General features: G+C 65.9%; 106 protein-coding genes (1 of these 106 only partly in view). 55 read left to right on the forward strand and 51 right to left on the reverse strand.

The features are described 5' to 3' along the window. The 3 genes from DQG17_RS15760 to DQG17_RS15770 form a co-directional block, all read left to right on the forward strand. Positions 1–309, forward strand: the end of a protein-coding gene (locus tag DQG17_RS15760; RefSeq protein WP_116133813.1) for a DUF6206 family protein. 537 nt of this gene lie to the left of the window's left edge; only the last 309 of its 846 coding nucleotides appear in the window; its start codon lies beyond the left edge, outside the window; its stop codon occupies positions 307–309. A gap of 86 nt (positions 310–395) precedes the next feature. After that, on the forward strand, positions 396–716 hold the full coding sequence (locus DQG17_RS15765; RefSeq protein WP_116133814.1) for an antibiotic biosynthesis monooxygenase: 321 nt from the start codon (positions 396–398) through the stop codon (positions 714–716). Positions 717–802: 86 nt separating this feature from the next. Next, a complete protein-coding gene (locus DQG17_RS15770) occupies positions 803–1,210 on the forward strand; it encodes a universal stress protein (RefSeq protein WP_116133815.1) in 408 nt (135 codons plus the stop codon). A 123-nt stretch (positions 1,211–1,333) separates the two neighbouring features. On the opposite strand, the gene DQG17_RS15775 is transcribed toward DQG17_RS15770, so the two are convergent. The 5 genes from DQG17_RS15775 to DQG17_RS15795 all read right to left on the reverse strand — a co-directional run bounded on the left by DQG17_RS15775 (position 1,334) and on the right by DQG17_RS15795 (position 4,024). Next, positions 1,334–1,591, reverse strand: a complete 258-nt coding sequence (locus tag DQG17_RS15775) for a hypothetical protein (protein ID WP_157973634.1) — start codon at positions 1,589–1,591, stop codon at positions 1,334–1,336. Positions 1,592–1,801: 210 nt separating this feature from the next. Beyond that, the gene (locus DQG17_RS15780; RefSeq protein ID WP_116133817.1) at positions 1,802–2,050 is read right to left on the reverse strand and encodes a hypothetical protein; all 249 of its coding nucleotides are present in this window, start codon (positions 2,048–2,050) and stop codon (positions 1,802–1,804) included. 222 nt (positions 2,051–2,272) lie between these two features. Then, complete coding sequence (locus DQG17_RS15785) at positions 2,273–2,509, reverse strand: hypothetical protein (protein WP_157973635.1); 237 nt, start codon at positions 2,507–2,509, stop codon at positions 2,273–2,275. A 526-nt stretch (positions 2,510–3,035) separates the two neighbouring features. Beyond that, positions 3,036–3,752, reverse strand: a complete 717-nt coding sequence (locus tag DQG17_RS15790; RefSeq protein WP_116133819.1) for a hypothetical protein — start codon at positions 3,750–3,752, stop codon at positions 3,036–3,038. Positions 3,753–3,844: 92 nt separating this feature from the next. Continuing rightward, positions 3,845–4,024, reverse strand: a complete 180-nt coding sequence (locus DQG17_RS15795) for a hypothetical protein (protein ID WP_116133820.1) — start codon at positions 4,022–4,024, stop codon at positions 3,845–3,847. A 253-nt stretch (positions 4,025–4,277) separates the two neighbouring features. Here DQG17_RS15795 and DQG17_RS15800 point away from each other — a divergent pair, with 253 nt between their 5' ends. Further along, positions 4,278–4,526 carry a GlsB/YeaQ/YmgE family stress response membrane protein gene (locus DQG17_RS15800; RefSeq protein ID WP_116133821.1) on the forward strand — a complete coding sequence of 83 codons (249 nt, stop codon included), beginning with the start codon at positions 4,278–4,280 and terminating at the stop codon, positions 4,524–4,526. Between the two features lie 122 nt (positions 4,527–4,648). On the opposite strand, the gene DQG17_RS15805 is transcribed toward DQG17_RS15800, so the two are convergent. The 3 genes from DQG17_RS15805 to DQG17_RS15815 all read right to left on the reverse strand — a co-directional run bounded on the left by DQG17_RS15805 (position 4,649) and on the right by DQG17_RS15815 (position 10,502). After that, positions 4,649–8,092 carry a pyruvate carboxylase gene (locus DQG17_RS15805; RefSeq protein WP_116133822.1) on the reverse strand — a complete coding sequence of 1,148 codons (3,444 nt, stop codon included), beginning with the start codon at positions 8,090–8,092 and terminating at the stop codon, positions 4,649–4,651. 205 nt (positions 8,093–8,297) lie between these two features. Next, positions 8,298–8,882: a DJ-1/PfpI family protein gene (locus tag DQG17_RS15810; RefSeq protein WP_116133823.1), complete on the reverse strand. Its 585-nt coding sequence runs from the start codon at positions 8,880–8,882 to the stop codon at positions 8,298–8,300. A 90-nt stretch (positions 8,883–8,972) separates the two neighbouring features. Further along, positions 8,973–10,502, reverse strand: a complete 1,530-nt coding sequence (locus tag DQG17_RS15815) for an MDR family MFS transporter (protein ID WP_116133824.1) — start codon at positions 10,500–10,502, stop codon at positions 8,973–8,975. A 119-nt stretch (positions 10,503–10,621) separates the two neighbouring features. Between DQG17_RS15815 and DQG17_RS15820 the strand changes: the two genes are divergently transcribed. The 3 genes from DQG17_RS15820 (at position 10,622) to DQG17_RS15830 (ending at position 14,115) form a co-directional block, all read left to right on the forward strand. Further along, positions 10,622–11,203: a MarR family winged helix-turn-helix transcriptional regulator gene (locus DQG17_RS15820; protein WP_116133825.1), complete on the forward strand. Its 582-nt coding sequence runs from the start codon at positions 10,622–10,624 to the stop codon at positions 11,201–11,203. 62 nt (positions 11,204–11,265) lie between these two features. Then, the gene (locus DQG17_RS15825) at positions 11,266–13,629 is read left to right on the forward strand and encodes an ATP-dependent helicase (RefSeq protein ID WP_116133826.1); all 2,364 of its coding nucleotides are present in this window, start codon (positions 11,266–11,268) and stop codon (positions 13,627–13,629) included. 72 nt (positions 13,630–13,701) lie between these two features. Beyond that, positions 13,702–14,115 (forward strand): response regulator, encoded by a 414-nt coding sequence (locus tag DQG17_RS15830; RefSeq protein WP_116133827.1) that lies wholly within the window; start codon positions 13,702–13,704, stop codon positions 14,113–14,115. Positions 14,116–14,300: 185 nt separating this feature from the next. On the opposite strand, the gene DQG17_RS15835 is transcribed toward DQG17_RS15830, so the two are convergent. From DQG17_RS15835 to DQG17_RS15850, 4 genes are all read right to left on the reverse strand, one after another. Further along, the gene (locus DQG17_RS15835) at positions 14,301–14,516 is read right to left on the reverse strand and encodes a DUF1127 domain-containing protein (RefSeq protein WP_116133828.1); all 216 of its coding nucleotides are present in this window, start codon (positions 14,514–14,516) and stop codon (positions 14,301–14,303) included. A gap of 304 nt (positions 14,517–14,820) precedes the next feature. Continuing rightward, positions 14,821–15,036, reverse strand: coding sequence for a DUF1127 domain-containing protein (locus tag DQG17_RS15840; protein ID WP_116133829.1), 216 nt, complete (start codon positions 15,034–15,036; stop codon positions 14,821–14,823). A gap of 265 nt (positions 15,037–15,301) precedes the next feature. Continuing rightward, positions 15,302–15,625 carry a DUF1127 domain-containing protein gene (locus tag DQG17_RS22165; RefSeq protein ID WP_369908053.1) on the reverse strand — a complete coding sequence of 108 codons (324 nt, stop codon included), beginning with the start codon at positions 15,623–15,625 and terminating at the stop codon, positions 15,302–15,304. A gap of 735 nt (positions 15,626–16,360) precedes the next feature. After that, positions 16,361–16,513: a DUF1127 domain-containing protein gene (locus DQG17_RS15850; RefSeq protein ID WP_232829465.1), complete on the reverse strand. Its 153-nt coding sequence runs from the start codon at positions 16,511–16,513 to the stop codon at positions 16,361–16,363. A gap of 1,174 nt (positions 16,514–17,687) precedes the next feature. On the opposite strand from DQG17_RS15850, the gene mraZ reads away from it, so the two are divergent. The 8 genes from mraZ (at position 17,688) to murD (ending at position 26,957) form a co-directional block, all read left to right on the forward strand. Then, on the forward strand, positions 17,688–18,182 hold the full coding sequence (gene mraZ / locus DQG17_RS15855; RefSeq protein WP_116133934.1) for a division/cell wall cluster transcriptional repressor MraZ: 495 nt from the start codon (positions 17,688–17,690) through the stop codon (positions 18,180–18,182). Between the two features lie 2 nt (positions 18,183–18,184). Further along, complete coding sequence (rsmH, locus tag DQG17_RS15860; RefSeq protein ID WP_116133830.1) at positions 18,185–19,186, forward strand: 16S rRNA (cytosine(1402)-N(4))-methyltransferase RsmH; 1,002 nt, start codon at positions 18,185–18,187, stop codon at positions 19,184–19,186. Then, entirely contained in the window at positions 19,183–19,539 is a 357-nt protein-coding gene (locus tag DQG17_RS15865) for a cell division protein FtsL (RefSeq protein ID WP_116133831.1), read from the forward strand. Before rsmH ends, DQG17_RS15865 begins: the two co-directional genes overlap by 4 nt. Then, positions 19,536–21,317, forward strand: a complete 1,782-nt coding sequence (locus tag DQG17_RS15870) for a penicillin-binding protein 2 (protein WP_116133832.1) — start codon at positions 19,536–19,538, stop codon at positions 21,315–21,317. The genes DQG17_RS15865 and DQG17_RS15870 overlap by 4 nt, the downstream gene beginning before the upstream one ends. A gap of 101 nt (positions 21,318–21,418) precedes the next feature. Continuing rightward, entirely contained in the window at positions 21,419–22,906 is a 1,488-nt protein-coding gene (locus tag DQG17_RS15875) for a UDP-N-acetylmuramoyl-L-alanyl-D-glutamate--2,6-diaminopimelate ligase (protein ID WP_116133833.1), read from the forward strand. After that, positions 22,903–24,354, forward strand: a complete 1,452-nt coding sequence (gene murF / locus DQG17_RS15880; RefSeq protein ID WP_116133834.1) for a UDP-N-acetylmuramoyl-tripeptide--D-alanyl-D-alanine ligase — start codon at positions 22,903–22,905, stop codon at positions 24,352–24,354. Before DQG17_RS15875 ends, murF begins: the two co-directional genes overlap by 4 nt. A gap of 12 nt (positions 24,355–24,366) precedes the next feature. After that, the gene (gene mraY / locus DQG17_RS15885) at positions 24,367–25,449 is read left to right on the forward strand and encodes a phospho-N-acetylmuramoyl-pentapeptide-transferase (RefSeq protein WP_116133835.1); all 1,083 of its coding nucleotides are present in this window, start codon (positions 24,367–24,369) and stop codon (positions 25,447–25,449) included. Between the two features lie 101 nt (positions 25,450–25,550). Further along, positions 25,551–26,957, forward strand: a complete 1,407-nt coding sequence (murD, locus tag DQG17_RS15890; protein WP_116133836.1) for a UDP-N-acetylmuramoyl-L-alanine--D-glutamate ligase — start codon at positions 25,551–25,553, stop codon at positions 26,955–26,957. 152 nt (positions 26,958–27,109) lie between these two features. Here the strand turns inward: murD and DQG17_RS15895 are convergent, their stop codons facing one another. Continuing rightward, entirely contained in the window at positions 27,110–28,297 is a 1,188-nt protein-coding gene (locus DQG17_RS15895; protein ID WP_116133837.1) for an NAD(P)/FAD-dependent oxidoreductase, read from the reverse strand. Positions 28,298–28,586: 289 nt separating this feature from the next. Between DQG17_RS15895 and DQG17_RS15900 the strand changes: the two genes are divergently transcribed. The 12 genes from DQG17_RS15900 to recN all read left to right on the forward strand — a co-directional run bounded on the left by DQG17_RS15900 (position 28,587) and on the right by recN (position 42,917). After that, entirely contained in the window at positions 28,587–29,753 is a 1,167-nt protein-coding gene (locus DQG17_RS15900) for a putative peptidoglycan glycosyltransferase FtsW (RefSeq protein ID WP_116133838.1), read from the forward strand. A 106-nt stretch (positions 29,754–29,859) separates the two neighbouring features. Continuing rightward, positions 29,860–31,020 (forward strand): glycosyltransferase, encoded by a 1,161-nt coding sequence (locus tag DQG17_RS15905; RefSeq protein WP_255415664.1) that lies wholly within the window; start codon positions 29,860–29,862, stop codon positions 31,018–31,020. Beyond that, complete coding sequence (gene murC, locus DQG17_RS15910) at positions 30,974–32,389, forward strand: UDP-N-acetylmuramate--L-alanine ligase (protein WP_116133840.1); 1,416 nt, start codon at positions 30,974–30,976, stop codon at positions 32,387–32,389. Before DQG17_RS15905 ends, murC begins: the two co-directional genes overlap by 47 nt. Positions 32,390–32,477: 88 nt before the next feature. After that, a complete protein-coding gene (locus tag DQG17_RS15915) occupies positions 32,478–32,753 on the forward strand; it encodes a DUF2484 family protein (RefSeq protein ID WP_116133841.1) in 276 nt (91 codons plus the stop codon). 3 nt (positions 32,754–32,756) lie between these two features. After that, positions 32,757–33,701, forward strand: a complete 945-nt coding sequence (gene murB, locus DQG17_RS15920; protein WP_116133842.1) for a UDP-N-acetylmuramate dehydrogenase — start codon at positions 32,757–32,759, stop codon at positions 33,699–33,701. Between the two features lie 106 nt (positions 33,702–33,807). Further along, positions 33,808–34,722 carry a D-alanine--D-alanine ligase gene (locus tag DQG17_RS15925; RefSeq protein WP_116133843.1) on the forward strand — a complete coding sequence of 305 codons (915 nt, stop codon included), beginning with the start codon at positions 33,808–33,810 and terminating at the stop codon, positions 34,720–34,722. Continuing rightward, a complete protein-coding gene (locus DQG17_RS15930; RefSeq protein WP_232829466.1) occupies positions 34,710–35,615 on the forward strand; it encodes a cell division protein FtsQ/DivIB in 906 nt (301 codons plus the stop codon). The genes DQG17_RS15925 and DQG17_RS15930 overlap by 13 nt, the downstream gene beginning before the upstream one ends. Positions 35,616–35,621: 6 nt before the next feature. Then, positions 35,622–36,956, forward strand: coding sequence for a cell division protein FtsA (gene ftsA, locus DQG17_RS15935; protein WP_116133844.1), 1,335 nt, complete (start codon positions 35,622–35,624; stop codon positions 36,954–36,956). Positions 36,957–37,395: 439 nt separating this feature from the next. Beyond that, entirely contained in the window at positions 37,396–38,985 is a 1,590-nt protein-coding gene (gene ftsZ / locus DQG17_RS15940; RefSeq protein WP_116133845.1) for a cell division protein FtsZ, read from the forward strand. Between the two features lie 230 nt (positions 38,986–39,215). Further along, positions 39,216–40,136 (forward strand): UDP-3-O-acyl-N-acetylglucosamine deacetylase, encoded by a 921-nt coding sequence (gene lpxC / locus DQG17_RS15945; RefSeq protein ID WP_116133936.1) that lies wholly within the window; start codon positions 39,216–39,218, stop codon positions 40,134–40,136. A 171-nt stretch (positions 40,137–40,307) separates the two neighbouring features. Continuing rightward, a complete protein-coding gene (locus DQG17_RS15950; protein WP_116133846.1) occupies positions 40,308–41,162 on the forward strand; it encodes an outer membrane protein assembly factor BamD in 855 nt (284 codons plus the stop codon). 105 nt (positions 41,163–41,267) lie between these two features. Further along, complete coding sequence (gene recN / locus DQG17_RS15955) at positions 41,268–42,917, forward strand: DNA repair protein RecN (RefSeq protein WP_116133847.1); 1,650 nt, start codon at positions 41,268–41,270, stop codon at positions 42,915–42,917. A gap of 110 nt (positions 42,918–43,027) precedes the next feature. Here the strand turns inward: recN and DQG17_RS15960 are convergent, their stop codons facing one another. Beyond that, positions 43,028–44,428, reverse strand: coding sequence for an FAD-binding oxidoreductase (locus DQG17_RS15960; protein ID WP_116133848.1), 1,401 nt, complete (start codon positions 44,426–44,428; stop codon positions 43,028–43,030). A 97-nt stretch (positions 44,429–44,525) separates the two neighbouring features. Between DQG17_RS15960 and DQG17_RS15965 the strand changes: the two genes are divergently transcribed. Continuing rightward, positions 44,526–46,214: a chloride channel protein gene (locus DQG17_RS15965; RefSeq protein WP_116133849.1), complete on the forward strand. Its 1,689-nt coding sequence runs from the start codon at positions 44,526–44,528 to the stop codon at positions 46,212–46,214. A gap of 51 nt (positions 46,215–46,265) precedes the next feature. Here DQG17_RS15965 and DQG17_RS15970 read toward each other — a convergent pair whose 3' ends face one another. Further along, positions 46,266–46,889: an MliC family protein gene (locus DQG17_RS15970; protein WP_232829467.1), complete on the reverse strand. Its 624-nt coding sequence runs from the start codon at positions 46,887–46,889 to the stop codon at positions 46,266–46,268. Positions 46,890–47,047: 158 nt separating this feature from the next. Between DQG17_RS15970 and DQG17_RS15975 the strand changes: the two genes are divergently transcribed. Next, on the forward strand, positions 47,048–47,812 hold the full coding sequence (locus tag DQG17_RS15975) for a phytochelatin synthase family protein (protein ID WP_116133851.1): 765 nt from the start codon (positions 47,048–47,050) through the stop codon (positions 47,810–47,812). Between the two features lie 50 nt (positions 47,813–47,862). Here DQG17_RS15975 and DQG17_RS15980 read toward each other — a convergent pair whose 3' ends face one another. Both DQG17_RS15980 and DQG17_RS15985 read right to left on the reverse strand, forming a co-directional pair. Continuing rightward, positions 47,863–48,375, reverse strand: coding sequence for a GNAT family N-acetyltransferase (locus tag DQG17_RS15980; RefSeq protein ID WP_116133852.1), 513 nt, complete (start codon positions 48,373–48,375; stop codon positions 47,863–47,865). A gap of 202 nt (positions 48,376–48,577) precedes the next feature. After that, the gene (locus tag DQG17_RS15985; RefSeq protein WP_116133853.1) at positions 48,578–49,564 is read right to left on the reverse strand and encodes a LysR substrate-binding domain-containing protein; all 987 of its coding nucleotides are present in this window, start codon (positions 49,562–49,564) and stop codon (positions 48,578–48,580) included. Positions 49,565–49,805: 241 nt separating this feature from the next. Between DQG17_RS15985 and DQG17_RS15990 the strand changes: the two genes are divergently transcribed. After that, positions 49,806–50,912: a porin gene (locus tag DQG17_RS15990; RefSeq protein WP_157973636.1), complete on the forward strand. Its 1,107-nt coding sequence runs from the start codon at positions 49,806–49,808 to the stop codon at positions 50,910–50,912. A 69-nt stretch (positions 50,913–50,981) separates the two neighbouring features. On the opposite strand, the gene DQG17_RS15995 is transcribed toward DQG17_RS15990, so the two are convergent. From DQG17_RS15995 to pdxY, 6 genes are all read right to left on the reverse strand, one after another. Beyond that, positions 50,982–51,329 carry a DUF427 domain-containing protein gene (locus DQG17_RS15995; protein WP_116133855.1) on the reverse strand — a complete coding sequence of 116 codons (348 nt, stop codon included), beginning with the start codon at positions 51,327–51,329 and terminating at the stop codon, positions 50,982–50,984. Positions 51,330–51,401: 72 nt separating this feature from the next. Beyond that, positions 51,402–53,201 (reverse strand): aminopeptidase P family protein, encoded by a 1,800-nt coding sequence (locus DQG17_RS16000; RefSeq protein WP_116133856.1) that lies wholly within the window; start codon positions 53,199–53,201, stop codon positions 51,402–51,404. A 171-nt stretch (positions 53,202–53,372) separates the two neighbouring features. Further along, positions 53,373–54,590 carry a hypothetical protein gene (locus DQG17_RS16005; protein ID WP_116133857.1) on the reverse strand — a complete coding sequence of 406 codons (1,218 nt, stop codon included), beginning with the start codon at positions 54,588–54,590 and terminating at the stop codon, positions 53,373–53,375. Positions 54,591–54,751: 161 nt separating this feature from the next. Beyond that, positions 54,752–56,620, reverse strand: a complete 1,869-nt coding sequence (cobT, locus tag DQG17_RS16010; RefSeq protein ID WP_116133858.1) for a cobaltochelatase subunit CobT — start codon at positions 56,618–56,620, stop codon at positions 54,752–54,754. Between the two features lie 125 nt (positions 56,621–56,745). Next, positions 56,746–58,296, reverse strand: coding sequence for a CYTH and CHAD domain-containing protein (locus DQG17_RS16015; protein WP_116133859.1), 1,551 nt, complete (start codon positions 58,294–58,296; stop codon positions 56,746–56,748). Positions 58,297–58,422: 126 nt separating this feature from the next. Beyond that, positions 58,423–59,283 (reverse strand): pyridoxal kinase, encoded by an 861-nt coding sequence (gene pdxY, locus DQG17_RS16020; protein ID WP_116133937.1) that lies wholly within the window; start codon positions 59,281–59,283, stop codon positions 58,423–58,425. Between the two features lie 380 nt (positions 59,284–59,663). Between pdxY and DQG17_RS16025 the strand changes: the two genes are divergently transcribed. After that, positions 59,664–61,175, forward strand: coding sequence for an acetyl-CoA hydrolase/transferase family protein (locus tag DQG17_RS16025; RefSeq protein ID WP_116133860.1), 1,512 nt, complete (start codon positions 59,664–59,666; stop codon positions 61,173–61,175). A 139-nt stretch (positions 61,176–61,314) separates the two neighbouring features. On the opposite strand, the gene DQG17_RS16030 is transcribed toward DQG17_RS16025, so the two are convergent. Further along, positions 61,315–61,941 (reverse strand): 50S ribosomal protein L25/general stress protein Ctc, encoded by a 627-nt coding sequence (locus DQG17_RS16030; RefSeq protein ID WP_116133861.1) that lies wholly within the window; start codon positions 61,939–61,941, stop codon positions 61,315–61,317. A 238-nt stretch (positions 61,942–62,179) separates the two neighbouring features. Between DQG17_RS16030 and DQG17_RS16035 the strand changes: the two genes are divergently transcribed. Together DQG17_RS16035 and gap are read left to right on the forward strand one after the other, a co-directional pair. Next, the gene (locus DQG17_RS16035) at positions 62,180–62,542 is read left to right on the forward strand and encodes a phasin family protein (protein ID WP_116133862.1); all 363 of its coding nucleotides are present in this window, start codon (positions 62,180–62,182) and stop codon (positions 62,540–62,542) included. 766 nt (positions 62,543–63,308) lie between these two features. Then, positions 63,309–64,310 (forward strand): type I glyceraldehyde-3-phosphate dehydrogenase, encoded by a 1,002-nt coding sequence (gap, locus tag DQG17_RS16040; protein ID WP_116133863.1) that lies wholly within the window; start codon positions 63,309–63,311, stop codon positions 64,308–64,310. Positions 64,311–64,420: 110 nt separating this feature from the next. Here the strand turns inward: gap and DQG17_RS16045 are convergent, their stop codons facing one another. Next, positions 64,421–65,248: a sulfite exporter TauE/SafE family protein gene (locus tag DQG17_RS16045; protein ID WP_116133864.1), complete on the reverse strand. Its 828-nt coding sequence runs from the start codon at positions 65,246–65,248 to the stop codon at positions 64,421–64,423. Between the two features lie 180 nt (positions 65,249–65,428). Between DQG17_RS16045 and DQG17_RS16050 the strand changes: the two genes are divergently transcribed. The 6 genes from DQG17_RS16050 (at position 65,429) to DQG17_RS16075 (ending at position 69,517) form a co-directional block, all read left to right on the forward strand. Then, entirely contained in the window at positions 65,429–65,764 is a 336-nt protein-coding gene (locus tag DQG17_RS16050) for a hypothetical protein (RefSeq protein WP_116133865.1), read from the forward strand. 84 nt (positions 65,765–65,848) lie between these two features. After that, entirely contained in the window at positions 65,849–66,547 is a 699-nt protein-coding gene (rpe, locus tag DQG17_RS16055) for a ribulose-phosphate 3-epimerase (protein ID WP_116133866.1), read from the forward strand. Positions 66,548–66,624: 77 nt separating this feature from the next. Continuing rightward, positions 66,625–67,542, forward strand: coding sequence for an MBL fold metallo-hydrolase (locus tag DQG17_RS16060; RefSeq protein ID WP_116133867.1), 918 nt, complete (start codon positions 66,625–66,627; stop codon positions 67,540–67,542). A gap of 27 nt (positions 67,543–67,569) precedes the next feature. Continuing rightward, positions 67,570–68,124: a thioredoxin family protein gene (locus DQG17_RS16065; protein ID WP_116133868.1), complete on the forward strand. Its 555-nt coding sequence runs from the start codon at positions 67,570–67,572 to the stop codon at positions 68,122–68,124. After that, a complete protein-coding gene (gene gph / locus DQG17_RS16070; RefSeq protein WP_116133938.1) occupies positions 68,121–68,789 on the forward strand; it encodes a phosphoglycolate phosphatase in 669 nt (222 codons plus the stop codon). Before DQG17_RS16065 ends, gph begins: the two co-directional genes overlap by 4 nt. Beyond that, on the forward strand, positions 68,786–69,517 hold the full coding sequence (locus DQG17_RS16075) for an HAD-IA family hydrolase (protein WP_116133869.1): 732 nt from the start codon (positions 68,786–68,788) through the stop codon (positions 69,515–69,517). Before gph ends, DQG17_RS16075 begins: the two co-directional genes overlap by 4 nt. Here the strand turns inward: DQG17_RS16075 and DQG17_RS16080 are convergent. Together DQG17_RS16080 and DQG17_RS16085 are read right to left on the reverse strand one after the other, a co-directional pair. After that, positions 69,508–70,269 (reverse strand): YbaY family lipoprotein, encoded by a 762-nt coding sequence (locus DQG17_RS16080; protein ID WP_116133870.1) that lies wholly within the window; start codon positions 70,267–70,269, stop codon positions 69,508–69,510. The genes DQG17_RS16075 and DQG17_RS16080 overlap by 10 nt on opposite strands. A 118-nt stretch (positions 70,270–70,387) precedes the next feature. After that, complete coding sequence (locus DQG17_RS16085; protein ID WP_116133871.1) at positions 70,388–70,828, reverse strand: Rrf2 family transcriptional regulator; 441 nt, start codon at positions 70,826–70,828, stop codon at positions 70,388–70,390. A gap of 115 nt (positions 70,829–70,943) precedes the next feature. Between DQG17_RS16085 and cydD the strand changes: the two genes are divergently transcribed. The 5 genes from cydD to cydX all read left to right on the forward strand — a co-directional run bounded on the left by cydD (position 70,944) and on the right by cydX (position 77,363). Beyond that, entirely contained in the window at positions 70,944–72,671 is a 1,728-nt protein-coding gene (gene cydD / locus DQG17_RS16090) for a thiol reductant ABC exporter subunit CydD (protein ID WP_232829468.1), read from the forward strand. Further along, on the forward strand, positions 72,668–74,314 hold the full coding sequence (locus DQG17_RS16095; RefSeq protein WP_116133872.1) for an amino acid ABC transporter ATP-binding/permease protein: 1,647 nt from the start codon (positions 72,668–72,670) through the stop codon (positions 74,312–74,314). The genes cydD and DQG17_RS16095 overlap by 4 nt, the downstream gene beginning before the upstream one ends. A gap of 136 nt (positions 74,315–74,450) precedes the next feature. Beyond that, positions 74,451–76,067, forward strand: a complete 1,617-nt coding sequence (locus DQG17_RS16100; protein WP_116133873.1) for a cytochrome ubiquinol oxidase subunit I — start codon at positions 74,451–74,453, stop codon at positions 76,065–76,067. Positions 76,068–76,072: 5 nt separating this feature from the next. Then, on the forward strand, positions 76,073–77,236 hold the full coding sequence (gene cydB / locus DQG17_RS16105; RefSeq protein WP_116133874.1) for a cytochrome d ubiquinol oxidase subunit II: 1,164 nt from the start codon (positions 76,073–76,075) through the stop codon (positions 77,234–77,236). Positions 77,237–77,249: 13 nt separating this feature from the next. Next, entirely contained in the window at positions 77,250–77,363 is a 114-nt protein-coding gene (gene cydX, locus DQG17_RS16110) for a cytochrome bd-I oxidase subunit CydX (protein ID WP_116133875.1), read from the forward strand. A 363-nt stretch (positions 77,364–77,726) separates the two neighbouring features. On the opposite strand, the gene DQG17_RS16115 is transcribed toward cydX, so the two are convergent. The 11 genes from DQG17_RS16115 to truA form a co-directional block, all read right to left on the reverse strand. Further along, entirely contained in the window at positions 77,727–77,966 is a 240-nt protein-coding gene (locus DQG17_RS16115; RefSeq protein WP_369908055.1) for a DUF1289 domain-containing protein, read from the reverse strand. 59 nt (positions 77,967–78,025) lie between these two features. After that, on the reverse strand, positions 78,026–78,187 hold the full coding sequence (gene hemP, locus DQG17_RS16120) for a hemin uptake protein HemP (RefSeq protein ID WP_232829476.1): 162 nt from the start codon (positions 78,185–78,187) through the stop codon (positions 78,026–78,028). A gap of 116 nt (positions 78,188–78,303) precedes the next feature. Then, the gene (gene dtd, locus DQG17_RS16125) at positions 78,304–78,771 is read right to left on the reverse strand and encodes a D-aminoacyl-tRNA deacylase (RefSeq protein WP_116133877.1); all 468 of its coding nucleotides are present in this window, start codon (positions 78,769–78,771) and stop codon (positions 78,304–78,306) included. Continuing rightward, the gene (locus tag DQG17_RS16130) at positions 78,768–79,700 is read right to left on the reverse strand and encodes a carbohydrate kinase (RefSeq protein WP_116133878.1); all 933 of its coding nucleotides are present in this window, start codon (positions 79,698–79,700) and stop codon (positions 78,768–78,770) included. Before DQG17_RS16130 ends, dtd begins: the two co-directional genes overlap by 4 nt. A 133-nt stretch (positions 79,701–79,833) precedes the next feature. After that, positions 79,834–81,048, reverse strand: coding sequence for a TFIIB-type zinc finger domain-containing protein (locus DQG17_RS16135; protein ID WP_116133879.1), 1,215 nt, complete (start codon positions 81,046–81,048; stop codon positions 79,834–79,836). Between the two features lie 18 nt (positions 81,049–81,066). Then, a complete protein-coding gene (locus DQG17_RS16140; protein ID WP_116133880.1) occupies positions 81,067–82,215 on the reverse strand; it encodes an SPFH domain-containing protein in 1,149 nt (382 codons plus the stop codon). Between the two features lie 101 nt (positions 82,216–82,316). Then, positions 82,317–83,303, reverse strand: a complete 987-nt coding sequence (locus DQG17_RS16145) for a DUF2927 domain-containing protein (RefSeq protein WP_369908056.1) — start codon at positions 83,301–83,303, stop codon at positions 82,317–82,319. After that, on the reverse strand, positions 83,300–84,499 hold the full coding sequence (locus DQG17_RS16150; protein ID WP_116133881.1) for a toxic anion resistance protein: 1,200 nt from the start codon (positions 84,497–84,499) through the stop codon (positions 83,300–83,302). Before DQG17_RS16150 ends, DQG17_RS16145 begins: the two co-directional genes overlap by 4 nt. Positions 84,500–84,524: 25 nt before the next feature. After that, positions 84,525–85,421, reverse strand: a complete 897-nt coding sequence (locus DQG17_RS16155) for a 5-bromo-4-chloroindolyl phosphate hydrolysis family protein (protein WP_116133882.1) — start codon at positions 85,419–85,421, stop codon at positions 84,525–84,527. Then, a complete protein-coding gene (locus DQG17_RS16160; protein WP_116133883.1) occupies positions 85,421–85,630 on the reverse strand; it encodes a hypothetical protein in 210 nt (69 codons plus the stop codon). The genes DQG17_RS16155 and DQG17_RS16160 overlap by 1 nt, the downstream gene beginning before the upstream one ends. Before the next feature lie 254 nt (positions 85,631–85,884). Further along, positions 85,885–86,652: a tRNA pseudouridine(38-40) synthase TruA gene (gene truA / locus DQG17_RS16165; RefSeq protein ID WP_116133884.1), complete on the reverse strand. Its 768-nt coding sequence runs from the start codon at positions 86,650–86,652 to the stop codon at positions 85,885–85,887. A gap of 109 nt (positions 86,653–86,761) precedes the next feature. Between truA and DQG17_RS16170 the strand changes: the two genes are divergently transcribed. The 3 genes from DQG17_RS16170 (at position 86,762) to ileS (ending at position 92,538) form a co-directional block, all read left to right on the forward strand. After that, positions 86,762–88,174, forward strand: a complete 1,413-nt coding sequence (locus tag DQG17_RS16170; protein WP_198666157.1) for a YcjX family protein — start codon at positions 86,762–86,764, stop codon at positions 88,172–88,174. 112 nt (positions 88,175–88,286) lie between these two features. Beyond that, a complete protein-coding gene (locus tag DQG17_RS16175; protein WP_116133943.1) occupies positions 88,287–89,315 on the forward strand; it encodes a TIGR01620 family protein in 1,029 nt (342 codons plus the stop codon). A 286-nt stretch (positions 89,316–89,601) separates the two neighbouring features. Next, complete coding sequence (gene ileS, locus DQG17_RS16180; protein WP_116133885.1) at positions 89,602–92,538, forward strand: isoleucine--tRNA ligase; 2,937 nt, start codon at positions 89,602–89,604, stop codon at positions 92,536–92,538. 127 nt (positions 92,539–92,665) lie between these two features. On the opposite strand, the gene DQG17_RS16185 is transcribed toward ileS, so the two are convergent. Next, a complete protein-coding gene (locus tag DQG17_RS16185; protein ID WP_116133886.1) occupies positions 92,666–92,950 on the reverse strand; it encodes a hypothetical protein in 285 nt (94 codons plus the stop codon). Between the two features lie 89 nt (positions 92,951–93,039). Then, on the reverse strand, positions 93,040–94,251 hold the full coding sequence (locus DQG17_RS16190) for a polyhydroxyalkanoate depolymerase (protein WP_116133887.1): 1,212 nt from the start codon (positions 94,249–94,251) through the stop codon (positions 93,040–93,042). 107 nt (positions 94,252–94,358) lie between these two features. On the opposite strand from DQG17_RS16190, the gene DQG17_RS16195 reads away from it, so the two are divergent. Then, positions 94,359–95,012 carry a glutathione S-transferase family protein gene (locus tag DQG17_RS16195; protein WP_116133888.1) on the forward strand — a complete coding sequence of 218 codons (654 nt, stop codon included), beginning with the start codon at positions 94,359–94,361 and terminating at the stop codon, positions 95,010–95,012. A gap of 17 nt (positions 95,013–95,029) precedes the next feature. On the opposite strand, the gene DQG17_RS16200 is transcribed toward DQG17_RS16195, so the two are convergent. Next, a complete protein-coding gene (locus tag DQG17_RS16200; RefSeq protein WP_116133889.1) occupies positions 95,030–97,468 on the reverse strand; it encodes a glycoside hydrolase family 2 protein in 2,439 nt (812 codons plus the stop codon). A gap of 319 nt (positions 97,469–97,787) precedes the next feature. Between DQG17_RS16200 and DQG17_RS16205 the strand changes: the two genes are divergently transcribed. Then, positions 97,788–98,804, forward strand: a complete 1,017-nt coding sequence (locus tag DQG17_RS16205) for a LacI family transcriptional regulator (RefSeq protein ID WP_116133890.1) — start codon at positions 97,788–97,790, stop codon at positions 98,802–98,804. A gap of 86 nt (positions 98,805–98,890) precedes the next feature. Further along, complete coding sequence (locus tag DQG17_RS22100; protein WP_304466275.1) at positions 98,891–99,775, forward strand: DUF533 domain-containing protein; 885 nt, start codon at positions 98,891–98,893, stop codon at positions 99,773–99,775. Between the two features lie 24 nt (positions 99,776–99,799). Here the strand turns inward: DQG17_RS22100 and DQG17_RS16215 are convergent, their stop codons facing one another. Next, complete coding sequence (locus DQG17_RS16215) at positions 99,800–100,609, reverse strand: division plane positioning ATPase MipZ (protein ID WP_116133891.1); 810 nt, start codon at positions 100,607–100,609, stop codon at positions 99,800–99,802. A 137-nt stretch (positions 100,610–100,746) separates the two neighbouring features. Continuing rightward, entirely contained in the window at positions 100,747–100,896 is a 150-nt protein-coding gene (locus tag DQG17_RS21720) for a hypothetical protein (protein ID WP_157973637.1), read from the reverse strand. Positions 100,897–100,941: 45 nt separating this feature from the next. On the opposite strand from DQG17_RS21720, the gene DQG17_RS16220 reads away from it, so the two are divergent. Both DQG17_RS16220 and DQG17_RS16225 read left to right on the forward strand, forming a co-directional pair. Then, positions 100,942–101,898 carry a GNAT family N-acetyltransferase gene (locus DQG17_RS16220; protein ID WP_116133892.1) on the forward strand — a complete coding sequence of 319 codons (957 nt, stop codon included), beginning with the start codon at positions 100,942–100,944 and terminating at the stop codon, positions 101,896–101,898. Between the two features lie 100 nt (positions 101,899–101,998). After that, positions 101,999–102,358: a hypothetical protein gene (locus DQG17_RS16225; protein ID WP_116133893.1), complete on the forward strand. Its 360-nt coding sequence runs from the start codon at positions 101,999–102,001 to the stop codon at positions 102,356–102,358. Positions 102,359–102,370: 12 nt separating this feature from the next. Here the strand turns inward: DQG17_RS16225 and DQG17_RS16230 are convergent, their stop codons facing one another. Next, a complete protein-coding gene (locus tag DQG17_RS16230; RefSeq protein ID WP_116133894.1) occupies positions 102,371–103,414 on the reverse strand; it encodes a M42 family metallopeptidase in 1,044 nt (347 codons plus the stop codon). A 323-nt stretch (positions 103,415–103,737) separates the two neighbouring features. Here DQG17_RS16230 and DQG17_RS16235 point away from each other — a divergent pair, with 323 nt between their 5' ends. Continuing rightward, positions 103,738–104,355 carry a glutathione S-transferase family protein gene (locus DQG17_RS16235; protein ID WP_116133895.1) on the forward strand — a complete coding sequence of 206 codons (618 nt, stop codon included), beginning with the start codon at positions 103,738–103,740 and terminating at the stop codon, positions 104,353–104,355. Between the two features lie 1,208 nt (positions 104,356–105,563). Here the strand turns inward: DQG17_RS16235 and rpmE are convergent. The 7 genes from rpmE to DQG17_RS16270 all read right to left on the reverse strand — a co-directional run bounded on the left by rpmE (position 105,564) and on the right by DQG17_RS16270 (position 110,680). Next, on the reverse strand, positions 105,564–105,785 hold the full coding sequence (rpmE, locus tag DQG17_RS16240) for a 50S ribosomal protein L31 (protein ID WP_116133896.1): 222 nt from the start codon (positions 105,783–105,785) through the stop codon (positions 105,564–105,566). 11 nt (positions 105,786–105,796) lie between these two features. After that, positions 105,797–106,174 carry a 50S ribosomal protein L19 gene (gene rplS / locus DQG17_RS16245; protein ID WP_116133897.1) on the reverse strand — a complete coding sequence of 126 codons (378 nt, stop codon included), beginning with the start codon at positions 106,172–106,174 and terminating at the stop codon, positions 105,797–105,799. A gap of 361 nt (positions 106,175–106,535) precedes the next feature. Next, positions 106,536–107,387: a ferredoxin--NADP reductase gene (locus DQG17_RS16250; protein WP_116133898.1), complete on the reverse strand. Its 852-nt coding sequence runs from the start codon at positions 107,385–107,387 to the stop codon at positions 106,536–106,538. Positions 107,388–107,456: 69 nt separating this feature from the next. Then, positions 107,457–107,879: a DUF934 domain-containing protein gene (locus DQG17_RS16255; protein WP_116133899.1), complete on the reverse strand. Its 423-nt coding sequence runs from the start codon at positions 107,877–107,879 to the stop codon at positions 107,457–107,459. A gap of 13 nt (positions 107,880–107,892) precedes the next feature. After that, a complete protein-coding gene (locus DQG17_RS16260) occupies positions 107,893–108,636 on the reverse strand; it encodes a phosphoadenylyl-sulfate reductase (protein WP_116133900.1) in 744 nt (247 codons plus the stop codon). Next, positions 108,626–110,290: a nitrite/sulfite reductase gene (locus DQG17_RS16265; RefSeq protein ID WP_116133901.1), complete on the reverse strand. Its 1,665-nt coding sequence runs from the start codon at positions 110,288–110,290 to the stop codon at positions 108,626–108,628. The genes DQG17_RS16260 and DQG17_RS16265 overlap by 11 nt, the downstream gene beginning before the upstream one ends. 81 nt (positions 110,291–110,371) lie before the next feature. Then, complete coding sequence (locus DQG17_RS16270) at positions 110,372–110,680, reverse strand: DUF2849 domain-containing protein (protein ID WP_116133902.1); 309 nt, start codon at positions 110,678–110,680, stop codon at positions 110,372–110,374. Positions 110,681–110,861: 181 nt separating this feature from the next. Between DQG17_RS16270 and DQG17_RS16275 the strand changes: the two genes are divergently transcribed. Together DQG17_RS16275 and DQG17_RS16280 are read left to right on the forward strand one after the other, a co-directional pair. Further along, the gene (locus DQG17_RS16275; RefSeq protein ID WP_116133945.1) at positions 110,862–111,323 is read left to right on the forward strand and encodes an Lrp/AsnC family transcriptional regulator; all 462 of its coding nucleotides are present in this window, start codon (positions 110,862–110,864) and stop codon (positions 111,321–111,323) included. A 106-nt stretch (positions 111,324–111,429) separates the two neighbouring features. Next, positions 111,430–112,458 (forward strand): extracellular solute-binding protein, encoded by a 1,029-nt coding sequence (locus tag DQG17_RS16280; RefSeq protein ID WP_116133903.1) that lies wholly within the window; start codon positions 111,430–111,432, stop codon positions 112,456–112,458. Positions 112,459–112,553 lie beyond the last annotated feature (95 nt).

A 112,553-nucleotide genomic window follows, 5' to 3' on the forward strand; every position in this document is an offset into this window, starting at 1 on the left:
CTGCTGATCACCTATTCGGGCTCGGCACTGATGCGGATGGTGGGTCCGCTGCTGCGCGCGCGGGTGACCGGGATCCAGGACGAATGGTATTCACCGCCCGAGACCCTGATAGGGCTTGTCGGCAGTGCCTGCAGGCTGCGCCCCGAGGATGCCGCGGCCTTCCTTGACTGGGGGCGCGACTTTGCCGGCCGCCGCATGCAAGCCCATGCCGGGGCGATTATCGAGGGGCTCGCGCGTCCGCCGCGCCTGCCAGGGTACTGGACCGCAGCGCGCCGGCTGCTGGGCCTTGAAGGCCAGCCCAATATCTGAGCCCGATATCCGCGGTGGTGCGGATGGTTGATGTTTAGCTCCGGCACTATCTGCTTTAGGCTGGAGGCGGTTGAAGGGAGAGAGCCATGTTACAGATAGCCAGCGCGAATACCTGCCAGACCGTCATAACGACCTTCGAGATGACGCCCGGCACCTGTCAGGACCTTTTGGAGGAACTGACCGATGCCTACGACAACTTCATCTCGAAACAGCCCGGTTTCATCGCCGCCGGTCTGCACGTGAACGACGCCCAGACCCGGATCGCCAATTACTCGCAGTGGGAGCGGCGCGAGGATTTTCAGGCGACGCTGCGCAGCGAGGAAATGCGCCGCCGCAACCGCCGGATCCACGATCTTTGCCGCAGCTTCGAGCCGGTGATGTACGATGTCGTGGCAAGTTTCGGCTGAGCGCCAAGCTGTCTCATGGCGCCCGCGGCTGAGCAATGCCAGCATCGGCCCCCGGCCATCAAGGCTGTCTTCAACGGAGATCGACCATGTTCAAGAGGCTCCTCGTTCCTCTGGCTTTCGAGGAAGGCCACGACCCGACACCAGCGCTTGAGCTTGCGCAACGGCTTGCGGCCGATCAGCCCGAGATCGTCTTGCTGCATGTGGTCGAACCGGTGCCGCCCTATGCCATCCACTACATTCCCGAAGACCTTGTGGCCGCGACGCGCGATGGGGTGCGGGCCGAGCTTGACCGGCTTGCCGCCGGACTGACCGGCGGCCGGGGCGAGCTTGTCGAAGGCCACCCGGGGCGGGCGATCCTTGAGACGGCAGAGGCTTTGGGCACCGATTGCATCGTCATATCGGGCCATCGTCCGGGGGTGCAGGATTTTCTGCTCGGCAGCACCGCGGCCCATGTCGTCCGCCACGCCCCCTGCTCGGTCATGGTCTTGCGCTAGCAGGCCCCACGGCCGGCGTGCGCCACGGGGAATGTCGGCCGTTTCAGCACTTGGCGACTGACGCTGGAGAGAAGGCCGTTCTTTCGCCCTCTGATAGACACATCTGACCGGATTCGAGCCCGCTCAGCCAGACCGGGGTTCGGATCGCGACATATCCTTGGACTTTCCGGTCTGCTGCGCCATTTTCTTGGCCGCAGATGTCTTCTGCTGTGCCTTCGACGCAAGATGGTCACGCAGCAGGACCCAGCCCGTCAGCAAGAACACGGATATCGTCCCAGAGCCGATATAGACCAGAACGGCGTCCAGAATCCCGGCGCCGAGCACAAGCGACGCAATGGTGGTGCAGATCGCAATCAGCGTTGATGCAAGCAAAATTCCCACGGTTCTTCCCAGATGTGGTTAGCGGGAGCAAACTGCTCGAATACCTGAATTGGGCGCCAACAACCTACTCACGCTGCACCGACTACGATGTGGTTCGCGAAGTAGCGAAAACGTTGCTAACACCAAATTCTCAAGTGTCTGCAACCTATAGTTGAATTGCCTATCGCGTTGCTTTGCCGCGTACAACAGCTTTTCGCGGAGCTTTGTCTTCTACAACGTTTTTTTTCCCGAGAGGGGATTTTCGGAACCAAAGAGGAATGGCCGCGACGCGTGATTGGGTGCCAGGCCGGACTTAATCGCCTTGGTATCGGGCTGACCCGCGGCCGCGACGAACCTGTCGACGGCCACCCGGGGCAGAAGATACTTGAGATGGCTATGGTTTTGGGCGCCGATTGCAGCGTCATATCGGGCCACCGTCCAGACGTGCAGGATTTTCTGCCATGCAGCACCGCGTGCCATGTCGTCCGCCGCGCCCCTGTTCGGTCATGGTTCTGCGTTAGCCGGCCTTGCGGCTTATGTGTGTCGCGCACGCTGTCGGACGTTTCAGCATTTGATGCCTGACGCTCTCGCGAAGATTGTTCGCGTGTTCTTCGTCGAACCCCAGCGGACCGGGTATCGGATGGCTTGGACAGACCAGGCCCGGATTACGGCACGGCCTTGGACTTTCCTTACGGGAACAATTCAATCGTGGACGATCGGCAGGAACATGAGCTTTGACGCCAAGTCCCGTTTCTTCGTTTTCGGCTGTGCTGTCGAAGCAATATGGTCGCGCAGCAGCACCCAGCCCAACAGCGCAAAGACAGCAGTTGTCCCGGAGCCAATATAGACGAGGACAGCAATCAGAATTCCGCTGTCCAACAAAACGGCAACAATCGTTGCGCAGATCGCGACAAGCGTCGCGGCAAACAAGATACCCACAGTAGGCTCCACTCCATTTCTTTCCGTCGGAAAGCTGTCTTAAAACATAAACTCATATGACAAAAAGTCGCATGAGACGCTTCCCGTCCTTTTCTCGCCGCTCGATGGTAATCCGTTCGCCATTCAGTTCGGAATATGCGAACATAACAGCCCTGCTTCATTCAACATGAGCAGATTGATCTTAAACCGTGATCGGTCTGTTGCTGTACATTCAACGAATAGCACGGGAATTTGTTCCCCTCAATCGACATTTCAAGCAAGTTCTGTTCACCAGATAAAGGTTGAGCGGGAAATAATATCATACAAACAATGAGATACGGCTACCGTGAAATTACGGTGGATGACGCGGAGACGACCGCCAGAACACTTCCCAAGGCACTCAGGCAGTCATTCGACCGGGGATTCCGCTGTGCGGCCACGCGTGAGTCGCGATGTCGCATCGATCAGCCGTTGCGAGGTGGCGGGATGTGGTCCCATGCCGTCACTGCCGATCCCGAGGTCTGGTGGATGCAATCTCGCCTGCGGGTCAGAACTGAGTCCATACCCCGAACTTCACACCAAGCGAATCGTCATTCTCGATCCCGTAGAGAAACGCGCTTTCGAGGCTCAGATGCGGACCGAAATTTCGGACATAGGTTGGCACGACGCGGGTGAAGCCCGGGTTTTCGCCCAACTTGCCACTTTGCATCTGGATATAGATCAGCCGCTTGTCGTCGGGCTTGACGCCAAAGGTACTGTCGACCTTGTAGAGCACGTCCTCGGTGCCGGCGAGGGATTCGACCCGGGCGTTGACGTCGGCCCAGCCATCAATGCCGAAGGTCGAGAACCCGCGGCCCCACAGGAACGCCGCCCGGGTGACTGTGTCGGTCTCGCCGGTATAGGACCGGCCATTGCCGAGGCCAAGCTCCACCGCATACTGGCTGGACCAGTCGCGGGGGCCGACAGTGGCGCGTACGAACCAGATGTTGGCACCCGACTCCTCCTCGGGACGTCGATGGCTGTCGACCCCGACGGTCACGCGATCGGTCACCCCGTATTCGGCAAAGAACGTCAGCTCCTCGGTGGTCGTCAGCTGCGGCGCCTCGACAAAGGTCTCCTGCAGCGCATCGTAATAGCCCAGAAGATCGCCCCAGCTGGACCACGCGACCGAGGCGAAGAAATGCCCCTTTCCGCGCGGCCATGGACCAGCCGCCGCTTCGGAGGCGGCGGTTGCCAGACCGGCAGAGATAACGATGAGTCCCACCACCCTAATCATGTGATAAGGTTTTGGTCAGCAGGGTTAAAATCTGGTTTACAATGCCGGCTTTCCGGACCGGCTGCGGCGTCGATGCGTGCTCAGGACGGGCGCGCTTCGCAGGGCGTGCCGCGCAGGATGATCCAGCCCGCCAGGGCAAGGCAACAGCAGAACCCCGTGCCGACATAGATCCCGGCCGCCAGCAGCAAGCCAGCGCCCGCCGCAATCGCCAAGGATGCGGCGCAGATCGCGACGCAGGTTGACGCAAGCAATATACCCATGGGGGCCTTCCCTTCCGGCAGAGACGAACGAAACAGGTTGAACACTCGTTTCGGGCTTCACCCGGGCACGTGGTCCCCTTCGGGGCGTGCGGTCAGCGACCTGGGCCGCTGTCGTCACGAGACACGCCTTTATCGTCTTGCGAGTCTTGCCAAGGGGTTAATTTCGGTTAGCAGTCGTTCAGCAAGGTTGGCAATTCGTTACTGCAACTTCATGGTCACCGGGCAATGTGACGCGGCAAATCAGGAGGGACCCATGGCCGTACAGACCCTTCCGGGCTTTCTCGTCATCGGCCTCGTGGCCGGCTGGCTGGCAAGCTTTGTCGTCGGCGGCGGCGGGCTGGTGACTTACCTGCTTTCAGGCGTGATCGGTGCTTTCGTCGGCCCCATGGTCCTCAGGTTCGCCAAGCTCGAATTCCAACTCGGTGGCCCCCTGATCACCCAGATCCTTGTCTCGGCAATCGGCGCGATTATCGTCGTGCTGCTGGCCCGCGTGATCGCGTGACCTGCAGGCCGCGCCGTTGCAAGGCGGCCGCGCAGCGCTGACCGGGCCTCCACGGGTCCGGGACGCTGACCGAACCAGTCCGGTTCGCGACCGGGCGCCGATGACGCCGCCCGGTCGACGGATCACTCCATGACGATCAACAGATCCTTGGCGTCGATCTGGGCGCCGGGCTGGACGTGAACTGCGGCGATGGTGCCGTCGCGCTCGGCCGAGAGGCCGGTTTCCATCTTCATCGCCTCGATTGTCAGAAGCAGATCGCCCGCGGCAACCTTCTGGCCCGCGTGCACCGCGACCGAGGCGACCACGCCCGGCATCGGCGCACCGATCTGTTTCGGGTTGCCGGTATCGACTTTGGGCCGTTCGGCCACACCGTTCTTGGCCTTGCGGTCGCGGATGCGGATCGTGCGCGGTTCGCCGTTGAGTTCGAAGAAGACCTTGACGATACCCTCGTCGTTCAGCTCCGAAACCGCCTGCATCCGGATGTCGAGCGTCTTGCCGGGCTCGATCTTTGGCGTGATCTCCTCGCCGGGTTCCATGCCATAGAAGAACGTGTCGGTGGGCAACAGCCGCACCGGCCCGTATTCCTCGTGCCGGCCCATGTAATCGGTGAAGACCTTGGGATACATGAGATAGCCGTTCAGATCCTCGTCATCTATCGGGATCCCGCCGAGGTCCTGCGACAGCTTGCTGCGTGCGGCCTCCAGATCGACCGCGGGCAGGGCGGCGCCGGGGCGGTCGGTGGAAAAGCTCTCGCCCTTCAGGATCTTGGCCTGCAGCGCCTTGGGCCAGCCGCCCGGCGGCTGGCCAAGGCTGCCGCGCATCATGTCGACAACCGAGTCGGGGAACGAGACCTCGCGCGCCGGGTCCTCGACATCGGCCGGGGTCAGGTTCTGGCTGACCATCATCAGCGCCATGTCCCCCACGACCTTCGACGAGGGCGTCACCTTGACGATGTCGCCGAACATCCGGTTGACCTCGGAATAGGCGCGGGCGACCTCGTGCCAGCGCTCCTCCAGACCCATCGAACGCGCCTGCGCCTTGAGGTTGGTGAACTGGCCCCCCGGCATTTCATGCAGATAGACCTCGGAGGCAGGCGCCTGAAGACCGCTTTCAAAGCCGCGGTAGTGGGTGCGAACCGTCTCGAAATAGTTCGAGATCTGGCGGATCGCGCTGATGTCCAATCCGGTGTCGCGGGGACTGCGCGCCAGGGCCTCGACGATGGTGCCGAGCGTCGCCTGCGAGGTGTTGCCCGACAGGCTGTCCATGGCGCAGTCGGCCGCATCGACCCCGGCATCGGCGGCGGCAAGGATCGTTGCGCAGGCGATGCCCGCGGTGTCGTGGGTGTGAAGGTGAATCGGCAGGCCGACCTCTTCCTTCAGCGCCTTGATCAGCACCGTGGCTGCGGCGGGCTTCAGCAGCCCGGCCATGTCCTTCAGCCCGAGGATATGGGCGCCCGCGGCCTCGAGGTCGCGTGCCATGGCGACATAATACTTGAGGTCGTACTTGGCGCGGTCGGGATTTAGGATGTCGCCGGTATAGCAGACGGTCCCTTCACAGATCTTGCCGCTGTCGACCACCGCGTCCATGGCGACGCGCATGTTCTCGACCCAGTTCAGGCTGTCGAAGACGCGGAAGATGTCGACGCCCGATTTCGCGGCCTGCGCGACAAAGCTCTGCACCACATTGTCGGGATAGTTGGTGTAGCCGACGCCGTTCGAGGCGCGGAGCAGCATCTGGGTCAGCAGGTTCGGCATCGCCTCGCGCAGCTCGCGCAGGCGCTGCCAAGGGCATTCCTGCAAGAAGCGATAGGCAACGTCAAAGGTCGCCCCGCCCCAGCATTCGACCGAAAACAGCTGTGGCAGGTTGGCCGCATAGGCGGGGGCGACATTGATCATGTCGATCGAGCGCATCCGCGTGGCTAGCAGCGACTGATGGCCGTCGCGCATGGCGGTATCGGTGATCAGCAGCCGCTTCTGGTCCAGCATCCAGCGTGCCACGCCTTCGGGGCCCTGGTCCTGAAGGATCTGGCGGGTGCCGGCGGGCGGAACATCAGTGCGCGCCGCGGGCGGCTTCGGATGGCGGATGTCGGCGGGCGGACGCGGCCTGCCGGCGGTCTCGGGGTGGCCGTTCACGGTGATCTCGCCGATATAGCGCAAAAGCTTGGTCGCCCGGTCCTTGCGTGGCGGAAAATGGAACAGCTCCGGCGTCTCGTCGATGAACTTCGTGTGGTATTCGTTCGACAGGAACTTCGGGTGCTTCAGCAGGTTCTCGACGAAGGCAATGTTGGTGGCGACACCGCGGATGCGGAATTCGCGCAGTGCGCGGTCCATGCGGGCAATCGCGGCCTCGGGCGTCGGCGCCCAGGCGGTGACCTTTTCGAGAAGCGAGTCGTAATAGCGGGTGATGACGGCGCCGGAATAGGCGGTGCCGCCGTCAAGCCGGATGCCCATGCCAGTTGCCCCGCGATAGGCGGTCAGCCGGCCATAGTCGGGGATGAAATTGTTGCGCGGATCCTCGGTGGTGATCCGGCATTGCAGGGCGTGACCCGAAAGCTCGACATCGTACTGGCTGGCGATGCCGGTCGCCTCGACCAGACTCTTGCCTTCGGCGATCAGGATCTGGGCGCGGACGATGTCGATGCCCGTAACCTCCTCGGTCACGGTATGTTCGACCTGCACCCGCGGATTGACCTCGATGAAATAGAACTCGCCCGAGTCCATATCCATCAGGAATTCGACGGTACCGGCGCATTCATAGTTCACATGCTCGCAGATCTTCTTGCCGAGATTGCAGATCTGTTCCCGCTGGGCGGCCGACAGATAGGGCGCGGGCGCGCGTTCGACCACCTTCTGGTTGCGGCGCTGGACGGAACAGTCGCGTTCCCAAAGATGATAGATATGGCCCTGCTTGTCGCCGAGGATCTGCACCTCGACGTGACGCGCGCGGGTGATCATCTTTTCCAGATAGCCCTCGCCGTTGCCGAAGGCCGCTTCGGCCTCGCGCCGCCCTTCCAGCACCTTTTCGGGCAGTTCCTTTTCGGACAGGATCGGCCGCATGCCGCGCCCGCCGCCGCCCCAGGAGGCCTTGAGCATCAACGGATAGCCGACCTCGGCGGCCTGGCGCCTGATCAGCTCCATGTCGTCGCCCAGCACGTCCGTCGCGGGGATCACCGGCACGCCGGCCTCGATCGCCACGCGCCGCGCGCTGGCCTTGTCGCCAAGCTCGCGCATGGTCTGGGCGCGGGGGCCGATGAAAGCGATGCCAGCCGCTTCGCAGGCGTCGACAAAGGCGGGGTTCTCGGACAGCAGGCCATAGCCCGGGTGGATCGCATCGGCGCCGCATTCGCGGGCAACGCGGATCATCTCGTCGATGGAAAGATAGGCCGCGACCGGTCCCATCCCCTCGCCGATCCGGTAGGATTCGTCCGCCTTGAACCGGTGGAGCGACAGCTTGTCCTCTTCGGCATAGACCGCGACGGTGCGCTTTTGCAGTTCGGCCGCGGCGCGCATGATGCGGATGGCGATCTCGCCCCGGTTGGCAATGAGGATCTTCTTGAACTCGGCCATTCGGTCCCCTTCTGGCAGGCATGTCTGTCGTTGTGACGAAACAGAACGGTATGCTGCGACGCGGCGCAAGGGGAATTCTGCAAAACAAACAAGCCACGTGACGGCATTTGCAAAATTTGCACCCGGCGATTCTGGGCCGAGCGGTTCCGCAAATCCGGTCGGGTCGGCGCGTGGCGCGGATCGTCGCGCCGCGCGCCTGCAGCGGTCAGGCGGCGCGCTCGGCGGCCGCGCTGTCGAGCAGCGCCATGAACTGCATCATCCAGGCCGGGTGGGCGGGCCAGGCCGGCGCGGTCACAAGGTTGCCGTCGGTCACGGCCGCGGTCACCTCGATATCGGCATAGGTTCCGCCGGCCGCCGCAACCTCGGGCGCGCAGGCCGGATAGGCCGAGCAACGACGGCCCTTCAGCACGCCGGCCGCGGCCAGAAGCTGGGCACCGTGGCAGATTGCGGCCACCGGCTTGTCTGCGTCAAAGAAGTGGCGGACGCGGTTCAGCACCTCGGGGTCGAGCCGCAGGTACTCCGGCGCCCGGCCGCCCGGGATGACCAGCGCGTCGTAATCGGCTGCGGCAATTTCGGCAAAGGTGGCGTTGAGGGCAAAATTGTGCCCGGGCTTTTCGGAATAGGTCTGGTCGCCCTCGAAATCGTGGATCGCTGTCTTCACGGTCTCGCCCGCGGCCTTGCCCGGGCAGACCGCGTGTACCTCGTGGCCGCAGGCCAGCAGGGTCTGGAACGGGACCATGGTCTCGTAGTCTTCGGTGAAATCCCCGGTAATCATAAGAATCTTCGCCATACTGTCCTCCTCTGACTTTGGCGCTGCCAGTATAGCGTGGGCCGCGCGCAGGGCAGGGGAATTCTGCGCCCCTGGCACGGGCGCAGAGATTTATTCGCTCTTGGGGACGAGGCGGCTGGCCAAATCGATCTCCTCCAGCAAGAACGCCAGAACAAGGCCGATGGCACCAAGCGCGGCGACGATCAGGAAGATCGGGTGGATCGCGGTCACCACCGCCTCGGCCACGGCGGTTCGCTGGGCGGGGGCGAGTGCGGCCATCTGATGTGGCCCGATCTCGCCGCCCGCGGGCAGGCTCAACCCCGAATCGGCAAGCGATGTGGCCATGCGGCCTGCAAAGAGTGCGCCGAAAGCCGCGACGGCAAGCGAGCCGCCGATCTGGCGGAACATCACGCCAGAGGCCGTCGCCGTCCCCAGCAGCTTTCGCGGCACCGCGTTCTGCACCGCCGTGGTGACGACGGGAAAGATGCAGCCCATGCCGACGCCGAGGAAGGCGAGCGAGACGCTGAAGACGATCGGACCGGTGGTGGTACTGATACGCGACAGCAGCAGCCCGGCCAGCATGATCACCCCGGTGCCGATGATTGGCAGGATGCGATAGCGGCCGGTCTTGCCCATGTAGCGCCCCGAAAGGTTTGCCGCCCCGACGATACCCAGCGTCATCGGCACCAGTTGCAACCCCGAGACGGTGGGCGACTCGCCCATTGCGAGCTGCAGATAGATCGGCAGGAAGGTCAGCGAGCCGAACATCGCGGCCCCGGCGACAAAGCCGATGGCCGAGGTGTTGCGAAACACATTGGTCGCAAACAGCGAGGGGGGCAGGATCGGCTCGCTGGCGCGGGATTCGATGCGGAAGAACAGCACGCCCGAAGCCAGCGTCAGCGCGATCAGCCCCAGCGCAAACGGCGAATCCCACGGGATGCTCTGGCCACCGAGGCTGGTCACCAGGGTCAGCGCGGCCAGTCCCAGTGACAATGTTGCAGCACCGGCCCAGTCGATCTTGTGCTGTGTGTGCGCGGTGAAATGCGGGAAGCTGAGGGTGAATCCCAGAACGGCGAGGATCCCGAAGGGCAGGTTCACGAAGAAGATCCAGTGCCAGCTTGCGACCTCGACGAACCAGCCGCCGATCAGCGGGCCAAGCATCGAGGACGAGGCAAAGACAATGGCAAAGAGCCCCTGCACCTTGCCGCGTTCGCGCGGCGGGATGACATCGCCGATCACCGCCAGCGCCAGCACGAACAATCCGCCGCCGCCAAGCCCCTGCAGGGCTCGTGCGAGGATCAGAAACAGCATCGAGCCAGACACGCCACACAGTGTCGATCCGACCAGGAACAGCCCGACCGAGACATAGACCATGGAGCGCCGGCCAAAGAGATCGCCGAGCTTGCCATAGAGCGGGGCCGAGACGGTGGAGGCCAGCACATAGGCGGTGACCACCCAGGACAGGTGATCGAGCCCGCCAAGATCGGCGACGATGGTCGGCAGCGCGGTCGCGACGATGGTCTGGTCGAGGGCGGCCAGCAGCAGCAGCACGCCGATCGAGGCAACGACAAGCCGCGTCGAGCCATGCGCCGCCTGGGCGGGTCCGTCTTCTTGCGGGGGCTGGGGGGCGGCTTCGGTCATCGGGAGTCCTCTGTTGCGCGTGATGCCGTCCCTATCGGCGGGGAATATGTGTGTCAACGGCAAGTATGTGTTGTTGGCATGTAATTGACAGATGCATGGATTGCGGCTAAGGCGCGGCTATGAAGAAACATGCTCACGGTCCACTGTCGCCGCGTTATCTGGCGGGTGTGAAGGAAAGGCTCTCGCGCGAGGGCGTAGCACCCGAGGTTGCCGCAGCGCTTCTGACGCTCGATTCGGCGGTGTTCCAGTGGCACCGCATGGCGGTGAAAGGCGATTTGCCGGCGCGTCTGGTGGCCGAAATGGGTGTGGGGCTGGAACCCTCGCAGTTTTTTGCCCTGACCGCGGTGATGCGGATCGAATGCGGCATCGGCAGACCCGCGCCCGAGGCCGCGACCGTGGGTCTTTTGGCCGAGGAACTGGCCATCGACCCGTCGCGGGCCAGCCGGATCGCGTCCGAGTTGATTGCAAGCGGGTTTCTGCGCCGCGAGGCCGATCAGAACGACGGCCGCAAGACGATCCTTCGGATGACCGAACATGCAGGCGAAACCATGGCGAACTATCGCGAGTTGAAGTGGACCAAGATCCTCGACGTGTTCGATGCCTGGGAAGACGACGAGATCACATGCTTTTCGCGGCTGTTTATGCGGTATGTCGAGGGCATTCGCGGGGCCTATGGCATCGGTTGCGCAAGCGACGATTGATGCGGGCGAACATTTGCAGAACAGACCTTTCCAGTGGCAGGGCTTTCGCCTAATCTGCGCACATGCCCGTCTTTGATGACTCAGAGGCCTTTTCGGCCGCCGTGCCGTTGTCGCGCCGTGCCATGGCCGCGCGGCCGGCCTCCTATCTCGACGACCTGAACCCGGCCCAGCGGGAGGCGGTGGAAACGCGCGACGGTCCTGTTCTGATGCTGGCGGGTGCCGGAACCGGCAAGACCAAGGCGCTGACCACCCGCATTGCGCATCTTCTCAACACCGGGGCCGCGCGCCCGAACGAGATCCTTGCCGTCACCTTTACCAACAAGGCGGCGCGCGAGATGAAGGAACGGGTGGCGCGGCTCTTGGGCGAATCTGTCGAAGGCATGCCCTGGCTTGGCACGTTTCACGCGATCTGCGTCAAGCTGTTGCGCCGGCACGCCGAGCTTGTTGAGCTGACCTCGAATTTCACCATCCTCGATACCGACGATCAGGTCCGGCTGATGAAGCAGCTGATCGTGGCCGCCGGTATCGACGAAAAACGCTGGCCCGCCCGCCAGTTGGCCGGCGTGATCGACAACTGGAAGAACCGGGCCTGGACGCCCGATGCCGTGCCCGCGGCCGAGGCGGGGGCCTTTGATCGCCGCGCGGTCGCGCTTTATGCGGCATACCAGCAGCGGCTGCAGACCCTGAACGCGGTCGATTTCGGCGATCTGCTGCTGCATGTGGTGACGATCTTCCAGCGCCACGAGGACGTACTGGCGCAGTATCGGCGCTGGTTCCGCTATATCCTTGTCGACGAATATCAGGACACCAACGTCGCCCAGTACCTGTGGCTGCGGTTGCTGGCGGGCGGGCATCACAACATCTGCTGCGTCGGCGACGACGACCAGTCGATCTATGGCTGGCGCGGCGCCGAGGTCGGCAACATCCTTCGGTTCGAAAAGGACTTCCCGGGCGCCAAGGTAATCCGGCTGGAACAGAACTATCGTTCGACCCCGCATATCCTGGCGGCTGCCTCTGGGGTCATTGCGGCCAACAAGGGGCGGCTGGGAAAGACACTTTGGACCGATCTCGAAGAGGGCGAGAAGGTTCGCCTGATCGGCCACTGGGATGGCGAGGAAGAGGCACGCTGGATCGGCGAGGAGCTTGAGTCACTGGGGCACGGCACGCGCGGGATGCAGGCGATCGGGCTCGACGATTGCGCCATCCTTGTGCGCGCGAGCCACCAGATGCGCGCCTTCGAGGACCGGTTCCTGACCATCGGCCTGCCCTATCGGGTGATCGGTGGGCCGCGTTTTTATGAGCGGATGGAGATCCGCGATGCCATGGCCTATTTCCGCCTCGCCATCGGTCCCGCAGACGATCTGGCCTTCGAGCGGGTCGTGAACACGCCAAAGCGTGGCCTTGGCGACAAGGCGCAACAGAAGATCCAGGTTGCAGCCCGGGCCAACGGCGTCAGCCTGGTCGAGGGCGCGCGGATTCTGCTGCAGGCGGGCGAGGTTGGCGGCAAGGGCGGCAAGGCGCTGGCCGAGTTGATCGCCGGGATCGACCGCTGGGCGCTGATGGTCCGGCGGGTTGACTGCAACCACGTTGAACTGGCCGAGCAGATCCTGGACGAGTCGGGCTATACCGCTATGTGGCAGAACGACAAGACGCCCGAGGCGCCGGGGCGGCTCGAAAACCTCAAGGAACTGATCAAGGCGCTGGAAGGCTTTGACAATCTTCAGGGGTTTCTGGAACACGTCGCGCTGATCATGGACAACGAGACCGAAGGCGACGAGGCCAAGGTCACGCTGATGACCCTGCATGGCGCCAAGGGGCTGGAGTTTCCAGCGGTCTTCCTGCCGGGGTGGGAGGATGGTCTGTTCCCGAACCAGCGCGCGATGGACGAAAGCGGCCTCAAGGGGCTCGAGGAAGAGCGGCGTCTGGCCTATGTCGGCATCACGCGGGCCGAACGGCTGTGCACGATCTCGTTTGCCGCCAACCGCAGGGTCTATGGCCAGTGGCAATCGCAGTTGCCCTCGCGCTTCATCGACGAATTGCCCGAGGAGCATGTCGAGGTTCTGACCCCGCCCGGTCTCTATGGCGGCGGCTTTGGCGCGGCGGCGGCCCCCTTCGGTGGCTCGCACATGGACGACCGCGCCTCGCGGGCCGATGTCTATAATTCCCCGGGCTGGAAGCGGATGCAAAGCCGTGGCGCGGCCCGCGGCATGGCGCAGCCGAAAGAGGCGCGCAACACCGTGATCGACCTTGCCGCGGTCTCGGCCTTTGCCACCGGCGACCGGGTGTTCCACTCCAAGTTCGGCTATGGCACCGTAACGGGCATCGAGGGTGACAAGCTCGAGATCGCGTTCGACAAGGCGGGGCTGAAAAACGTTGTCAGCCGCTTTGTCGTGCCAGCAGCCTCCGCAGATGATGTGCCCTTTTGACCTGCGACACTTTGTGTGCAAATAAGGTCCCCGGGCCGGTCATCCGCGCCCGCTGAGTCGAGGAGGCCCTGTATGAACATACTGGTTGTCGAAGACGATCCGAACCTGCTTGGGCTTTGGGGGCGGACGTTGGGGCGGGAGGGTCATCGCACGGTGCTGGCCGATACCGAAGCGGCCGCGTTGGCGGCGCTGGGGGACCGTCGCTTCGATCTGGTACTTCTCGATCTCTTTTGCCGCAACGGTCTGGCAAGCGGTGTCATCGGCATGGCCGCGACCCGAAGCCCCGATTGCAAGGTGGTCGTCGTCTGCGGCACTGCCGGGACCTGTGGAACAGACCTGTTCGCCCTGTCGCCGAATGTTGCGGCGGTTTTGAGCAAGCCCGTCGATATCGAGGATCTGCTGGCGGTCTGCGAGGCGGTGGGGCGGGGCCAGCGGCCTCTGCGCGTGCCGACGCCCGAGAACTGGGCGATCGAATTCCGCTCCTGAGGGCGGCGTCCGTCGGTGTGTTTCCACAAACCTTCGGACACGGTCGGCGATCCGACCAACGAAATCTTCAATAATCTGGTATCAGCCGCCTGTCGCTTCCGCGGGCCTCCGTAATCGGGGGCCGTGCAGGCGCGAACGGGCGATGTCGTTCCGCGCACCGGGAACCCCGGGGCGCGCAGCGCGGATCAGGCCTCGTAGGCGGCCTGAAGGGCGATGTCGCGGATCATGTTGCGGCTCAGCCCGATGTCGGCCAGTTCGCGGTCACTGAGCGAGGAAAGCTCGTTGTAGATCTGCGTGTAAACCGCACGACCTGCACGCCAGGCCTTGTAGGATGCAGAGATGCGGCTGGTCCAGCCAGAGAGCGGCAGGCCAGAGACGGTGGTTTGGTTGGTATAGGTCATTTTCTTCGGTCCTTTCGTACTCCGCACCGGCCGATGCCGGATCCCGGAGAGTTGTCGTTGCAGCGATAGCGCTAACGAACACTCATAAGATAGCGCCTTCGCGCCGGATTGTAATTGGCCGTTCTTTCAACGCCGCCATGCATTTTCGGACTGGATTGGCGGAATCGCTCGGCTGTCAAATTCGGCAGCCGAAGGCTGCAAATAAAAAGCGGCGGCACCAGGGAGGATTGGTGCCGCCGCAGGATCGGACAACCCAGGGAGGAGGAGGGGTTACCCGAATTCTATTGAATGTCCCGGATGCCGATCAGGCGCGCGCAGAAACCTCGCGCGCAACAGGACGGATCATCGTACGGCTCAGGCCGAGGTCGGCGAGCGAGCGATCGCTCAGCGAGGAAAGCTCTGCCACGGTCTCGCGATAGATGCGGACGCGACGGTAGCGGGCGCGGAGCGTTTCAAGCAGACCCTTGCCCTGGGCGTTTTGCAGTGCAGCGTTGCTGCGCGTGTTCAGTGCGGATTCCATAGCGCGGTTCCTTCGTTTCCTGCCGACGCCTTCGTCGGCGAACGGTCTCGTCTGTTGGATGTTAGCGGTAACTCTTGCCTCAATATAGGCACCCACGCCTCAGGTTCGACACCCAAAATTGGCAATGCTGCTATGCAGCATAAGCAGGGTCGGTGAAACCGGTAGAACGCTCCAGATCAAAAAAAAGCGGCGGCACCAAAGGGTTGGTGCAGCCGCCTGGCGTCCCGGGCTGACCCCGGGCTGGAGATCTGTAAGTGTCAGGCGATCAGCTGCGCGAAACGGACTGGCGCGCAATGTCGTCGATCATCGACCGGCTGAGGCCCATGTCACGAAGATTGCGGTCCGACAGGGCGGACAGTTCGTGACGGGTCATGATATAGCTTTCCTGGCGGCGGAGTCCTTTCAGGACTGCATTCATTGCATCGACAAGCCAATTCGAATTGGCGCGGATGTCCTGACCGTTCGCTGCGCGGGCGCTTTGCATTGTTCTCGTCCTTGGTTCTGTGGCCGGAAATGCACTCCGGAATGGAAGGCGCCCTGCGGATCGAAAAACCGCCGCGCTTTCGTAGGGCCGTATACCGCGCCACATCGCCCGCGAGTATTCAGAATTCGCTCATCCCCGCTATGCGGCTGATGCATTTTGCCATGATGTTAGCGTGACCGCATCGCTGGGCGCGGCTGAAGACGGTGTGGGGAGGGCATAAAAAAGCGGCGACACCAGGGAGGAGGAGGGTGTCGCCGCCGATAGCAGAAAACCCAGGGAGGAGGAGGGGTTCTCTGAACTCGTTCGCACCCCGGTGGGTGCTGCCCGACCCGTTGCGGGTCCGGCGGAAGAAAGGAAGCGGCGACACCAGGGAGGAGGAGGGTGTCGCCGCCAATTGCAGAAAACCCAGGGAGGAGGAGGGGTTCTCTGAACTCGTTCGCACCCCGGTGGGTGCTGCCCGACCCGTTGCGGGTCCGGCGGAAGAAAGAAGGCGGCGACACCAGGGAGGAGGAGAGTGTCGCCGCCAATTGCAGAAAACCCAGGGAGGAGGAGGGGTTCTCTGAACTTTGTTCGCACCCCGGTGGGTGCTGCCCGGCCCCGCGATCGGGGAAAGGCCGAATAGGGCGGCGGCGACACCAGGGAGGAGGAGCGTGTCACCGCCTTTGGAAGACCCAGGGAGGAGGAGGGGCCTTCCGATTTCGTCTGCGTTGCCGTTCCGGCCGCGCTACCCGTCGTGACGGGCGTTTGTCATGTGGCGACGACACCAGGGAGGAGGAGAGGTGCCGCCGCCGTATCAGAAAACCCAGGGAGGAGGACGGGTTTCTGAATTCTCTACTTCGTTCAGGCGACCCGCGCTGCTTCGCGGGCCACGTTTGCGATCATCGCCTTGCTGAGGCCAAGATCGTTGAGTTCCCGGTCCGACAGCGCGGAAAGCTCTGCCGAAACCGACCGATACACGCGGACCCGGCGGACCTGATCGCTGAGCGCGGTCATGAGGGCTGAAATCCTGCCGGCACCAACTTCGCCGCGGTTTCCATTCATGTTTCCGGCCATCGCCATCTTCGTCTTCCTTGTCCGGAGCAAAGGGGCCTTTTAGGCTACCAGGGCTCCAAATTCCCGTTTCGTGGCGCTGTGGGTCAACTGTTAGCGCCCTCGTTGGTCATAAAGATAACCTCAGCGGCTGTTGGCGCAATCGGTCGAAAGCTCAATGCCGCTATGCAGCAAATGCATGTGTAGTGTTGACCTATCGCAGGGGCCCGATGACGGCTTCGCATCCTGACGGCACAGAATTTTCGGGGTCTGCACAATAATCGCGCTGGAGTTGCGCGGATTGTTCCATGTCGCGATGGCCGGCGGTCGTCGTACGGCCGTCTGTCAAGAGGGAAGCCCCGATTTTGTGACATCACTGTTGCTGGTCTGCTCCGCAGTGCCGTGGCGATCCGGAGCGGGCAAAAGGGGGAATCATCGAACGCTTCCCCGGGCCCGAAGTGCGAGGACGCCTCGCCCGCGCCGCCGGGACCCGGGTCTTTTGGACTCGTCCCGGCCCGCGTGCCTCGGGACGGGGTGCCGATGGGATTTCATGGAATCGGCGCCGCGATTCCCCCAAAGCAGGGCGCGCGCCCTGGTGTTTCGGTCGATTCGAGCCGGTGACCGAGGGCTCTGATCCGTCGGATCGACGGTTGCGACCGCCGAGTGGGCCTTCGGGGCAACACTTGCGCGGCTTCGGTCTTTTTCTTGGGCGGCGTTGATATTGTGCGCCCTTCGGAGGCTTCCACCATATCCTGCGCCATCGCGCGCCAAATCCGTCTGACATCCCATCTGATCGAGGATTTCAGAAGTTGAGTGGGGCGCTTTCCCAAAAAGTGGTGTTGATTTCCATGTGATCCCACGGCATAAAGTTATCACGCGATGGTGACGGGCAACAAACGGGGCAACAAGACCCCAGACTTCCCCAAGTCAGGTTTCATACAGGCACCCGAAGTCATCGAAAAAACGATCCGACGTGCAGCGAGCAGAGATCCCCCCAGGTGATGCGCGCGATCGGACATACCCAGTGATGGGACGAGGGCGACGGATCAGACAACGGCAGACGTCTGGTTCGTCGTTTTCGTTCCGACACCCGGAACGAGGGGCATAAGGCAGCGAGGGACGCTCTGTGGCGTCGAACGTGTTCAGAGGTCAGGGGCGTCACAAGATAGACGCGAAGGGCAGGGTCTCGATCCCGGCCACCTTCCGGCGTGTTCTGGAAGCCAACGACCCCGACTGGACCGATGGTCTGGCCCCCAATCTTGTCATTCACTATGGTATCGCAGCCCGGGACGGTTGCCTTGAATGCTATACCATGGCCGCTGCGTCCGAAGTCGACGCCAAGATCGCGGCACTGCAGCGCGGATCCGAGAATCGGCGGGCGCTGGAAGCCTATTTCAATGCCCAGTCGCTGCCCGCAAGTGTCGATGACACCGGCAGGTTGGTGCTGTCGCAGTCCCTGCGCGACATGATCGGGCTGAAGGACGAGGCGCTGTTCGTCGCCGCCAGCGACACCTTCAAGATCTGGAACCCCGAGAGATACGAGCACGAAGTCGCGCCACGGACCGAGGTGACGTTCGCCGGCCTCAAGCCTGGCCAGGACCCGCTGACGCTGCTCGATGGGGGAGGGATCTGACCGTGCCCGCCGCCGACCACACCCCGGACCAGACCCCGCCCCATGTTCCTGTCCTGATCGACCCGCTGATCGAAGCGGTCGAACCGGTCAGCGGCCTCTGGCTTGACGGCACATTCGGCGCCGGCGGATACACGCGCCGCCTGCTCGAGGCCGGGGCCGACAAGGTGATCGGGGTCGACCGCGATCCCTCGGCGCTGGCGCTGGGGGCAGAGCTGAAGGCCGAATACGGCGAGCGGCTGGAACTGGTCGAGGGGCGTTTCTCGCAGCTCGACATATATAGTAGTGTGCCGCTGGACGGCGTGGTGCTGGATCTGGGCGTCTCGTCGATGCAGCTCGATCAGGCCGAGCGGGGATTTTCGTTCTCGCGTCCCGGTCCGCTCGACATGCGGATGGGCTCCGAGGGTCCGAGTGCCGCCGATCTGGTCAACACCGCGTCCGACACCGAACTGGCCGACATCCTGCATTTCTTTGGCGAGGAGCGGGCGGCGCGCCGGATCGCGCGCGCCATCGTGGCGGCGCGCCCCATTTCCGACACGGTAACGCTGTCCCAGGCGATCTCGGCCTGCCTGCCGCATCCGCGGCCGGGCCAGATGCATCCCGCGACCCGCAGCTTTCAGGCAATCCGGATCGCGGTGAACGACGAATTCGGCGAATTGATCGCGGGGCTCGAGGCGGCCGAGCGGGCGCTGCGCCCCGGCGGCCGGCTGGCGGTCGTGACCTTCCATTCGCTCGAGGACCGGATCGTCAAACGGTTCCTGCAGGCGCGCTCCGGCACCGCCGCACGCGCCAACCGCTATGCCCCCGAGGCCGCCGAGACGCGGGCGCAGTTCCGGCTGCTGACCCGGGGCGTGGTCGCGCCCGACGCAGACGAGACTCAACGCAACCCCCGGGCCCGCTCGGCCAAGCTGCGCGTCGCGGAACGCACATCGGCGCCGGTGACACCGATCGATCGTGGCGCCATGGGCCTGCCCGGCCCCAGCGACTGGTGGAAGGAGAAACGATGAAGGGCCTGTTCTATGTGCTTGCCACACTCGCAGTCATGGGCCTCGCCTTTTGGGCCTATCATGGCAACTACCAGACCCAGGCCGCATTGAAGGAATCGCGGCGACTGAAAGGCGAGATCGGGGATCTGCGTCAGGCGCTGGCGACGCTCGAGGCCGAATGGGCCTATCTCAACCGGCCCGAACGTCTGGCGCAGCTGGCCGAGATCAACTTCGACCGGCTGTCGCTGTTGCCGATGACACCCGAGCAGTTCGGTGGCATCGAACAGGTAACGTTCCCGGCCCCGCCGATGTTGCAGGTCAGCCAGCCGATCGAGATCCGCGGCCGCCTGCAGACTGCAGCGGTGAAACCATGATCCGCACCCCGCTGCGCCCGCTTGCCCGTGTGCTTTCGGCTCGTGCGAGGGGGGAAAACCCCGACGACATCGAACGCGAGAACCTGGCGCAACGCCACGAGGCAATGCGCGACCGGATGCGGCACCGCGCCGAAGGGCGGCTGTTCGTTCTGGCGATGTGTTTTCTGTGCGCCTATGTCGTGGTGGGCGTCCGAATGGGTATGCTGGCCGGGTCGGAACCGACCGAGGCCCAGGTTGCCTCCACCGACAGCGAAATCGTGGCCCAGCGGGCCAACATCGTCGACCGCAACGGGCGGATCCTCGCGACCAACCTGTCGACCCATTCGCTCTATGCCCAGATCCGCGACATGGTGGATCCGGTGCGCGCAGCCCAGCAACTGGCGGTGATCTTCCCCGATCTCGACGCGGCAAAGCTGCAGGCGCAGTTCACCGGCAAGGCAAAGTTCATCTGGATCAAGCGCAAGCTCAGCCCCGAGCAGATGCAGGCAGTCCACGACATCGGCGATCCGGGGCTGCTGTTCGGCCCGCGCGAGATGCGGCTTTATCCCAACGGGCGGTTGGCTTCGCACATCCTCGGGGGGGCAAGCTTTGGCCGCGAGGGCGTCGATTCGGCCGAGGTGATCGGGGTTGCCGGGGTCGAGAAGGCCTTTGACGGCTGGCTGCGCGATCCCGCCAACAACGGCGCGCCGCTGCAGTTGTCGATCGACCTGACGGTTCAGGCGGCGGCACGCGAAGTGCTTTATGGCGGCATGCGGCTGATGAATGCCAAGGGCGCAAGCCTCGTGATGATGGATGTGCACACGGGCGAGATCGTCTCGATGGTGTCGCTGCCCGATTTCGATCCGAACGACCGGCCGCGTCCGCTTCTGACCGGCGACGCCTCGGACAGCCCGATCTTCAACCGGGCGGTGCAGGGGGTCTATGAGCTTGGCTCGGTGTTCAAGCCTCTGACCGTCGCCCAGGCGATGGAACTGGGTCTGATGGGGCCCGACACGATGATCGACAGCCGCAGCCCGCTGGTCTGGGGCAAGTTCAGGATCCGCGACTTCCACAACTATGGCGCGCAGCTTTCAGTGACGGACGTGATCGTCAAGTCGTCGAACGTGGGCGCCGCTCACATCGCGATGCAGATCGGCGGCAAGCGGCAGCGCGAGTTTCTGGGGGCTCTGGGCCTGCTGGAGCCGACCCCGATCGAGATGGTCGAGGCGCCGACTGGCCGGCCGTTGCTGCCGCCGAAATGGTCCGAACTGTCGACCATGACGATTTCCTACGGTCACGGGCTATCTGTCAGCCCGGTGCATCTAGCCGCGGCCTACGCCTCGGTCCTGAACGGCGGCACACGGGTGCGCCCGACACTGCTGAAACAGACCGGGCCGCAGTATGGCGAACGGGTGGTCAGCGAGCGCAACAGCGCGGAGGTGCGCAAGATGATGCGCGCGGTTGTCACCCGCGGCACCGCAAGCTTTGGCGAGGTCAAAGGCTATTCGGTGGCCGGCAAGACCGGCTCCGCCGACAAACCCAAACCCCGCGGCGGGTATTACAAGGACAAGGTCATCGCGACCTTCGCCAGCGTCTTCCCCTCGGAGGACCCGCGCTATGTGATGATCCTGACCCTCGACGAGCCGACCGAAACCTCGGGATCGATCCCGCGCCGCACCGCGGGCTGGACGGCGGTGCCTGTTGCGGCTGAAATGATCCGGCGCACGGCGCCGCTGCTGGGGCTGCGACCACAGGTTGAAACCGGGCCGATCGTTGCGTCCTTCCGGACGTCGAATTGACTTGCGGAGCCGGTTGCGAACTGGCTTCAAAGGGGTGTGATGGCGTCGCCGCGGCAATGCGCGACGCTCGCGAGAGAGACCCGAAAAGGGGGTATTGAGCCATGAGCACCGGAGCTTGCAGATATTTGGCCGACCTCGGCCTGACCGCCAAGGGGGGGGACAGCGCCCGCATCCTCGGGCTTGCCGTCGACAGCCGCGAGGTCGGGCCCGGCTACCTGTTCGCCGCCTTGCCGGGCACCCGCGTGCATGGCGCCGAATTCATCAAATACGCCCTTCGCATGGGGGCCTCGGCGATCCTGACGGACGCAGAGGGTGCCCGCATCGCGTCGCGGGACCTGGCCGCGGGCGATGCGGCGCTGGTCGTGGTCGAGGATCCGCGCTCGGCGCTGGCCGGCGCGGCGGCGCTGTGGTTCGCCGCCCAGCCCGACGTCATGGTCGCTGTCACCGGCACCAACGGCAAAACCTCGGTTGCGAGCTTCACCCGCCAGATCTGGGGGGCCATGGGCCTGTCGGCGATCAATCTCGGCACCACAGGGATCGAAGGCGCGTGGGAGGCACCGCTTGCCCACACCACGCCCGAACCGATCACGCTGCACCGGGCGCTGGCCGAGGCGGTGGCCAATGGCGTGACCCACGCCGCGATGGAGGCCTCGTCCCACGGGCTGTCCCAGCGACGGCTCGACGGGATCCGGCTGGCGGCTGCGGGGTTCACCAACCTCACGCAGGACCACCTCGACTATCACCATGATCTGGCAGAGTATTTCAATGCCAAGGCAGAGTTGTTCCGCAGCGTTCTGGGCGAGGATGGCGTGGCTGTCGTGCAGGTCGATACCGGCCCCGGCAAGCGGATGGCAGAGCTTGTCGATGACCTTGGGCAGGAACTGATCCGGGTCGGCCGATCCGAGACCTGCCATCTGAGGATCCTTGGTCTGCGGTTCGACAGTACCGGTCAGGACCTGCGGTTCTCGTGGAACGGCGCGGTCCGGCAGGTCCGGCTCGAATTGATCGGCGGCTTCCAGTCCGAGAACGTCATGCTCGCGGCGGGGCTTGTCATCGGGTCGGGCAGCGACCCGGTCGAGGTGTTCAATGCCCTGCCACAGATCCGCGGCGTGCGCGGCCGCATGCAGCTTGCCGCGCGGCGCGACAACAGTGCCTCGGTCTTTGTCGATTACGCCCACACCCCCGATGCGCTGGCGACCGCGCTGCAGGCGCTGCGCCCGCATGTCATGGGCCGGCTGATCTGTGTCTTCGGCGCGGGCGGCGACCGGGATCGCGGCAAGCGGCCTTTGATGGGGCAGGCCGTCGCCGCACACGCCGATGTCGCCTTCGTCACCGACGACAATCCGCGCAGCGAGGATCCGGCCGAGATCCGCCGCGCGGTGCTTGAAGGCTGCCCCGATGCGACCGAGATCGCCGACCGGGCCGAGGCGATTCTGCGCGGCGTCGATGCGCTGGAGCCCGGCGACGCACTGCTGATCGCCGGCAAGGGCCACGAAACCGGGCAGACCGTTGGCGACACCGTCTATCCCTTCGATGATGTGGAACAGGCCAGCGTCGCAGTGGCAGCGCTTGACGGGCATCTGACATGAGCGTGCTCTGGACGGCCGGGGATGCGGCCGCAGCGACGGCCGGCCGGGCCACGGCGCCCTGGCAGGCGACCGCCGTGTCGATCGACAGCCGGTCCATCGAGCGCGGTGCGCTGTTCGTCGCCCTGAGGGATGTCCGCGACGGTCACGATTTCGTCGCCGATGCTCTGGCAAAGGGCGCCTCTGCTGCCCTGGTCGACCATGTGCCCGAGGGCGTGGCCCCGGATGCGCCGCTGCTGATCGTGCCGGACGTTCTGAAGGGACTGGAGGATCTGGGACGCGCCGCCCGGGCGCGGACGCGGGCCAAGGTCATCGGCATCACCGGTTCGGTCGGCAAGACCTCGACCAAGGAGATGCTGCGCGCGATCCTTGGCGGCCAGGGTAGGGTTCATGCCGCCGAGAAAAGCTATAACAACCACTGGGGCGTGCCGCTGACGCTGGCGCGGATGCCGCAGGACACCGATTTCGCGGTGATCGAGATCGGCATGAACCACCCGGGCGAAATCGCCCCGCTGGCGCGGCTTGCCGATCTCGATGCCGCGGTGGTGACCATCGTGGCCGCCGCGCACCTTGCCGCCTTCGAGGGGATCGAGGGCATCGCGCGAGAGAAGGCGGCGATCTTCGAGGGGCTGCGCCCCGGCGGGATTGCGGTGCTGAATGCCGATATTCCGACCGCAGGGATCCTGTTCGACACCGCCCGCGCACACGGCGCCCGCGTCTTCGGCTTCGGCGCGGCGGGCGAGCAGGCGATTCTGGTCAGTGCCTCGGTTGTCGGCTGTCAGACCGTGGTGGAGGCAGAGTTCCGGTTCGACCCGGACGGCCCCGCTCAGCGCGCGCTGTTCAAGCTTGCCTCGCCGGGGCGGCATTTTGCCATGAACGGGCTGGCCGCGCTGACCGTGGCACTGGCCTGTGGCGCCGACCTTGCGCTGGCGACGGGCGATCTGGGCCGGTGGAAGCCGGTCGATGGGCGCGGCCTGCGCCAGCAGGTCCGGCTTGACGTGGTCGACGACCGGCAGACCATCGACCTGCTCGACGACAGCTATAACGCCAACCCGGCCTCGGTCGGTGCGGCGCTTGACATGCTGGCGGCGACCGAGCCGCACGACGGTGTCGGGCGCGTCGCCAAGGGCCGGCGCATCGCCATTCTTGGCGACATGCTGGAACTTGGCCCGCAGGAGCAGGCGTTGCACGAGGCGCTGGTCGACCACCCGGCGCTGGCATCCATCGATGTGATCCATTGCGTCGGCGATCGCGCCCGCTGGCTTTGGGACGTGCTGCCACGCGAGCGTCGCGGGCTCTGGACCGAGGACAGCGCCGGGATGGCGCGCCATGTTCACGGCATCCTCGACGCCGGCGACATCGTGCTGGTCAAGGGGTCTCTCGGCATCCGTCTTGCGCGGGTCGTTGACGCCATCCGCAAACTCGGCCAATCGGTGCCGGATGATATCTGAGGGACGGGCAGGATGCTCTATTGGCTCACGAACTTCACGGACGGCGGAGGTTTTTTCAACCTTTTCCGATACATAACATTTCGTAGCGGTGGCGCGTTCTTCACTGCCCTGATCTTCGGATTCCTGTTCGGCCGGCCGCTGATCGACCTTTTGCGGCGCAAGCAGGGCAAGGGCCAGCCGATCCGCACCGATGGGCCCGAGGGGCATTTCGCCAAGGTCGGCACCCCGACCATGGGCGGGGTTCTGATCCTTGGTGCGCTCGTGGTCTCGACGCTTCTGTGGGCGCGGCTCGATACGCCCTTCGTCTGGATCGTGCTGTTCGTCACCATGGGCTTTGGCGCGATCGGCTTTGCCGACGACTATGCCAAGGTGTCAAAACACACCACGGCCGGCGTTTCGGGGAAGGTCCGGATGCTGGTCGGCGTCCTGATTGCCGCGGCCGCGAGTGCGGCGGCCGCCTATTTTCATCCGCCCGAGCTGACCGGTCAGCTGACGCTGCCGGTCTTCAAGGCCGCCTTCATCAACCTCGGCCTGTTCTATGTGCCGTTCTCGGTGGTGGTGATCGTCGGCGCGGCGAATGCCGTCAACCTGACCGACGGGCTTGACGGGCTGGCCATCATGCCGGTGATGATCGCCGCCGCGACGCTGGGGGTGATCGCCTATGCCGTGGGCCGGGTCGATTTCGCGACCTACCTCGAGGTGCCCTATGTGCCCGGCACCGGCGAGTTGCTGGTGTTCGTCGCAGGGCTGATCGGCGGCGGGCTGGGGTTCTTGTGGTACAACGCGCCGCCCGCGGCGGTGTTCATGGGCGACACCGGCTCGCTGGCACTCGGCGGTGCGCTTGGCGCCATTGCCGTGGTGACAAAGCACGAGATCGTTCTGGCCATCGTTGGCGGGCTGTTCGTGGTCGAGGCGCTGTCGGTCATCATCCAGGTCGCCTATTTCAAGAGCACCGGCAAGCGCGTGTTCCTGATGGCGCCGATCCATCACCATTTCGAAAAGCGCGGCTGGGCCGAGCCACAGATCGTGATCCGGTTCTGGATCATATCGCTGATCCTGGGGCTTGTCGGCCTGGCCACGCTGAAGGTGCGCTGAGGCACGACAGCGACCGGGGACAAGGACTGTCTGTGGCCACGGCTGTACCCGGCTTGGCGGCGTGATAGGACGCGGCAAGGTGTGATCGAAAAGGAGCAGCGATGATCCCGGTGAGAGGACTTGACGGCGAGAAGGTCGTTATTCTGGGTCTGGGCCGCTCTGGCCTGACCGCGGCGCGGGCGATCCTGGCAGGCGGTGGCGAGCCGCTGTGCTGGGATGACGGTGCGGCCGGGCGCGAGCGGGCCGAGGCCGAGGGCTTCGCGCTGGTCGATCCGACCCGTGCCGGCGCGCTCGCGGGCGTGTCGCTTCTGGTGACATCGCCCGGCATCCCGCATCTCTATCCCGCGCCGCATCCTGCGATCGCGGCCGCCCTCAAGGCGGGCGTGCCGGTCGACAACGACATCGGCCTGTTCTTCCGCTCGGTCGCGGCCGATGACTGGGACACGATGGACAAGATCCCGCGCGTCGTCGCGGTCACCGGATCGAACGGCAAATCGACCACCTCGGCGCTGATTGCCCACCTGCTGGCCGAAGCCGGCCGTCCGGTGCAGCTTGCCGGCAATATCGGTCGTGGCGTGCTCGATATCGATCCGCCCGAAGAGGGCGGGGTCGTGGTGCTGGAGCTCAGCTCCTACCAGACCGAGCTGGCGCGCGCGCTGACCCCCGATATCGCCGTCTTCACCAATCTCTCGCCCGACCACCTCGACCGGCACGGCGGTTATGGCGGCTATTTCGCGGCCAAGCGGCGGCTGTTTGCCGAAGGCGGCCCGGACCGCGCCGTCATCGGTGTCGACGAGGCCGAGGGGCAGTTCCTGGCCGACCAGATGGGCGAGGGGCTGGCCGACGACCGGGTGATCCGGGTGTCGGCGGGGCAGAAACTCGACGGGCCCGGCTGGTCGGTGTTCGCCCGCAAGGGGTTTCTGGCCGAATACCGCAAGGGCCGGCAGGTCGCCTCGATCGACCTGCGCGGGATCAAGGGTCTGCCGGGCGCCCACAACCATCAGAACGCCTGCGCGGCCTATGCGGTCGCGCGCACGCTTGGCGCGGCGCCGCGGCTGGTCGAGGCCGGGCTGCACAGCTTTGCCGGGCTGCCGCACCGGTCGCAACTGGTGGCCGAGGCGGCCGGCGTGCGCTTTGTCAACGACAGCAAGGCGACCAATGTCGACAGCGCGGCAAAGGCCCTGCAGGCCTTCGATCGCATTCGCTGGATCTGTGGCGGGCTTGAGAAGGAGGGCGGGCTTGCAGGTCTGCACCCCTATCTGGGGCAGGTCGCGCGCGCCTATGTGATCGGGCGGGAGGCCGAGCATTTCGCGCTGGGACTGGGCGCGGGAGTTGCAACCGAGATCTGCGGGACGATGGAGCGGGCGGTGGCGCGCGCGGTCGAGGATGCAGCGCCGGGCGAGACGGTGTTGCTGGCCCCGGCGGCGGCAAGTTTCGATCAATACGACAGCTTCGAGCGGCGGGGCGAAGATTTCGTCGCCCGGGTCAGGGCGCTGATCGGGGCGTGAGGCGTCCGACGGCGGTTTTGCCGGCGCTGTGGTCGGGGGCGCTGCCCCCGTCGCGGCGGGCCGCGACTCCCCCGAGGTATTTTCGCCAAGAAGAAGAGCTTGGCGGGCGCGAGGGTTTGCGGGCCGGTGCCGGAGCTTGAATGGTGCGGGGGTCAGGCGCTGGCGATTGCCGTGCCGGCGGCCCAGCCCGAGGACCAGGCCCACTGGAAGTTGTAGCCGCCGAGCCATCCCGTGACATCGACGCATTCGCCGATGAAATAGAGCCCCGGCACTGCGCGGCATTCCATGGTGCGGGCGGAAAGGGCGCCGGTATCGATGCCGCCCAGCGTCACTTCGGCGGTGCGATAGCCTTCGCTGCCGGTGGGGGTGAGGCGCCAGGCCGATATCCGTTGGTTCAGGGCGGCGAGGGCTGTATCGGACTGGTCCGCGAGGTTGCCCGAAAGCCCGCTGTCCGCGACGATCTGCGTGGCAAGGCGGACGGGCAGGTGGGCGCCAAGCGCGCGGGCCAGCGACTGCCGGCCGTGCCGGGACCGTTCGGCGGCCAGAGCGGCTGCAACGTCGGTTCCGGGCGCGAGGTCGATCTCGATCGCATCGCCCTCGCGCCAGCAGGTCGAGATCTGCAGGATCGCCGGCCCCGACAGGCCGCGGTGGGTGAAGAGCAGCGCCTCGCGGAAGCTTTCGCCATTGCAGGTGACCCGGGCCTCGGTCGCGATGCCGGCAAGCGCGCGCAACTGGTCCAGCACGGGTCCGCCGAAGGTCAACGGCACCAGCGCGGGCCGCGTTTCGGTCACCGGAATGTCGAACTGCGCGGCGATGCGATAGCCGAACCCGCTGGCCCCCATCTTCGGGATCGACTTGCCGCCCGTCGCGACCACCAGCCGCCGCGCCGCGACCCCGATGTCCCGACCGTTTCGCCGCAGGGTGACGGCAAAGCCCCCGTCCGCGCGCGCGATCTCGACCACCTCGGTCTGCAGCCACAGGTCGGCGCCGGCCGCGGCCATTTCATCGAGCAGCATCTGCACGATCTGCCGGGCCGAGCCGTCGCAGAACAACTGTCCGAGGGTCTTTTCATGCCAGGCGATGCCATGGCGGGCGACGAGGTCGAGGAAATCCCACTGGGTATAGCGGCTGAGGGCGGATTTGCAGAAATGCGGGTTCTGGCCGAAGAAATTCTCCGCAGACGTGCCGATATTGGTGAAGTTGCACCGCCCGCCGCCGGATATGCGGATCTTTTCCCCGGCGGCCTCGGCATGGTCGATCACGAGGCAGCGCCCGCCGGCGTGGGCTGCGCACATCAGGCCCGCGGCCCCGGCACCAAGGATCAGCGTGTCGATCTGCATGAGGACCCATGACCATGGGCGGCGGCCGGGCGCAAGGGTAACCGGATTCGGGATCTGCCGGGGCGCTGAGGATCGGGCAATCGGTCCCGGAACGGGTGCCGGCCTGCGGTGCCATTGCGACATCGACCGCCTGCGGGTTTGCCGCCGGCCCGTGCCCGCAGCGTCACCTTGCCGGGACCTCGCAGGCGCGACGCGTGTCATTATTTCTGGCCAGATCCCGCCGATGCGTCTACACTTTGCCACAGATCCGGACAAACCGGACTTCGACAGGCAGAGTAGCGGTATCCCCATGACAGAAATGGTCTATGGAATCGCGCCCGCACGTTCGGGCGATCCGGTTCTTCCTCGCTGGTGGCGTACGGTCGACAAGTGGACCATGTCGGCGATCCTTCTCCTTTTCGGCATCGGGCTGTTGCTGGGGCTGGCGGCCTCGCCGCCGCTTGCTGCCCGCAACGGGTTGCAATCCTTCCACTATGTCGAGCGGCAGCTGTTCTTTGGCGGGCTTGCCATGGTGACCATGATGCTGGTGTCGATGATGTCGCCGGTGATGGTGCGCCGGCTTGCGGTCCTGGGGTTCGCCGTTTCCTTCGTCGCGCTGGCCTTGCTGCCGATGTTCGGCACGGATTTCGGCAAGGGTGCGGTGCGGTGGTATTCCTTCGGGTTCGCCTCGGTCCAGCCGTCCGAGTTTCTCAAGCCCGCCTTCGTGGTGCTGAGCGCCTGGCTGATGGCGGCGAGCCAGGAGGTCGGCGGACCTCCGGGCAAGGCGCTGTCCTTTGTCATGGCAATCACCATCGTGGGGCTGCTTGCGATGCAGCCGGACTTTGGCCAGGCGGCGCTGATGCTGTTTGCCTGGGGGGTGATGTATTTCGTCGCCGGGGCGCCGGTGATGATTCTGACCACGATTGCGGGCGGTGTCGTCGGCTTCGGCGTTCTCGCCTACAACTCCTCCGAGCACTTTGCCCGCCGCATCGACGGCTTCCTGTCGGCCGAAATCGACCCGAGGACCCAGATCGGATATGCGACGAACGCGATCCAGGAGGGCGGCTATTTCGGCGTTGGCGTCGGCGAGGGCCAGGTGAAATGGTCGCTGCCCGATGCCCATACCGATTTCATCATTGCGGTCGCGGCCGAGGAATATGGCCTGATCCTGGTGATGCTGATCATCCTTCTGTTCACCGTCATCGTCATGCGCTCGCTGTTTCGGCTGATGAAGGAACGCGACCCGTTCATCCGGCTTGCCGGCACCGGGCTTGCCTGCATGTTCGGCGTGCAGGCGATGATCAACATGGGCGTTGCGGTGCGGCTGCTGCCGGCCAAGGGCATGACGCTGCCCTTCGTCAGCTATGGCGGCTCGTCGCTGATCGCGGGCGGCATTGCCGTCGGCATGTTGCTGGCCTTTACCCGCACCCGCCCGCAGGGCGAGATCGCCGATATCTTCCGGCGGCGGGGACATTGATGCAGGACCGGGGGGATGTGGCAGATCTGTCGCCGCCCCGGTTGAGACTGGACGAGGTGAGCCGGGGCGCCCGGGGTGGCGTTGGTTTCGGGATTGGAGGCAGTTCGTGGGTGACCAGCCCCTGTTGTTGATTGCGGCCGGCGGGACCGGCGGGCACATGTTTCCGGCCCAGGCGCTGGCCGAGGCGATGCTCGCCCGCGGCTGGCGGGTCAGGCTTTCGACCGATGCCCGCGGCGCGCGCTATGCCGGCGGCTTTCCCGAGGGGGTCGAGATACAGCGCATTGCCTCGGCCACCTTCGCCCGCGGCGGCGTGCTGGCCAAGGCGCTGGTGCCATTCCGGCTGCTCGCTGGCGTGGCGGCGGCCAAGCTGCGGATGCTGTTCGACCGGCCGGCGATCATGGTAGGCTTCGGCGGTTATCCGACGATCCCTGCGATGACCGCGGCGTGGATCCTGCGGGTTCCGCGGATGATACATGAACAGAACGGCGTGCTGGGCCGGGTCAACCGGATCTTTGCGCCCCGCGTCGATGCCGTCGCCTGCGGCACTTGGCCGACCGACCTGCCCGAGGGGGTGCGCGGCGCCCACACCGGCAATCCGGTGCGCGCAAGCGTCATGGCGCGGGCCGGCGCGCCCTATATTCCGCCCGGCGACTATCCGATGCAGATCCTGGTGATCGGTGGCAGTCAGGGCGCGCGGATCCTTTCGGATGTCGTCCCCCCCGCCATTGCGGCTTTGCCGCTCGACATGCTGGCGCGCCTGCGCGTCGCCCATCAGGCCCGCGGCGAGGACGAGGAACGGGTGACCCGATTCTATGCAGACCATGGCGTCAATGCCGAGGTGCAGCCGTTCTTCGACGATGTTCCGCGGCGGATGACCGAGGCGCAACTCGTGATATCGCGCTCGGGGGCGTCTTCGGTTGCGGACATCAGCGCCATTGGTCGGCCTGCGATTCTGGTGCCTTACGCCGCCGCCGCGGGCGATCACCAGACCGCCAATGCCCGCGGTCTGGACGAGGCAGGGGCCGCGCTGGTGGTGCCTGAATCCGCCCTTGAAGTAGAGGCGCTCTCCGGGCAGATAGCCACGATCCTGACAGAGCCCGACTGTGCCGCCGCCATGGCGCGTGCGGCGCTGTCTCAGGGGCGCCCCGATGCTACCGAAAGACTGGTCGAGATGGTCGAAGAACTGTCCGGCATTACCCCGAAGAGGCAGAGCAGAGATGATGGACGGAAGCACGCTGATGAACGCGGTCACGAAACTTCCCACTGATGTGGGCCCCATCCACTTCGTCGGCATCGGCGGGATCGGGATGTCGGGCATAGCAGAGGTGCTTCTGACCCACGGCTATACGGTGCAGGGATCGGATCTGAAGGCCAGCAAGATCACCGAGCGGCTCGAATCGCTTGGCGCGCGGATCTTCGAGGGCCAGCGGGCCGAGAACCTCGAGGGCGCCGAGGTCGTCGTCATCTCGTCGGCAATCAAGTCCGGGAACCCCGAACTCGACGAGGCGCGCCGCCGCGGCATGCCCGTGGTGCGCCGTGCCGAGATGCTGGCCGAGTTGATGCGGCTGAAATCGAACGTCGCGATCGCGGGCACCCATGGCAAGACCACGACGACGACGCTGGTCGCGACGCTGCTCGACGCGGGCGGGATCGACCCCACGGTGATCAATGGCGGCGTCATCCACGCCTATGGCTCGAACGCGCGAGCCGGCACAGGCGAATGGATGGTGGTCGAGGCGGACGAGAGCGACGGCACCTTCAACCGTCTGCCAGCGACCATCGCCATCGTTACCAACATCGACCCCGAACACATGGAACACTGGGGCACGATCGAGAACCTGCGCCAGGGCTTCTATGATTTCGTGTCCAACATCCCGTTCTATGGTCTGGCGGTCTGCTGCACCGACCACCCCGAAGTGCAGGCGCTGGTCGGTCGTATCACCGACCGCCGGGTCGTCACCTTCGGCTTCAACGCCCAGGCCGACGTGCGGGCGGTCAACCTGAGCTACAAGGCGGGGGTTGCGCATTTCGACATCGTGCTGCGGGCCGAGGACCGGGTGATCGAGGGCTGCACCCTGCCGATGCCGGGCGATCACAACGTCTCGAACGCGCTCGCCGCGGTTGCGGTTGCCCGCCACCTCGGCATGAAGCGCGACGAGATCCGCGATGCCCTGGCGCATTTCAAGGGCGTCAACCGCCGCTTCACCAAGGTTGGCGAGGCCAACGGCGTCACGATCATCGACGATTACGGCCACCACCCGGTCGAGATCGCCGCGGTGCTGAAGGCCGCGCGGCAATCGACCGAGGGGCGGGTGATCGCCGTGCACCAGCCGCACCGCTATTCGCGTCTGCATAACCTGTTCGACGACTTCTGCACCTGCTTCAACGAGGCCGATGTGGTCGGCATAGCCGAGGTCTATGCCGCGGGTGAGGAGCCGATCCCCGGCGCCTCGCGCGACGATCTGGTGGCCGGGCTGATCCGCCACGGCCACCGCCATGCGCGCGCGATCCGCGACGAGGCCGATCTGGAGCGGCTGGTCCGCGAACAGACCCAGCCCGGGGACATGGTGGTCTGTCTGGGCGCGGGAACGATTTCGGCCTGGGCGAACGCCCTGCCCGAAAGGTTGACGAAGTGAATCCTCTGGCGGGTGTCCCTCCGGCCGACCGGGCTGGGGCAGGGCGCGTCCCCGGCATAAGCCGGGCGCAAGCGAGGAAAGGCACAGCATGAGCCTGTCATTGGTACTTGCCGCCGCCTGGACCGTGGCCGTGGTCGCCAGCGCGCCCTGTGCGGTCGAACATTCCGGGCGGATGATCCTGTTGGCCTATGTGGCCGCGGGGATCCCGTTGCTGGGGTACATGACCTATCAGAACGGCCCCGTTGCCGGGCTGCTGGGGTTTGCCGTCGGTGCGGTCATCCTTGGCCACCCGCTGCTGCGCCTGCGCGGCCCGTTGCAATGGCTGCGCCGGCGCCTTCGGCACCGGGAAGAACCGGAGCACTGACGCATGGCGCAACCGGGGGATATTCAGGTCCGCGGCACGCTGGTCGAGGATCGCCGCCTCGACGGCCTGACCTGGCTCCGGGTTGGCGGCCCTGCGGACTGGTTGTTCCAGCCCGCCGACCGCGACGATCTTTGCGGCTTTCTGGCGGCGCTTGACTCTCAGGTGCCGGTGTTCCCGATCGGGGTCGGGTCCAACCTGATTGTCCGCGACGGCGGGATCCGCGGTGTGGTGATCCGGCTGGGGCGCGGCTTCAACGCCATCGACTGCAGCGCGGGCGAGGTGACGGCAGGCGCGGCAGCCCTTGACGCGCATGTGGCGCGCAAGGCGGCCGAGGCCGGGCTTGACCTGACGTTCCTGCGCACCATTCCGGGGGCCGTCGGCGGGGCGGTGCGGATGAATGCGGGGTGTTATGGCAGCTATGTTGCCGACCACCTGATCAGGATCGAGGCGGTCAGCCGGGCGGGGCAGGTGGTGGCGCTGTCGGCGGCCGAGCTGAAGCTTGGCTATCGCCATTCCGACCTGCCGGCCGACTGGATCGTGACCCGCGCGACGTTCCGGGCGAACCCTGGCGATCCGGCGGACCTGGCGGCGCGGATGCAGGACCAGATCGCGCGGCGCGATGCCAGCCAGCCGGTCAAGGACCGCTCGGCCGGGTCGACCTTTCGCAATCCGGCGGGCTTCAGCTCGACCGGGCGCGCCGACGACGTCCACGATCTGAAGGCCTGGAAGCTGATCGACGAGGCGGGGCTGCGCGGCGCCTGGCTGGGCGGGGCGCAGATGTCGCAGAAGCATCCGAATTTCCTGCTGAACGCCAACAACGCCACGGCCGCCGAGCTGGAGGCGCTGGGGGAGCGGGTCAGGAAAGAGGTTTACCGGACCAGCGGAATACAGCTAGAGTGGGAAATCATGAGGGTCGGTGAACCGGCCCCTGAAGTCGACCGGACCTGATCGTCCGGGAACGTAGTTGGCGACATCCCGGTCGATACCGGGTCGCACAACGCAACACGGGCCAAGTCCTTGAAAAAAGGCGGAAAGCCCGGAAATCGAGGCGGGCATGTCGAGCAGGACAGCCCCAAAGGTCGCGGTCCTTCTTGGAGGACCATCGACGGAGCGAGAAGTCTCGCTGTCGTCGGGGCGCGAATGCGCCGTCGCCTTGAGGGGTGAAGGATTTCAGGTCGTGGAAATCGACGCCGGGCCGGACCTGGCGGCGCGATTGGCCGAGCTCGCCCCCGACGTCGTCTTCAATGCCTTGCATGGCCGCTGGGGCGAGGACGGTTGCGTTCAGGGTCTGCTCGAATGGCTGCGGATCCCCTATACCCATTCGGGCGTGCTGGCCTCGGCGCTCGCCATGGACAAGGAACGCACGAAGCTTGCCTATCGGATGGCGGGCCTTCCGGTCGTCGAAAGCCGTCTTGCCTGCGCCGCCGAGGTGCGCGCGCGCCATGTGATGGCGCCGCCCTATGTGGTCAAGCCGAACAACGAGGGTTCGTCGGTCGGGGTCTATCTGGTCCAAGACCATGCCAACAGCCCGCCGCAGCTTTCGCCCGACATGCCCGAGGTGGTGATGGTCGAGAAATTCGCGCCGGGCCGCGAGATGACCTGCACGGTGATGGGCGACCGCGCCCTGACCCTGACCGATATCCTGACCGACGGCTGGTACGATTATGACGCCAAGTACAAACCCGGCGGCTCGCGCCACGTGCTGCCAGCCGACGTGCCTGCCGAGATATTCGATGCCTGCCTCGACTATTCGCTGAGGGCGCATCGGGCGCTGGGGTGCCGCGGCATCAGCCGTACCGATTTCCGCTGGGACGAGGCGCGCGGGCTTGCGGGCCTCGTGCTGCTGGAAACCAACACCCAGCCCGGCATGACCCCGACCTCGCTCGCACCGGAACAGGCGGCCCATTGCGGCATCCCGTTCGGCGCCTTCTGCCGCTGGATCGTGGAGGATGCGTCGTGCAACCGGTAAAGCCCGAGCCGCGCGTCTATTCCCGCAAGGGCGCCCGGCCGTCGGGACGCGACCCTGCCCCCTCGCGCTGGTCCTACCGGATGCACCGGATGTGGCTGACCCCGGCCTATCGGCGGATGCTGCGGGTCGGGCTGCCGGGGCTGCTGGTCGCGGGGCTGGCACTCTGGTTCCTGTCCGACAAGGCTCGGGTCGAGGACATCACGACCTGGGTCGACGAGACAAAGCGCGCGGTCGAGGAACGGCCCGAGTTCATGATCAAGGTTCTGTCGATCGAGGGCGCCTCGCCCGAGCTTGCCGATGCGGTCCGCGAACAGCTGGCGCTGCGGCTGCCGCTGTCGTCCTTCGATATCGAACTGGAGCCGATGCGCCAGAACGTCGAATCCTTCAATGCCGTCGCCTCGGCGCGGATGCGGATCAAGCCCGGTGGCGTGCTGGTGGTCGAGATCGTCGAGCGGCAGCCCGCGGTGCTGTGGCGCCATGTCGGCGGGCTGAGCCTGCTGGATGCCGAGGGCAATCTGGTTGCCGGGGCCGCGGCGCGCACCGACTGGCCCGACCTTCCGCTGGTGGCGGGGCAGGGCGTTGAACAGGCCGTGCCCGAAGCGCTGGCGCTGATCGCGGCGGCGGCGCCGCTGGCTGGACGGCTGCGCGGGCTGATGCGCGTGGGCGAGCGGCGTTGGGACGTGATACTGGACCGCGGACAGCGGATCCAGTTGCCCGAGAAGAACGCGGTTGCAGCGCTCGAACGGCTGATCGCCCTCGATCAGGCGCGCGACATGCTGGACCGCGAGATTACCGTGGTGGATTTCCGAAATCCGCTGCGCCCGACCGTGCGCCTGACCAGCTACGGCGTCGAGGAAATTCAGAAAATCCGAGATTTCGAGTTCGGGAGATAACAGGCGATGACCGACCTCTATCAGACACAGCGCAGCATGCGACGCATGCGCAATCAGGCAATGGACCGCGGCGTGATCGCGATCCTCGATGTCGGCACCAGCAAGATCGCCTGCCTTGTGCTGCGCTTTGACGGGCCGGAAAAGTTCCGCGGCGGCGAGGGCGTGGGATCGCTGGCGGGCCAGTCGAGCTTTCGGGTGATCGGTGCCGCCACCACCCGGTCGCGCGGCGTGGCCTTTGGCGAGATTGCCGCGATGCGCGAGACCGAGCGCGCGATCCGCACCGCGGTGCAGGCGGCGCAGAAGATGGCCAACGTCCGGGTCGATCATGTGATCGTCAGCTTTTCGGGCGCACGGCCGCGCAGCTATGGCCTCGACGGCCGGATCGACCTCGCTGACAGCACGGTGCGCGACGACGATGTGGCGCGGGTGCTGTCGAGCTGCCTGGTGCCGGATTTCGGCTCGGACCGCGAGGTCCTGCACGCGCATCCGGTGAACTTTGCAATCGATCATCGCTCGGGGCTGAACGACCCGCGCGGCCAGATGGGCAACAGCCTGTCCGTTGACATGCATCTGCTGACCGTCGACATGCAGGCTATCCAGAACCTGCTTTACTGCATCAAGCGTTGCGACCTGGAACTCGCCGGGCTCGCAAGCTCGGCCTATGTCTCGGGGATCTCGGCGCTGGTCGAGGACGAGCAGGAGCTGGGGGCTGCCTGCGTCGATCTGGGCGGCGGATCGGCCGGCATTTCGGTCTTCATCAAGAAACACATGATCTATGCCGATTCGGTGCGGATCGGCGGCGAGCACATCACCCAGGATATTTCCAAGGGGCTGCAGGTGCCGCTGAACGTGGCCGAACGCATCAAGACCTTTTATGGCGGGGTCACCGCCACGGGCATCGACGACCGCGAGATGATCGAGATCGGTGGCGATACCGGCGACTGGGAACATGACCGGCGCAAGGTCAGCCGCGCCGAACTGATCGGGATCATGCGGCCGCGGGTCGAGGAAATACTGGAAGACGTGCGGGCAAGGCTCGATGCGGCCGGCTTTGATCATCTTCCGGCGCAGCAGATCGTGCTGACCGGCGGTTGCAGCCAGACGCCGGGTCTCGATGGTCTGGCGTCGCGAATCCTTGGCCAGCAGGTGCGGCTTGGACGGCCGCTTCGGGTGCAGGGGCTTCCGCAGGCGGCCACCGGCCCGGCGTTTTCGGGCTCGGTCGGGCTCTGCCTGTTCGCGGCGAATCCTCAGGACGAGTGGTGGGACTTCGACATTCCCGCAGATCGCTATCCGGCGCGATCGCTGAAGCGCGCGGTGAAGTGGTTCCGCGACAACTGGTAGGGCTCCGCCCCGGCGCCGAACACGGAGTTTTGCGCCGGGACGGTTGAAATCGCTGGTGTTTCGGCGGCCTGGAATGTAAGCTGCATTGCAGAAGATGACGCTGGATAAATCCCGCGCAGGCAGGCCGAGCAGCCGCCCAGACATGACACGACGCACACCCCGGAATGGGTGTGTCCATCCCGCCGCGGGCGCCTGGCGCTCGCGCTGCTTGTGTGCCGTTTTGTCAGTTTAACCAGATGCAGCGGTTGCCCCAAAGATACAGGGAATACCTCGGCGGAATTCCACCATATTTTGTGGCATTTTTGCACTTTTTTCGTGACGCCGGGGGATGTGCCGCGTATGCTGTGGCAAAACAGACGGGAAGTCGGGGCTCAGGCGCCCCATCGCGACAGGCAGATTGCCGCCATTCGACAAGGCGGCCAGGACAGGCGGAGAAAAAATGGCATTGAACCTCAGCATGCCGATCGAGCAGGACGAACTGAAGCCGCGGATCACAGTGTTCGGCGTCGGCGGCGCTGGCGGTAATGCCGTCAACAACATGATCGAGAAGAACCTCGAAGGTGTCGAGTTCGTCACGGCCAATACCGATGCCCAGGCGCTGCAACAAAGCAATGCGCCGAACCGGATCCAGATGGGGGTGAAGGTGACCGAGGGGCTGGGCGCAGGTGCGCGGCCCGAGGTCGGTGCAGCGGCGGCCGAGGAAACGATCGAAGAGATCGTCGACCACCTCGCGGGCGCTCACATGTGCTTCATCACCGCCGGCATGGGCGGCGGCACCGGCACCGGGGCGGCCCCGATCATCGCCCAGGCGGCGCGCGAGCTTGGCGTTCTGACCGTTGGCGTGGTGACCAAGCCCTTCCAGTTCGAAGGCGCCAAGCGGATGCGCCAGGCCGAAGAAGGCGTGGAGAAGCTTCAGAAGGTGGTCGACACGCTGATCATCATTCCGAACCAGAACCTGTTCCGGCTGGCGAACGAGAAGACAACCTTTACCGAAGCCTTCAGCCTGGCCGATGACGTCCTTTATCAGGGCGTCAAGGGCGTGACCGACCTGATGGTGCGTCCGGGCCTGATCAACCTCGATTTTGCCGACGTACGCTCGGTCATGGACGAGATGGGCAAGGCGATGATGGGCACCGGCGAGGCCGAGGGCGACGAACGCGCCATCCAGGCCGCCGAGAAGGCAATCGCCAACCCGCTGCTGGACGAGATCAGCCTGAGAGGCGCCAAGGGCGTTCTGATCAACATTACCGGCGGCTACGACCTGACATTGTTCGAACTGGACGAAGCGGCGAACCGGATCCGCGAAGAAGTCGACCCCGAGGCCAACATCATTGTCGGCTCGACGCTCGACATGGAGATGGAAGGCAAGATGCGGGTGTCCGTCGTGGCAACCGGCATCGACGCCGGGCAGGTGGTGCACGACATTCCGCGTCCGAACCGGTCGCTGCGTGAGCCGATGCGGTCTATTGCCCCGCAGGCCGTCGAACCCGAAGAACCCGCCGTGGCGGTCGCGCGCGAGCAGGAACCGAGCCTGTTCGGCGGCTTCGCCCCGATCCGCGAGGAAGCGGTCGTCGTGGACGAGGGCGATGACGTGCCGCCCCCCGCCTATCAGCCGCAGGCCAGCGATCCCGTTGTTCTGATGACCGACGAGGAGATTGCGGCCGAGGCAGCCCAGGCGGCGCAAACCGAACAGCGCCGCGTCGCAGCCCCCGGCACGCCGACCCCCGAGGCCCTGCAGCGGCTGCGCGCCGCGGTCAACAAGGCGGCGCCGAACGATCCCCGCCTCGCCGCCCGGACCGCAGAGGATGCAGCGGGCGAAAAGCGTGGCTTCGGCATCGGCTCGCTGATCCACCGGATGTCGGGCCAGCACGAGATGCCCGAGCGTCCTGTCGCGGCGCCGCGACAGCAGCCGCCGCATCTGCGCCCGGCCCAGGGCCGTGCCCAGACCGCCTTCGAGGACGATCCCGAGACGGATCCCGATAACGACCGGATCGAAATTCCGGCGTTTCTGCGCCGTCAGGCGAACTGAGCCGATCACGTAATCGACTTTCGGAAAGGGCCGTTTCTGCGGCCCTTTTTCTTTTTTATCAGCGATTTATGGGGCGATGCTGGGGGCTCGGCGGGGAACTGCCCAGTTCCGCGAACCCATGTTACAAGCAGTCACAATCTTTGAATTGAGCTGCAGTGCGGCCGCACGTATCTCACAATTGCCGGAGCGTGATCTCCGGCCAAGAGATACAGTAACGCCGAGTGACCGCCTTGCAAACGACCCTGAAATCCCCTGCACGCCTGCTTGGCGCCGGACTCCACTCCGGGCGCCCGGCCCGGATCGTGATCCTGCCGGCCCCGGCCGACACCGGTATCCGTTTCCGGCGCAGCGACGTGACGGATCGGGACGCCTGGGTGGATGCGCGTTGGGACATGACCAAGCATGTGCCGCTGTGTACCCGGCTGGTCAATGCCGACGGGGTCAGCGTTTCGACCGTCGAGCATGTGATGGCCGCCCTTGCCGGGCTTGGCGTTCACAATGCCGTGGTCGAGGTCTCGGGTCCCGAGGTTCCGATCCTCGACGGTTCGGCCGCGCCCTTCGTCCGGGCAATCCTGAAAGCCGGCCTTCGGCCGCTCGACGCCCCGGTGCGGGCGCTGCGGATCCTCAAGGCGGTGGAAGTGTCGGACGGTCCGGCGCGCGCGCGGCTTTCCCCGTCTGACGGGCTGCAGATTGACTTCGAGATCGACTTTGACGTGGCAGCGATCGGCCGGCAGGTCCGTGGGCTCGACATGGCGAACGGCGCCTTCGTGCGCGAGCTGTGCGACAGCCGCACGTTCTGCCGTCTGTCGGATGTCGAATACATGCAGGCAAACGGCCTCGCCCTTGGCGGTTCGGCGGAAAACGCGGTTGTGTTCGATGGCGACCAGGTCGTGACCCCGGGCGGACTGCGCCACGGCGACGAGCCGGTGCGGCACAAGATGCTCGATGCGCTTGGCGATCTGGCTTTGGCTGGTGCGCCGATTCTCGGGCGCTACACCGGCGTCCGTGCCGGTCACACCCTGACGAACCGCCTGCTGCGCAAGCTCTTTGCGACCCCGGGTGCGGTCGAGTGGACCGTCTGCGACGCCGCGCTTCAGCGCCGGTTGCCGGGGGTCGGGGTCAGCCTCGCGGACCTCGCCGCGGTCGCCTGACCGCCGGGGCACCGCTCCGAGCCCGTCAACCGCCGGGCGGGCCCCTGCGACATCACCTTAAGGAAATCCGGTGCAGACCCGTTTTGCCCCGGATTTTTCTATGCTAGACGATTTGGCATCCTGGTAGTGCGCCCGGATCCGAAGGCAGCAAGTAGGCAAGGGTTTGACGGCATGGCAGTGCGCAGCGTGACACTCCGGCTGGTCGGGGTATTGATGATCGCCCTGCTGGCAGCGGGCTGCGATGCCAATTCCCGTGGCATCAAGGCCAGCCGCGGCGCGCCGCTCGAGAGCTTTACCGCCGAACAGATCTACAAGCGTGCCGAATACGACCTGAACGGCGGCAACCCTGACGACGCGGCCGAATTGTTCGGCGAAATCGAGCGTCTCTATCCCTATTCGGAATGGGCCAAGCGGGCGCTGATCATGCAGGCGTTCTCGTACCACACCGCGCATGATTACGAGAACAGCCGTGCGGCGGCGCAACGCTATATCGACTTCTATCCGGCCGACGAGGACGCGGCCTATGCCCAGTACCTGCTGGCGCTCAGCTATTATGACCAGATCGACGAGGTCGGCCGCGACCAGGGCCTGACATATCAGGCGCTGCAGGCGCTGCGCACGGTGATCGAGGTCTATCCCAACAGCGAATACGCCAAGTCGGCGATGATGAAATTCGATCTGGCCTTCGACCACCTTGCGGCGAAGGAAATGGAGATCGGGCGCTATTACCTGCGCCATCAGCATTATACCGCGGCGATCAACCGGTTCCGGGTGGTGGTGGAAGATTTCCAGACTACCTCGCACACGCCCGAAGCGCTGCTGAGGCTGGTCGAGGCCTATCTGGCGCTCGGGCTCGACGACGAGGCCGAGACCGCGGGCGCGATCCTGGCCTACAACTTCCAGGCGACAGTCTGGTATCGCGATGCCTACTCGCTGCTGGTCAAGAACGGTCTGACCGCGCAGGCCAAGGGCGACAGCTGGCTGCGGCAGGTCTATCGCCAGATGGTCAAGGGGCAGTGGCTCTGACCGGAACGCGCCCTTTCGGATGCGTGCCGCCGGCAGGCGCAACTTGCCCGGGGAACGGCGGCACGTTGCGGGTCGCCCCGGCGGGGATGCCAGTGGGGTGACGGCATGCTGCGCGGACTGGAAATTCGGGACATCCTGATCATCGATCGGCTGGAGCTGGAGTTCCGGCCCGGCTTGAACGTGCTGACCGGCGAGACCGGGGCAGGCAAATCGATCCTGCTCGATGCGCTCGGGTTCGTCCTGGGCTGGCGCGGCCGGGCCGAACTGGTCCGCGAGGGCGCGGCGCAGGGCGAGGTCACGGCCTGGTTCGAGCTGGACGAGGGCCATCCGGCGCGCGCGGTGCTGCGCGAGGCCGGGTTGCCCGAGGACGAGGAACTGATCCTGCGCCGGGTGAATTCGGCCGACGGGCGCAAGACCGCCTGGATCAATGACCGGCGCAGCTCGGGCGAGGTCCTCAGGCGGCTGTCGGACGCGCTCGTCGAACTGCATGGCCAACAGGACGACCGCGGGTTGCTGAACCCGCGCGGGCACCGCGGGCTGCTCGACGCCTTTGGCGGCCATGACGACCTGCTGGCGCAGGTGCGAACCGCCTGGGGCGCACGGCGCCGCGCCGCGGCGGCAGTGTCCGAGGCCGAGGCGCGGCTCTCGGCCCTGCGCGGCGAGGAGGAATTCCTGCGCCACGCGGTCTCCGAGCTTGACGCGCTGGCGGCCGAACCCGGCGAGGAGGAAGCGCTCGACACAAGGCGGCGGCTGATACAGGCGGGGCTGCGGCTTGGCGAGGATATCGCGCGGGCGCATGCAGCGATCTCCTCCGAGGGCGCCGAGGGGCAGATTTCGAATGCGTTGCGCTGGCTCGACGGAGCTGCCGAAGGCGCCGAAGGGCGGCTCGATGCGCCCATCGAGGCATTGGGCCGGGCGCTCGATGCGCTTGGCGAGGCCGAGCAGGGGGTGGCCGAGTGCCTCGAGGCGTTGAGCGTCGACCCGCACCAGGCCGAGCGGATCACCGAAAGGCTGTTCGCGATCCGGGATCTGGCGCGCAAGCACAAGGTCGCGGCCGACGCGCTGCCGGAACTGGCCGAGGGCTTGCGCGCGCGGCTTGAGGCGCTCGACGCCGGGGCCGGGGATCTGGCCGGGCTGAAGGCAGAGGCCGCCGCCGCGGCAGAGGCCTATGCCACCGCGGCCGGGGCGCTCGGCACGGCGCGGCGCGCGGCCGCCCTGCGGCTCGATGCAGCCATGGCGGGCGAGCTTGCGCCGCTGAAGATGGAGCGCGCGGTCTTCACCACCGGCATCGCTGCGGGCGCAGCGGGCCCCGAAGGGCAGGACGAGGTGGGATTCACCGTCGCAACCAACCCCGGCGCGCCGGCGGGGCCGCTCAACCGCATCGCCTCGGGCGGAGAGCTGTCGCGCTTCCTGCTGGCGCTGAAGGTCTGCCTGCGCGGCGAGGACAGCGGCGTGACCATGATCTTCGACGAGATCGACCGCGGCGTCGGGGGCGCTACCGCCGATGCCGTGGGTCGGCGGCTGCAGGCGCTGGCCGATCGCGGGCAGGTGCTGGTCGTTACCCATTCGCCGCAGGTCGCGGCACGCGGCGGTCACCACTGGCGGGTCGAAAAGCGGGTCGAGGGTGGCACGACTCTCTCGACCGTGACGCCGCTCGATCCGCCCGCGCGGGTCGACGAATTGGCGCGGATGCTCTCGGGCGATACGGTGACGGACGAGGCACGGGCCGCGGCGCGGGCGTTGCTGGAGGGCTGACGCGCGCCCCCACTCCCCCCGCCCGTTGCACCGAAAAGAAACCCGCCCCCGTCTTCTTCTTGGAAAAATACCTCGGGGTGCGGGGCAGCGCCCCGCTTCCTGAAATGAGCTCAGCCGACCGCCGCCTGAGCGTGCGGCGCCAGATCGGGGACCAGCTTTCCCGGGTTCAGGATCCCCGCCGGATCGAAGGCCTGCTTGATCGCCCCCATCACCTGCCAGCCTTCGCCATGTTCGGCCTTCATATAGGTGCGCTTGCCGATGCCGACGCCGTGTTCGCCGGTGACCGTGCCGCCAAGCGCCAGGGCGCGTTCGGCCATTCGGTGGGCCAACGCCTTGGCGGTCGCCATTTCGGCGGGCGACTCGTCCTTGACCAGCAGGCAGGCATGGAAATTGCCGTCGCCGACATGGCCGACGATGGGCCCGGGAATGCCGCTCGCGGCGATGTCGGCGGCGGTCTGTTCGACCGCTTCGGCCAGCCGCGAGATCGGCACGCACATGTCGGTCACGATGCTGCGGGCGCCGGGGCGGCTCGCCAGGATCGCGTGATAGGCACTGTGGCGCATCTTCCACAGCGCGTTGCGGTCCTCGGTCTTCGTGGCCTGCCGGATGCCGGTGCCGCCGGTTTCGCCGGCAAGCTCCGCAAAGCGGCGGGCATCCTCGGCGGCGGCTTGCTCCGAGCCATGGAACTCGACCAGCAGATGCGGGGTCAGAGGGAAATCGGCGCCGGAATAGGCGTTGATCGCGGCAATCGCGGCGGCATCGACGAATTCGATCCGCGCGACCGGAATCCCCATCTGGATCGTGGCGATCACGGTCGCGACCGCGTCGTGGATCCGCTCGAATGCGCAGACGGCGGTCGATATCGCCTCGGGCACGCCATGCAGCCGCAAGGTCAGTTCGGTGATCAGCCCCAATGTGCCCTCCGAGCCGACGAAGAGGCGCGTCAGGTCATAGCCCGAGGCCGATTTGCGCGCCCGGCTGCCGGTATGGATCACCCGCCCGTCGGCCAGCACCACCTGCAGCCCCAGCACGTTCTCGCGCATCGAGCCATAGCGCACGGTCGTGGTGCCGCTGGCCCGCGTCGCAGCCATGCCGCCCAGCGAGGCATTGGCACCGGGATCGACCGGAAAGAACAGGCCGGTGGCGCGCAGGTCGGTATTCAGCTCCTCGCGGGTGATGCCGGGCTGAACCCGGCAGTCCATATCCTCGCCATTGATCTCGATCAGCCGGTTCATGCGCGCGAAATCGACCGAGACCCCGCCCGCAACCGCCAGCGACTGACCTTCAAGCGACGTGCCCGTCCCCCAGCCCACCACCGGACAGCGCTGGCGCAGACAAATCCGCATCAGCGCGGCCACTTCCCCGGTCGTCTCGGGCCAGGCGACGGCATCGGGCAGGGCCGGGGCATAGTAGCTTTCGGACTGCCCATGGTGGTCGCGCTCGGCCGTGGCGCGGGAAATTCGATCACCCAGAAGGTTCGACAGCTCTGCAAGGGCCTCGTTCACGCTCATCTCGTGCCTCCTCTCTGGCGGGATCAGGGTTTCAGTCTAGAATACACCGCGCCGGGGCAAAAGACGGGGCGCCAATCCCGCACGCAGGAGGACATCCTTGGGGCAGAGCACGCAGGCGCTGATCCGCCGCCAGATCGACGAGGCCCGCGCCAGCCTGCGGCGTGGCCGCGAGACGCTGCACCGCAAGGGGCCGGGCAAGGTGCTGTTCTGGGCCGTCGCGCTGGCGCTCGGGCTCGTTTCGGGCGCCGCCGCAGTCGGGTTTCGGAACGGCATTCTCTGGCTGCAGGGCCTGCTCTATCGCACGCCCGACGTGAACCACATCCACAGCCATGCCGGCACGCTGCCCTGGTGGATGCTGCTTGGCATTCCGATCTGCGGCGGGCTGGCCGTCGGGTTGATCCTGGACCGTTTCACCCCCGACGGGCGGGTGCGGCTGGTCGCCGACGTGATCGAGGGCGCGGCGTTGCACAATGGCCGGGTCGAAAAACGCGCCGGCATCGCCTCGGCGCTCGCCTCGCTGATCACGCTGTCCTCGGGCGGTTCGTCGGGGCGCGAGGGGCCGGTCGTGCATCTGGCGGCGGTGCTGGCAAGCTGGGTGTCCGACCGGATGCAGGCCGACCCGATTGCCGGGCGCACACTTCTGGGCTGCGCGGTCGCGGCGGCCGTTTCGGCCAGCTTCAACGCGCCGATTGCCGGCACCTTGTTCGCGCTCGAGGTGGTGTTGCGCCATTATGCGGTCAGTGCCTTCGCGCCCATCGCCATCGCCTCGGTTGCCGGAACGGTGGTCAGCCGGCTCGCCTTTGGCGACGTGCAGGAATTCGCGCTCGCCCCGCAGACCATGCTAAGTTTCTATGTCGAACTGCCGGCCTTCGTGCTGCTCGGGCTGCTCTGCGGGCTGGTCGCGGTGGCGTTGATGCGGGCGCTGTTTCTGGGCGACGACTGGGCGAGCCACATGCAGGAGCGGCTTCAAATGCGACGCTGGCAGCGGCCCGTGGTGGCGGGTGCGCTGCTCGGGCTGCTCGCTCTGGTATTCCCCCATGTGATCGGCGTGGGCGTCGAGACGACGGCGGCAGCGCTCAGGGCTGAACTGGGGCTGCGGCAGGCGGTGCTGCTGGCCGTCGTCAAGGTGATCGCGGTCGTCATCACCATGGCGGGCCGCATGGGGGGCGGGGTGTTTTCGCCCGCGCTGATGGTCGGCGCGCTGACCGGGCTGGCCTTTGGCCATGTCGCGACCGATCTGGTGCCAAGCTATTCCGGCACTGGCGAGCTTTATGCCCTGGCGGGGTTCGGGGCGGTGGCGGCGGCGGTGCTGGGCGCGCCGATCTCGACCACGCTGATCGTGTTCGAACTGACCGGCGACTGGAAGACCGGCCTTGCGGTGCTGGTTGCGGTGGCGCTGTCGACGGCACTGGCCAGCCGGCTGGTGCACCGGTCCTATTTTCTGACCCAGCTGGAAAACCGTGGCGTGCGGCTGGCGGCCGGACCGCAGGCCTATCTGCTGACGAAATACTCGGCCGCGATCATCATGCGGGCCAAGGATGGCCCGCGCGCGGCCCCCGAGGACCGCTGTCTCGAGATGATGGCAGAGGGCGTGATGCTGGCGCCCGAGGCGACGCTCGAGGTGGCGCTGCCGCTGTTCGAACGGGACGGGCACGGGTTCATCCCCGTGGTCGGGCGCGACGAGACCGGGCAGCAGACCGATCTGCTGGGGGCTCTGTTCTATGTCGATGCGCTGCGCGCCTATTCCCGCGCGCTTGCCGAGACGGCGGCCGAGGAACATGGCTGATCGCAGAGCGCGCCGGGCGGCGTGGCGATGCCCGGGCGCGCGCCTCTGACCTCAGCCGATCTCTTCCTCGTGGCAAGACAGTTGCGCCCCGCCCGGCGGCGTGAACATCGCATCGCGACCCTTGATCCAGAACTCGGTCGGCCCGCCTTCCCAGATGTCGCTGGCATAGCGCGACCCCGAGGCCGAGATCGCGATCGGCAGAACGAGCGCGTTGTCGCGCCAGCGCAGCACGACCATCGGGTCGGCGGTGTTGACGAAAGTGGCGCTCAGCCCGGCATCGAGCCCGCTGCATTCGTAGGCAAAGGGGCCGAGCGAGGCGCCGTCGCCTTCCCTTGCATCGGCGTTTCCGGCGCGGATCTCGTCGATGCGAAAGGCGTATTCGTTGGCGACGCAGGTCTCGAGCCCGAGCGAGGACTTCCAGCACGCGTCGCGGCCCTTGATCCAGCCGCGCTGGGTTTCCTTCAGCGACTGGCTGCGGTCGGGCGTCGCATGGGGTCCGTTGACGGCAAGATTATAGACCCGCGCCAGTTCGACATCGAGTTCGGCAAGCGAAGGCGTGGCGCAGACCGCCTTTTCGGCGTCGCTTTCCGCGGCAGAGCAATCGAAGGACGGTTGAGCGCCGACCACGGCTGCAACGCAGGCGAACGGCAGGGCAAGAAGGCAGGCGTGTTTCAAGGCGGGTCCTCCCAACGGATCCTGAAGTGACGACCACTATGGCGCCTCGCCACTGGCGGGCAAGGCGAAAGCTGACGAAGCGGCAGCGCATGGTTCCGGCGTTGACAGTTTCAGGCGCTTTGCTAGCGTGCCGGGATATCACTTATGTGGATCATCCCATGACACTACTCCGCTCTGTCGCCGTGGCGCTTATCGCCTCTGGTGCAGCCATGGCCCTTGCCCTGCCGCTTGCCGCACAGGACGAGACGCCTGCGCCCAAACTTGGCCCCAACGCGGTGCCGATGACCGCCGAAACGACGTTCCTGCGCGAACAGCCGGCGCCGGACTATTGGGCCTTTGCGCCCTTCGTGAAGCCGCAGTTCACGACCTCGGCCTGCTCCATCGCTTCGGTCACCGCGGCAGTGAACGGTCTGCGCGGCCTGCCGGCGCTGGCCGAGGACACCGTGACGACCCAGTCCGACCTGCTGGAGGTGGTGGGCGATGCCGACTGGGCGTCGCTTTCGGCCGAGGGCGGCGATGGCGTGACCTTCGACCAGCTTGTCCAGTTCACCGGCGAGGCGCTGGCCGCGACCGGGCTCGATGGTGCAACGGTCGAAACCTTCCACCCGACCTCGAACGATGCCGAGACGCTGGCGGCGATGAAGGCGATGCTGGCCGCGAACGAGGCCTCGGCCGACGACGTGATGTTGCTCTATTTCAACCAGGGCGTGGTGACCGGCGACTGGGACGGGCCGCATGTGTCGCTGATCGGCGCCTATGATGCGCCGAACGACAAGGTGCTGATCCTCGAGGTCGATCAGGAATGGTACATTCCCTACTGGACCCCGACCGAGGTTCTGCTGGACGCCATGCTGAAGCCGACCTCGGCCGAGCACGGGGTTCTGGAGGGCCAGACCGGCGGGTTCGTTCACATCGCGAAATGACCCGGTGAGGGCCGGCGCAAGCGCACCGGTCCCGCCGCCCCGGCGCTGGATCAGGCGACCGCGGTCTCAGGCTTGAGGCTCATGCGGAACCGCGGGCCGGGGCTTGCCTGAACCTCGAAGCCGCAGCAGGGATAGACCGCCTGCGCCGCGTGGTTCGCGGGATCGGTGCCAACGGTGAGATAGCCGCAGCCGCGCCCGGCCGCCTGCGCCTTGGCGGCCTCGATCAGACGCCGGCCAAGCCCGCGCCCGCGCCATCCCGACTCGACGTAAAGGTGGTGCAGATCCATGCCGCGGGCACCGGCCTGAAGCTGGGCCAGCGGCAGCAGCGCGGCATATCCCACAAGCGCACCGTCGCTTTCGGCCACTAGAACCGTGATCCAGGGGGCGTCGCCAAGGACGTCGCGGCGCAGTGTGGCGCGGTCAAGCGCCGGCGTGTCGCCGTGATGCGCGGCCAATGCCGCGATCATCTCGGCAAGGCGCGGTATGTCGGCCCATTGCACCGGGCGGATTGACGGCTCGGGGGGGCGGAGGTCGGTCAGGGTCAGGTCGGATCGGCAGTCCATCTTAGGCTCCTCTGGTGCCACAGAGGACCGCACACGAAAAAAGCCGCTCTGTGGCGGCTTTTGTTCGAGTGATCTCTCCCAGGCACCGCTGCTATGAATAGCGGCGGTAAAACCAGCGGTTGGACAGGGGTCGGATCATGCTCATGGCCGGAACCCTAGCGCAAACCGGCGCGGGGTCAAGAGGCGGTATCGCCCTGTCGGCCTAACCTGTGGTCGTCGGTGTGCCGCGGGCTGGCGTTTCAGGGGCCAGTGCCAGTGCGGCAATCGCCCCCGGGGCTGCAGCGATCACCTCGTCGCCGGCCCGGGCAAGGATCGCCGCCAGCGTGCCGAACCAGCCCTGGCCGCGCGAACTGGCCCGGCGCACCAGCCCGATCACGCGCTGCGGCTGGGGTTCGGGAAACCGGGTCAGCGCCATCTCGGGGGCGGCGGCAGATTCGCGCGCGGCGGCAAGCTCGGGCAGGAACGTCAGGCCAAAGCCGCCGCCCACCAGCCCCGCAAGGGTCGAAAGCGAGGAGGCGCCAAGATCGACCCGCGTGTCGCGCCGGTCAAGCGCGCAGACCGCCAGCGCCTGATCGGCCAGGCAATGTCCCTCGTCCAGCAGCAAAAGCTGGCGCGGCAGCAGCGAGGTCGGGTCGGGCACATGGCCTTCGGCGCGCATCCGGCCGATCTGGTCGCAGGACCCGGCAAGCAGGAAGCGGTCGGTGAACAGCGGCGTTTCCTCAAGCCCCTGTTCCCCCGAGGGGAGCGCGATCACGGCGGCATCGAGCCGGCCCTCGGCCAGATCCTCGATCAGGGTTCCGGTGCGAGCCTCGCGCACCCGCAGGTCGAGCCGAAGGTTTTCGGCCCGCAGCAGCGGCAGCGCGGCCGGGATCAGATAGGGCGCCACCGTCGGGATCACCCCGATGGACAGCCGCCCGCCAAGCCCGCGGGTCAGCCGCGCCGTCCGTTCCAGCGCACCAATTTCGGCCAATACACGCCGGGCATGACCCAGCACCTCGTGGCCCGCAGGGGTCAGCGTGACCTTGCGCGGCTGACGTTCCAGCAGCATTACGCCGAGACCCTGCTCCAGATCCTTGATCTGCACCGACAGTGCTGGTTGGCTGACATGGCAGACCTCGGCGGCGCGACCAATCTGTCCCTGTTCTGCCACGGCGACGAAATAGCGGAGTTGGCGGAGTGTTACATTCATAATGGAAGCATATGAAAAGTCACCGGATGCGCAAGGTCGTCTTATGGATTGAAAGAGTGGACTGCGCATCGGCGCCCGGATATGGGAAAATCCGGCAGTGGCGCGCGCGTGGACCAAGTCCGAAATATGCACGTCATGTGCTATGGCTAAGGCCTCGTTTATGATCGTTGTGCGCGTGCCTCGCCCCGTCCGCCCGCCGGGGGATCGGCGGCTTTGGTGGAGAAACCGAGTGAGAATTGCCGTGAGACCAGTCGTTTCGCTCGGGGTCGGACCAGCCGCCGTCTTGCTGGCGACTGCCGCGCTTGCCGACCCGCTCAGCTATTCCGATGCCAGTGGTGACGTTATCTTCTATGGCCAGCTCAGCCCGACCTATCTGGGGTTCGACGATGGCGAGGAAAGCTTTGGGAACCTCGCGGACAATGATATTTCGAATTCGCTGGTCGGGTTCATCCTCGATTGGCGCATTGGTGCCGGTGTCGGCCTTCGGTTCAATCTTGAGGCCTCGATTGGGGCGCCGCAATCCTCGGCGTTCAGCCAGGGTTTCGAGCCGATCTGGGAGTGGGACAAGACCGACCTGAGGCACTTCGAACTGATCCTCGACACTGCTTTCGGCAAGCTGTCGGCCGGGCAGGGCTCGATGGCGACCGATGGAACGCCGGAGCAGGACCTGTCTGGGACATCGCTTGCGGGCTATGTGAGCCGTTCGGATACGGCGGGGGGCTATTTCCTGCGCCAAAGCTCGGGAGATCTGTCGGACATCAATATTGGCAGTGCCTTCATGGATTATAACGGCGGCAGGCAATTCCGCGTGCGCTATGACACGCCCGAATATTCCGGGTTCAGCGCCGCCGCAGCCTATGGCGTCGACATTCTGACCGAGGGCGACGACAACGATTATTACGACATCGCGGTCAATTATGGCGGCGAACTTGGCGCGACGACGGTTGCCGCCTCCCTCGGTTGGTCCTGGGTACATGATCCCGATACCGGGGATACCACGAACCGTCGCCTCGGCTCGATTTCGGTCCTGCACAAGCCCTCCGGGCTGAACGCGACCGTCGCCGCGGGGGCCGAGCCCGATGCCGGCAGCTATGTCTATGGCAAGCTGGGGTGGATCGGCGATGTCCTGGCCGTGGGCAGCACTGCGGTCGCGGTCGACTATTACAACGGCGAGGATTTGGGAATGGACGGTTCGTCCTCGAGGTCCTGGGGCGTCGAGGCGGTACAGAGCTTCGACAAGGCGAAGATCGATGCCTATGTCGGCTGGATAAGCTATGCCTACGATGACGATGCGGCATCCTACCGGGATGCCAGTTCGACCATGGTCGGGATGCGCTGGACGTTCTGATCCCTGTGCCGCCGCCGCCAAAGGCGCGCGGCCCGGCCGAAGCCGCGCCGCCCGGTAGGAACCGTCAGATCAGAGCTGTTCCAGCGTGATCTGGCCGTTGTTGGTGTAGAAGGCGATGTGATCCTTGATCCGCTCGATCCCTTCGGCGGGGTTTTCATACGACCAGGCAGCGTTGGACAGCATGTCGCTTTTCGTCGAGATCGCATAATAGTTGGCGTCGCCCATGTGCCGGCTGTGGGTGGTCTGTTCCGAGCGTTCGAGGAACGCCATGGCGATGTCTTCGCGCGGGAAATAGATCACCGGTTTCATTTCGCCTTCGATCAGTTCAAGGGCATCGTGACTTTCAGCCAGTACGGCGCCGCCTGCGCGAACAACCCAGGTGCCGCCAGCTCTTCGAATTTTGATATGGTAAACCATGGAGGTCTCCTTGCTATGAGTCCCACGAGAATAGCGCGGGTCGTATCAAATAATTTGGATGTTAGCCCTAACCTACAGGGGCGCTGTCGCGGCGTCCAGCCATAGGCCTGCCGCGCCCTCGACACGCTCGGACAGGCGGTCGCGAACGGCCGCGTGATAGATGTCGAGCCAGGTGCGTTCGTCCGCGGACAGCAACGATGGCTCGATCAGCCGGCGGTCGATCGGCACCCAGGTCAGGGTCCGGAACGCCAGCATCGGGCGGTCGTCGGCGCCGGGCAGGGCCGGGGCCGGGACCACGTGGATCAGGTTTTCGATCCTGATCCCGAATTCGCCCTCGCGATAATATCCAGGCTCGTTCGACAGCACCATGCCGGGGTCCAGCGCCACCTCGCCAAGCCGCGATATCCGCTGCGGCCCCTCGTGCACCGAAAGATAGGCACCGACCCCGTGACCGGTGCCGTGGTCGTAATCCTGCCCGGCCCGCCACAGCGCGATCCGCGCCAGCGGGTCGAGGTCGCGACCGGCAAGCCCCTTGGGCCAGCGCGCTTGCGACAGCGCGATCATGCCCTTCAGAACCCGGGTGAAGCAGGCCCGTTGCTCGTCCGTCACCGGGCCGGTGGCGACGGTGCGAGTGATGTCGGTGGTCCCGTCCAGGTACTGCGCACCGCTGTCGATCAGCAGCAACTCGCCCGGGGTGACGGCGCGGTCGGTCGCCTCGGTCACCCGGTAATGCACGATGGCGCCATGCGGGCCGGTGCCCGCGATGGTATCGAAGCTGATGTCGCGCAGCATCGGGTCCTGCCGGCGTTCCTGCTCCAGCCGGCGCACCACGGCGATCTCGGTCAGGCCGCCCTTCGGCGCCTCGGCGTCGAGCCAGGCGAGAAAGCGGCACATGGCGGCGCCGTCGCGCAGATGCGCGGCCTCCATCCCGGCGATCTCGGCCGCGGTCTTGCGTGCCTTGGGCAGCAGGCAGGGGTCGCGGCCTTCGACGATTTCGGCCAGTTTAAGCTGCTCGGCCACCCAGACCGGCGCGCTGGACGGGTCGATCCGCACGCGGCCGGTCAGCGCCTGCAGCGCCGGGCCAAAGGCCTCGGGCTCGGCCAGCCGCACCGATGTGCCGAGATGCCTGTGCAATTCAGTTGAGACCTTGGCGGCCGCACAGAACAGATCGACGCTGCCATCGCCGTGCAGCATTGCAAAGGCATGAGGAACCGGATTGCGGGGTATGTCGCTGCCGCGGATGTTCAGAAGCCAGGCGATGGAATCGGGCAGTGTCAGCACATTGGCGGCGATGTCGTCGTCCCGCAGCGCCTCGGCCAGGGTTGCGCGCTTGGCCTCGTGGCTCTGTCCGGCAAGTTCCAGCGGATGGGCTGCAATCTGTCCCAGGGGCGGGGCCGGCTGGTCGGCCCAGATCCGGTCGATCAGGTTCGCGGTCGGGACAAGACCGATCCCGGCGGGGCCGCAGCGCGCCGAAAGCTTGCGCAGTTCTTCGACCGTGTGCAGCCGCGGGTCGAACCCGATCTGCCCGCCCTCGGGCAGTTGCGCCACCAGCCAGTCGCCAAGCTTGGTTCCGGGCCAGGCAACGGGCGTGAAATGGTCGAGATCGACCTGGGTGCGGACCTGCAGGCGATAGCGGCCATCGACGAAGACCCCGGCAATGCCGTCCAGCACCGCGCAGAACCCCGCCGAGCCGGTGAAACCGGTCAGCCAGGCCAGCCGATCGTCATGCGCCGCCACATATTCGCCCTGGTGCACATCCGCCCGCGGCACCAGAAAACCGTCGAGCCCTGCTGCCGCGATCTCGGTGCGCAGCAGCGCCAGACGAGGCGGCCCGTCCTCGGGGCGTGTCGGAGCGTCGAAGGACTGGAACATGGCAGGGATCCCGTTGCTGCCGGCAAAGCGCTCCGGCGCGAACACCTAGCCGTGACGGGCGGCGGGACACAAGGCCCGCGGCGACCGGCCGCGAGCCCCGCGGGCAGGTGGGTCGGGCGCGCTGGCATCAGATTGGCCAGCGCGCCCCGAGGATCCGATGTCGGTCCCGGATCAGGCGGCGCGGTTCCGGCGCGCGCGCAGGATCCCGAGCCCGCCAAGTGCTGCGGCAAGTGCGGGCAGCGAGGCCGGCAGCGGCACAGGGGCGGGCTGGTCAAAGAAAGCGACGTCGCGCGCGCGTTGCGGATAGGTCCCGCTGTCCGCGAGCAAGAGCACCGCGCTCCATTCGTCATCACCCCAGAAGGCGCCATCGCCGTCGAGATCGAGCAGCCGGATCACCCAGTCGCCGATCGAGTCGGAATCGTTCGAGGTAATCAGGAACTCGCCAGTCTGCTCGTTGAGCGCCATGGAAAAGCCCGCGAGGAAATCGTAGGTGTCGCCGAGCACGCTCGTGTTCCACACCTCCTCTGTCTCGCCATCTCCGTCGATCATCCCCGAGCCGTCGAGGTCGGTCAGCCGGAACACCGAGGCGATGTCATCTTCGCCCGCCTGCCATTGCCAGGTCCAGACCGAGCCCAGGCCCGCCGCGATGGCAAGGTCGAACTCGGCTGTCGTGCCTTGGCCTTCGGTTGCAAAAGCCGTGACCTCGGACGCGCCGATCACGCCGTCGCCATCGGCATCGCGGGCGGCATAGATCGTGTCGGGCGTGGCGCCGGAGGTGTCGGCGATATAGGCCGTGTCGCCGTCGAAGGCGATCTCGAACGGCGAGGAGGAGGGATTGATCGCGGTCAGATCGAGCCAGCGGGTCGCCTCGCCCGCGTCGTTGGCGTCGCCGTCGCCGTTCAGATCGATGGTGCGATAGACATAGTCGCCGGTTGGATTGCCTTTGGTGTCAGCCTCGACCACATAGATCGCACCATCCGGCCCTTCGGCGATGCCGTTCGGCGTGTTCAGCGCGTAACCCGATGCGTTGTCCGACCCCGAGAACCAGACCGTCGCTTCGCCCGCCCCGTTCGCAGTGCCATCGCCATTCTTGTCGAGCGTCCGGTAGATCGTGTCGGTGCTTCCATCGCCCAGATAGACGGCGCCGCCTGCGGCCTGTGTGACGCTAAAGACGTTGCCGGTCGGCGAGGACAGGCCGGAATTGTTGGTCGCGTCGAAATAGGTCGTGGCCTCGCCCGGGTCGTTGGTGTCGCCGTCACCATTGAGGTCGCGCAGCAGCACGACGCTGTCGGTGGTCTGGTCGGCAAGCAGAAAGGGCGAAACCGTTGTCGCCGAGACGACAGAGCCGCACAGGGGCAGAATTGCCCCCGCGAGAAGAAGAGAACGCATGGAAAAGTCTCCCGTTTCCGGGCGGCGGTGGCCGCTGGCCAATCCCGCCCCCGTCTGGTTTGGAATTAACTCGGCCTGGCCTGAGGCTGGGAGAGTGTCGCCTCGATAAAGATTCCGAGAGAAACTGTCAATTAATGCTGAGCAGCGTTTCGGGCAGGCCGCTAGCCCGCCCGCTTAATCCCCGCAAACCGCGCCCGCGCCCGCGGGTCGGTGTCGAACAGCGAGGCAAGCTGCTCGGTCATCGCGCCGGCAAGCTGTTCGACGTCGGTGATTGTCACCGCCTTCTGGTAGTAGCGCGTCACGTCATGGCCGATGCCGATGGCGATCAGTTCCACCTGCTTGCGCCGCTCGATCATGGCGATCACGTCGCGCAGGTGCTTTTCAAGGAAATTCGCCGGGTTGACCGAAAGCGTTGAATCGTCGACCGGCGCGCCGTCCGAGATCACCATCAGGATCTTGCGCGCCTCGAGCCGTCCGGTGACGCGGCGGTGCGCCCATTCCAGCGCCTCGCCGTCGATGTTTTCCTTCAGCAGGCCTTCCTTCATCATCAGCCCGAGGTTGTCGCGCGACCGCCGCCAGGGCGCGTCCGCGGACTTGTAGATGATGTGGCGCAGGTCGTTCAGCCGACCGGGCCGCTGGGCGCGCCCTTCCTTCAGCCACAACTCGCGGGCCTGCCCGCCCTTCCAGGCGCGCGTGGTGAAGCCGAGGATCTCGACCTTGACCGAACAGCGTTCGAGCGTGCGCGCCAGAACATCGGCGCAAATCGCTGCAATCGAGATCGGCCGGCCGCGCATGGAGCCCGAGTTGTCCAAGAGCAGCGTCACCACGGTGTCGCGGAATTCGGTGTCCTTTTCGATCTTGAAGCTGAGCGGCGTCGTCGGGTTTGCCACCACCCGCGCCAGCCGGCCGGCGTCGAGAATGCCTTCCTCCAGATCGAACTCCCAACTGCGGTTCTGCTGGGCCTGCAACCGGCGCTGCAGCTTGTTGGCCAGCCGCGAAACGGCGCCCTTCAGCGGTTCGAGCTGCTTGTCGAGATAGGCGCGCAGCCGCTCCAGCTCCTCGGGCTCGGCCAGATCGGAGGCGCTGATCGTCTCGTCGAAAGCGTTGGTGAAGACCTGATAAGCGGGGTCGGCGTCGGAGACAGGCGCGGGCGGCGGCGGTTCGAGCGGCGCCTCGCCATCGGGCATCTCGGTCTCGTCGCTCATCTCCTGATCGGCGGCATCGTCCATCGACACCTGCGCCTCGGAGGAATCGTCGGTCGATTCCTGCTCCCGGTCGGCCTCGGCCTCATCCTCCTGCTGGCTGTCGTCCTGGTCGGACTGCTCGCTTTCGGTGTCTTCCTGCTGGTCCTCGGCGTCCTCGGGGTCGTTGTCGTCCTCGGTGTCGGGATCCTCGCCGAGCTGGTCGCCATAGCCCAGATCCTCGATCACCTTGCGGGCAAAGCGGGCGAAGGCAGCCTGATCGTCGAGGCATCCCTCCAGTCCGGTCAGGGTGTCTGCAGCCGAGCCTTCGAGATAGTCGCGCCAGAGGTCGAGCACATGCTGGGCGCCCTCGGGCAGATCGCGGCCGGTGGCAAGCTGGCGGATCAGATATCCCGCGGCGACCGACAGCGGCGCATCGCTCGACTTGGTGATCTGGGCATAGCCCTTGCGGCTGGCCTCGTTCGCGATCTTTGCGTCGATATTGACCGCGGTGCCGGGCATGACGCGGGCACCCACCGCCTCGCAGCGCGCCGTCTCCATTGCCTCATAAAGGTCAAGCGCCATCTGGCCCGCGGGCAAATAGCGGCGGTGCACGGCCGCGTCGTGATAGCGGTGGCGCAGCGCAAAGGCATCGGCGGTCCCGCGCGCCAGCATCACCTCGTCGCGGGTCATGCGGCGGCTGACCTGCGGCAGGCGCATCTGATCGCCAGACATCCCCGGCGGGTCGACCGTGAACTGGATCTTGATCTCGGGGTCGTCGGCCATGACCCGCGTCGCCTCTATCAAGGCTTTCTTGAACGGATCGGCGGGATTGTCGGATTGGGACATGGTCGTCTCGGGCGCTGTGGGCGTTATTCAGGGGCATCCTAGGCGTATTCGGCAGGGGATGCCATGCAGGTTCCGACCGGCCCGAGGCCACGCACCTGTGTATCCGTTCGGTCGCGCCTTTGGGGTCAGTTCCAGAACGGCTTGCGGGTCGCCAGGCCGTTCCAAAGCTCCCTCGCGTGACACCAGGCGGTTTCGGCATGGGCGGAACGGGTGCCGAGAAGCCAGCCGACCGCGCGCTGAGCCGCGGCATTGCGCGCACCGGGGCTGTCGGCCTTGCAGAGCATCGCCTCGGCCATCGCCAGATCGTTCAGATCGCCAAAGACGGTCTGAAGCTTTTTCAGCCGCCGGACGAATTCGTCGACCGCCTTCGGCGCATAAAGCGGGCCGAGGAACTCGATGGTATAGCGCAGCTTCTTCAGTTCCTTGCGCAGTTCATGGCGTTGTTCGATCGACAGATGGTCGATGCCTGCCGCGCGCTTTCGGACCGACTTCCAGCATTTCGCCAGCGCCGCGTCGGCGTGTGCGCGGATCGGCAGCGCCAGCCGCGCGGTCTGGTTGAAATCCTCGGGCGCAAGCCAGCGCCGGGTCTCGATGAAGCAGGCGAGGTCGATCTGGAACGCCTGGGTGCGCGGCGCGACAAGCGCGCGGCGCAGTTCGTCGCGCACCGCCTCGCGCCGGGTCTCAACTGCGCTGCGCAGGGCGGCAAAACCGGGCTCGGCCGGATGCTCGAGTGCTGCCGGGTCCACCAGATCGGTGATCACCACATCGAGATCGCGCAACGCGCCGACCTCGGCGCCAAGGTGGCGCGCTTCGTCGTTCAGGCGGGTGAGTTCGGGATGGCCGATGATGGGTCGGAAGATCCAGAAGGCCGAACGCAACCGGCGCAGCCCGATCCGCAGCTGATGCGGGCCTTCGGGCGCGTCGGTGGCGCAGACAAGATCGACGTTCGTCGCGATCTGATCGAAGCATTCGCGCAGCACGTCGCGCGCCGCGATCTCGGATGTCATCGCGGGCGACAGCGGCACATCGCGCGCGTTGCGGGGCAGGGGGTCGGCTTCGACCTGACCAGTTTCGGCCAGCATGAAGCCGCGGGCGGATTTCGACAGGGTCGACAGGTGCAGCCCGCCATCGGGGAAAAGCTGTCCGGTCAGGTTATAGAGCGCATCGACCTCGCCCTCGATCAGCTCCAGTTCGGCCTCGCGGAACGGACGTTTCTGGTCGCCGGCAATGATCTCGCCGATGTCGATCGACAGCTCGACCCGCGCACCGCCGGGCAGCGTCAGCATCGAGGCGGCGCGCTTCATCACCGTTTCGCAGACCGGCAGCAACTCGCAACCGTTGACCGCAGCCTCGATTTCAGCGCGCAGGGCCGGCTCGGGGATCCGGGTCAGATCGATCCGGCCGCCGGGGGCCGGGGTCTCGACCTCGTCGCTGCGCTGAAGGCCACCGCTCAGAGTCGCGTTCGACTTGATGGTCTGGAGCCAGCGCCGCCCGTCGCGGCGCAGGCGCAGCGCGGTTCCGGCCTGCCGCAAGCGGTAGTCCGGGGTGTCGAAATAGACACTGCGCAGGGTCCGGGTCTGTGTCGTGCCCGCGGCCAGCCCCAGCGACTTCAGCCTGGTTTTCAGGCGGCGGGCGGAGTCCTCGTCGAGGACGAATTTCAACTCGATCTCGGTCATATCCGGGATATATAAAAAGCATACTTCAGGTACAAGCCATAACAGGTACGAGCGGCGCAGGCCGGCGCGACTGTCGGCGCCCGACCATGCGGCCGTCCGCCGATGCGCAAGCTTGGGGCCGGCCGGTCAGCCCGGCGTGTTCTCAACGCTGCCCATGGTCAGCAAGGCGTTGCGGAATTCCGGATCGCTCAGCACCACCTCGGCGGCGCCAAGCCGCTGTGCCTGCAGCAGGGCACGGGTGGTCTGTGTCTGCGCCAGATCCACCGCACGGGGCAGCGGCAGGCCGCGCCCCAGACCCGCCATGATCAGCCCGGCATAAAGATCGCCGGTGCCGGCGAGTGCGACGGGAACATGTGCGGTCGGATGCCGGCCGATCCCGTCGGGGCCGAACAGGATGCTTTCGATCATCCCCGGCGGCGTCTCGGCCAGCGCACAGCCGGTGACGATCAGCTGCGCCTCTGGCGACAGCGAAAGCCGCCCCGCCGCGCGTTGCAGATCGGAAAGCGTCGCAATCGCCATCCCGGTCAGATGCGACAGCTCGAAAGGGTTCGGCGTTGCGATGTCGGCCAGCGGAAGCAGCCGGTCGCGCATCACCTCGGCAATCGCCTCGGGGACATAAAGCCCCGGACCCGCATCGCCCATCACCGGATCGCACAGATATCGCAGCCCCGGGTTCGCGGCCTTGGCCCGGGCGATGAACCCGGCCGCGAGCAGCGCCACCTCGACCGATCCGAAATAGCCCGTGACGATGAAGGCCGCGCGTCCGGGCAGGCCCCGTTCCTCGGCCCCGAGCAGCAGATCGGCAAAGAAATCGCCGGGCAGCGCGCGACCGCGCAGGGTCGGATAGTCGGGCGTGTTCGAGAATACCACGGTCGGGATCGCTGCCACCTCGAGCCCTGCGGCCAGCATCGGAAAGACCGCAGCCGAATTGCCGACATGGCCGAAGACGACCTGGCTCTGAATCGAGATCACGAGGGGCGGACGCATCGGCAAGGGCTCTCCGGCCTGTTGGGCGATCCGGGGCTGTTTGGCGGGCGGATCGGCGGGGTTGACCGGTTTCCCATAGAGCAGATGGCCAAGCGGGTGCAATCGCTCGACCGGACGGCGGGACGGCCGCGTGCCCCCTTTGGCGGTGGATTTCGACGGCAAGCCCGCGAATGGCGACAGCAGGTCGCCCGGACCCTGCAATGCGCGCAGGTGCTAGGCGAAATGCGAAAACTGATATGCTAGTAATACCTGTGGGCATTCACTCCGCCCGACATTTCGTTTAAGAGCGCAATCGACCTCAGCGATTTCACGTTCTTGCCCGATGGGACCAGGAACTGGCTGAAGCCTGATGCACCACTGCCGAAGCGAGGATACCGTCCATGTCGAGCCGAATTGCACACGCCGGGCTGCGCGCCAAGATAACGAGCGCGGAAGAGGCCGCCACGTTCATCAAGAACGGAATGAACGTGGGGATGAGCGGCTTCACCGGCTCCGGCTATCCCAAGGTGGTGTCGCAGGCGCTGGCCGACCAGATCGAAGCCACCCACGCCGCGGGCGATCCGTTCAAGATCGGCGTCTGGACCGGTGCCTCGACCGGCCCCGAACTTGATGGCGCGCTGGCCAAGGCGGACGGGATCGGGTTCAGGTTGCCCTACAGTTCCGATCCGATCGCCCGCGACAAGATCAACCGCGGCGAGATCAACTATTTCGACATGCACCTCAGCCACGTGGCGCAGATCGCCTGGGAGGGCTTTCTCGGCCCGCTCGATACCGCGGTGATCGAGGTTGCGGGGATCACGCCCGAGGGCGACCTGATCCCGTCGACCTCGGTCGGCAACAACAAGACCTGGCTCGACCAGGCCAAGCAGATCATCCTCGAGGTGAACTCCTGGCAGAACCTGCAGCTCGACGGGATGCACGACATCTATTACGGCACGGCGCTGCCGCCGAACCGGGTGCCGATTCCGCTGATCCGGCCCGACGACCGCATCGGCCAGCCGCATTTCCGCTGCGATCCTGCCAAGGTCGTCGCCGTGGTCGAAACCGACTCGCCCGACCGCAACCTGCCCTTTGCCGCGCCCGACGCCAACGCCAAGGCAATTGCCGGGCACCTGCTGGAGTTCCTCAAGAACGAGGTCAAGCAGGGCCGGCTGCCGCCGTCGCTGTTGCCGCTGCAGTCGGGTGTCGGCAACGTCACCAATGCGGTGCTGGCCGGTCTGATGGATGCGCCGTTCGAGAACATGACCTCGTTCACCGAGGTGATCCAGGACGGCATGATCGACCTGCTTGAATCGGGCAAGCTGCTGATGGCCTCGGCCACCGCGTTCTCGCTGAGCCCGGCGATGGCGGAACGGCTGAACCGCGATGCCTCGTGGTTCCGCGACAAGCTGATCCTGCGCCCGCAAGAGATCTCGAACCATCCCGAACTGGTGCGGCGGCTGGGCTGCATTGCCATGAACGGGCTGATCGAGGCCGACATCTACGGCGCTGTCAACTCGACCCATGTCATGGGATCGAAAATCCAGAACGGCATCGGCGGGTCGGGCGATTTCGCGCGCAACGCCTTCGTCTCGATCTTCATGACCCCGTCGACGGCCAAGGGCGGCGCGATCTCGGCGATCGTGCCACAGGTCAGCCATGTCGATCACATCGCGCAGGACGTGCAGGTCATCGTCACCGAACAGGGTCTGGCCGACCTGCGCGGGCTGGTACCGCGCCAGCGTGCCATGCTGATCATCGAAAACTGCGCCCATCCCGATTTCCGCGACGCGCTGAAGGACTACTATGAACGCGCGCTGCGCGGCTCGTTCGGCCAGCAATCGCCGTCGCTGCTGACCGAGGCGTTGTCCTGGCATCAGCGTTTCGTCGAAACCGGCTCGATGCGGCCCTAGGTCCCCCAACCTGCAGGGCCGGCCACCGCGGCTGGCCCTGCAGGCTGAAATCCTGCCAGACTCGATCCCGAAAACGAAACAAGGCGCGCCTTTCGGCGCGCCTTTTCGTCTGGGACCAACGTCCGGGATCGGCCGGGGATTACTCCTCGCCGGCCTCCTCGGCATCGTCTTCCGCGTCATCGCTGCTGGCGGCAAGGCCGGACGGGGCCGAGATCGAGGCGATGGTGAAATCGCGGTCGATGGTCGGCTTGGCGCCCTCGGGCAGCTTGATCATCGAGATCGACACGTGGTCGTGCAGATCGAGCCCGGCAAGCGAAGCCTCGATCTTCTCGGGGATGTCGCCCGCGGTGACCACAAGTTCAACCTCGGGGCGCACAACGGTCAGAACGCCGCCTTTTTTCAGGCCGGGGCAGTCCTTTTCATCCGTGAACTCGACGGGGATGAACAGGTTGACCTTCGAGGTCCGGCGCAGGCGCATGAAGTCGACATGCGTCGGCAGGTCCTTGACCACGTCGCGCTGAACGCCACGGCAGATCACGCGCACGTCTTCCTGTCCCTCGACCTTCATGTTGAAGAGCGTCGAGAGGAAGCGGCCCGCCCGGAGCCGCTTGAGCAGCACGTTGAACGGCAGGTTGATGGCAACCGGGTCGCTGCCGCCGCCATATATGATGCCTGGTACGAGCCCGTCCCTGCGAGCTTGACGAGCGGCCCCCTTGCCTGTCCCCGTGCGTACCGTGGCGCTAAGATCTGGAATCTCGCCAGCCATTGGTATCTCCTGAATTGCGGGCATCCTCCAAGGGTGTATGCCCAGGTTTGTAGAAGCGTGCCCTATAAGGTGAAACCGCCTTAAGGGAAAGGGCTAATCCTGGCGCGCGGAGGGACAGCGGCCACCCGGAAATCCCCGCCTGACTTGATTGAGGTCATGGACGAAACGTTAACGATACGTAAACCTGATACCGGCAACCCGCGACGGGGGAGTCGCGTCAGCTGAGGGGGTGGGTCGCATGAACGCCATGAAGGAGATGTCGACAGAGATGCCGAAGGCGGCAGCGGTCGAACGGATGATGGATCTTGCCAGTCGATGGCAGAAGCTCGGGCTTACGGCCGCGGTCTGGTCGAATCCAGCGATGCTGGAGCGGATGGCCGCCATGCATGCCGAGTGGACAGGGTTCCTGTCACGGCGGATGCAGGAAAACCTGAAAGTTCAGGGCGAATGTCTGGGCTGCACCGATCCGGTGGAGTTCCAGGAGATACAGGGGCGTTTCTTCAAGACGGCCTTTGACCAATATTGCGCCGAGATCGGAAAACTGGTGCGAATGCAACAGTCTGCCTTCGAAGAGCTTGAGGTCAAGGGGTCCGGCGACTGACACGCCGGGAAGCGCAATGTACCGGGAGGACCCCGAGGGGGGGCTGGAGTTGCGTGGTTCGAAAATGAGAACGGCCCTGGCCGCCGCCGTACCCAAGGGGTGCTGGCGGCGGTTTCTGTTTCAGCGGGTGCAGGGTGTGACGACTCAAGCCGCGCGCCGCGCGGTGCCTCGCGGTCAGTCTCGGCCCGTTTCGGGCGCCGAAACCGGACGCGGGGCGGACTTCCGGCCAGCCAAAGCGGTTCGGAAGGCTTCCCGCGGCTGCAGCAGGGCGTGGCAGATTGACGCCAAGACGGTCGCCCTTCCAGCGTCGAGGTCTCGCCGGAACCCGGGGGGCGAGTGTTGCCGCCAGCGCAAAGCCGGGTTTCCGTCTCATGCTGCAGCGCCGAATCGGGGTGGCGCGTTGCCGGGTACCAGAGTGGCCAGGCGCTTTGGGAAACCAGCAGGACTTGGGATCGGAGCGGATGCTGCACCTGCACAATCGGGCAATGGCCCGGGGCGGCCACGGGCATTGCAAGAGGGCGGCATGTGGTGCGGCGATCCGCCACGCCGGTCGGGGCACCGGCGAACCGGCCTGCGGACGCGCGCCCCGCGGCACTTGCCCGGATGATTGCGTCAACATTTGCAGGGTGACATCGTCGCGCCAGCGAGTAAGACACGTGCCGAGGGCCTGAGCCCCATGCACAAGGACCTTTGTTCTGCATTTCGGCGCCACGGCCCGATTCGTGGCAAGGCCGCTATGTTCCCGCTCTGAAATGAGGAAAAGACCATGACTGTGAAAGTTGCCATCAACGGTTTCGGCCGCATCGGACGCAACGTGCTCCGCGCCATCGTTGAGAGCGGCCGTGATGACATCGAAGTCGTCGCGATCAACGATCTGGGCCCGGTCGAGACCAACGCGCACCTCATCCGCTTCGATTCCGTGCACGGCCGCTTCCCCGGCACCGTCACCACCACCGAAGACACGATCGACGTTGGCCGCGGTCCGATCAAGGTGACCGCGATCCGCGATCCCAAGGAACTGCCCTGGGGCGACGTCGACATCGCGATGGAATGCACCGGTATCTTTACCGCGCGCGACAAGGCGGCCTTCCACCTGGCGAACGGCTCCAAGCGGGTGCTGATCTCGGCTCCGGGCGAGGGTGCCGACAAGACCATCGTCTTCGGCGTCAACGACGACGTGCTGACCAAGGACGACCTCGTGGTATCGAACGCGTCCTGCACCACCAATTGCCTGTCGCCGGTCGCCAAGGTGCTGAACGACCTGATCGGGATCGAGAAGGGGATGATGACCACCATCCACTCCTACACCGGTGACCAGCCGACCCTCGATACCCTGCACAAGGATCTCTATCGTGGCCGTGCCGCGGCACTGTCGATGATCCCGACCTCGACCGGTGCTGCCAAGGCCGTGGGTCTGGTGCTGCCCGACCTGAAGGGCAAGATGGACGGCTTCGCGATCCGCGTGCCGACCCCGAACGTCTCGGTCGTCGACCTGAAGTTCATCGCCAAGCGTGCGACCACCGTCGAAGAGATCAACGAGGCGATCAAGGCCGCGGCCGATGGCCCGATGAAGGGCGTTCTGGGCTATACCGTCTACAAGAACGTGTCGTCCGACTTCAACCACGACCCGCATTCGTCGATCTTCCACCTCGACCAGACCAAGGTCATGGACGGCACCTTCTGCTCGATCCTGACCTGGTACGACAACGAATGGGGCTTCTCGAACCGTATGGCCGATACCGCGGTCAAGATGGGCTCGCTGATCTGATCGCGATCTGATCCCGGGGGCTTCCCCCGAAAACGCCGGCCGGGCCCTGTGCCCGGCCGGTTTGCGTTTGGGCGGTGCTTTGGGGCAAGGTGCGCGGTCGCGCGGCGCGCTCAGCCAAGTGCCGAGCGCAGCATGCGGATCGCGGTGATGGCAAGAAACAGCGCGAAGGCGCGCTTGATCCAGACCGTGTCGAGCCTGTGCGCGAGATGGGCGCCGAAGGGCGCGAAGCCAACCGAGAACGGCAGGATCACCGCAGCGCCGAGCAGGCTGACATAACCCACCGAGACCGGCGGCCGGCCGGGCAGGCCCCAGCCAGAGGCGACAAATCCGATTGTGGCGGGCAGCGCGATCAGGAAGCCGAAGGCCGCCGCCGTGCCGACGGCGCGGCGGATCTCGACCGAAAAGGCGGTCAGGATCGGAACCGACAGCGTGCCGCCACCGATCCCCATCAGGGCCGACAGCAGGCCGACGATGCTGGCAATTGCCCAGTTTGCGGCGCGGTGCACCGGCAGATGCGCCGCCAGCACCAGATTGCGCGGCGCGGCCATGTTGACCGCGACCAACAGCGCGATGCCGCCGAAGATCGCCTTGAGGCCGTCGGCATTGATGTAGCGCGCCACCAGCCCGCCGGTCAGCGCCCCGATCACGATGCCGGGCCCCCAAAGCCACAGCAGCCCGGTATCGACGGCGCCACGCTTCTGATGCGCCCGGGCCGAGCTGAGCGAGGTGAAGATGATGGTGGCAAGCGAGGTCGCGACCGACATGTGCATCGAGATCTCGGGCGGGAAATGCGTGGCCGACAGCAGCCAGAACAAGGCAGGCACCAGAACGATGCCGCCCCCCACGCCGAGAAGCCCGGCAAGCAGTCCGGCCAGCACCGCGGTGGCGCAAAGCCCGGCCAGCAGGATGGCCGCCTGCATCAGGCTGATGTCTGTCATGGCGATCCTGCCTTTCGCTGTCGGCGCCGGTTGCTACCGCTGCACCCGCAGCATCGGTTGTAGCGTGCTGCCCGGCGCTGGCAAGCCGTCAGGCAGAGGCGGAACTTGCGTCCGTTTTGTGATAGAATGAGACGTCCGGCACCGCCCGGCGCCGGTGAAACGCTCGTTGAGGAGAACGTCATGAAACCCGTCGTACTTCTGGTCGGTCGTCTGCCCGATGTGGTCCGGCAGGCTGCCCGAGAACTCGAGGATCTGCCCATCCAATGGCTGGGCGCTCACAACCGCGAGGAGGTCGTGGCCCAGCTCGATGCCGAGCCGAACATTCGCTCGGTCGTGGTGGGAGCAGGGCTCGACGATATGTTGCGGGGCGAACTGGTAGGGCTGATCGCGGCGCGGCGCCCGGATCTGTGCATCCATTTCAAGGATCGCGCCTCCGGCCCGGCCGGGCTCGCGCCCTTCGCGCGCCGGATCGCCGAATCCGAGATGCTGCACTGGACCCGGCTCGACACGGTCTGAGCCGGCGGACGATCTGCGCTCGACTTCGGCGGATATTCCGGGCTATCCCGCCTCTGTCGCACCGGTGACTGCGAGGGAGAGAGGATGACCTTCGACCGTTCCATCAAGATCGCGCCGTCGATCCTTTCCGCCGATTTCGCCAACTTCGGCGCAGAGATCCGTGCCATCGAATCCGAGGGCGCCGACTGGGTGCATGTCGACGTGATGGACGGTCATTTCGTGCCGAACCTCACCTTCGGTCCGCCGGCGGTCAAGGCGTTCCGCCCGCATGTGACAACCGTCATGGACGTGCACCTGATGATCGCGCCGGTCGATCCCTTTATCGAGGCCTATGCCGAGGCGGGCGCCGACTTCCTGACCGCGCATATCGAGGCGGGCCCGCACATCCACCGCACCTTGCAGGCGATCCGCGGCGCCGGGATGAAGGCGGGCGTGGCGCTCAACCCCGGAACCGGAATCGCGGACGTGGCCTATCTGCTCGACATGGTCGACCTGATCCTGGTGATGACGGTGAACCCAGGCTTCGGCGGGCAGAAGTTCATCCATTCCCAGATCGAGAAGGTGCGCGCACTGCGCGCCATGATCGGCGACCGCCCCGTCCATATCGAGATCGACGGCGGCATCACCCCGGAAACCGCCCCGCTGATGGCGGCCGCTGGTGCCGACGTGCTGGTGGCGGGCTCGGCGGTGTTCAAGGGCGGATCGGTCGACAATCCCGCGCCCTATGGCCAGAATATCCGGGCGATCCGGGCCGCGGCCGAGGGCGCGCGCGAAACCGCCTGAACCGGGCGGACCCGCCTGTTGCTATTCGTCTATCTGAATGTGAAACTGCCGCCGAAACGGGGCGGGAGGAACCTCAGATGACACTGACACGACGCCGGATGCTGCAGGCGAGCTTGGCCGGGGCGTTCCTGCCCCTGGTTCCGCGGTGGGCGCGGGCCGAGATCGCGCTTGGCGACATGCGCATCGACACCCTCAGCGACGGGCACCTCGTGCTGCCGCCTGACTTCATCTTTGGCCCGATGCCGCAACAGGCGCTGCCCGCGGTGCTGGCCCCATTCCACATCTCGCTCGACACGCCGCTTCTGCCGGACTGCAACCTCACGCTCCTGCGCCGGGGCGAGGACGTCGTGCTGTTCGACGCCGGGGCCGGGCTGACTTTTCAGGATACGGCCGGAAAACTGCCCGCGGCGCTCGACGCGATCGGGCTTGCCCCCGAAGAGGTCACCCACGTGATCTTCACCCATGGTCATCCCGATCACCTCTGGGGCGTGCTCGACGATTTCGACGAGCCGTTCTTTGCCAATGCCCAGCACATGATGGGCAAGACCGAATGGGATTTCTGGATCGACCCGCAGACGGCGGACCGGATCGACGCGGCGCGGACGACATTCGCCATCGGCGCGCGACGACGGCTTGAGGCGATGGAAGACGCGATGCTGTTTTTCGCCGACGGGGAGGAGATCCTGCCCGGCGTCGCCGCCCGCATGACCCCGGGTCACACCCCCGGTCACATGTCGTTCGAACTGCGTTCGGGCAGCGAAAGCCTGATGGTGCTGGGCGACGCGATCAGCAATCACCACGTGGCCTTTGCCCGGCCAGACTGGCCTTCGGGCTCGGATCAGGATACGGCACTGGCGGCCGCGACGCGCGTGGCGTTGTTGGACCAGATTGCAGCCATGCAGATGCCGGTCATCGGCTTTCACCTGCCGGGCGGCGGTTTGGGCCGTGCGGAGCGGGACGGATCGTCTTATCGTTTTGTCGCGGAAGGGGAGTGAGTCCCCGACTAGAAGAGGAGACGCGCCATGGCCGCCATCCCCCCGGTCTGCGACTTTGGCTGGAAGGCCCCGGATTTCACCCTGCCCGGAACCGACGGGCAGGACCATTCGCTGAGCGGCATTGCCGGTCCCCGCGGCACGCTTGTCATGTTCATCTGCAACCACTGCCCCTATGTGCTGGCGGTGATCGACCGCATCCTGCGCGATGCGCGCGATCTCGAAGCGCTGGGGATCGGGGTTGCCGCGATCTGTTCGAACGACGCGACGACCCATCCCGACGACAGTTTCGAGAACATGAAGCTTCGGGCCGCCGACTGGGGCATGACCTTCCCCTATCTGCGCGACGAGGATCAGTCGGTCGCCCGTGCCTATGACGCCGTCTGCACACCGGATTTCTTCGGCTTCAATGCCGATCTCGCCCTGCAATACCGCGGACGGCTCGATGCCTCGCGCAAGCAGACCGGCCCCGAGGACCTTCGCCGCGACCTTTTCGAGGCGATGAAACTCGTCGCCGAAACCGGCCGCGGCCCGGAGGAGCAAATCCCCTCCATGGGCTGTTCGATCAAATGGAAAGCGGCATGAACATAATCTTCGACCTCGACGGAACGCTGATCGACAGCGCCCCCGATATCCAGGCTGTGGCGGGCGCGATCCTGACCGGGCTCGGCAAGCCGCCGCTGACGCTTGCCGAAACCCGCGACTTCATCGGCGAGGGCGCCAAGGTGCTGGTCAGCCGCATGATGGCGGCCCGCGGCATTGTCGAGACGCCCGAAATGCACGCCGAGATCTATGGCAATTTCGTCGCCGAATACGAAAATGCTGTCGATCTGGCGGTGTTCTATCCCGGCGTGCTCGACTCGCTGGCGCTGCTGAAGGATCAGGGCCACCAGCTTGGCCTTTGCACCAACAAGCCCGAAAAGCCGGCGCGCGCCGTGCTGCGCCACATGGGGCTCGATACCACGTTCGACGCCTTCATCGCCGGCGGCATGGTCCCGGCGGTCAAACCCGACCCGGCGCCGCTGCACGCGGTGATCCGCGAACTCGGCGGCGGCCCGACGCTTTATGTCGGCGACAGCGGCACCGATGCCCGCACCGCCCGCAACGCCGGCATCCCGTTTGCGCTTTATACCGAAGGCTATCGCAAGACCCCGGTCGACCAGATCCCGCACGACTGGGCCTTTGACGACTTCGCCAGCCTTCCCGGCATCGTTTTGGCGGCGGGTGCCGGCCGCGCGGCCGCTCAATGAGGGCTTTCGTCTTCGACGTGGACGGAACGCTGGCCGAGACCGAGGATGCCCATCGGCGCGCCTTCAACGCCGTATTCCGCGACTTCGGGCTCGACTGGCACTGGGACCTGGAACTGAACCGCGAGTTGCTGGCCGTTTCGGGCGCGATCGAGCGCATGTCGGCCTTCCAGCAGCGCCTGCCCGATGCGGCCCGGGTCGATCAATCGACGCTCGAGGCGATGCAGCGCGCAAAGCGCGATGTCTATCGGGAGATGATCGCCGACGGCTCTCTGGCCCCGCGGCCCGGCGTGCTGCAGCTTTTGGGCGAAGCGCGGGCCGAAGGTATCGCGCTTGCCATAGCAACCGCGTCCGGTCGCGAAAGCCTTGCGGCGCTGTTTGCCGGCACGTTCCGGCAGCCGGTCGAGACATTGTTCGACGTCGTGGTCACGGCCGAGGACGTGCGCACCAAGAAGCCCGACCCCGAGGTCTATCTTGTCGCGCTCGACCGCCTCGGTCTGTCCGCACCCGAGGCGCTGGTTTTCGAGGATTCGCCCGTGGGCTATCGCGCGGCGCGGGCAGCAGGCCTTTCGGTGGTGGTCACTCCCTCGGAATTCGGCCCCCATGACGCGGATTTCAGCGAGGCGACGGTCGTCCCCTCGCTTGCGCCCGAAAACTGGCCGCGCTTCGGCTTTCACCCCCGGACCGCTGCGCCAGAGGCACTGCGGTCCGAATCTCTCGATCAGAAATAGATCGCCTGGAACTCGGCCAGTTCGGTGCCGGCATCGTCGAGCAACCACATCGACTCGCCCGCGATCTTCCAGCCGGTTGCCTGGCCCAGCACCTGCTGTAGCGCCTGTTCCATCTCGTCGAGCGGCGGCTGGCAGGCCATCAGCGTCGTCGGGCCGGGCAGGAAGGCGATCGAGTCGTCCTCCAGCGTCACTGCGCCGCTCATCATGTTGCAGCCGACTGTCGCGCTATATCTGGGGCCGTCCTCGCTCAGCGTGACGTGGGGCTCGCGCATGTCGTCGATCACCGGCACAGGCTCGCCCATCATGGTGACCATCTTCCAGTAGGTTTCCAGCAATGCGGCATCTGGCACCGCCGGCTGCGGCTCGTCCTGATCGACCATCTTCAACACCATGTCTGCGGTCTCGCCTGCGCCACGGGTCAGCACCGGATAGTTGGTGTCCGTCGTCATCAACAGCCGGTCGCCCTGACGGATCGTGGCGCGCAGCGAAAAGCTGTGCGTCGGGTCGATCGTTGCCGGGTCATAGTCGAACTTGAAGTCATAGGGCGGGGCGCCGGGGTCTTCCATGGTCAGCGTGGCGATTCGTTCCGCGGGCGCATCGGCAAGCGAGGTATCTTCCAGCACGACCTCGAGCGTGCTGTCCGGCGGCAACAGCATCCGCTGCAGATAGGTGACCGTTCCGGTCAGCGTATCGGCGGCGGCCAGGGTTGGCATCAGGCAAAGCGCCAGGGCGGAAAGCAGGAAACGGTGCATGAATGTCCTCCGGTCGGTCCCGCCGCCCGTTCGCGGGACGGCATCGTCGCCGACAGAGTAGCGGCCCGTCCGCGAGGGTGCGATGGGAAAAGCGCGGCCCTTGCCCGTCTGGGGCGGCTCAGACCGGCTCGATCTGCAACAATTGCGTGAGCCCGGAATTGTCCTTGACCAGATCCGCCAGGGTGACCTTGTCAAGCGCCTGATAGAAGGCCTCGAGCGCGACCGAAAGCTGGCCGCGCAACCGGCAGCTCGAGGTCAGGGGGCAGTGGTTGTCGGTTCCGGCAAAACACTCGGCAAAGGGCACGCCGCCTTCGAACACCCGAAAAACCTGACCCACGTTCAGCGATTCGGGTGCCATCTTCAGCCGGATGCCGCCATTTCGGCCGCGCGCGGTTTCGATGAACCCGGTCTGGCCGAGCATGTTGATGACCACGCCCAGATGATTTTCCGAAGAGTTGCAAGCCTCGGCGATCTCGGCCTTGCGTACTGTACGGTCGGCATTGACTGCACAGAACATCAATGCCCGCATCGCCAGGTTGGTGCGTACCGTCAAACGCATATCGGCCACATCCTTTTTCAGTACCAGATTTTCTATGCAGAATTTACCCGCGGCACTTTGATTCAGATCACAATAGACGAATCGCGCCTAGATTAAACGTATCGTGAACATATCAATGGATGAACAGGTGACCGACAAGCACCCCGACGCGGTGATGCTCCGGCTTGCGCAGGCGATTGCCCCGGTCGCGGCCGAGTTGCGCCGCGCCGCTGCCGTGTCGGCGGTTGCGGCGCTGCTGTGGCTGCCGCAGGCGGGATGTGTCGCCTGGCTGCTTGGGGCGCTGCTGGCAGGGACCGCCGGGCCATGGGACGGCGCCGTTGCCGCCGCGGGTTTTGCCGGGGTCGGGCTTGCCCGGATCCTGTTGCAATTCGACGTCGACCGCAGGCTTGCGCAGGCGGCCGACCTTGTGCTGGCGCGCGAACGCGCGGCGCTGGTCGCCCGCGCCGGCCGGCAGGCGCCGATGGCGGCAGGCCCCGGCTCGGCCGATCTGGCGGCGCTCGCGGTCGAGAAAACCGAACTGCTGCGCCCCTATATCACCCGCTATCAGCCTGCCTTCCTGCGCACCGCGGTGGTGCCGCTGGTCATTCTGGCGGTCGCTGCCTGGAAATCCTGGGTTGTGGCGGCGATCCTGCTGGTCTCGGGCCCGCTGATCCCGGTGTTCATGGCGCTTGTGGGCATGGCCGCGCAGCAGGCCAGCGAACGGCAGATGGACGAGATCGGCAGCCTGAACGACCTGCTGCTGGAGCGGCTGCAGGCGCTGGTCGACATCCGTCTGCTTGATGCATCGAGCCGTGTCGCGGCGCAGTTCAGTGACCGGGCCGAGGCGCTGCGGACCCGCACCATGGCAGTGTTGCGGGTCGCCTTCCTGTCTTCGGCGGTGCTGGAGCTGTTTGCCGCGATCGGGGTTGCCATGGTCGCGGTCTATGTCGGTTTTGCGTTGCTCGGCATTTTGCGCTTTGGCGCCTGGGGCACGCCGCTGACCCCGGCCGAGGGGGTGTTTCTGCTGCTGCTGGCGCCCGAGTTCTTTCAGCCGCTGCGCGATCTGGCCGCCGCCTGGCACGACAAGGCCGCGGCGACCGCGGTGGCCCGCGATCTAGCCCGTGCCGAGGCCGCAGACCAGATCCCGCTGGTCGGCACCGGCGGCGGCGCGGTCGCACTGGCGGGGCCAGCCTCGATCCGCCTCAGCGGGGTCGCGGCCGAGCTTGCCGCCGGCCGCAGCGTCGGGTTTCCCGATTTTGCCATCTACGCCGGTGAGTGCGTCGCCATCACAGGGCCCAGCGGGCGCGGCAAGTCCGTCTTGCTGGCGCTGATCGCCGGGCTCTGGCCGGCGGCAAGGGGGCAGATTGTCGTGGCCGGGCAGGGGCTGTCGCCCGACACGGCCGATGCCTGGCGCCACCGTATCGGCTGGATCCCGCAGGCGCCGCATTTCGCGGCGACGTCGCTGCGAGCCAACCTGCGGCAGGCCGCCCCCGGCGCCAGCGAGGCCGAGATCGTCGCGGCCCTGCGTCTGGCGCGGGCCGACGAGGTCGTGGCGCGGCTGCCGCGTGGCCTGCTGACCCGGCTTGGCGATACCGGCGCGGGGGTTTCGGGCGGCGAGGCGCGACGGTTGATGATTGCCCGCGCAGCCCTTGCCCGCGTGGACGTGATCCTTGCCGATGAACCCACCGCCAACCTTGATGCGACGACCGCGGGCGCGGTGACGGCAGGGCTGCTGCAGCTTGCCCGGGGCGGGGCGACGCTGATCGTTGCCACCCATGACGACATCCTCGCGGCCCGGATGGACCGCCGGATCGACCTTGGCCCCGCGTTGGACACTGGCCCTGTGCCGGGAGGGGCCGCATGAGACCGCTTGCCGTCATCGCAGGACTTGTTGTGCGCGGGGAACGCTGGGCGCTCGCGCGCGGCATCGCCCTTTCGGTCGCGGTTCTGGTTGCGGGCGTGGCCCTGCTGGGGCTGTCGGGCTGGTTCATCGTCGCGGCGGGGGCGGCGGGGCTGGCGGGGGCGGGCGTCGCCTTCGACGTGTTCCGGCCGAGTGCCGCGGTTCGCTTCCTGGCGCTCGGCCGCACCGCTGCGCGGTATGGCGAACGTCTGCTGACCCACGATGCCACGCTGAAGGCGCTGGCGCTGCTGCGGGTGCGGCTGTTGCAGGGCATGGCCGCCGCGCCCTTTGCGACGATGAGCCGGTTTCGCGCCGGACAGATGCTGAACCGGATCACTGCCGATGTGGACGGGCTCGACGGTATTGTACTGCGGCTGCTGATCCCCGGGCTTGCCGGTGTCGCGGTGTTCGCCGGGGCGCTCTGGCTGCTCTCGGTGCTGGTGGCGCCCTGGCTTGCTGTCTGGTCGGTGCTGTCGCTGGCGCTCGGGTCGGGCGCGGCCCTGATCTGGTCGTCGCGGCGGTCGCATCGCCCCTCGCGGATGGCCAGCGCCGCAGCGCAGGCATTTCGCACCCGGTTGATCGACCATCTGCGCGGCCGCGCGATCCTCGCCATGGACGGGGCGCTCATTCGCTCGCAAGCGGCGGTTCTTGACGCCGACGCCCGCGGCAGGGCCGAGGCGCTGGAACTTGCCCGGATCGACCGCGCTTCGGGCGCGATGCTGACCGCCGCGGCAACCGTTGCCGCCGCCGGGGCGCTGGTGATCGGGGCCGAACTGGTGCGGCGCGGCGCGATTGTGCCGGCGCTGGCAGGGCTTGGCTTTTTTGCCACGCTGGCGCTGGCCGAGACCCTCGCGCCGCTGCGCCGGGGCATGGCCGAACTCGGCGCCATGCGCGACTCGGCACGCCGGGTGATCCGCTGGCTGGCGCCGGCCGCTGCAACATCGCCGGGCGACATGGTCGTTCCGCCGGGCGAGGGGATCACATTTCAGGCGGTCGCAGCCTGCTTTCCCGGGGCGCCGGAACCGTTCTTGCGTGACGTCAGCTTTTCCGTGGCTCCGGGCGAGATTCTGGCGCTGGAGGGTCGTAGCGGGGCGGGGAAAAGCACGCTTCTGAACATCGCGGCGGGCCTGATCCCGGCCGCTGGCGGGCGGGTCCTGATCGCCGGCCTGCCGATTGACGACTGGGCGGAGGCCGCGCTGAGGTCGCATCTGGGGTATTTGCCGCAGCGCAGCGCGCTGATCGGTGGTAGCATTGCCGAGAACCTGCGCCTTGCTGTGCCGGAAGCCGATGATGCCGCGCTGTCGCAGGTGCTCGACCGGGTCGCGCTTGGCGGGGTCGTGGAAGCGATGGGTGGGCTTGGCGCAAGACTCGGCGAGGGCGGCAGGGGCCTGTCGGGTGGCGAGGCGCGGCGTCTTGCGCTGGCACGTGTCCTGCTGCGTGCGCCCGCGGTTCTGCTGCTCGATGAGCCGACAGAGGGGCTCGACCGGGACACGGCGCTGCGGGTGCTATCGGGGATCCGCGCCGCCTGCCCACGGGCTGCGATCCTGCTGGCCGCGCATCGTGGCGTCGAACGGGACTGGGTGGAGCGCAGGCTCACGGTGACGTGAAGAATAAAATGTGTATCTGCCGTACTCCTTTATTGATCTGTGTCAATGCAGGGCTATGCCGACGAATGTCAAAGCCCGAACAGCGTGGATTTTGGAACGATTCTCAAAACCGCTGATAACCTAACGGAGGCAAACCATGGAAATCGGTCTGGTGGAGTTGTCGCGCCTGCAGTTCGCGATGACGGCCATGTATCATTTCCTCTTCGTGCCGCTCACGCTCGGTCTGTCGATCATCGTGGCGATCATGGAGACGGTCTATGTGATGACCAATCGCCCGATCTGGCGGCAGATGACGAAATTCTGGGGAACGCTCTTCGGGATCAACTTCGTCCTCGGCGTCGCGACGGGCATCACCATGGAATTCCAGTTCGGCATGAACTGGTCCTATTACAGCCATTATGTCGGCGACATCTTCGGTGCGCCGCTGGCGATCGAGGGGATGATGGCCTTCTTCCTTGAGGCCACATTCGTCGGGCTGTTCTTCTTCGGCTGGGACAAGCTGTCGAAACGCGGGCACCTGACGGTCACCTGGCTGGTGGCCATCGGCTCGAACTTTTCCGCGCTGTGGATCCTGATCGCCAATGGCTGGATGCAGCATCCGGTGGGGGCGGTGTTCAACCCCGTGACCATGCGGATGGAAATGACGAGCTTCTATGAGGTCGTCTTCAACGGTGTGGCGCAGGCCAAGTTCGTCCACACCGTTTCGGCGGGCTATGTCACGGCCTCGGTCTTCGTGCTCGGCGTCTCGTCGTGGTACCTGTTGAAGGGACGGCACATCGACCTGGCCAAACGGTCGATCGCCATCGCCTGTTCCTTCGGTCTTGCCTCGGCGCTGTCGGTGATCGTGCTGGGCGACGAGTCGGGCTATGACGCGACGCTGAACCAGAAGATGAAGCTCGCCGCCATCGAGGGGATGTGGAACACCGAGCCAGCGCCGGCCTCGTTCACGCTGATCGGGTTCCCGGATAACGAGGCACGCGAGACCCACTATGCGGTCCATATCCCGGCCATGATGGGGCTGATCGGAACCCGGTCGCTGAACACGGTCATTCCGGGGGTCAACGAACTTGTCGCCAAGGCCGAGGACAGCATCCGCAGGGGCATCGTGGCCTATGACGGGCTGATGCAGATCCGCGCCGCCAAGGGCGAAGTCTCGCCAGAGGTGAAGGCGAAGTTCGAGGAAAATTCGGACGACCTCGGGTATGCGTTCCTGCTCAAGCGCTATGTCGACGATCCGCGGCAGGCGACCGAGGCGCAGATTGTCAAGGCGGCCAACGACACGGTGCCACTGGTCTGGCCGATCTTCTGGGCGTTCCGCTTCATGGTCGGGCTCGGGTTCGCCTTCCTCGCCGTGATGCTCTATTTCTTCTATCGCGCCAACTGGCGGAACATGACCTTCCCGCGGCCGGCGCTGTGGATGGCGGTACTCATCATTCCGACGCCCTGGATCGCCGCCGAACTTGGCTGGTTCGTGTCGGAATTCGGCCGCCAGCCCTGGACCGTTGACGGCGTGCTGCCGACCGCGCTGTCGGTCAGCAACCTCACCATCGCGGATCTGCTGATCACGCTGGCGGGTTTCGTCACCTTCTACTCGGTCCTTTTCGTGGTCGAGATGGCGCTGATGCTGAAGTTCATCCGCAAGGGCCCCTACATGGATGTGGCCGAGACCGCGACCTGGAAACTGAAGCATGAGCACCGCCTGAGCACCCACGACGGCAACGTCCCCGGTGCCAATGCAACGCCAGCGGAGTAAGACACATGATCTTGCATGAATTGATCGCCTTCGACGTGCTTCGCGTGATTTGGTGGCTGCTTCTGGGCGTGCTTCTGATCGGATTCGCGCTGACCGATGGCTTCGACATGGGGGTGGGGGCACTGTTGCCCTTCGTCGCCAGGACCGACCTTGAACGCCGGCAGGCGATCAACACGGTCGGTCCGGTGTGGGAGGGCAATCAGGTCTGGTTCATCCTTGGGGGCGGTGCAATCTTTGCCGCCTGGCCGCCGCTCTATGCGGTCAGTTTCTCGGGCTTCTATCTGGCAATGTTCACCATACTTGCGGCGCTGATCCTGCGGCCCGTGGGCTTCAAGTACCGGTCCAAGCGCGAAAGCCCGACCTGGCGCAGCACCTGGGACTGGGCGCTGTTCGTGGGTGGCGCGGTGCCGGCGTTGCTGTTCGGGGTGGCCGTGGGCAATGTGCTGGTCGGCGTGCCGTTCCACCTGACCCCCGACATGATGCCGATGTACGACGGCCCGTTCTATGCCAAGTTCCTGGGTTTGCTGAACCCGTTCTCGCTGCTCGCGGGCGTGGTCTCGCTCGCCATGCTGCTCCAGCACGGTGCGGCCTGGCTCGCGCTCAAGGCCGATGGCATGGTGGCGACACGGGCCCGCCGCTATGGCCCGGTCTTCGGCTATGTCGCGGCGGCGGGCTTTGCGCTTGCCGGGCTGTGGCTGGCGGTTGGCATCGACGGCTTCCGGATCGTGGGCGATGTGGTCCGGGACGGGCCATCGAACCCGCTGCTGTCCGAGGTCGCCCGCGACCAAAGCTGGCTTGTGGCCTATTCGACCCGGCCCTGGATCGCCATTGCCCCGATCCTGGGCTTTATCGGCATCCTGATGGCCGCGCGCAGCCTCGACCGTGCCAGTGACCTTGCGCCACTTCTTTGGTCCAAGCTCGGTATCTTCGGGGTGATCTCGACCGTCGGGCTGACGATGTTCCCCTTCATCCTGCCCTCGACGGTCGATCCGAACTCGTCCCTGACCGTCTGGGATGCTTCGTCTTCGCACCTGACACTCTTTGTCATGCTGGTCTGTGCGGTGATCTTCATGCCGCTGATTCTTGCCTACACGGCCTGGGTCTATCGCGTGCTCTGGGGCAAGGTCACCGAGGACGACGTCGCCGACAATTCCGAATCCGTCTACTGAGGAGACTGAAACGATGTGGTATTTTGCCTGGATGCTCGGTCTTCCGCTGGCAGCGATGCTGGCCGTTCTAAACGCCATGTGGCTCGAGATGCAACAAGACCGCCGCCTGACCGAAGACGAGGACTGACGGCGCTCGCCCCTGCCAGAGGTGGCAGGGGCCAAGAAAGGCATCGATTTTGTCCGATTGGACGATGGGCCGGGGCGGCAACACCCCGGCCTGATTTTTGCCGGGGTACGTAAAGGGCGGATCGAGGTTTGTGCTGGATCAAAGGCGCGGCGGCGCAAGGTCCCTATAACTGGCCATGGATCGGGTCGCCGCGGCAGAGGCGTTATCGAGTGTCGCATCGTATCGGTCGGCTGCCGGGCGTCCCGATCCGTTCGATCCGTCAGGTTTGACTGGCGTTCGGCATGCTTGAGCCAGGACAATGGTGGCAATTGCATCTGGCGTCCTGGCACGACGTGGCAGGCACGGGCCGTGTTCTGTCGCCAGTCACTCGGGGTTGCTGCGCTTTTCCTTGTAGGCCCCGGGCCAATGGTCATAGCGCCCAAGGCGCAGTTGCTGCTCGATGATCATATCGATGAAAGCAGCCCGCTGATCGCGCTTCTTGAGGCCCTGAAACAGACGCTTCTGCGCCTGCGTCATGGAACACCCGACGCAATGTCCGCGACGGCGAAAACTGCATTGATCAATGCACGGTGACGGGAAGACGGGAATCGGCAAACAGGTCAAGCAATCATTCCATTTTGAATGACGCCATTCTTGCCGATCCCCGGGCTTCTGTCACGCGGCTATTTCGTCAGGATCAGCTTGCCGGCCTTGGTGATCCGAAGAGTATAGATCTTGTCGTCCAGCAGGATCTGGGCAAGCCCCGAGGTGCTGGTCATTGCCCTTGCGTCGAAGGTCGGCAAGCCGGCAAGGGCAGAGTGGGTCAGGTCGATATTGTTGATCATCATGGTCATGAGCGTTTCCTGTGTCCAAGGCATGAAGTCGTCGGTGCGGTGTCTCGCGCGCCCTCATACCTTATAAAAACACTATGACTTGTCAATCCTGAATAAAACAGTCGGCTTTATGACGTGCGCAGGTCAGGATCCTTGGGGGCCACCTCCATCCACATTGTCACCGGCCCGTCGTTGACCAGCTCGACCGCCATGTCGGCGCCAAACTGGCCGTTGGCGACATGGGGGCCAAGCCCGGCCAGCGTGCGGGAAAAGTGCTGATACAGTCGCTCACCCGGCTCCGGCGCAGCGGCATCCGAAAATCCGGGGCGATTTCCGCGGCTTGTATCGCCCGCCAGGGTGAACTGGCTGACCACCAGCGCCGCGCCGCCGGTGTCGAGCAGGGAAAGGTTCATCTTGTCCGATCCGTCGCGGAAGATCCGCAGCCGGGCGATCTTTGCCGCCAGTCTGTCGGCTTCGGCCTCGGTGTCGCCCCGCATCGCGCAGACAAGAATCAGCAGGCCCGGGCCGATCGCGCCGAGGGTCTCGCCCGCGACCGTGACCGATGCCCGGCTGACCCGCTGGACCAGCGCCCTCACAACCCCAGCTCGGCCGCCGTCGGAGGATTGGCCCCGGCGCGCGCGACCGTCACTGCCGCTGCGCGGTTGCCAAGCCGCAGCGCGTCTTCGAGCGCACTCGCGTCGATCTCGGCAAGCCCCGCCTTGTCGAGGAACCCGGCCCGATGCAGCCCCGCCAGCAGCCCGGCGTTGAAGGTGTCGCCCGCGCCGACAGTATCGACGACCACGGCCGGTTCGCCCGCAACGCTGATCCGCCGGCCCGGCATGTAACCTGTGACCCCTTTCGGCCCTTCGGTGATGCAGACGAGCTTTGGCCCCTGATCGAGCAGCCCTTCGGCCAGTGTCGCCGTGTCGCCCGGGCCCGCGATCCAGTGCAGGTCCTCGTCCGAAACCTTGACGATGTCGGCCATGGCGATCATCCGCCCGACCCGGGCACGATAGGCGGCCTCGTCGCGGATGAATCCGGGGCGGATGTTGGGGTCGACCATCACCAGCCGCCTTGCCTGTTCGCGGGCCGCCAGCGCCTCATAGGCGCTGCCACAGGGTTCGACCACAAGGGAAATGCCGCCAAAGAACAGCGCGGCGACCCCGTCGAGCGCCGTCTCGTCCGGCAGGTCGGCCGCGTCAAGCATCCGTCCCGCCGTGCCCTCGTCATAGAAGGCGTACCGCGCCTGCCCGCCGACAAGCTCGACAAAGGCCAGCGTGCAGGGCCGGTCGGCGCGGGCGCAAAGCCCGGCATCGACCCCGCTTGCCGTCAGCGCCTGGCTGAGTTTCTGTCCGAAAAGGTCGGTCGAAAGCCCGGTGAAGAATTTCACCGGCGTCTCAAGCCGCCCCAGCGCAATCGCGGTATTGAAGACGGCCCCACCCGCAACGGGGGCAAAGCAGGGTTCTTCCGCGGTGGTGACGCGCGGCAGCATGTCGATCAGGGCTTCGCCTGCGCACAGGATCATCGTGGCCTCCCTCAGGTCTGTGTGTCCCATTGCTAGCCCCGGTCGCGCGCAAGGTCTACAGAGCCGGCGATCTCGTCCCCCGATCGATCCGCCCAAAGATCGAGGGCGCGGCGGCAGGACCCGCGGGTTCGGCTCAGTAGGTGCCGGGATAGGGCGTGAAGCCGCCCCCGTTCTGGGCCTGATACAGGTAGAACGCGATCCCGGCGACGATCAGCGCGGCAAGGATCGCAAGCGTGATCTTGACCGCCGAATAGGGCCGTTCGCCCTTGATCCGGCCCGTACGGGCATTGACGACGAAACGATAGCTTCGGCCGCGGTACTTGTAGGCCGCAAGCCATATCGGCAGCAGGATGTGCTTGAACGTGACATCCGACAGATCGGTCCGGGCGTTGGTGATCTGTTGCAGGTCGCCGCCGATGTCGCGCCGGATGTCGCCCGCGATCACCGCGTCCATCTTGGCCCGCGCAATCGAGAAGCCCGATTCTAGCGGCACCGAATAGCCCTCGGAGACGAAGCCCGCCAGGTATTCCGGCCGATAGGGGATCAACTCCCGCAGATCCCAGGGCGCAAGGTCGTCGGTATATTCGCGCGGCAAGGTGTCGGAGGCCAGCACCAGCACATCGTCGAAGTTGCGCGCGACCTTGCCGCGCACCGACCGCCAGCGGGTGCGGACAACCTGCACCGGCTGCGGCCGGCCGTTCATAACGCGCATGTGGGTTTCGACATAATTGTCGCCACGCCGGCCGGCATAGGCGGTGCGGGTGCGGGCGTCATAGGTCCAATAGGGAACATAGATCCCCTTCATCCGCCGCCCCTTGCGCGCGTATTGCCTCAACCCGTTCGGCGCGAACCAGAGCCGGCCCAGCCAGTCGGTCATCGCCTTGTGGGCGGTGGCCTCGTCGATGGCGAAGGGCAGCAGCGCCGAGGGCTTGAACTGTCGGCTGGCGCCGGTGTCGGTGACGACGGGCGAGGCGCAGAACGGGCATTCGGTGGCATGTTCGCCGTCGTTCAGCTCGATCTGGGCGCCGCAGCTTTCGCAATGCAGCGTGCGGACCGTGACCATGTCGCCCGCGGGCAGGTCGTTCTTGATCGCGCGGTCATAGTCGAGCTCCCGCAGGGCCTCGACCCATTCCTGCCGGCCGATGGCCGAGACCCGTTCGACACGGCCGCAGTGGTCGCAGACCAGCGTACCTTCGGCGGCTGAAAACCGCAGGTCCGAACCGCAGGTCGGGCAGGGGAACCGGTGCGCCTCGTCTCCGGCAGGTGCGGCGGTGGCTTTCGGCGGCGGGGGCGGACCGGCGTCTGCCCGTCGCCCCCGGCTGCGGGGAACGGAAGGAATGTCGCTCATGGCTGGTGGCTTCCCGGATCAGGCGCCCGGCGGCGGGGGCGGCGGCAGGATGGTGAACAACTGGGCGAGTTCCTGAACCTCGTCGGCGGTCTTCCAGCCGTCCTGGCCGGGGGTCCAGACATGGGTTTCACGGCCGAGGCTGCCATCGGCTGCCATTCGCCCCATGTCGGCCTTCGAGAACGGCCCCGAGGTTTTCCCGTCCTTGGCAATGTGCCAGACGTGTTCGACCGGCGGCGGCGGTGGCGGCGCGGGTTGCGCCGCGGCAGGGCTGGCAGCCTGCGGCTGTGGACTGGCGCCCCAAGGTCCCTGCACGTAACCGGGGTTCGCCATCTGGCTGCCCATCGCCATGCCCATGCCGGCGCCGAGGCCCGCGGCCATGCCGCCGCCCGCCGGGTTCCGCGCCGCCGAGGTCATCGCCTCGGCCGCCGAATACTGCGTGAACCGGCCCAGATCGCCTGCAAGCCCCATCGAGGTCCGCTTGTCGAGCGCCTGTTCCACCGCCGGCGGCAACGAGATGTTCTCGATGTAGAATTCCGGCATCTGCATGCCGTAATCGGCCAGCACCTCGGACACCTTGGCGGCGATCAGCTTGCCCATGTCGGCGGTGTTGGCGGCCATGTCGAGCACCGGGATGCCCGAGGCCGCCATGACGCGCGAGCTTTCCTGCACGATGACGTTGCGGATCTGGAACGAGATCTCGTCGGTGGTGAACTCGCCGTCGGTGCCGACGATCTCGGTCATGAACCGGGCGGGGTCGGTCACGCGGACCGAATAGGTGCCGAAGGCGCGGATCCGGGTCGGCCCGAATTCGGGATCGCGCAGCATCACCGGGTTCTTGGTGCCCCACTTGAGGTCGGTAAACCGGGTGGTGTTGACGAAATAGATCTCGGCCTTGAAGGGCGAGCGGAAGCCGTGATCCCAGTGCTGCAGCGTCGTCATGATCGGCATGTTGTTCGTCTCGAGCATGTAGAGCCCGGGGGTGAACACGTCCGCAAGCTGGCCTTCGTGAATGAAGACGGCCGCCTGACCCTCGCGCACGGTCAGCTTGGCGCCGTACTTGATCTCGTGGCCTTCGCGTTCAAAGCGCCAGACCAGAGTGTCCCGCGTGTCGTCGGTCCAATGGATGACATCGATGAACTGGCCGGAAAGGAAGTCGAAAATGCCCATGCCGGGACCTCGCGTGACTGTCTTTGCCGAAACTATACGCCGTGCCCTGCGGCCTTCCAACCGCCGATGCCGCCAATTCCCGGACCGCGGCGCACCGGGGTTCAGCCATCCCCGCCCATCAGCTCCGTGGCGATCTGGGTGACGACGGGGCGGGCCTCGTCTGGGGTCATGCCGGGGGTCAGCCGCGGATCATAGAGGATCTTCAGCATCAGCTCGTCCTGACGTGTCAGCAAAGCGAATTCCTCGTCGTCGTTGAAGATCGACGGCCGCGCCATCGGGCTGTCGTTGGCAAGCCCCAGCCCCTGGGCGATCTCTTCGTGCACGCAGGACAGCCGCAGCAGGTCGGGGTGTTCGCCGCGGATCACCGCGACCGCGCGGGAATAGGTCGGCTCGTGGCCGTTCGAGAAGGCGATGGCGAGGCAGAAGGTCTCGCGCGGCATGGTCTCGATCGCACGCAAGGCAACGTCGTCGATGCCGGGCACCAGCCTGCGCAGCTCGGGGCCATAGCCGCGGCGTTCGTCTTCGTTCAGCACCAGCACGTTGAAATTCGCGTTCTGCGGGCTGGTGACGCTGATCGGGTGGCCGCTGACCTTGGCCAGCCGCGCGGCATAGGCGGTGATGGTCTGGGTGTCGCGGGCGCGCTGGTCGGGCGGGACCGTGTCGCCGAAGGTCAGCCCGAGGCGCACCGGCATCTGCCAGCGCCGCAGCTGGCTTTCTGTCGCCTGCGCGACCAGCTTGCCGCCAATGGGCCGGTATTCGTCGTAAAGCGCGACCTTTATGAAGTTCTCGACCAGATTATGGGTGGCGAAGGGCGTGTCGCTGCCGCCGCCATCGGTGCGCAAAAGCCCCTGCGCCTCCAGATCCGTCTGAACCCTCGCATAGTGGCGCGCAAGCTGGTCGCTGTCGGCTGATTGCACGGTGGGGCCAGCCGGCGCCTTGGGCGCCGGACCGGCATCTGTGGGGGGCGTGGCCACGGTCTCGGGGGGGACGGGCGCCGTGGGACGCGGTGCGCCGCAGCCGCCAAGGACCGCGAGCAGCGCCGCAACCTGCCAGACCCGACTTTGCGTCCCTCGAACCCGCAATTTCAGTTGGCCGGCACCGAGCCAGAGCCGGTATTGCCACGCCCGGTCTGGCTCGACCGTGCCGCGGACAGCGTGTCGCGCAACTCGTGCTCCATCTTCACCAGTTCCTGTTCGGCGACCGCGCGCCGCGCCTTGCCCTCGTCGGCGATGGCGAGGCTTTCGTTGATCGTGGCGATCAGGTCAGCATTGGCAGCCTTCACCGCCTCGATGTCGAAGACGCCGCGCTCCATCTGCTGGCGAACCGTCTGGTTGGCCTGGCGCAGGTTCTTCGCGTTCGCCGTCAGCAACTCGTTGGTCAGGTCGTTGGCGGCCTTCACCGCGCCTGCGGCTTCGGCCGAGCGCTGGATCGTCACCGCCTGCGCCAGCTGGGTTTCCCACAGCGGCACGGTGTTGACGAGGGTCGAGTTGATCTTGGTGACCAGCGACTTGTCGTTCTCCTGCACCAGCCGGATCGAGGGCAGCGACTGCATCGTCACCTGACGGGTCAGCTTCAGGTCGTGGACCCGGCGTTCCAGATCGTCGCGGGCGGCGCGCAGATCGCGCAGCTCCTGGGCCTTCATCACCTGGTTCTGTTCCGCGGCGGCCTGAACCTCGGCCTCCTTGGCGGGGATCGCAGTCGTGTCGATCTCGCCCAGCTTTGCCTCGCCCGCGGCGATATAGAGCGCCAGTTCGTTGTAGAACTTCAAGGTCTTGTCATAGAGCAGGTCGAGCGACTTGATGTCCTTCAGAAGCTTGTGCTCGTGGCCGAGCAGGTCATCGGTGATCCGGTCGATCTGTCCCTGAACATCCTCGTATTTCGAGACAAAATTCGAGAAAGGCGCCGCCTTGCCGGTCAGCTTTTCCCACCAGCTGCGTTCGCGGCGCACGTCGAGTTCGTTGACCGAAAAGCCGCGGATCGTCGAGACGATGTTGCGCAGGCTGTCGCCGGCCGGTCCGACATCCTTGTTCTTCACATCGGCCAGCATGGCCTGGCTGATTTCCTGCAACTCGCCCTGCGCCCGCGCGCCGAAGGAGACGATGGAATTCGAATCGGCCAGGTCGACCTCGTCCATCCGGCGGCGGATCTCGATGCCAAGTTCGGGATCTGCCTGTTCGAGCGGCACGACATCGCTTGCCGGTGCCGGCTCGGGCAGGATTGCGGTGGTCACGTCCTCGACTGCCGTCAATGCCTCGGCCGCCCTTTGCTGAATTTCTTGTGACATTCCATGTACTCCCGAAAAATCCGTTTCATTCCATGCGCACGCCTTCGCGCCGCAGGCGGTCGCGCAGCACGTCGATCTCGATGTCGAGGGCGGTGCGGCCGCCGTCCATCAGCGTCTTCGTCTTGGCCGCGAAATTGGCCTCGAGATCGTCAAGCAGCGCGGTATAGCTGGCGCGCGCCACCGGGTCGCGCTGACGGCTGAAGAGATCGGCAAACTTGACCGTCGCCTCGGCCGCGCCCTGCAGATAGACGACCAGATACTTGCGCGCGGCGGCCAGATCGCGGGGATCCTCCTCGACCGTGCGGCACATCTGGCGGGCCGTGGTCTGGAAGGCTTCGACCCGGCGTTCCAGCGTGCGGTCGCCGGATCGGTGGATGGCGGCGTCCATGCGGGCCAGCTGTTCTTCGGCCTCGTCGACGACACGGGCGACGCGGTCCTGCTGGAAGCTGTCGACGCCCTCGACGTTCTTGTCGGCAAGCGGGTCGATGCCGAAGGCCCCCAGAAAGAGCGCCGAGGCGATGGCGCCATAGACCAGCGGCTGCACAAGTCCGGATTCGGCCGGGTGATAGGTCGCAAGCACAACGCCGAAGCCAGAGAGCACCGCGGCGATGATCTTGCGCGGCAGCGCCGGACGGCGGGCGACCTTGCGGGCGCGATAGGCAGCCTCGGCCTTCAACCCTTCCGAGAGGGTGAAGGTCGCAAAGACCAGCACCGCCGCCGCAACAAGGTCAAGCGCCATGCCGACCGCATCCTGCCGAAACGCGGTGAACAGCAGCGGCAGCGGCGCGAGGTAGAGCAGGTTGACCCGTGCGGCCCCGCTGGCACGGGGCGCGACCGGCGGCGCGGCGCGGTCATTGGGCCCCTTGGTCGTGTCGGTGGCCGAGGGATCGGGCGAATACTTGCCGCCAAAACGCTGTGCCATCAGTTCGCTCCGATCAAGCCGGCAGAGGTGCCAAAGACCAGAAGCCAGAGCAGGATGAAGGCGATACGCGGCACCAGCCCGCTTTGCACCGGGCCCTGTTCGAATGCCTTGCCGGCCGAGCCCGCGAGTGCTGCGCCAGCCATGGCAATGGCCATCACAAGCCCGACCAGTACGATCACCGAAAGCGCGAGAGAGAGGAGGATTCGCATGCAATAGTCCCTTTCGCACCATACCGGCGCGTTTATACGACATGCGAATGAAGCCGGCCAGCGTCAAGGCGGCACGCACAGGAAGCGGCGTTCCGGCGGTGTCTGGCCGGTCAATGGGACGGTGCCTGCCGGTCGGGCCATTGCGGGGAGGGAAGGCTCCCGCCCGTCGCCCGCGCATCGAAGATGCGCGCCTGCCGTTGGGCGGGGCGCGCTGCGCGCGCGGTTTCGCCCCGGCCCGGCCGAAAGGTGTCGGCTCAGGCGAAGGGATCCTCGGGATAGCAGACATGGGCGAGGTAGAGCCCATGGGGCGGGCAGACCGGGCCACAGGCGGCGCGGTCGCGCGCGGCGAGCGCCGCGCCCACATCGTCGGGCGTCCAGGCGCCGGCACCGACCCGTTCGAGGGTGCCGACGAAGCTGCGGACCTGATTGTGCAGGAACGAGCGGGCGCGGACATCGAAATGGAACTCGGGCCCCATCGTGGTGTCGACCCGCGTGATGTCGAGCCGGTCGAGCGTTCGCACCGGGCTGTCGGCCTGGCATTCGCTGGCGCGGAAGGTGGTGAAATCGTGGCGGCCGAGCAACTGGCGGGCGGCCATCTGCATCGGGGCGAGCGCCAGCGGAAACGACACCTGCCAGACCTTGCCGCGCAGCAGGACCGCCGGTGCACGGCGGTTGAGCAGCCGGAACAGATAGCGCCGTTCGATGGCCGAAAACCGGGCGTGCCAGTCGTCTGCGACCGGGGCCACGGCGACCACGGAGACGGGATCGGGCCTGAGGTGAAAGTTCAGCGCCTCGGACAGGCGGAACGGGTCCCAGTCGCGCACCATGTCGGCATGGGCCACCTGTCCGAACGCATGCACGCCGGCATCGGTGCGGCCCGCGGCAGCAGTCGGCGGGCAGGCAGGATCGAGCCTTCGCAGCGCCGCCTCCAGCACCTGCTGGACGCTCGGGTGCGCCTTCTGGCGCTGCCAGCCGGCAAAGGGGGCGCCGTCATATTCGATTTTCAGGGCATAGCGCGGCATGTCGGCCGCTTAGCCCTTGGCGCCGGCCCTGTCCAGCGGCCCGCGCCTGCGGCCCTAGGCATCGGCGCGGCAGGGCCATATGTAGGGCGGGCAACGGAGGGTTTGGACAGTGGTGATCGGTCGGATCGCGGATGGTCTGGCGCGCGGCGTCGATGCAGCGGGCGCGCTTGTTTCGGGTGCCTTCATGGAGCCGACGCTGCGTCTGGGCGTCACGGGGCTCGCGCGCGCCGGCAAGACGGTGTTCATCACCTCGCTGGTGGCGAACATGATGGACCGCGGCCGGATGCCGGGGCTGCGGGCCGCGGCGGACGGGCGGATCCTGGCCGCCTGGCTGCAGCCCCAGCCCGACGACACGGTGCCGCGCTTTGCCTTCGAGGATCACCTTGCCGCCCTCACCGGGCCCGATCCGCACTGGCCCGAGCCAACGAGCGCGATCTCGGAGTTGCGGCTGTCGCTCAAGATCGCGCCGCAGGGGATGCTGGGGGCGATCTCGGGGCCGCGGGTGCTGCACCTCGACATCATCGACTATCCGGGCGAATGGCTTCTGGACCTCGGTCTGATGGAGCAGGATTTCGCCGCCTGGTCGGCCGAAGTGCTGGGCCGCGCCGGGACCCGGGTCGAGGCCGAGCCATTTCTGGCGCATCTGCGCGGCATTCCAGTCGACGCGAAGTTCAGCGAGGATCTGGCACGGGCAATGGCCGAGAGCTATACCGGCTATCTGCAGGCAGCCAGGCAGGCAGGCTATTCCGACTGCACGCCGGGGCGGTTTCTGATGCCGGGGGATCTCAAGGGCTCGCCTGCGCTGACATTCGCGCCGATGCCCGCGGGGGCGGGGCAACGCGGGTCGCTGTCGCGCGAGATGCAGCGGCGGTTCGAGGCCTACAAGTCCCGGGTGATCAAGCCGTTCTTCCGCGAACATTTCGCCCGGATCGACCGGCAGGTCGTGCTGGTCGATCTGCTCGGGGCGATCCATTCCGGCCCGCGCGCGATGGAGGATCTGGGGCAGGCGATGAACGGTATCCTTGGCGCCTTCCGCCCCGGCGGCAATGCCTGGCTGTCGCGGCTGGTGGGCATCCAGAAGGTCGAGAAGATCCTGTTTGCCGCCACCAAGGCCGACCATATCCATCACAGCCAGCACGCGCGGATGACCGCGATCATGGAGGCGATGCTGCGCGCCGCCCGCGACCGCGCCGATTTTGCCGGCGCAAAGACCCGTGCCATGGCCATCGCCGCGCTGCGGGCAACGGTCGAGGAGACCCGCGAGCACGGTGGCGAGACGCTCGAGATGGTGCGCGGGCGGCTTCTGAACACCGGGAAGGACGCGGCGCTGTTTCCCGGCACACTGCCCGAGGACCCCTCGCACCTGCTGGTGCCGGCGCGCAATGGCGCCGAACGCTGGCTCGACGGCGATTATTCGGTGATGAACTTCGCGCCCTCGGCCGGCAGCCTGCGGCCGGGGATGGGCCCGCCGCATATCAGGCTCGACCAGGCGGCCGAGTTCCTGATCGGGGACAGGCTGTGATGCGCCGCCGGGGCGCCGGGCGGATGGAGGGGCTGTCGTGAGCGACGAAGGCGTGGACCGCGACGGCGGGGCCGGTGGAATCCGGAACAGCGAAGACAAGGACAGCGATGCCATGGGCAGTGACGGTGGACGCAAGCGGCCGGTGATCATCGAATTCGACGCGGACCCTGAGGACGCGGCGGCACCCCGGGTTGCGCCGGCCGAGGCGCCGCCGGTGCCGGACCCCGTGGTCGATCTGCCGCAAGGCCAGGCGATGCAGACTCTGGCCGCACTTGCGGCGCGGCGGAGCTCGCCGCTGGTGCGGTTCTTCTGGGGCTCGGCGCTGTCGCTTGTCACCTTCGTGGCCGGGATCGCGGCGTGGAACTTTGTGACCGGGCTGTTCACGCGCACGCCGCTGCTGGGCTACATCGCGCTGACGCTGATCTCGGCGGTGGTGCTGGCGCTGCTCGGGCTGGCGCTGCGCGAAGCGGCGGGCTTTTTCCGGCTGTCGCGGCTCGACGGGATCCACCGAGGCGCACAGGCCGCACTGGCGGCGCAGGACCCGAAGGCCGCGCGCGAGGTGCTGGGCAAGCTCGAGGCGCTCTATTCGGGCCGCAAGGAGCTGGAATGGGGCCGGGCAAGGGTCAGGGAGCAGGAGGCCGAGCAGTTCGACGCCGAGGCGATCCTGGGGATCGCCGAAGTCGAGCTGATGGGGCCGCTCGATGCCGCTGCCCGGCGCGAGGTCGAGGCGGCGGCGCGCCAGGTTGCCACGGTGACCGCGATGGTGCCGCTGGCGCTCGCCGACCTGATCACGGCGCTGGTGTCGAACCTGCGGATGATCCGGCGGATCGGCGAGATCTATGGCGGGCGCTCGGGCACGCTGGGCAGCCTGCGGCTGACCCGGTCGGTGCTGACCCATCTGGTCGCGACGGGGGCGGTCGCCGTCGGCGACGATCTTGTCCATTCGGTGGCCGGGGGGGGCGTCATGAGCTTTGTCTCGCGCCGCTTCGGCGAGGGGGTGGTGAACGGGTCGTTGACCGCGCGGGTCGGGATTGCGGCCATCGACGTCTGCCGGCCGCTGCCGTTCCGGCGGCTGAGAAGGCCGAAGGTGACATCGCTGGTCAAGCGGGCGCTGGCGGGGCTGTTCGGGTCCGAGAAGTGACCGGAGCGCCTGTGGCCGGGACGGGACGGGGGGCTGTCTGCCCCCCGAAGCGGGAGCGGGGCTCCCGCACCCCCCGAGGATATTTCGGAACAGAAGAAGAGCCGGGCGATGCTCTGGACCCCGGAGGGGCGTGGGGATATAGGCGTCTGCAAGATGCTGATATGGTCGATCATCATTCGAATTAGCTGCCCGGCGCTCTGACAGGACGAGCCGCCGGGACAAGGCGCATGGGACACCCGCGCCGAACCTCTCAAGCCAGATGGACATTTGCGAAGGACGCCGCGACATGTGCGCCGACACCACCGATCAGACCACAGACACCGACTACAAGGACACCCTGAACCTGCCGCGCACCGAGTTTCCGATGCGCGCCGGCCTGCCCAAGCGCGAGCCTGGCTGGCTGGAACGCTGGGCGAAGATCGGGATCTACGACCGGCTGCGCGAGAAGGCCGAGGCCTCGGCCCGGGTGCCCTTCACGCTGCATGATGGCCCGCCCTATGCCAACGGGCATCTGCATATCGGTCACGCGCTGAACAAGGTCCTGAAGGACATGGTGGTGCGTTCCGAGCAGATGATGGGGCGGGATGCGCGCTATGTCCCGGGCTGGGATTGCCACGGTCTGCCGATCGAGTGGAAGATCGAGGAGCAATACCGCCAGAAGGGCAAGAACAAGGATGAGGTGCCGGTGCTGGAGCTGCGCCGGGAATGCCGCGCCTTTGCCGAGGGCTGGGTCGACATCCAGCGCGAGGAATTCAAGCGGCTCGGTGTGACCGGCAACTGGGACAACCCCTATCTGACCATGGATTTCCATGCCGAGGCAGTGATCGCCGAGGAATTCATGAAGTTCCTGATGAACGGCACGCTGTATCAGGGCTCGAAGCCGGTGATGTGGTCGGTGGTCGAGAAGACCGCGCTGGCCGAGGCGGAGGTCGAGTACCACGACCACCAGAGTCACACGATCTGGGTGAAGTTCCCGGTGATCCGCGCCCTCGACAAGAGCGGTGCGCGCTCGCAGTTGCGCGGTGTCAACGTGGTGATCTGGACCACCACGCCCTGGACCATCCCGTCGAACCGGGCCGTCGCGTTCAATCCCGATCTGGCCTATGGCCTATACCGCGTGACCGCGGCGCCAGAGGGCAACTGGGCGAAGGTCGGCGACGAATACCTTCTGGCCGACAATCTGGCCGAGGCGGTGATGACGGCGGCCAAGGTCGAGGCCTGGGAGCGGGTGCAGGATGTCACGTCCGAACAGCTTGACCTGATGGTCTGTGCCCATCCGTTCCGCGGCATCGAGGGCGGCAGTGGCGAATGGGACTATGAGGTTCCGATGCTGCCCGGCACCCATGTGACCGACGAGGCCGGGACCGGATTTGTCCATACCGCGCCGAGCCATGGCGCCGACGACTTTATCCTGGGCGTTCGTCACGGGCTGAAGATGACCCACAACGTGTTGCCCGACGGGTCGTTCCGCGAGGACTTGCCGCTGTTCGGCGGGGCGGTGATCTTTGACGAGAAGGGCAAGGAAAAGGACGCCAACAGCCGTGTGATCGACGCGCTTGCGGGTATCGGCGCGCTGATCGCGCGGGGCCGCGTCAAGCATTCCTATCCGCATTCCTGGCGGTCGAAGGCGCCGTTGATCTTTCGCAACACGCCGCAGTGGTTTGCGGCGATCGACCGGGCGGTGGGCGACGGGCAGGACACCTATGGCAAGACGATCCGCGCCCGTGCGCTGCGCTCGATCGACGAGCTCGTGGCCTTCACCCCCGAGACCGGGCGCAACCGGATCCGGTCGATGATCGAGGCGCGGCCCGACTGGGTGCTGTCGCGCCAGCGCGCCTGGGGCGTGCCGCTTACCTGTTTCGTCAGGAAGGGCGCGAAGCCCGACGATGCCGACTTCCTGCTGCGCGACGCGGCGGTGAATGCGCGTATCGTGGCGGCCTTCGAGACGGAAGGCGCGGATGCCTGGTACAAGGACGGCGCCAAGGCGCGGTTCCTTGGCGCCGATCACGACCCGGAACAGTACGAGCAGGTCTTTGACGTGCTCGATGTCTGGTTCGATTCGGGCTCGACCCACGCCTTCGTGCTGCGCGACCGCGCCGATGGTTCGACCGACGGCATTGCCGATCTCTATCTGGAAGGTACCGACCAGCACCGCGGCTGGTTCCATTCCTCGATGCTGCAGGCCTGCGGCACGATCGGGCGGGCGCCCTATCGGGGCGTGCTGACCCATGGCTTCACGCTGGACGAGAAGGGCAACAAGATGTCCAAGTCGCTCGGCAACACCATCCTGCCCGAGCAGGTGGTCAAGCAATACGGCGCCGACATCCTGCGGCTTTGGGTGGCGCAGACGGATTTTACCGTCGACCAGCGGATCGGCCCCGAGATCCTGAAGGGCACCGCCGACAGTTATCGGCGGCTGAGGAATACCCTGCGCTTCATCCTCGGGTCGCTGCCCGATTTCGACGAGACGAAGCGGGTGGCCTATGCCGACATGCCGCAGCTGGAACGTATCGTGCTGCACGGGCTGACCGAGCTCGACACGATGGTGCGCGAGGGCTACGCGCGCTATGATTTTCAGGGCGTGTTCCAGACCGTGTTCAACTTTGCCACGCTGACGCTGTCGTCCTATTATCTCGACGTGCGCAAGGATGCGCTTTACTGCGACGCGGCCGACAGCCCGCGCCGGCTGGCCGCCTTGACGGTGCTCGATGCGCTGTTCCACCGGCTGACCACCTGGCTTGCGCCGGTCCTGGTCTTTACCATGGAGGAGGTCTGGCTGGAGCGGTATCCGGGCGAGGACAGTTCGGTGCACCTGCAGGACTTTCCCGAGACGCCGGCCGAGTGGTGCGACCCGGAGCTTTGGGCAAGGGGGCTTCGCGTGCGCGAGGTGCGGCGCGTGGTGACCGGCGCGCTGGAACTGGCGCGGCGCGACAAGGTGATCGGGTCCTCGCTGGAAGCGGCGCCCGTGGTGCATGTGACCGAGGACGTGGCGGCGCTGATGAATGCCGAGGCTTTCGCCGATCTTTGCATCACCTCGGCGATCACGATCTCGACCGACGCGATCCCCGAGGGGGCGTTCACCCTGCCCGATGTGCCGGGCGTCGGCGTGGTCTTTGACCTTGCCGAGGGAGAGAAGTGCCAGCGCTGCTGGAAGATCCTGCCCGATGTCGGCACGCACAGCCATGCCGGGGTCTGCGCGCGCTGCGACGAGGCGCTTGGCTGAAGCCATCGGCCGCGATGACCATGCCTGACAGCGGGGGAGGTGCCGGAAACGGTGCCTTCCCCGTTTGCCATTTGGCCGTTTTAAGCCATCGGGTCGTCGCGAGACCATGCCGGTCCCGGCCGTACCGTCACGGATCGGGCGGAAAGTGCTCGGCCAGATAGGCGACGATCTTGTTGCGATGCTCCGGCCGGGTCTCGATATCGGTCATCTGTTCGATGAACGCCTGCCAGCCTTCGGCGGTGAAGCCGTCGCTCTGCTGGATGTTGTGCAGGGTATGGCAGCGGGTGCATTCGGTGCGCAGTTCGGCATAGCCGTCGCCCTTGGGCAGGGGCGCTGCAACGGCGGTGGCCTGTAGGGCAAGGCAGGCCGTCAGGCCGAACCCGGCCCTGAGAACGCCTGAAACAAGGGTCATGATCGTATGTCCTCGACTCGATGGGCAATCTGCCACCGGGACGTGACGCTTGGGTGACGGCGACAGCGCGGCGTGGTGCCGCGCCGCGGTCACTCCATGGCGAGGATCATGTTGCGCACGACCGGATAGATCTCGCGCTCCCACTTGCGGCCGGAAAAGACGCCATAATGACCGACATTGGCCTGCAGATGGTGACGTTTCAGGTGCGGCCGCAAGGACCGGCAGAGATCGTGGGCAGAGGTCGTCTGACCGAGCCCGCAGATGTCGTCGCGCCCGCCCTCGACGGTCAGCAGCGCGGTGTTGCGAATGGCGCCGGGATCGACCAGCTTGCCGCGATAGGTGAATTCGCCCTTCGCGAGGTCGGCCTTCTGGAACACCCGGTCGATGGTTTCGAGGTAGAACTCGGCGCTCAGGTCCAGAACGGCGAAGTATTCGTCATAGAAATCCTTGATCCGCTGCGCCTCTACCTCCTCGCCGCGGGCGAGGTGCTTGTAGAGCTTGCGGTGCTGGGCCTGGTGACGCTCCATGTTCATCGCCATGAAGGCGCTGAGCTGGACAAAGCCCGGATAGACCCGGCGCCCGGCACCGGTATAGCGCGCCGGGACCTTCGCGATCACGTTGTTCTCGAACCAGCTCATCGGCTTTTCCTGCGCGAGGTGGTTGACCTCGGTCGGGCTTTCGCGGACGTCGATGGGCCCGGCCATCAGCGTCATGGTGCGGGGCGTGGCGGGATTGCTTTCGGCCGACATCACGGCGACGGCGGCGAGGGTCTGCACGCAGGGTTGGCAGACCGCCAGCACGTTGCCGCCCGGCCCGATCGCCTCGAGAAAGCGGATGATGTATTCGACATAATCCTCGACCCCGAAAACACCCGCCGACAGCGGCACGTCGCGGGTATTGATCCAGTCGGTGATATAGACATCGTGGTCGCGCAGCAGCACCTCGACGGTGCCGCGCAGCAGTGTGGCGAAATGTCCCGACAGCGGTGCCACGACCAGAACGGCGGGCTGCGGCGTGTCGATGTCCTTGGCAAAACGGATCAGCCGACCATAGGGAAGTTCCAGCGTGACCTCTTCGGTCACCGCCACCTCGCGGTTGGCAACCGGCACCGTTTTGATGTTGAAAGGCGGTCTCACATGAGAGATTCGCAGCCGTGAGAGCATTTCGAAGCTGGCGTCGACGTAGGGCAGGGCGCCATTCATTGCACTTGTGCCCGGAAAATCCTTCAACCGGGTCATTCCTGCAAATGTCCTGATCGGTGCAATCAGGTCGTCCTGCGCCTGGTAGAGTTGGTACAACATCGCCGCTTCCCTCAGCCAATCCTGGCCGTATAGTATTTAAAGCACTTCATGCTGCAGTGCGACATGTATTATGCGCAACGCGGCGATGTTGTCCCATGGAGGTGATAATGGCCAAGGCGACTCTCACGATTTCCTCCAAGAACTATTCCTCATGGTCGCTGCGAGGATGGCTCCTTTGCAAGATGGCAGGTATCGATTTCATCGAAAAACCTGTGAATATCGACGATCCCGAGACGCGCCAGGAACTTTTGCTGCTATCGCCATCCGTGCGCGTGCCGCGGCTGAACCACAACGGGGTCGATGTCTGGGACACCCTCGCCATTGCAGAATACCTGAACGAGGTGGCGCCGGAGGCCGGTCTCCTGCCTGATGACATCAAGACCCGGGCCCACTGCCGGGCGATCTCGGGCGAGATCCACTCGGGCTTCTACAATCTGCGCTCGGCGCTGCCGATGAACATCAAGGCCCGGCACAAGACCTTCAAGTTCTTCTCGGGCGCCCGCCCCGACGTGCTGCGGATCAAGGAAATCTGGTCCGAATGCCTCGAGACCTATGGCGGACCGTTCCTGTTCGGCGAGCCGACCGTCGCCGACGCCATGTATGCGCCGGTCTGCACCCGGTTCCGCACCTATGCGGTCGAGCTTGACCCCGAGATCGACGCCTATTGCACCCGGATCTATGACTGGGCGCCGATGGCCGAATGGATCGCGGCGGCGAACGAGGAACCCGACGAGATGGTCGAGCTCGAAGTCGAGTTCTGAGCCGCCGCGGCGCGCGATCACCTGGCCGGGGCGATGCAGGTCGCCCCGTAGAGATGGCGCAGGGTCAGGTTCGGCCGGGCGCCGGGTTCGGCCGGGGTGAAGGTGATGTCGACCGGGTCGCCCGGCAGCAGCAGGAAGCCCGCGTCCGAAAACCTTCCCGGGATGTCCGCCTCGAGCGCGACGAAGAAGGCGGGCGCGCTGCAGCCGAGGCTGATCTTCCAGCCATCGCCGATGTCGCGGACCTGCATCGCGATCTGCGGGTCGCGCAGATCATAGGATTTGTAAGGTCCGGGCGCGAAATGATCGGTTCCGGCGACGCCTGCCGGGCCGGTCCAGCGATAGACCAGCATCTCCCCTGGCGCGAGTACGCAGGTGCGCAGCGCCTCGATCGCCGCATCGGTCGGGACCGTAACCTCGACCTCGTCCAGCGCCCTTTTGCTGCCGTCCATCGACAGCGCCGAAGCCGAGATGCGCAGGGTCACCGGAAGAGCCGTGTCGTTCACCGCCCGCAGCGCGATACCACCCTCGACCGGCACGGCGTTTACCGTGACCGGGGCATAGAAATGCCGCGCCATGTGATGCAGGATCTTCCAGCCGCCGCCATGGTCGAGCGAGGACCACGAACAGACTGGCCAGGTATCGTTGAGCTGCCAGTAAAGCGTGCCCATGCAGCGCGGTTTCAACCCGCGCCAGTGGCCGACCGCGGTGCGAATGGCCAACCCCTGCTGGACCTGACTGAGATAGACGAAATCTTCGAACCCGGTCGGAAAGCGGAAATAGCGGAACATGGTCTCGGCGATCCGCGCGTTGCCGCCCCGGTTCTTCTGGTGGCTTTCGAATACCGGGGCCGAGATGTTGAAATCCTCGGGCGCGGCGAAGCGCCGGATCGCCGCCATCGAAGGGTAGGACTGAAAGCCGAATTCGGAGCAGAAGCGCGGGGCCACGTCGCGATAATGGTCGAAATCCTGCCCCTCGTGCCAGACCGACCAGAAATGCATGTCGCCGGCGCTGTCGTCGTGCCAGGCGTCGCCAAAGCTCAGCGGCCCCGGGCTGGGGGAAGACGGCCACCAGTTCGCACCGGGATCGGTGGCCATGAGCGCCGCTTCGATCCCGCGGTTCAGCCGGTCGTAGCTGACCAGATATCGGTCGCGATCCCGCCGGCTTTCGGGAAACCAGGACAGCATCCCGATCAGTTCGTTGTCGCCGCACCAGAGGGCTGTCGAGGCATGGTGATGCAGCCGTGCGACGACGTCCTGCACCTCGGCCGCAACCTCGGCCAGAAACTCGGGCGTCGAGGGGTAGAGGTTGCAGGCGAACATGAAATCCTGCCAGACCAGCAGCCCCAGTTCGTCGCAGATGTCGTGCAGCCAGTCCGGTTCATAGCGCCCGCCGCCCCAGATCCGGATCATGTTCATGTTGGCATCCGCCGCCGATTGCAGAAGCTCGCGCACGCCCTCACGGGTAATTCGCCCGGCCAGCGCATCGGCGGGGATCCAGTTCGCACCGCGGCAGAACACCGGCCGGCCGTTGACCCGGACAAGAAAGCTTCGGCCGATCTCGTCGGGTTCTGACACCAGTTCGATCTGCCGCAGCCCGATCCGGCGGCGTTCGACCTGCTGGCCCGTCGCGACGCTCAGATCGCACAGCGGCTGCTCGCCCAAACCCGCGGGCCACCAGAGCGCCGGCTCCGCGATGCGGAAAACAGCCGTGACAACGGGGTCGGTGACACCGTCGGGAACGATCACCGTCTGATGTTCGTCGCAGAATTCGAATCGGACAAACGCCCGCGGCGTGCGCGCCAGTCCCTCCAGATGGGCCGCGACGGTCACGGTCACGCCCTCGGCCCCGTGGTCCTGCGTTATCGCCAGCCGGCCGATGCGCTGCGCCATCACCGGTTCCAGCCGCATTGCGCCATAGATCCCCATTGGCGCCAGCGCGATGTTCCAGTCCCAGCCAAAGTCGCATTGCGGCTTTCGCAGCATGTTGCCGTTCGGGATCGGCGAATTGTCCCTGTGCCAGGGCACGAAGAAGGGCTGCGCCTGTTGCGCTGCCGCGGCCGCGGCAATGGCGGATTTCAGCGTGATCTCGATCAGGTTCGTCCCGACCCGGGCCGCGCCAGATATGTCGACGCGCCAGCGCCGGTGCGCATTGGCGCAATCGAGCACGGCAATCCCGTTCACCCGTATCGTCGCGACCGTGTCGATTTCATCGAGCACAAGCACCAGATCGGTGCGATCGAGCGCCACTTCGCGCGTCAGCGTCCAGTCCCGTTCGGCGATCCAGCGCAGATCGAATTCGTTGCGGCCCCAATAGGGGTCCGGAATGCGCCCGGCTGCCTGCAACGCGGTGATCACGTCGCCCGGCAGGGCGATTTCGAGCCCCAGGGCGCCGTCGCCGTCGGTCAGTCGCCACACCCCTGAAAGATCCAGCGCCCCGCTGTGGTGCGATGTCTGCATGTCGCTCTCCGTTCTCCCCAGGGCTGGCGGCCCATCGGGTGCCTTGCCGTGGCGGCGTGCGCGACGCCTCTTGAACCCTCCGGGCCGTCGACCAGGGCGGCCGTGCCTTGCCGGCGTCGCGATGTAAAACCTGCGTCCCCGTCGCTGAAAACGTTGTAAGTTAACGCTGGGTAACTTACATTCATCTAACGCGGCGGATGGCTGGACGGTCTCGAAGTCTAGTCCAGCAAGGACAGATCGTCCATGTCGCGTGCTGCCCTGACGTGCCCGATCAGGAGAAAGCAGGGACTGATTCAGCCAGGATTCGGATGGATACGCTATGAAAACCAAACGCCCGACCCTGAAAACGATTTCGGAACTCACCGGCTATGCCGTGCCCACAGTGTCGCGGGCGCTGCAGGATGCGCCCGATATCGCCAAACGGACCCGACAACGGATTCAGGAGACCGCCCGCGAAATCGGCTATGTTCCGAACCGCGAGGGCGTGCGGCTCCGCACCGGCATGACGAAGACCATCGCGATGGTTCTGGGGACAGACCAGAACATCAACGAGCATACCGGCCAGCTTGTGACCGCACTTGCCGAGAACATAGAGGGCACCGGCTATCACCTGCTCGTCAAACCCTATGCCGTTGGTGCGGATCCGCTCGAGAAGGTGCGTTACGTGGTCGAAACGCGACTGGCCGATGCCATTGTCATCCAGCATATCGAGGACAAGGATCCCCGGGTCCACTACATGCAGGAGATGAATTTTCCCTTCGTCACCTACGGGCGGACCCTCGCAAGCGACAGCCACGCTTATTTCGACTTCGACAACATTTCGTTCGGCGAGATTGCGGGGAATGCCTTGCTGGACCGCGGACGGCGGCACATTCTGGCCATCGCACCGCCGCCCGGGCAGGCGTATTCGCGGCACATGGTCGAAGGGCTGCGCCGGGCCATTGCGGGCACCGACGCCGAAATCGACGTCCTTGAGGGAGCTTCGAGCGGTTCGCCCCAGTCCCAGATCCGTGCCTCGCTGCGCCTGCGGCTAGAGATGGGGTCGCCGGTCGATGCAATCGTCACCCCATCCTCGGGCGCCGCAATCGCCGCGGTCGCCGTCGTCGAACTGATGGGGCGCAAGGTTGGTGACGACTTCGACCTGTTTGGGCGGGAATCCTTGCCGTTTCTCAGCATCTTTCGACCAGCCATCCTGACGGTCGTGGAAAACGTGGGCTTGGCAGGCGAATTTCTGGCCAAAGCGGTCATCCGCGCGATCGAAACCCCCGACGCGCCGCCGCTGCAACGGCTGGAACGCTATCACTTGCGCCACGTGGATAGCCGCGACCGACACTGATCCGACGCCGTTCAACATCCTTGCCCGATCAAAACCGGCCCCCTAACCTTGGCGGCAGGACAGGATATTTGGGGGGGGGACCCAAGATGAGCCTCGTGAAGACCTTGGCGAAGGTCGCCGTCGGTGTGGTTGTTGCCAACAGTGTCAAGGGTATGGTCAGCGGCGGCAGCCGCAGCGGATCTGCCCGGGCAGGCCAGGCCTCGGCCGGCGGCGGTTTGCAGGACATGCTGGGCCAGATGATGGGCGGTGGCGGTGGCACGCAGGGCGGCAGTCTGCAGGACATGCTTGGGCAGATGATGGGCGGTGGTGCCGGCGCCAGGGGTGGCGGCGGTCTGCAGGACATGCTGGGCCAGATGATGGGCGGCGGCGCTGGCGGCCCGCAGGGCGGCGGGTTGCAGGACATGCTGGGCCAGATCCTTGGCGGTGGCGCCGCTGCGGGCGGTGCGCGCGGCGGCGGCATGGGCGGCATGCTCGACGAACTCAGCCGCATGTCACGTCCGGTCGGGGCAGGCACGGGGGCTGTTGCCGGGGCTGCGGCGGGCGCCGGGGGCCTTGGCGAGCTGCTCAACCAGTCATTGCAGCGCTATGGCGAGCCCGACCGCACCCCGACGCGTGCCGAGGAGGAACAGGCCGGTCTGCTGTTGCGCGCCATGATCCAGGCGGCCAAGGCCGACGGGCGGATCGACGAGGGTGAAAAACGCTATCTGCTCGACCAGCTGGGCGATGCCAGCCCCGAGGAGATGGCCTTTGTCGAGGCCGAGATGAAGCGCCCGATCGATGCCGCGGCCCTGGCCCGCGACGTGCCCCGCGGCGCCGAACAGCAGGTCTATATGGTCTCGGCCATGGCGATCGTGCTCGATGACCAGAGCGAGGCGCGCTATCTGAACGATCTGGCCAAGGCGCTGCGGCTCGACCCGCCCGCGGTCAATGCGATCCACGACCGTCTCGGGATCGCGCATATCTATCGCTGAACCGGGGCTAGGCGGGCGGGGCGCTCAGAACCGTGCCGCCACCCCGGGCAGGGCAAGCGATGTGATAAGATCGCGCAGCTCCTGCCTTGCGGCGACATTGGACAGGCTCAGCTTTTCGATACCGGCGTCGCGCAGGTCGAGCAACGTCAGCCCCTGCGGGAACAATTCGCGAAAGATCACGCGTTCGCTGAATCCCGGCGCAACGCGAAACCCGATCCGCTTGCTCAGCCGCACCAGCGCGTCCCCGACCTTCTTCTTGTTGCGCATCTGCTGGGATCCGACCCGATTGCGGGTCACGATCCAGTCAATCGGCGGCAACCCGGCGTGCGCCCGCGCCTGGCGCGCAGCCCAGACCATCTCGGAATAAACCGACGGTCCCAGGATCTTCCCGGTCTCGGGGTCGAGCCGTGCGAGCAGATCGAAGTCGACGAAACTGTCGTTCAGCGGCGTGATCAGCGTATCGGCCAGCGAATGAGCCATCTGGCTCAGCCTTGTGTGCGAGCCCGGGCAATCGATCAGGACGAAATCCGAGTCTGCCTGGGCGGCCTGCACGGCCAGCGACAGGCGATATTCCTGCGGGTTCTGGCCTTCGGGGATGTCCTCGGGCGCAAGCTCGGGCAATTCGCCGTGCGCCGGCATCGCAAGCTCAAGCCCGGCGCGCCGGCGGAAGGCGGCGCGGTTCTCGATATAGCGGCCGAGACTGCGCTGGCGCAGGTCGAGGTCGAGCGTGCTGACGCGAAACCCCATACGCACCAGCGCCGTGGCCACATGCATCGAGGTGGTCGATTTTCCCGAGCCGCCCTTCTCGTTTCCGACGATGATTATATGCGCCATCGCCACTCCTGGGTGCTTGGCGCCGGGCCTCCCCGGGGCGCGTGGGGTGGGACGCCGGCGGGCGGTTTGCACCTGCGGTGGTAGTTCGCGTTGGGCGCGAGGGAAAGGGCGGAAATGCCGCGTCTGTGATCGAGCGGTCAGAACAGGGCGCGCCAGACCAGTTCGCCTAGGCCGAGCGCGACGAAAACCGGCGCCGCCAGAAGGCTGGCCAGCCACAGCGCCCCGCGAAACGTCGGGCGGACGGGCGGGGCGGTGACACCGTGGACGGGGCGATCCTGCTTGGGCATGGCGTCATTAACGCCGCCTTAGATTTCAGGCCGGTTAATGCGGCCATGGAAGATCTCTGGACCGAAACCGCGACCCTGATGGCGCCCGAGGCGGCCGTGGCCCCCATGCAACAGCACGCGTCCTATGGTGCGGCCTGCGCCGCCCTCGGGACCGGCGTCCTTTGGTACCGCCTGGATGGCGCCGGCGGGCAGGGGGCGGCGCAGGTCCTGATCCGTCGCTGGCCGCTGCTCGGGGCGACGGCGCTGCTGTCGCGCGGGCCGCTCTGGGCACCCGACACCCCGGCGGAACTGCGGCGCGCGGGGCTTTTGCGGTTGCTGGTCCAGCTGCGCCGGCAGTTCCGATGCGTTCTGGTCACGCCCGATCCCATCGAGGCGGCCGATCCGCTGGCGGACAGCGGCTGGCTTGCCACAATGACGCCCTGCTCGCTGGCACGGCTCGATCTAACGCCCGATCCTCTGGCACTGCGGGCGGGCCTGCGGGGCAAGTGGCGCAACCGTCTGGTGCGGGCCGAGGCGGCGGGCCTCTCTGTCCGGGACCGGCCATTCTCGCCCGCGCGCGACGACTGGCTGCTTGCCGCCGAGGCCGCGCAGGCCAAAGCGCGCGGATACCGCCGGCTGCCCGCGGACTTCACCCTGGCCTGGAGCCGCGCCGATGGCCAGCATGGCACCCGGATCTTCACCGCCGAACGGGCAGGGCGGATCGTGGCAGCGATGCTGTTCCTGCTGCATGGCGCCGGGGCGAGTTATCACATCGGCTGGTCGGGTCCCGCGGGGCGCGCGCTTGGCGCCCACGCCCTGCTGATGTGGCAGGCCATGCTGCGCCTGCGCGAAGGCGGCGTGCAGATGCTGGACCTCGACCTGATCGATACCGAAGCCGCGCCGGGACTTGCCCGGTTCAAGCTCGGCACCGGCGCACAGCCGCTGGTCCTCGGCGCCACACGCCTGTCCGCCCCGGGCAGCAGGATCTTTGCCGCAAGGCCCATGCGCCCGAAGGCGGCGTGACAACAGCCCGGGAGGCCAGTCGCTTCGATCCCCGGCGCGCTTGCAAGCGGCGCCCTGTCGCGCAATCCTCGAGCGACGCCTCCCGCCGTCGGATCCCGCCATGTCTCCGCTGCTCGTTGCTTCCACGCTGTCGATGTTCGCGACCTGCTATGCCATCGTGCTGGCCGTGATCTGGATCCGTGCGGTCGGCCGGCGTGACCGGCACGAGCACGTCGGCCTTTTCATCGCGCTGATGGGAGTTCTGGTGCCGGGCGTGGTGCTGAGCATTGCCACCCTGCTCGCCGGCGCGGTTTTCGGCCTGCCCTACATCGGGCTGGCGCTGCCGGTCCTGTTTCCGGCCGCCATCGCCACCGGCCTGCATCTCGAGGTCGACGCCCTGACCTCGCCTACCCCCTCGACCGAGGGCTTCCGCATCGCGCAGGGCGTGGTGCTGACGATCATCCTCGTCGCGCTGACCTGAACCGGGCCGCCCTCAGGCGAGCCCGCCCGACAGATAGGCGATCAGGATGTCCCGCGCAGCGGCCAGATCCCGGCGGTCGACCATCTCGGTCACCGTGTGGATATAGCGCGTGCCGACCACGATCCCCACGGCGCGGGCACCGGCCGCGGCCTGCTGCGCGGCCGCCCCGTCCTGGCCACCGGCGCGCAGCATGGTGCGCTGGAACGGGATCCCCCGCGCCGTCGCCAGCGCGTCGATCTCGGCCACCAGCCCGGTGTCGGCAATGAACGAGCTGTCACGCACATGCAGGCCGAACCCCTTGCCCTGTTCGGTCGTGCGATCCTGGTCGGGTACGCCCGGCGTGTCGCAGGCAAGCGTCGTGTCGATGCCAAGCCCGATGTCGGGCTGGACCCGGAACGCCGCAGTCCGCGCCCCGCGCAGGCCGACCTCCTCCTGGGTGGTGAAGGCGACGTGGATCTCGGCCGGATGGTCGGCCTCGCCAAGGCCCCGGATCGCCTCGATCCCGAGCCAGCACGCCACCCGGTTGTCGAGCGCCTTCGAGACCAGCTTCTCGCCCATCTCGAGGAACGGCTCGTCGAGCACCACCATGTCGCCGACCTTGACCCGCTCGGCCGCCGCCTCGCCCAGCCCGGTGTCGACGAAGAACTCGTGCACCTCGGGGATCTTCTTGCGATCCTCGGCCGACGCGATGTGCACCGGCCGCCCGCCCGGGTTCATCACCCCCTTGATGTCGCCACCCTCGGTACAGACCAGCACCCGGCGTGCAAAGAGGTTGCGCGGATCGAAGCCACCGACGGGCAGCAGATAGAGAAACCCTTCCTTCGAGATGTGGCTGACCAGAAAGCCGATCTCGTCCATATGGCACAGCAGCATGACCTTCACCGGCGCCTCGAGTCCGCCGCGGGCATCGCGGCGACAGATCAGCGAACCCATCGGATCGACTTCGACATGATCGAACAGCCCGGTGGTCTCGGACAGGATCAGGTCGCGCACCCGCGTCTCGTGACCGGGCACGCCCGGGGTTTCGCAAAGCCGCTTCAGAAGCTCGATGTTCATTGGTGTTACCGCCTCGGTCGATCCATTCCGGTGCGACCCTAGTGCGCCGCGCGCATCTTCCGCAACCGCCAACCGTCGCCGTCTCCTACACGCGAAACCGACTTCTTCCGTTCGAAAAAATCTACCGTGTGGCGTCGGCCAACGTCCCAGCCGGAGGTTAGCAAGGGCTTCGAGCGTGGAGACACCAAATATCGGAAGGCTCGATGCCCTTGCGGATTTCACGGAACTGCCGTTCATGCCAGGCGCGGCGAACGGCGGGTCCGAGCCCTTTTCTCCTGATTTGACAGTCGGTATTCTAGGCGTGATCTGACAGGAGACGAAGTGTGAAAATCTGGGGCCGCAACAATTCCACCAATGTCCGCAAGGTACTGTGGTGTGCCGAAGAACTTGGACTGAAGTACGAACATATCCCTGCTGGAGGTGCGTTCGGTGTCGTAAATTCTCAGGAGTTTCGCGCGCTCAACCCAAACGGCTTGGTGCCGTCTCTCAAGGACGGGGATCTGGTGCTTTGGGAATCGAACGCCATCGTCAGATATCTTGCAAGACAATATGGGACGACCCCGTTTGCACCTTCGGACCCGCGCATCTGGGCGGTGGCCGACAAATGGATGGACTGGGCATCGCTTTCTTTCGCAGTGCCTTTCCGCGATCTGTTCTGGAATCTGGTGCGCTCTACGCCGGAACAGCGTGATGATGTGGCCGTAGAACGGGGTCTTGCGCAGTGCGCCACTCTCATGAGCATTGCTGATGATACCCTTTCAGAAAGCGAATGGCTTTCAGGCGCTGAGTTCGGGTTCGGCGACATTCCCTTGGGCTGCATCGCCTATGCCTGGTTCAGCATGTCAATCGAACGGCCAGAGCATCCTGCGCTTGAGGCATGGTATGGTCGCCTCTCTGAACGCCCGGCCTATCGCAAGGCTGTCATGACGGGGCTAACCTGAAAAAAGGCCGAACGGCAGAAAAGTCCTGCACAGCTGACAGTGACCGCCTCGTCGGTGAAGGTCCGCTGGGGCGCGCTCAGCGGCCAGAGCTCAAGCGTCTCTGTGACCGGCTATTTCGACCGTTTTTGACGCATAGGTTCTGGCAAGGGGGGGTGCCCGACAGCGGCCATTCGTGACCCGCGCGGCGAATGCCGCGGCCGAGCCCATTGCGACAGATGCTGTGTGGCATTCGAAAGTCAGCTCTGGAGCACCTGATGATCGGCGGAACGAAAGGACCAAGAGATCGTGGCGCCGGAAGCATTTCGGCCGTTAGGAGCGCATGCACGCCACAATTGAATTATAGGTTGCGTTGGCTGCCTCAGAACCAGGGTCAAGGTAGTAAGTATGCCCGACATTATCGAACAATGTGAACTTGTCCGGTATAGTGGAAAGCCACTCTCTGGACGGCTTCCCGAAGTCGTCTGACCCGAAAAACACATGATTTCGCGTGGAAATTGGCCTTTCCTCTCGCAAGCGCGTGGATGAAACGCAAAATATCGACGAGAAAGAAACGCCTGCGGCGGCAGCTCGCCAAATCGCCGTGCCGCCCGCGCTGTAACCAAGCCCAACACTGCAGTCACTCACACTCTCTTTGAGGGCGCGCACGACTTTCTCCATACCGTCACCAAGAAAAAGATGATTGTGCAACGCCTCTCCGGTAAGGTCCGGCCTGTTGCACAGGTCGTTCAAGGACAGTCGGCTTACACTTGATACGGCTTGCAACCTGCTGAGGATGCAATCCTTTTGTGTCGGTTGGTCGTGGATGTCCGTGACTATGCAGATATTCATCCGCGGACCTTAGCTTGGCGGCGATTGACCTGAAACCTGCCATTCGATCGATCACACCGAATGGCACCTCACTTCCGCCGTTCGGATGGCCTGACAAATGTGACGGGTGGCAAGATATTCTGCGACCGCGCGTTGGGTCATTCCTCGGGGAGGCGCGCCCGTCACCGGTTCCCGGGTTGGCCGTCCCGGAAACTGGCGGCCTCTACCTTCCCAGAGCGAAAAGCACAGACAATCACTCACGCATAATCCTCGGGGGAGCGGCCCGGCGCGGGCCGCGCGGGGGCAGACAGCCCCCTGTCCACCCATCCGCCAGAACCGCCTGCCGGAACGAAAAACGCCGCCCCGAAGGGCGGCGTTCTGCACTGTCCAGTGGCCGGGGTTCAGAATCCCAGACCCTCGTATTTCTTCTTGAACTTCGACACACGCCCGCCGGCATCCATCAGCCGCTGAGAGCCGCCGGTCCAGGCAGGGTGCGAGCTGGGGTCGATGTCGAGCGACAACATTTCGCCTTCCTTGCCCCAGGTCGATTTCATCTGGATCACGGTCCCATCGGTCATCTTGACGTCGATGAGGTGATAGTCGGGATGCAGGTCCTTTTTCATCGCGCCGCTCCTCACTGTTCCGATTTCGGCTTGTAGCCGCTATTTTCAGCGATCCGGGCCGACTTGCCACGGCGCGCGCGCAGGTAATACAGCTTGGCGCGGCGGACCTTGCCGCGGCGCACCACGTCGATGCTCTCGATATTGGTCGAATGCAGCGGGAAGATACGCTCGACGCCTTCGCCAAAGGAAATCTTGCGGACCGTGAACGAGGCGTCGATGCCGGCGCCGTTGCGGCGGCTGATGCAGACGCCCTCATAGTTCTGGACCCGCGAGCGCGTGCCTTCGGTCACCTTGTAGCCGACGCGAATCGTGTCGCCGGCCTTGAAATCGGGAATCTGCTTCCCGAGGGCGGCGATCTGCTCCGCCGCCAGTTCTGCGATCAGATCCATCTGATGCGCTCCTCTTGCTGCTTGCGGTTTGCCCGCAAAGGTCTCGTGCGTCCTCAGAGCTCTCGGTCTTCATCCGGGTCCCCGGGGCGGTCAATTGCCGCCCGCGAGCCCGCCAGAGATCAGGTCGCCATTGCTTTTGGTGCCTCGAGGGCCAATCCGCGCTCCGGTCCTTCCGGAGCGGCACAGTGTGGGGGAAGAACCCCGACTGCAAACCTCTCCGACCGTCGCTGCGAATCGCTCCGTCCCGGCCGATGGCTCGGCCCGATCCGGATCAGGCGCGCTATACGGTGCCAGGGCGCGCGAGGCAAGGATTTGTTGGCCCGCTCGGGCAAGCACCGGCGCCGCGACGCTGGCCCCGGGGTCAGTCGACGAAGGCTTTCTCGACCACATATTCCCGCGGATCGGAATTCGCCCCCTCGTGCAGACCGTAGCCTTCGAGCAGATCCTTGATCTCGAGGTTGAAGGCGAGGTTGCCGCAGACCATGGCGCGGTCGTTGTCGGGGTGTATCGGCTCGACCCCCAGGTCGCGGAACACGTCGCCCGAGCGCATCAGGTCGGTGATGCGGCCCATCTTGGGGCTCTGTTCCCGCGTCGTCGTCGGATAATAGCGCAGCTTTTCGTGAAAGCCTTCGCCCATCAGTTCGGCCAGCATCTCGTCTTGCCGGATATCGTCGATCAGCGCCGCGCCATAGGCAAGCTCGCCAACCTCGCGGCAGGTGTGGGTGATGATGACCTCGTCGTAATCTTCATAGGTCTGCGGTTCGCGCAGCAGCGAGGCGAAGGGGGCAAAGCCGGTGCCGGTGGCGAAGAACCACAGCCGTTTGCCGGGCAGGATCGCGTCATGCACCAGCGTTCCGACGGGTTTCGGACGCAGGATAATCTGATCGCCGACCCTGATGTTCTGCAACCGCGAGGTCAGCGGCCCGTCGGGCACCTTGATCGAGTAGAACTCAAGCTCTTCGTCCCAGGACGGCGAGGCGATGGAATAGGCGCGCAGGATCGGCTTTTGCTTGCCGGTCTTCGGATCGACATCCCCCATCAGCCCGATCATCACGAATTCGCCGGACCGAAAGCGCAGTGTCAGCGGGCGGGTGCAGCGAAAGCTGAACAGCCGGTCGGTCCAGTGCTGGACGAAAGTAACGGTCTGGGCGTCAGGCAGCGTCGGAACGGCCTTGATCGGTTGGGCGTCGGTCACGGGTCTTTGCTCGGTCATGATCTCGTATCGAGGCCGTGGCCCCGTCCTGTTCGTCTATTCCAGATGGAAAACGCGTGAAAGGGGCGATCAGCCTGCCAGCCGCGACCGATAGTCGTGGGCCTGCCAGTCGGCGCGGGTGCGCCACTGATCCTCGGGCTGGCGCGCGGCAAGCGCCGCGTCGATCTCGACCTCGTCGAATCCGGACCGCCGCGCCATGGCATATTGGTCGGCCAGAACATGGCCGCGGGCACGCAGCCGGCCGGTATATCCCGCCCGCCGCAGCGCCCGCGCGATGGAAAATCCGCGGCCGTCGGCAAAACCGGGGAAATCGATGCGGACAAGCTCCACGGTCCGCGCGAGATCGGCAACCACGGCAGGGTCGGTGTCCGATGGCAGGTCGAGCGCGGCGGCTCCGGTCGCAGCGAAGTCTTCGGCACCGGCAAAGCGGCCCGCGAAAGTGTCGGGGCCAAAGCCTGCATCGGTCACGATGATGGTCTCGGGGGCTGTCATGGCTTTGGCTCCTTCAGGCAGCGCTGGCAGCGGGGCCGCGCACGGCCTTGCCATCGACGAAATGGATCCCGCATTCCTCTTTCTCCTGCCCGCGCCAGCGGCCGGCGCGGACGTCCTCGCCTTCGGCGACAGGCGAGGTGCAGGGGCCGCAGCCGATCGAGGGATAGCCCTTTGCCACCAACGGGTGCGGCGGCAGGCCGTGGGAGCGGATGTAGTCGGTGATGTCGGTGCTGGTCCAATCGGCAATCGGGTTCAGCTTCAGCCGGCGGCCGGCTTCCTCGACCAGCGGCAGTTCGGTGCGCAGCCCGCCCTGGAACCGCTTGCGGCCGGTGACCCAGCTGTCAAAGCCCGACAGCGCGCGCTCCAGCGGCCGGGTCTTGCGCAGGTCGCAGCAGGCGTCGGTGTCGCGCAGGTGCAGGGTGTTGGCCGGATCCTCCTGCGCCAGGTGCATGGCCCGCGCCCGGATCACCCGGACAGCGGTCAGGCCAAGGGCCTCGGCCACGTCGCGCTGGTAATCCAGCGTTTCGGGGAACAGCATCTGGGTGTCGATGAACAGAACCGGCGTCGCGGGCGCGACCTGCGCCAACTGGTGGAGCAGCACGACCGAGTCGGCCCCGAAGGACGAGACCAGCGCGACCTTGCCGATCAGCGGATGTTTCAGCGCCGCGCCAAGCCGTTCGGCGCCCTGAAGGCCCTGCAGGTCGGCGGCGATGATATCGGCCCGGTCGGCCGGAATGAGGGTGGCATCAAGCGGCATCGCGTTGCTTCTCCGGTCCGTAGAGGGCGGCCTTGAACGGGGCCAGTCCGACACGGGCATAGGTTTGCAGGAAGGTTTCGGTCGGGCCCTCGCGCTCCTCGAGATAGGCCAGCAGCAGGCGTTCGATCGCCGGCACGATCTCGTCATAGGCAAAGCCCGGCCCGGCGCGTTCGCCGATCGCGGCGGTCTCGGTGGCGTCGCCCCCGAGCGTGATCTGATAGTTCTCGACGCCCGCGCGGTCGAGCCCGAGGATGCCGATATGGCCGACATGGTGGTGGCCGCAGGCGTTGATGCAGCCCGAAATCTTGATCTGCACCGGCCCGACTTCGTGTTCGATCCGCAGCGCGTCGATCCGCTTGGCCAGTTCGGTCGCGACCGGGATCGAGCGCGCCGTGGCCAGCGCGCAATAATCCATCCCCGGGCAGGCGATGATGTCCGAGGCAAGCCCGACATTGGCCGTGCCAAGCCCCGCCTTCAGCAGCATGGCGTGAACGATTGCCAGATCCGCCTTGCGGACATGGGGCAGGATCACGTTCTGCTGGTGGCTGATGCGCAGCTCGTCATGGCCATAGCGCTCGGCCAGATCGGCCAGAACCCGCATCTGATCGGCCGTCGCATCGCCCGGCGTCGCGCCGTGCGCCTTCAGCGAGACGGTGACGATGGCGTAATCCGGGTGGCGATGTTCGGCAAGGTTGGTATCGGCCCAGGCCCGGAACACCGGGTCGGCCTTTGCAACCTCGAACGCCTCGGCGCCGCCGGCCACGAAATCGGGCGTGCGGAACCGTTCGCGGATCTGCTCGAGCGCCGCGGCATGGCCGTTCGGCCATTCGATCCTTGTGCGCCTGAACGTCTCTTCGACCTCGGCACGGATGGTGTCGAGCCCGGCCTCGTGGACGGTGACCTTGATCCGCGCCTTGTACTTGTTGTCCCGTCGTCCCCAGCGGTTATAGACGTGCAGCACCGCCTCGAGGTACGGCAACAGCTCGGCCTCGGGCAGGAAGTCGCGGATCACCTTGCCGATCAAGGGCGTGCGGCCAAGACCGCCGCCAACGATCACCTCGAAGCCGGGCTGACCGTCCCGTTCGATCATCCGCAGCCCGATGTCATGGGCGCGGGTCACGGCGCGGTCGTTCGGGCTGCCGGTGACGGCGACCTTGAACTTGCGCGGCAGGAACTGGAACTCCGGGTGGTCGGTCGACCATTGCCGGATCAGTTCGGCATAGGGGCGGGGGTCGGCAATCTCGTCGGCGGCGGCGCCGGCGAAATGGTCCGATGTCACGTTGCGGATCGTGTTGCCCGATGTCTGGATCGCATGCATCCCGACCTCGGCCAGCGCGTCGAGGATGTCGGGAACGTCCTGCAGCTTCGGCCAGTTGAACTGGATGTTCTGGCGCGTGGTGAAATGGCCATAGCCCTTGTCCCAGCGCTCGGCGATCTCGGCGAGCTTGCGCATCTTGACCCCGTCGATCGAACCGTAGGGGATCGCGACGCGCAGCATGTAGGCGTGGAGTTGCAGATAGAGACCGTTCATCAGCCGCAGCGGCTTGAACTCGTCCTCGGTCAGTGAACCGTCGATGCGACGGGTCACCTGGGCGCGGAACTGGGCGTTGCGCGCGGCGAGAAAGGCGGAGTCGAAGTCGTCATAGCGGTACATGTCAGTCTCCGGGGCGGGTGTCCGGGCACCTTTCTTTTGGATAACCGGAAAGTGTTGTTCTGGAAAAGTGAAACTATTGTGTCATCTGTGCGGCAGATCGACCTGCTTGCCGTGGGGATAGTTCGACGGTCCGCGGCTGCGGAAGGTCTCGCGGAAGTGCACAGGCTCGGGGCCGTCCGGGCCGCGGCGGGCGTCGGCAAGATAGGCACCGACAATCTTGCCCTGCAGCCGGGACGCCTCGATCAGGCGCAGGTCGGCATGCGCCTCGTCCTCCAGCAACTCGGCCTCGCCAAGACGACGGCTCCAGCGGTTGTCCTCGGTCAGATAGACGACGTCGCCTTCAAGCAGGGCATTGGCGGTGACGACTTTTGGCGTGAACGGGCGGGGCATCGGGCGGGTCCTCGACATGGCAGTGTAGGGTTGGGCAATGTAGGGTTGGAAGCTTGCAGTTTCTGCACTGCAATATAGAATATTTTCCTGTATCCGTGCTAGGTGGTGACAGAATTAAGGACGTATGTTCTTTCTGAATCGCCGCGATGGAGGAATGTTCGCCTTCGAGAGGAAAAATGGAATGACCGTCCGGATCGACGCCACAGACAGGAAAATCCTTGCCGAGCTGCAGGAGGATTCAAGCCGCTCGCTCGACGAGATCGCCCGCAATGTCGGCTCGTCGAAGACGCCGGTCTGGAACCGGATTCGCAAGCTGCGCGAGGCCGGGGTGATCCGGCAAAGCACGGTTCTGCTCGACGCCGAGGCGCTGGGGCTCGAGGCCTGTTTCTTCGTGCTGATCCGCACCAGCGAGCACGAGACCGACTGGCAGCAACGCTTCCTTCAGGTGCTGCGTGCGCGGCCCGAGGTGCTCGAGGCGCACCGGCTGGCGGGCGACATCGACTATATCCTGAAGGTTCGGGTGGCCAATGCCCGGGCCTATGACCGCTTCTATCAGGAGCTGATTTCGCAGGTGAAAATCCACAACGTGACCGCCCTGCTGTCGATGGAGGAGATCAAGTCGACGACCGCCTTGCCGCTGTGACGGGGGCGCCGCGATGTTCCCAATTAAAATACTAAGGAATTACTTGACGCCTCCGAGCGATCCATTAGGAACGTCGCGACAGCCCCAATGAACAGGAGAGGCATCCATGTCCAAACGCATCAATCCGTCGAGGTCCCTGCTGACCGCGCTGCTCATGGCCGGGGCGGCGGTTCCGGCCGCTGCCGAGGAAGTGCTGAACATCTATTCCTCGCGCCACTACGATACCGACGAGCGGCTCTATTCCGATTTCGAGAATGCGACCGGCATCACGATCTATCGCATCGAGGGCCAGGCCGACGAGCTGATCGCCCGGATGAAGGCCGAAGGCCGCAACAGCCCGGCCGATGTGCTGGTCACCGTCGATACCTCGCGGCTCTATCGCGCCAAACAGGCGGGCGTGCTGCAGCCGGTCGAGTCCGAAGTGCTGGAAGAACGTATCCCGGGCTACCTGCAGGATGCCGACAACGAGTGGTTCGGCTTCTCGCAACGGTCGCGGATCATCTTCTACGACAAGACGACGGTCACCGAACCGCCGCAGACCTATGCCGATCTGGCCGATCCGAAATACAAGGGCATGATCTGCATCCGGTCTTCGACCAACACCTACAACCAGACCCTGATGGCCGCCGTCGTCACCCATGTGGGCGAGGACGCGGCGCGCGCCTGGGCGCAGGGCGTTGTCGACAACATGGCCCGCGCGCCGCAGGGCGGCGATACCGACCAGTTGAAGGGGCTTGCATCGGGCGAATGCGCGATCGCGGTGTCGAACACCTACTACTTTGCCCGCGCCATTGACTCCGAGGTCGAGGGCGTCACCGAGGCGCTCGACCGCATCGGCTGGGTCTTTCCCGATCAGGCCGGCAACGGCGCGCACATGAACCTGTCGGGGGCGGGGGTCGCGGCCTTTGCACCGCATCGCGACAATGCGGTGCTGTTCCTCGAATACCTCGCCAGCGACAGCGCACAGGAATACTTCGCCGGCGGCAACGACGAATACCCGGCAGTGCCGGGGATCGACGTGCCCGCCGCCGTGGCCGAATTGGGGACCTTCAAGCCCGACGACATCGACCTTTCCGTGGTCGCGCAGAACCTCGGCACAGCCCAGGTGATCTTCGATCAGGTCGGCTGGAAATAGCCTTCGCCCTGCCGCAGTCGGGCTTTCTTCTTGGCCCAAATACCTTGCGGGGGTCCGGGGGTGCAAACCCCCGGTCCGCCGGTCGTCACCGGCGC

Origin of the sequence: Tropicimonas sp. IMCC34043 (genome assembly GCF_003390845.1) — a bacterium.
GTDB lineage: Bacteria > Pseudomonadota > Alphaproteobacteria > Rhodobacterales > Rhodobacteraceae > Tropicimonas.

Excerpts from the sequence above, each read along its gene's own strand:
- DQG17_RS15765 (WP_116133814.1), top strand. The coding sequence starts at position 396 with ATGTTACAGATAGCCAGCGCGAATACCTGCCAGACCGTCATAACGACC.
- DQG17_RS15770 (WP_116133815.1), top strand. The coding sequence starts at position 803 with ATGTTCAAGAGGCTCCTCGTTCCTCTGGCTTTCGAGGAAGGCCACGAC.
- DQG17_RS15780 (WP_116133817.1), bottom strand. The coding sequence starts at position 2,050 with ATGGCACGCGGTGCTGCATGGCAGAAAATCCTGCACGTCTGGACGGTG.
- DQG17_RS15795 (WP_116133820.1), bottom strand. The coding sequence starts at position 4,024 with ATGGGTATATTGCTTGCGTCAACCTGCGTCGCGATCTGCGCCGCATCC.
- DQG17_RS15800 (WP_116133821.1), top strand. The coding sequence starts at position 4,278 with ATGGCCGTACAGACCCTTCCGGGCTTTCTCGTCATCGGCCTCGTGGCC.
- DQG17_RS15805 (WP_116133822.1), bottom strand. The coding sequence starts at position 8,092 with ATGGCCGAGTTCAAGAAGATCCTCATTGCCAACCGGGGCGAGATCGCC.
- DQG17_RS15810 (WP_116133823.1), bottom strand. The coding sequence starts at position 8,882 with ATGGCGAAGATTCTTATGATTACCGGGGATTTCACCGAAGACTACGAG.
- DQG17_RS15815 (WP_116133824.1), bottom strand. The coding sequence starts at position 10,502 with ATGACCGAAGCCGCCCCCCAGCCCCCGCAAGAAGACGGACCCGCCCAG.
- DQG17_RS15820 (WP_116133825.1), top strand. The coding sequence starts at position 10,622 with ATGAAGAAACATGCTCACGGTCCACTGTCGCCGCGTTATCTGGCGGGT.
- DQG17_RS15825 (WP_116133826.1), top strand. The coding sequence starts at position 11,266 with ATGCCCGTCTTTGATGACTCAGAGGCCTTTTCGGCCGCCGTGCCGTTG.
- DQG17_RS15830 (WP_116133827.1), top strand. The coding sequence starts at position 13,702 with ATGAACATACTGGTTGTCGAAGACGATCCGAACCTGCTTGGGCTTTGG.
- DQG17_RS15835 (WP_116133828.1), bottom strand. The coding sequence starts at position 14,516 with ATGACCTATACCAACCAAACCACCGTCTCTGGCCTGCCGCTCTCTGGC.
- DQG17_RS15840 (WP_116133829.1), bottom strand. The coding sequence starts at position 15,036 with ATGGAATCCGCACTGAACACGCGCAGCAACGCTGCACTGCAAAACGCC.
- DQG17_RS22165 (WP_369908053.1), bottom strand. The coding sequence starts at position 15,625 with ATGTGGCGCGGTATACGGCCCTACGAAAGCGCGGCGGTTTTTCGATCC.
- DQG17_RS15850 (WP_232829465.1), bottom strand. The coding sequence starts at position 16,513 with ATGACCGCGCTCAGCGATCAGGTCCGCCGGGTCCGCGTGTATCGGTCG.
- DQG17_RS15865 (WP_116133831.1), top strand. The coding sequence starts at position 19,183 with ATGAAGGGCCTGTTCTATGTGCTTGCCACACTCGCAGTCATGGGCCTC.
- DQG17_RS15870 (WP_116133832.1), top strand. The coding sequence starts at position 19,536 with ATGATCCGCACCCCGCTGCGCCCGCTTGCCCGTGTGCTTTCGGCTCGT.
- DQG17_RS15875 (WP_116133833.1), top strand. The coding sequence starts at position 21,419 with ATGAGCACCGGAGCTTGCAGATATTTGGCCGACCTCGGCCTGACCGCC.
- murF (WP_116133834.1), top strand. The coding sequence starts at position 22,903 with ATGAGCGTGCTCTGGACGGCCGGGGATGCGGCCGCAGCGACGGCCGGC.
- mraY (WP_116133835.1), top strand. The coding sequence starts at position 24,367 with ATGCTCTATTGGCTCACGAACTTCACGGACGGCGGAGGTTTTTTCAAC.
- murD (WP_116133836.1), top strand. The coding sequence starts at position 25,551 with ATGATCCCGGTGAGAGGACTTGACGGCGAGAAGGTCGTTATTCTGGGT.
- DQG17_RS15895 (WP_116133837.1), bottom strand. The coding sequence starts at position 28,297 with ATGCAGATCGACACGCTGATCCTTGGTGCCGGGGCCGCGGGCCTGATG.
- DQG17_RS15900 (WP_116133838.1), top strand. The coding sequence starts at position 28,587 with ATGACAGAAATGGTCTATGGAATCGCGCCCGCACGTTCGGGCGATCCG.
- murC (WP_116133840.1), top strand. The coding sequence starts at position 30,974 with ATGGACGGAAGCACGCTGATGAACGCGGTCACGAAACTTCCCACTGAT.
- DQG17_RS15915 (WP_116133841.1), top strand. The coding sequence starts at position 32,478 with ATGAGCCTGTCATTGGTACTTGCCGCCGCCTGGACCGTGGCCGTGGTC.
- murB (WP_116133842.1), top strand. The coding sequence starts at position 32,757 with ATGGCGCAACCGGGGGATATTCAGGTCCGCGGCACGCTGGTCGAGGAT.
- DQG17_RS15925 (WP_116133843.1), top strand. The coding sequence starts at position 33,808 with ATGTCGAGCAGGACAGCCCCAAAGGTCGCGGTCCTTCTTGGAGGACCA.
- ftsA (WP_116133844.1), top strand. The coding sequence starts at position 35,622 with ATGACCGACCTCTATCAGACACAGCGCAGCATGCGACGCATGCGCAAT.
- ftsZ (WP_116133845.1), top strand. The coding sequence starts at position 37,396 with ATGGCATTGAACCTCAGCATGCCGATCGAGCAGGACGAACTGAAGCCG.
- DQG17_RS15950 (WP_116133846.1), top strand. The coding sequence starts at position 40,308 with ATGGCAGTGCGCAGCGTGACACTCCGGCTGGTCGGGGTATTGATGATC.
- recN (WP_116133847.1), top strand. The coding sequence starts at position 41,268 with ATGCTGCGCGGACTGGAAATTCGGGACATCCTGATCATCGATCGGCTG.
- DQG17_RS15960 (WP_116133848.1), bottom strand. The coding sequence starts at position 44,428 with ATGAGCGTGAACGAGGCCCTTGCAGAGCTGTCGAACCTTCTGGGTGAT.
- DQG17_RS15975 (WP_116133851.1), top strand. The coding sequence starts at position 47,048 with ATGACACTACTCCGCTCTGTCGCCGTGGCGCTTATCGCCTCTGGTGCA.
- DQG17_RS15980 (WP_116133852.1), bottom strand. The coding sequence starts at position 48,375 with ATGGACTGCCGATCCGACCTGACCCTGACCGACCTCCGCCCCCCCGAG.
- DQG17_RS15985 (WP_116133853.1), bottom strand. The coding sequence starts at position 49,564 with ATGAATGTAACACTCCGCCAACTCCGCTATTTCGTCGCCGTGGCAGAA.
- DQG17_RS15995 (WP_116133855.1), bottom strand. The coding sequence starts at position 51,329 with ATGGTTTACCATATCAAAATTCGAAGAGCTGGCGGCACCTGGGTTGTT.
- DQG17_RS16000 (WP_116133856.1), bottom strand. The coding sequence starts at position 53,201 with ATGTTCCAGTCCTTCGACGCTCCGACACGCCCCGAGGACGGGCCGCCT.
- DQG17_RS16005 (WP_116133857.1), bottom strand. The coding sequence starts at position 54,590 with ATGCGTTCTCTTCTTCTCGCGGGGGCAATTCTGCCCCTGTGCGGCTCT.
- cobT (WP_116133858.1), bottom strand. The coding sequence starts at position 56,620 with ATGTCCCAATCCGACAATCCCGCCGATCCGTTCAAGAAAGCCTTGATA.
- DQG17_RS16015 (WP_116133859.1), bottom strand. The coding sequence starts at position 58,296 with ATGACCGAGATCGAGTTGAAATTCGTCCTCGACGAGGACTCCGCCCGC.
- pdxY (WP_116133937.1), bottom strand. The coding sequence starts at position 59,283 with ATGCGTCCGCCCCTCGTGATCTCGATTCAGAGCCAGGTCGTCTTCGGC.
- DQG17_RS16025 (WP_116133860.1), top strand. The coding sequence starts at position 59,664 with ATGTCGAGCCGAATTGCACACGCCGGGCTGCGCGCCAAGATAACGAGC.
- DQG17_RS16030 (WP_116133861.1), bottom strand. The coding sequence starts at position 61,941 with ATGGCTGGCGAGATTCCAGATCTTAGCGCCACGGTACGCACGGGGACA.
- DQG17_RS16035 (WP_116133862.1), top strand. The coding sequence starts at position 62,180 with ATGAACGCCATGAAGGAGATGTCGACAGAGATGCCGAAGGCGGCAGCG.
- gap (WP_116133863.1), top strand. The coding sequence starts at position 63,309 with ATGACTGTGAAAGTTGCCATCAACGGTTTCGGCCGCATCGGACGCAAC.
- DQG17_RS16045 (WP_116133864.1), bottom strand. The coding sequence starts at position 65,248 with ATGACAGACATCAGCCTGATGCAGGCGGCCATCCTGCTGGCCGGGCTT.
- DQG17_RS16050 (WP_116133865.1), top strand. The coding sequence starts at position 65,429 with ATGAAACCCGTCGTACTTCTGGTCGGTCGTCTGCCCGATGTGGTCCGG.
- rpe (WP_116133866.1), top strand. The coding sequence starts at position 65,849 with ATGACCTTCGACCGTTCCATCAAGATCGCGCCGTCGATCCTTTCCGCC.
- DQG17_RS16060 (WP_116133867.1), top strand. The coding sequence starts at position 66,625 with ATGACACTGACACGACGCCGGATGCTGCAGGCGAGCTTGGCCGGGGCG.
- DQG17_RS16065 (WP_116133868.1), top strand. The coding sequence starts at position 67,570 with ATGGCCGCCATCCCCCCGGTCTGCGACTTTGGCTGGAAGGCCCCGGAT.
- gph (WP_116133938.1), top strand. The coding sequence starts at position 68,121 with ATGAACATAATCTTCGACCTCGACGGAACGCTGATCGACAGCGCCCCC.
- DQG17_RS16075 (WP_116133869.1), top strand. The coding sequence starts at position 68,786 with ATGAGGGCTTTCGTCTTCGACGTGGACGGAACGCTGGCCGAGACCGAG.
- DQG17_RS16080 (WP_116133870.1), bottom strand. The coding sequence starts at position 70,269 with ATGCACCGTTTCCTGCTTTCCGCCCTGGCGCTTTGCCTGATGCCAACC.
- DQG17_RS16085 (WP_116133871.1), bottom strand. The coding sequence starts at position 70,828 with ATGCGTTTGACGGTACGCACCAACCTGGCGATGCGGGCATTGATGTTC.
- cydD (WP_232829468.1), top strand. The coding sequence starts at position 70,944 with ATGGATGAACAGGTGACCGACAAGCACCCCGACGCGGTGATGCTCCGG.
- DQG17_RS16095 (WP_116133872.1), top strand. The coding sequence starts at position 72,668 with ATGAGACCGCTTGCCGTCATCGCAGGACTTGTTGTGCGCGGGGAACGC.
- DQG17_RS16100 (WP_116133873.1), top strand. The coding sequence starts at position 74,451 with ATGGAAATCGGTCTGGTGGAGTTGTCGCGCCTGCAGTTCGCGATGACG.
- cydB (WP_116133874.1), top strand. The coding sequence starts at position 76,073 with ATGATCTTGCATGAATTGATCGCCTTCGACGTGCTTCGCGTGATTTGG.
- cydX (WP_116133875.1), top strand. The coding sequence starts at position 77,250 with ATGTGGTATTTTGCCTGGATGCTCGGTCTTCCGCTGGCAGCGATGCTG.
- hemP (WP_232829476.1), bottom strand. The coding sequence starts at position 78,187 with ATGATCAACAATATCGACCTGACCCACTCTGCCCTTGCCGGCTTGCCG.
- DQG17_RS16130 (WP_116133878.1), bottom strand. The coding sequence starts at position 79,700 with ATGATCCTGTGCGCAGGCGAAGCCCTGATCGACATGCTGCCGCGCGTC.
- DQG17_RS16135 (WP_116133879.1), bottom strand. The coding sequence starts at position 81,048 with ATGAGCGACATTCCTTCCGTTCCCCGCAGCCGGGGGCGACGGGCAGAC.
- DQG17_RS16140 (WP_116133880.1), bottom strand. The coding sequence starts at position 82,215 with ATGGGCATTTTCGACTTCCTTTCCGGCCAGTTCATCGATGTCATCCAT.
- DQG17_RS16150 (WP_116133881.1), bottom strand. The coding sequence starts at position 84,499 with ATGTCACAAGAAATTCAGCAAAGGGCGGCCGAGGCATTGACGGCAGTC.
- DQG17_RS16155 (WP_116133882.1), bottom strand. The coding sequence starts at position 85,421 with ATGGCACAGCGTTTTGGCGGCAAGTATTCGCCCGATCCCTCGGCCACC.
- DQG17_RS16160 (WP_116133883.1), bottom strand. The coding sequence starts at position 85,630 with ATGCGAATCCTCCTCTCTCTCGCGCTTTCGGTGATCGTACTGGTCGGG.
- truA (WP_116133884.1), bottom strand. The coding sequence starts at position 86,652 with ATGCCGCGCTATGCCCTGAAAATCGAATATGACGGCGCCCCCTTTGCC.
- DQG17_RS16175 (WP_116133943.1), top strand. The coding sequence starts at position 88,287 with ATGGGCAGTGACGGTGGACGCAAGCGGCCGGTGATCATCGAATTCGAC.
- ileS (WP_116133885.1), top strand. The coding sequence starts at position 89,602 with ATGTGCGCCGACACCACCGATCAGACCACAGACACCGACTACAAGGAC.
- DQG17_RS16185 (WP_116133886.1), bottom strand. The coding sequence starts at position 92,950 with ATGACCCTTGTTTCAGGCGTTCTCAGGGCCGGGTTCGGCCTGACGGCC.
- DQG17_RS16190 (WP_116133887.1), bottom strand. The coding sequence starts at position 94,251 with ATGTTGTACCAACTCTACCAGGCGCAGGACGACCTGATTGCACCGATC.
- DQG17_RS16195 (WP_116133888.1), top strand. The coding sequence starts at position 94,359 with ATGGCCAAGGCGACTCTCACGATTTCCTCCAAGAACTATTCCTCATGG.
- DQG17_RS16200 (WP_116133889.1), bottom strand. The coding sequence starts at position 97,468 with ATGCAGACATCGCACCACAGCGGGGCGCTGGATCTTTCAGGGGTGTGG.
- DQG17_RS16205 (WP_116133890.1), top strand. The coding sequence starts at position 97,788 with ATGAAAACCAAACGCCCGACCCTGAAAACGATTTCGGAACTCACCGGC.
- DQG17_RS22100 (WP_304466275.1), top strand. The coding sequence starts at position 98,891 with ATGAGCCTCGTGAAGACCTTGGCGAAGGTCGCCGTCGGTGTGGTTGTT.
- DQG17_RS16215 (WP_116133891.1), bottom strand. The coding sequence starts at position 100,609 with ATGGCGCATATAATCATCGTCGGAAACGAGAAGGGCGGCTCGGGAAAA.
- DQG17_RS21720 (WP_157973637.1), bottom strand. The coding sequence starts at position 100,896 with ATGCCCAAGCAGGATCGCCCCGTCCACGGTGTCACCGCCCCGCCCGTC.
- DQG17_RS16220 (WP_116133892.1), top strand. The coding sequence starts at position 100,942 with ATGGAAGATCTCTGGACCGAAACCGCGACCCTGATGGCGCCCGAGGCG.
- DQG17_RS16225 (WP_116133893.1), top strand. The coding sequence starts at position 101,999 with ATGTCTCCGCTGCTCGTTGCTTCCACGCTGTCGATGTTCGCGACCTGC.
- DQG17_RS16230 (WP_116133894.1), bottom strand. The coding sequence starts at position 103,414 with ATGAACATCGAGCTTCTGAAGCGGCTTTGCGAAACCCCGGGCGTGCCC.
- rpmE (WP_116133896.1), bottom strand. The coding sequence starts at position 105,785 with ATGAAAAAGGACCTGCATCCCGACTATCACCTCATCGACGTCAAGATG.
- rplS (WP_116133897.1), bottom strand. The coding sequence starts at position 106,174 with ATGGATCTGATCGCAGAACTGGCGGCGGAGCAGATCGCCGCCCTCGGG.
- DQG17_RS16250 (WP_116133898.1), bottom strand. The coding sequence starts at position 107,387 with ATGACCGAGCAAAGACCCGTGACCGACGCCCAACCGATCAAGGCCGTT.
- DQG17_RS16255 (WP_116133899.1), bottom strand. The coding sequence starts at position 107,879 with ATGACAGCCCCCGAGACCATCATCGTGACCGATGCAGGCTTTGGCCCC.
- DQG17_RS16260 (WP_116133900.1), bottom strand. The coding sequence starts at position 108,636 with ATGCCGCTTGATGCCACCCTCATTCCGGCCGACCGGGCCGATATCATC.
- DQG17_RS16265 (WP_116133901.1), bottom strand. The coding sequence starts at position 110,290 with ATGTACCGCTATGACGACTTCGACTCCGCCTTTCTCGCCGCGCGCAAC.
- DQG17_RS16270 (WP_116133902.1), bottom strand. The coding sequence starts at position 110,680 with ATGCCCCGCCCGTTCACGCCAAAAGTCGTCACCGCCAATGCCCTGCTT.
- DQG17_RS16275 (WP_116133945.1), top strand. The coding sequence starts at position 110,862 with ATGACCGTCCGGATCGACGCCACAGACAGGAAAATCCTTGCCGAGCTG.
- DQG17_RS16280 (WP_116133903.1), top strand. The coding sequence starts at position 111,430 with ATGTCCAAACGCATCAATCCGTCGAGGTCCCTGCTGACCGCGCTGCTC.